The 110,038-nt window shown below is 71.3% G+C and carries 110 protein-coding genes, 1 pseudogene and 1 riboswitch (1 of these 112 only partly in view); of the genes and pseudogenes, 58 read left to right on the top strand and 53 right to left on the bottom strand.

The window, feature by feature from the left end:
* The 3 genes in view from ACNYS0_RS16730 to ACNYS0_RS16720 are tightly spaced (each overlapping or abutting the next) and all read right to left on the bottom strand, a layout consistent with a single transcriptional unit that may run on beyond the window.
* On the bottom strand, positions 1 to 451 hold the 5' portion of the coding sequence (locus ACNYS0_RS16730; protein ID WP_422474525.1) for an isocitrate lyase/PEP mutase family protein. It extends 293 nt beyond the left edge of the window; 451 of the gene's 744 nt are visible here — the first part of the coding sequence; it begins with the start codon at positions 449 to 451; its stop codon lies beyond the left edge, outside the window.
* Entirely contained in the window at positions 445 to 894 is a 450-nt protein-coding gene (locus ACNYS0_RS16725; protein WP_422474523.1) for a carboxymuconolactone decarboxylase family protein, read from the bottom strand. The genes ACNYS0_RS16730 and ACNYS0_RS16725 overlap by 7 nt, the downstream gene beginning before the upstream one ends.
* Positions 891 to 1,427 (bottom strand): carboxymuconolactone decarboxylase family protein, encoded by a 537-nt coding sequence (locus tag ACNYS0_RS16720; protein ID WP_422474521.1) that lies wholly within the window; start codon positions 1,425 to 1,427, stop codon positions 891 to 893. The genes ACNYS0_RS16725 and ACNYS0_RS16720 overlap by 4 nt, the downstream gene beginning before the upstream one ends.
* Positions 1,428 to 1,473: 46 nt before the next feature.
* Between ACNYS0_RS16720 and pdxR the strand changes: the two genes are divergently transcribed.
* From pdxR to ACNYS0_RS16705, 3 genes are read left to right on the top strand one after another with little or no spacing between them, the layout of a single operon-like run.
* Positions 1,474 to 2,886: a MocR-like pyridoxine biosynthesis transcription factor PdxR gene (pdxR, locus tag ACNYS0_RS16715; protein WP_422474519.1), complete on the top strand. Its 1,413-nt coding sequence runs from the start codon at positions 1,474 to 1,476 to the stop codon at positions 2,884 to 2,886.
* A gap of 45 nt (positions 2,887 to 2,931) precedes the next feature.
* Positions 2,932 to 3,276, top strand: coding sequence for a hypothetical protein (locus tag ACNYS0_RS16710; protein ID WP_422474517.1), 345 nt, complete (start codon positions 2,932 to 2,934; stop codon positions 3,274 to 3,276).
* A gap of 17 nt (positions 3,277 to 3,293) precedes the next feature.
* Entirely contained in the window at positions 3,294 to 4,490 is a 1,197-nt protein-coding gene (locus ACNYS0_RS16705) for a glutathionylspermidine synthase family protein (RefSeq protein ID WP_422474515.1), read from the top strand.
* A gap of 24 nt (positions 4,491 to 4,514) precedes the next feature.
* Here the strand turns inward: ACNYS0_RS16705 and rocD are convergent, their stop codons facing one another.
* Positions 4,515 to 5,741: an ornithine--oxo-acid transaminase gene (gene rocD, locus ACNYS0_RS16700; protein ID WP_422482677.1), complete on the bottom strand. Its 1,227-nt coding sequence runs from the start codon at positions 5,739 to 5,741 to the stop codon at positions 4,515 to 4,517.
* A gap of 140 nt (positions 5,742 to 5,881) precedes the next feature.
* Positions 5,882 to 5,968: riboswitch (ZMP/ZTP riboswitch) on the top strand.
* 28 nt (positions 5,969 to 5,996) lie between these two features.
* Here rocD and ACNYS0_RS16695 point away from each other — a divergent pair.
* On the top strand, positions 5,997 to 7,445 hold the full coding sequence (locus ACNYS0_RS16695; RefSeq protein ID WP_422474513.1) for a glycine hydroxymethyltransferase: 1,449 nt from the start codon (positions 5,997 to 5,999) through the stop codon (positions 7,443 to 7,445).
* Between the two features lie 91 nt (positions 7,446 to 7,536).
* Here the strand turns inward: ACNYS0_RS16695 and ACNYS0_RS16690 are convergent, their stop codons facing one another.
* Positions 7,537 to 8,211, bottom strand: coding sequence for a hypothetical protein (locus tag ACNYS0_RS16690; protein ID WP_422474511.1), 675 nt, complete (start codon positions 8,209 to 8,211; stop codon positions 7,537 to 7,539).
* A 147-nt stretch (positions 8,212 to 8,358) separates the two neighbouring features.
* On the opposite strand from ACNYS0_RS16690, the gene trpS reads away from it, so the two are divergent.
* Together trpS and ACNYS0_RS16680 are read left to right on the top strand one after the other, a co-directional pair.
* Positions 8,359 to 9,375 (top strand): tryptophan--tRNA ligase, encoded by a 1,017-nt coding sequence (trpS, locus tag ACNYS0_RS16685; protein ID WP_422474509.1) that lies wholly within the window; start codon positions 8,359 to 8,361, stop codon positions 9,373 to 9,375.
* Positions 9,376 to 9,453: 78 nt separating this feature from the next.
* Entirely contained in the window at positions 9,454 to 10,038 is a 585-nt protein-coding gene (locus ACNYS0_RS16680) for a 2'-5' RNA ligase family protein (protein WP_422474508.1), read from the top strand.
* Positions 10,039 to 10,105: 67 nt separating this feature from the next.
* On the opposite strand, the gene ACNYS0_RS16675 is transcribed toward ACNYS0_RS16680, so the two are convergent.
* Entirely contained in the window at positions 10,106 to 10,861 is a 756-nt protein-coding gene (locus ACNYS0_RS16675; protein ID WP_422409108.1) for a decaprenylphospho-beta-D-erythro-pentofuranosid-2-ulose 2-reductase, read from the bottom strand.
* Positions 10,862 to 10,898: 37 nt separating this feature from the next.
* Complete coding sequence (locus ACNYS0_RS16670; RefSeq protein WP_422474506.1) at positions 10,899 to 12,299, bottom strand: decaprenylphosphoryl-beta-D-ribose oxidase; 1,401 nt, start codon at positions 12,297 to 12,299, stop codon at positions 10,899 to 10,901.
* Positions 12,300 to 12,400: 101 nt separating this feature from the next.
* Here ACNYS0_RS16670 and ACNYS0_RS16665 point away from each other — a divergent pair, with 101 nt between their 5' ends.
* Entirely contained in the window at positions 12,401 to 13,408 is a 1,008-nt protein-coding gene (locus tag ACNYS0_RS16665) for a YihY/virulence factor BrkB family protein (RefSeq protein ID WP_422474504.1), read from the top strand.
* Here the strand turns inward: ACNYS0_RS16665 and ACNYS0_RS16660 are convergent.
* A complete protein-coding gene (locus ACNYS0_RS16660) occupies positions 13,395 to 14,624 on the bottom strand; it encodes a D-alanyl-D-alanine carboxypeptidase family protein (RefSeq protein ID WP_422474502.1) in 1,230 nt (409 codons plus the stop codon). The two genes, ACNYS0_RS16665 and ACNYS0_RS16660, sit on opposite strands and share 14 nt — an antisense overlap.
* Before the next feature lie 109 nt (positions 14,625 to 14,733).
* Here ACNYS0_RS16660 and ACNYS0_RS16655 point away from each other — a divergent pair, with 109 nt between their 5' ends.
* Positions 14,734 to 14,976 (top strand): SCO4848 family membrane protein, encoded by a 243-nt coding sequence (locus ACNYS0_RS16655; RefSeq protein ID WP_385764609.1) that lies wholly within the window; start codon positions 14,734 to 14,736, stop codon positions 14,974 to 14,976.
* A 12-nt stretch (positions 14,977 to 14,988) separates the two neighbouring features.
* Positions 14,989 to 16,239 (top strand): metallophosphoesterase, encoded by a 1,251-nt coding sequence (locus tag ACNYS0_RS16650; protein ID WP_422474500.1) that lies wholly within the window; start codon positions 14,989 to 14,991, stop codon positions 16,237 to 16,239.
* 56 nt (positions 16,240 to 16,295) lie between these two features.
* Here ACNYS0_RS16650 and ACNYS0_RS16645 read toward each other — a convergent pair whose 3' ends face one another.
* The 6 genes from ACNYS0_RS16645 to ACNYS0_RS16620 all read right to left on the bottom strand — a co-directional run bounded on the left by ACNYS0_RS16645 (position 16,296) and on the right by ACNYS0_RS16620 (position 20,675).
* On the bottom strand, positions 16,296 to 17,438 hold the full coding sequence (locus ACNYS0_RS16645) for a D-alanyl-D-alanine carboxypeptidase family protein (RefSeq protein WP_422474498.1): 1,143 nt from the start codon (positions 17,436 to 17,438) through the stop codon (positions 16,296 to 16,298).
* Between the two features lie 45 nt (positions 17,439 to 17,483).
* The gene (locus tag ACNYS0_RS16640) at positions 17,484 to 18,218 is read right to left on the bottom strand and encodes a TetR/AcrR family transcriptional regulator (protein ID WP_422474496.1); all 735 of its coding nucleotides are present in this window, start codon (positions 18,216 to 18,218) and stop codon (positions 17,484 to 17,486) included.
* 10 nt (positions 18,219 to 18,228) lie between these two features.
* Positions 18,229 to 18,768 carry a thiol-disulfide oxidoreductase DCC family protein gene (locus ACNYS0_RS16635; protein ID WP_422474495.1) on the bottom strand — a complete coding sequence of 180 codons (540 nt, stop codon included), beginning with the start codon at positions 18,766 to 18,768 and terminating at the stop codon, positions 18,229 to 18,231.
* Complete coding sequence (locus tag ACNYS0_RS16630) at positions 18,765 to 19,172, bottom strand: hypothetical protein (RefSeq protein WP_422409120.1); 408 nt, start codon at positions 19,170 to 19,172, stop codon at positions 18,765 to 18,767. The genes ACNYS0_RS16635 and ACNYS0_RS16630 overlap by 4 nt, the downstream gene beginning before the upstream one ends.
* 124 nt (positions 19,173 to 19,296) lie before the next feature.
* Positions 19,297 to 19,704, bottom strand: a complete 408-nt coding sequence (locus ACNYS0_RS16625) for a VOC family protein (RefSeq protein WP_422474493.1) — start codon at positions 19,702 to 19,704, stop codon at positions 19,297 to 19,299.
* A gap of 44 nt (positions 19,705 to 19,748) precedes the next feature.
* Positions 19,749 to 20,675, bottom strand: a complete 927-nt coding sequence (locus ACNYS0_RS16620; protein WP_422474491.1) for an SMP-30/gluconolactonase/LRE family protein — start codon at positions 20,673 to 20,675, stop codon at positions 19,749 to 19,751.
* A gap of 85 nt (positions 20,676 to 20,760) precedes the next feature.
* On the opposite strand from ACNYS0_RS16620, the gene ACNYS0_RS16615 reads away from it, so the two are divergent.
* Complete coding sequence (locus tag ACNYS0_RS16615) at positions 20,761 to 21,204, top strand: Lrp/AsnC family transcriptional regulator (RefSeq protein ID WP_422482675.1); 444 nt, start codon at positions 20,761 to 20,763, stop codon at positions 21,202 to 21,204.
* 83 nt (positions 21,205 to 21,287) lie between these two features.
* On the opposite strand, the gene ACNYS0_RS16610 is transcribed toward ACNYS0_RS16615, so the two are convergent.
* From ACNYS0_RS16610 to ACNYS0_RS16590, 5 genes are all read right to left on the bottom strand, one after another.
* Positions 21,288 to 22,064: a succinate dehydrogenase iron-sulfur subunit gene (locus tag ACNYS0_RS16610; protein WP_422409126.1), complete on the bottom strand. Its 777-nt coding sequence runs from the start codon at positions 22,062 to 22,064 to the stop codon at positions 21,288 to 21,290.
* Complete coding sequence (sdhA, locus tag ACNYS0_RS16605) at positions 22,064 to 23,818, bottom strand: succinate dehydrogenase flavoprotein subunit (RefSeq protein ID WP_422474489.1); 1,755 nt, start codon at positions 23,816 to 23,818, stop codon at positions 22,064 to 22,066. Before sdhA ends, ACNYS0_RS16610 begins: the two co-directional genes overlap by 1 nt.
* A 19-nt stretch (positions 23,819 to 23,837) precedes the next feature.
* Entirely contained in the window at positions 23,838 to 24,323 is a 486-nt protein-coding gene (locus ACNYS0_RS16600; protein ID WP_356374574.1) for a succinate dehydrogenase hydrophobic membrane anchor subunit, read from the bottom strand.
* 8 nt (positions 24,324 to 24,331) lie between these two features.
* Positions 24,332 to 24,712 carry a succinate dehydrogenase, cytochrome b556 subunit gene (gene sdhC, locus ACNYS0_RS16595; RefSeq protein ID WP_266713332.1) on the bottom strand — a complete coding sequence of 127 codons (381 nt, stop codon included), beginning with the start codon at positions 24,710 to 24,712 and terminating at the stop codon, positions 24,332 to 24,334.
* Between the two features lie 149 nt (positions 24,713 to 24,861).
* Positions 24,862 to 25,485 carry a 2-oxo-4-hydroxy-4-carboxy-5-ureidoimidazoline decarboxylase gene (locus ACNYS0_RS16590; protein WP_422474486.1) on the bottom strand — a complete coding sequence of 208 codons (624 nt, stop codon included), beginning with the start codon at positions 25,483 to 25,485 and terminating at the stop codon, positions 24,862 to 24,864.
* A gap of 230 nt (positions 25,486 to 25,715) precedes the next feature.
* Between ACNYS0_RS16590 and ACNYS0_RS16585 the strand changes: the two genes are divergently transcribed.
* From ACNYS0_RS16585 to ACNYS0_RS16570, 4 genes are all read left to right on the top strand, one after another.
* The gene (locus tag ACNYS0_RS16585) at positions 25,716 to 27,281 is read left to right on the top strand and encodes a beta-N-acetylhexosaminidase (RefSeq protein WP_422474484.1); all 1,566 of its coding nucleotides are present in this window, start codon (positions 25,716 to 25,718) and stop codon (positions 27,279 to 27,281) included.
* A gap of 102 nt (positions 27,282 to 27,383) precedes the next feature.
* Positions 27,384 to 27,893, top strand: coding sequence for a hypothetical protein (locus ACNYS0_RS16580; RefSeq protein ID WP_422474482.1), 510 nt, complete (start codon positions 27,384 to 27,386; stop codon positions 27,891 to 27,893).
* A gap of 82 nt (positions 27,894 to 27,975) precedes the next feature.
* Positions 27,976 to 28,542, top strand: coding sequence for a hypothetical protein (locus tag ACNYS0_RS16575; protein ID WP_422474480.1), 567 nt, complete (start codon positions 27,976 to 27,978; stop codon positions 28,540 to 28,542).
* A gap of 125 nt (positions 28,543 to 28,667) precedes the next feature.
* Positions 28,668 to 30,188, top strand: a complete 1,521-nt coding sequence (locus tag ACNYS0_RS16570) for an MFS transporter (protein ID WP_422474478.1) — start codon at positions 28,668 to 28,670, stop codon at positions 30,186 to 30,188.
* Positions 30,189 to 30,224: 36 nt separating this feature from the next.
* Here ACNYS0_RS16570 and ACNYS0_RS16565 read toward each other — a convergent pair whose 3' ends face one another.
* Entirely contained in the window at positions 30,225 to 32,702 is a 2,478-nt protein-coding gene (locus ACNYS0_RS16565) for an N-acetylmuramoyl-L-alanine amidase (RefSeq protein WP_422474476.1), read from the bottom strand.
* Between the two features lie 269 nt (positions 32,703 to 32,971).
* Between ACNYS0_RS16565 and ACNYS0_RS16560 the strand changes: the two are divergent.
* The 4 genes and pseudogenes from ACNYS0_RS16560 to ACNYS0_RS16545 all read left to right on the top strand — a co-directional run bounded on the left by ACNYS0_RS16560 (position 32,972) and on the right by ACNYS0_RS16545 (position 35,948).
* A pseudogene (locus ACNYS0_RS16560) lies at positions 32,972 to 33,606 on the top strand (RNA polymerase sigma factor).
* Positions 33,603 to 33,899, top strand: coding sequence for a hypothetical protein (locus tag ACNYS0_RS16555; protein WP_422474474.1), 297 nt, complete (start codon positions 33,603 to 33,605; stop codon positions 33,897 to 33,899). Before ACNYS0_RS16560 ends, ACNYS0_RS16555 begins: the two are co-directional and overlap by 4 nt.
* Before the next feature lie 271 nt (positions 33,900 to 34,170).
* Positions 34,171 to 34,848, top strand: a complete 678-nt coding sequence (locus ACNYS0_RS16550) for an RNA polymerase sigma factor (protein WP_422474472.1) — start codon at positions 34,171 to 34,173, stop codon at positions 34,846 to 34,848.
* Complete coding sequence (locus ACNYS0_RS16545; protein ID WP_422474470.1) at positions 34,848 to 35,948, top strand: hypothetical protein; 1,101 nt, start codon at positions 34,848 to 34,850, stop codon at positions 35,946 to 35,948. Before ACNYS0_RS16550 ends, ACNYS0_RS16545 begins: the two co-directional genes overlap by 1 nt.
* A gap of 205 nt (positions 35,949 to 36,153) precedes the next feature.
* Here ACNYS0_RS16545 and ACNYS0_RS16540 read toward each other — a convergent pair whose 3' ends face one another.
* A complete protein-coding gene (locus ACNYS0_RS16540) occupies positions 36,154 to 36,984 on the bottom strand; it encodes a L,D-transpeptidase family protein (protein WP_422474469.1) in 831 nt (276 codons plus the stop codon).
* Positions 36,985 to 37,235: 251 nt separating this feature from the next.
* Between ACNYS0_RS16540 and ACNYS0_RS16535 the strand changes: the two genes are divergently transcribed.
* Positions 37,236 to 38,816: an acyl-CoA mutase large subunit family protein gene (locus tag ACNYS0_RS16535; protein WP_422474467.1), complete on the top strand. Its 1,581-nt coding sequence runs from the start codon at positions 37,236 to 37,238 to the stop codon at positions 38,814 to 38,816.
* A 238-nt stretch (positions 38,817 to 39,054) separates the two neighbouring features.
* Positions 39,055 to 39,711, top strand: coding sequence for a leucine efflux protein LeuE (gene leuE, locus ACNYS0_RS16530; RefSeq protein WP_403852192.1), 657 nt, complete (start codon positions 39,055 to 39,057; stop codon positions 39,709 to 39,711).
* A gap of 20 nt (positions 39,712 to 39,731) precedes the next feature.
* Here the strand turns inward: leuE and ACNYS0_RS16525 are convergent, their stop codons facing one another.
* Genes ACNYS0_RS16525 through ACNYS0_RS16515 form a run of 3 tightly spaced genes read right to left on the bottom strand, consistent with a single transcriptional unit; the run spans position 39,732 to position 43,182 of the window.
* Positions 39,732 to 40,874 carry an acyltransferase family protein gene (locus tag ACNYS0_RS16525; protein ID WP_422474466.1) on the bottom strand — a complete coding sequence of 381 codons (1,143 nt, stop codon included), beginning with the start codon at positions 40,872 to 40,874 and terminating at the stop codon, positions 39,732 to 39,734.
* Positions 40,871 to 42,208: a polysialyltransferase family glycosyltransferase gene (locus ACNYS0_RS16520; RefSeq protein ID WP_422474464.1), complete on the bottom strand. Its 1,338-nt coding sequence runs from the start codon at positions 42,206 to 42,208 to the stop codon at positions 40,871 to 40,873. The genes ACNYS0_RS16525 and ACNYS0_RS16520 overlap by 4 nt, the downstream gene beginning before the upstream one ends.
* Positions 42,205 to 43,182 (bottom strand): glycosyltransferase family 2 protein, encoded by a 978-nt coding sequence (locus ACNYS0_RS16515; protein ID WP_422474462.1) that lies wholly within the window; start codon positions 43,180 to 43,182, stop codon positions 42,205 to 42,207. The genes ACNYS0_RS16520 and ACNYS0_RS16515 overlap by 4 nt, the downstream gene beginning before the upstream one ends.
* A gap of 198 nt (positions 43,183 to 43,380) precedes the next feature.
* Between ACNYS0_RS16515 and ACNYS0_RS16510 the strand changes: the two genes are divergently transcribed.
* From ACNYS0_RS16510 to ACNYS0_RS16445, 14 genes are all read left to right on the top strand, one after another.
* Complete coding sequence (locus tag ACNYS0_RS16510) at positions 43,381 to 44,682, top strand: DUF6716 putative glycosyltransferase (protein WP_422474460.1); 1,302 nt, start codon at positions 43,381 to 43,383, stop codon at positions 44,680 to 44,682.
* 44 nt (positions 44,683 to 44,726) lie between these two features.
* On the top strand, positions 44,727 to 46,046 hold the full coding sequence (locus ACNYS0_RS16505) for a cytidylyltransferase domain-containing protein (protein ID WP_422474459.1): 1,320 nt from the start codon (positions 44,727 to 44,729) through the stop codon (positions 46,044 to 46,046).
* Between the two features lie 12 nt (positions 46,047 to 46,058).
* On the top strand, positions 46,059 to 47,006 hold the full coding sequence (locus ACNYS0_RS16500; RefSeq protein ID WP_422474457.1) for an N-acetylneuraminate synthase family protein: 948 nt from the start codon (positions 46,059 to 46,061) through the stop codon (positions 47,004 to 47,006).
* A 71-nt stretch (positions 47,007 to 47,077) separates the two neighbouring features.
* A complete protein-coding gene (locus ACNYS0_RS16495; RefSeq protein WP_422474455.1) occupies positions 47,078 to 48,103 on the top strand; it encodes a hypothetical protein in 1,026 nt (341 codons plus the stop codon).
* 236 nt (positions 48,104 to 48,339) lie between these two features.
* Positions 48,340 to 49,533, top strand: a complete 1,194-nt coding sequence (locus ACNYS0_RS16490) for a Cmx/CmrA family chloramphenicol efflux MFS transporter (RefSeq protein ID WP_422474453.1) — start codon at positions 48,340 to 48,342, stop codon at positions 49,531 to 49,533.
* Positions 49,534 to 49,695: 162 nt separating this feature from the next.
* Positions 49,696 to 50,946: an amidohydrolase gene (locus ACNYS0_RS16485; RefSeq protein ID WP_422474451.1), complete on the top strand. Its 1,251-nt coding sequence runs from the start codon at positions 49,696 to 49,698 to the stop codon at positions 50,944 to 50,946.
* Between the two features lie 131 nt (positions 50,947 to 51,077).
* A complete protein-coding gene (locus tag ACNYS0_RS16480) occupies positions 51,078 to 52,139 on the top strand; it encodes a BMP family lipoprotein (RefSeq protein ID WP_422474449.1) in 1,062 nt (353 codons plus the stop codon).
* Positions 52,140 to 52,344: 205 nt separating this feature from the next.
* The gene (locus ACNYS0_RS16475) at positions 52,345 to 53,403 is read left to right on the top strand and encodes a BMP family lipoprotein (protein WP_422474447.1); all 1,059 of its coding nucleotides are present in this window, start codon (positions 52,345 to 52,347) and stop codon (positions 53,401 to 53,403) included.
* 156 nt (positions 53,404 to 53,559) lie between these two features.
* Positions 53,560 to 55,116, top strand: a complete 1,557-nt coding sequence (locus ACNYS0_RS16470) for an ABC transporter ATP-binding protein (RefSeq protein ID WP_422482673.1) — start codon at positions 53,560 to 53,562, stop codon at positions 55,114 to 55,116.
* Between the two features lie 2 nt (positions 55,117 to 55,118).
* Complete coding sequence (locus ACNYS0_RS16465) at positions 55,119 to 56,270, top strand: ABC transporter permease (protein ID WP_422474445.1); 1,152 nt, start codon at positions 55,119 to 55,121, stop codon at positions 56,268 to 56,270.
* The gene (locus ACNYS0_RS16460; protein ID WP_422474444.1) at positions 56,267 to 57,523 is read left to right on the top strand and encodes an ABC transporter permease; all 1,257 of its coding nucleotides are present in this window, start codon (positions 56,267 to 56,269) and stop codon (positions 57,521 to 57,523) included. Before ACNYS0_RS16465 ends, ACNYS0_RS16460 begins: the two co-directional genes overlap by 4 nt.
* Positions 57,520 to 57,906 (top strand): cytidine deaminase, encoded by a 387-nt coding sequence (locus tag ACNYS0_RS16455; RefSeq protein ID WP_422474442.1) that lies wholly within the window; start codon positions 57,520 to 57,522, stop codon positions 57,904 to 57,906. Before ACNYS0_RS16460 ends, ACNYS0_RS16455 begins: the two co-directional genes overlap by 4 nt.
* Positions 57,907 to 58,023: 117 nt before the next feature.
* The gene (locus tag ACNYS0_RS16450; protein WP_422474440.1) at positions 58,024 to 58,575 is read left to right on the top strand and encodes a carboxymuconolactone decarboxylase family protein; all 552 of its coding nucleotides are present in this window, start codon (positions 58,024 to 58,026) and stop codon (positions 58,573 to 58,575) included.
* Entirely contained in the window at positions 58,575 to 59,450 is an 876-nt protein-coding gene (locus ACNYS0_RS16445) for an RNA polymerase sigma-70 factor (RefSeq protein WP_422474438.1), read from the top strand. Before ACNYS0_RS16450 ends, ACNYS0_RS16445 begins: the two co-directional genes overlap by 1 nt.
* Positions 59,451 to 59,525: 75 nt before the next feature.
* Here the strand turns inward: ACNYS0_RS16445 and ACNYS0_RS16440 are convergent, their stop codons facing one another.
* Positions 59,526 to 60,215, bottom strand: coding sequence for a DNA alkylation repair protein (locus ACNYS0_RS16440; RefSeq protein WP_422482671.1), 690 nt, complete (start codon positions 60,213 to 60,215; stop codon positions 59,526 to 59,528).
* 159 nt (positions 60,216 to 60,374) lie between these two features.
* On the opposite strand from ACNYS0_RS16440, the gene ACNYS0_RS16435 reads away from it, so the two are divergent.
* A complete protein-coding gene (locus tag ACNYS0_RS16435; RefSeq protein WP_422474436.1) occupies positions 60,375 to 61,652 on the top strand; it encodes a thymidine phosphorylase in 1,278 nt (425 codons plus the stop codon).
* A gap of 39 nt (positions 61,653 to 61,691) precedes the next feature.
* Here ACNYS0_RS16435 and ACNYS0_RS16430 read toward each other — a convergent pair whose 3' ends face one another.
* On the bottom strand, positions 61,692 to 62,627 hold the full coding sequence (locus tag ACNYS0_RS16430; RefSeq protein WP_422474435.1) for an AEC family transporter: 936 nt from the start codon (positions 62,625 to 62,627) through the stop codon (positions 61,692 to 61,694).
* A 97-nt stretch (positions 62,628 to 62,724) separates the two neighbouring features.
* On the opposite strand from ACNYS0_RS16430, the gene ACNYS0_RS16425 reads away from it, so the two are divergent.
* Positions 62,725 to 63,156, top strand: a complete 432-nt coding sequence (locus ACNYS0_RS16425; RefSeq protein ID WP_422474433.1) for an STAS domain-containing protein — start codon at positions 62,725 to 62,727, stop codon at positions 63,154 to 63,156.
* On the opposite strand, the gene ACNYS0_RS16420 is transcribed toward ACNYS0_RS16425, so the two are convergent.
* Positions 63,067 to 64,044: a sigma-70 family RNA polymerase sigma factor gene (locus ACNYS0_RS16420; protein ID WP_422474431.1), complete on the bottom strand. Its 978-nt coding sequence runs from the start codon at positions 64,042 to 64,044 to the stop codon at positions 63,067 to 63,069. The two genes, ACNYS0_RS16425 and ACNYS0_RS16420, sit on opposite strands and share 90 nt — an antisense overlap.
* 127 nt (positions 64,045 to 64,171) lie before the next feature.
* Entirely contained in the window at positions 64,172 to 65,434 is a 1,263-nt protein-coding gene (locus ACNYS0_RS16415; protein ID WP_422474430.1) for an MFS transporter, read from the bottom strand.
* Between the two features lie 63 nt (positions 65,435 to 65,497).
* Here ACNYS0_RS16415 and ACNYS0_RS16410 point away from each other — a divergent pair, with 63 nt between their 5' ends.
* Entirely contained in the window at positions 65,498 to 66,478 is a 981-nt protein-coding gene (locus ACNYS0_RS16410; protein ID WP_422474428.1) for a LysR family transcriptional regulator, read from the top strand.
* Positions 66,479 to 66,580: 102 nt separating this feature from the next.
* Here ACNYS0_RS16410 and ACNYS0_RS16405 read toward each other — a convergent pair whose 3' ends face one another.
* A complete protein-coding gene (locus ACNYS0_RS16405) occupies positions 66,581 to 67,333 on the bottom strand; it encodes an alpha/beta hydrolase (protein WP_422474426.1) in 753 nt (250 codons plus the stop codon).
* Positions 67,334 to 67,484: 151 nt separating this feature from the next.
* Between ACNYS0_RS16405 and ACNYS0_RS16400 the strand changes: the two genes are divergently transcribed.
* Together ACNYS0_RS16400 and ACNYS0_RS16395 are read left to right on the top strand one after the other, a co-directional pair.
* Positions 67,485 to 68,651, top strand: coding sequence for an adenosine deaminase (locus ACNYS0_RS16400; RefSeq protein WP_422474424.1), 1,167 nt, complete (start codon positions 67,485 to 67,487; stop codon positions 68,649 to 68,651).
* Positions 68,652 to 68,798: 147 nt separating this feature from the next.
* Entirely contained in the window at positions 68,799 to 69,125 is a 327-nt protein-coding gene (locus ACNYS0_RS16395; RefSeq protein WP_422474422.1) for an ATP-binding protein, read from the top strand.
* A 78-nt stretch (positions 69,126 to 69,203) separates the two neighbouring features.
* On the opposite strand, the gene ACNYS0_RS16390 is transcribed toward ACNYS0_RS16395, so the two are convergent.
* The 5 genes from ACNYS0_RS16390 to afsQ1 all read right to left on the bottom strand — a co-directional run bounded on the left by ACNYS0_RS16390 (position 69,204) and on the right by afsQ1 (position 72,965).
* On the bottom strand, positions 69,204 to 69,404 hold the full coding sequence (locus ACNYS0_RS16390; protein WP_422474420.1) for a PspC domain-containing protein: 201 nt from the start codon (positions 69,402 to 69,404) through the stop codon (positions 69,204 to 69,206).
* Positions 69,405 to 69,491: 87 nt separating this feature from the next.
* Positions 69,492 to 70,034 carry a VanZ family protein gene (locus tag ACNYS0_RS16385; RefSeq protein WP_422474418.1) on the bottom strand — a complete coding sequence of 181 codons (543 nt, stop codon included), beginning with the start codon at positions 70,032 to 70,034 and terminating at the stop codon, positions 69,492 to 69,494.
* An 89-nt stretch (positions 70,035 to 70,123) separates the two neighbouring features.
* A complete protein-coding gene (locus ACNYS0_RS16380; RefSeq protein ID WP_422474416.1) occupies positions 70,124 to 70,726 on the bottom strand; it encodes a hypothetical protein in 603 nt (200 codons plus the stop codon).
* Positions 70,723 to 72,291, bottom strand: a complete 1,569-nt coding sequence (locus ACNYS0_RS16375; RefSeq protein ID WP_422474414.1) for an ATP-binding protein — start codon at positions 72,289 to 72,291, stop codon at positions 70,723 to 70,725. The genes ACNYS0_RS16380 and ACNYS0_RS16375 overlap by 4 nt, the downstream gene beginning before the upstream one ends.
* On the bottom strand, positions 72,288 to 72,965 hold the full coding sequence (afsQ1, locus tag ACNYS0_RS16370; protein WP_013001223.1) for a two-component system response regulator AfsQ1: 678 nt from the start codon (positions 72,963 to 72,965) through the stop codon (positions 72,288 to 72,290). The genes ACNYS0_RS16375 and afsQ1 overlap by 4 nt, the downstream gene beginning before the upstream one ends.
* 286 nt (positions 72,966 to 73,251) lie before the next feature.
* On the opposite strand from afsQ1, the gene ACNYS0_RS16365 reads away from it, so the two are divergent.
* Entirely contained in the window at positions 73,252 to 74,016 is a 765-nt protein-coding gene (locus ACNYS0_RS16365) for a SigE family RNA polymerase sigma factor (RefSeq protein WP_422474412.1), read from the top strand.
* Positions 74,017 to 74,192: 176 nt separating this feature from the next.
* On the opposite strand, the gene ACNYS0_RS16360 is transcribed toward ACNYS0_RS16365, so the two are convergent.
* Entirely contained in the window at positions 74,193 to 74,843 is a 651-nt protein-coding gene (locus ACNYS0_RS16360; RefSeq protein ID WP_422474410.1) for a uridine kinase family protein, read from the bottom strand.
* 125 nt (positions 74,844 to 74,968) lie between these two features.
* On the opposite strand from ACNYS0_RS16360, the gene ACNYS0_RS16355 reads away from it, so the two are divergent.
* Positions 74,969 to 75,382, top strand: coding sequence for a hypothetical protein (locus tag ACNYS0_RS16355; RefSeq protein WP_422474408.1), 414 nt, complete (start codon positions 74,969 to 74,971; stop codon positions 75,380 to 75,382).
* A gap of 73 nt (positions 75,383 to 75,455) precedes the next feature.
* Here ACNYS0_RS16355 and ACNYS0_RS16350 read toward each other — a convergent pair whose 3' ends face one another.
* Genes ACNYS0_RS16350 through deoC form a run of 3 tightly spaced genes read right to left on the bottom strand, consistent with a single transcriptional unit; the run spans position 75,456 to position 78,741 of the window.
* The gene (locus ACNYS0_RS16350; RefSeq protein WP_422474406.1) at positions 75,456 to 76,352 is read right to left on the bottom strand and encodes an aldehyde dehydrogenase family protein; all 897 of its coding nucleotides are present in this window, start codon (positions 76,350 to 76,352) and stop codon (positions 75,456 to 75,458) included.
* Positions 76,345 to 77,781, bottom strand: coding sequence for an aldehyde dehydrogenase family protein (locus ACNYS0_RS16345; RefSeq protein ID WP_422474404.1), 1,437 nt, complete (start codon positions 77,779 to 77,781; stop codon positions 76,345 to 76,347). Before ACNYS0_RS16345 ends, ACNYS0_RS16350 begins: the two co-directional genes overlap by 8 nt.
* A gap of 6 nt (positions 77,782 to 77,787) precedes the next feature.
* Positions 77,788 to 78,741 carry a deoxyribose-phosphate aldolase gene (gene deoC / locus ACNYS0_RS16340; protein ID WP_422474402.1) on the bottom strand — a complete coding sequence of 318 codons (954 nt, stop codon included), beginning with the start codon at positions 78,739 to 78,741 and terminating at the stop codon, positions 77,788 to 77,790.
* A 161-nt stretch (positions 78,742 to 78,902) separates the two neighbouring features.
* On the opposite strand from deoC, the gene ACNYS0_RS16335 reads away from it, so the two are divergent.
* Positions 78,903 to 79,526: a PH domain-containing protein gene (locus tag ACNYS0_RS16335; RefSeq protein ID WP_422474400.1), complete on the top strand. Its 624-nt coding sequence runs from the start codon at positions 78,903 to 78,905 to the stop codon at positions 79,524 to 79,526.
* 135 nt (positions 79,527 to 79,661) lie between these two features.
* Here ACNYS0_RS16335 and ACNYS0_RS16330 read toward each other — a convergent pair whose 3' ends face one another.
* The 3 genes from ACNYS0_RS16330 to ACNYS0_RS16320 form a co-directional block, all read right to left on the bottom strand.
* A complete protein-coding gene (locus ACNYS0_RS16330; protein WP_422474398.1) occupies positions 79,662 to 81,317 on the bottom strand; it encodes a phospho-sugar mutase in 1,656 nt (551 codons plus the stop codon).
* Positions 81,318 to 81,575: 258 nt separating this feature from the next.
* On the bottom strand, positions 81,576 to 82,400 hold the full coding sequence (locus tag ACNYS0_RS16325; RefSeq protein WP_385764486.1) for a purine-nucleoside phosphorylase: 825 nt from the start codon (positions 82,398 to 82,400) through the stop codon (positions 81,576 to 81,578).
* A 116-nt stretch (positions 82,401 to 82,516) separates the two neighbouring features.
* Positions 82,517 to 82,954, bottom strand: coding sequence for a gamma-glutamylcyclotransferase family protein (locus ACNYS0_RS16320; RefSeq protein ID WP_422409224.1), 438 nt, complete (start codon positions 82,952 to 82,954; stop codon positions 82,517 to 82,519).
* Between the two features lie 130 nt (positions 82,955 to 83,084).
* Between ACNYS0_RS16320 and ACNYS0_RS16315 the strand changes: the two genes are divergently transcribed.
* Positions 83,085 to 84,533 (top strand): NAD(P)H-quinone dehydrogenase, encoded by a 1,449-nt coding sequence (locus ACNYS0_RS16315; protein ID WP_422474396.1) that lies wholly within the window; start codon positions 83,085 to 83,087, stop codon positions 84,531 to 84,533.
* Positions 84,534 to 84,743: 210 nt separating this feature from the next.
* Complete coding sequence (locus ACNYS0_RS16310; RefSeq protein ID WP_422482669.1) at positions 84,744 to 85,670, top strand: DeoR/GlpR family DNA-binding transcription regulator; 927 nt, start codon at positions 84,744 to 84,746, stop codon at positions 85,668 to 85,670.
* A 99-nt stretch (positions 85,671 to 85,769) separates the two neighbouring features.
* Here ACNYS0_RS16310 and ACNYS0_RS16305 read toward each other — a convergent pair whose 3' ends face one another.
* Entirely contained in the window at positions 85,770 to 86,315 is a 546-nt protein-coding gene (locus tag ACNYS0_RS16305) for a TetR/AcrR family transcriptional regulator (RefSeq protein WP_422482667.1), read from the bottom strand.
* 160 nt (positions 86,316 to 86,475) lie between these two features.
* On the opposite strand from ACNYS0_RS16305, the gene ACNYS0_RS16300 reads away from it, so the two are divergent.
* Together ACNYS0_RS16300 and ACNYS0_RS16295 are read left to right on the top strand one after the other, a co-directional pair.
* Positions 86,476 to 87,030, top strand: a complete 555-nt coding sequence (locus ACNYS0_RS16300) for a helix-turn-helix transcriptional regulator (RefSeq protein ID WP_422474394.1) — start codon at positions 86,476 to 86,478, stop codon at positions 87,028 to 87,030.
* 91 nt (positions 87,031 to 87,121) lie between these two features.
* Positions 87,122 to 87,844 carry a hypothetical protein gene (locus ACNYS0_RS16295; protein WP_422474392.1) on the top strand — a complete coding sequence of 241 codons (723 nt, stop codon included), beginning with the start codon at positions 87,122 to 87,124 and terminating at the stop codon, positions 87,842 to 87,844.
* A 66-nt stretch (positions 87,845 to 87,910) separates the two neighbouring features.
* On the opposite strand, the gene ACNYS0_RS16290 is transcribed toward ACNYS0_RS16295, so the two are convergent.
* Positions 87,911 to 89,683: an acetyl/propionyl/methylcrotonyl-CoA carboxylase subunit alpha gene (locus ACNYS0_RS16290; RefSeq protein ID WP_422474390.1), complete on the bottom strand. Its 1,773-nt coding sequence runs from the start codon at positions 89,681 to 89,683 to the stop codon at positions 87,911 to 87,913.
* A 445-nt stretch (positions 89,684 to 90,128) separates the two neighbouring features.
* Between ACNYS0_RS16290 and ACNYS0_RS16285 the strand changes: the two genes are divergently transcribed.
* The gene (locus ACNYS0_RS16285) at positions 90,129 to 90,599 is read left to right on the top strand and encodes a hypothetical protein (RefSeq protein ID WP_422474388.1); all 471 of its coding nucleotides are present in this window, start codon (positions 90,129 to 90,131) and stop codon (positions 90,597 to 90,599) included.
* On the opposite strand, the gene ACNYS0_RS16280 is transcribed toward ACNYS0_RS16285, so the two are convergent.
* The 4 genes from ACNYS0_RS16280 to ACNYS0_RS16265 all read right to left on the bottom strand — a co-directional run bounded on the left by ACNYS0_RS16280 (position 90,571) and on the right by ACNYS0_RS16265 (position 93,275).
* On the bottom strand, positions 90,571 to 91,182 hold the full coding sequence (locus ACNYS0_RS16280) for a Maf family protein (protein ID WP_422474385.1): 612 nt from the start codon (positions 91,180 to 91,182) through the stop codon (positions 90,571 to 90,573). The genes ACNYS0_RS16285 and ACNYS0_RS16280 overlap by 29 nt on opposite strands.
* A 45-nt stretch (positions 91,183 to 91,227) precedes the next feature.
* Positions 91,228 to 91,356, bottom strand: coding sequence for a morphogenic membrane protein MmpB (gene mmpB, locus ACNYS0_RS16275; RefSeq protein WP_422409240.1), 129 nt, complete (start codon positions 91,354 to 91,356; stop codon positions 91,228 to 91,230).
* A gap of 96 nt (positions 91,357 to 91,452) precedes the next feature.
* On the bottom strand, positions 91,453 to 91,668 hold the full coding sequence (locus ACNYS0_RS16270; RefSeq protein WP_422474383.1) for an acyl-CoA carboxylase epsilon subunit: 216 nt from the start codon (positions 91,666 to 91,668) through the stop codon (positions 91,453 to 91,455).
* 11 nt (positions 91,669 to 91,679) lie between these two features.
* Positions 91,680 to 93,275 (bottom strand): acyl-CoA carboxylase subunit beta, encoded by a 1,596-nt coding sequence (locus ACNYS0_RS16265; protein ID WP_422474381.1) that lies wholly within the window; start codon positions 93,273 to 93,275, stop codon positions 91,680 to 91,682.
* 148 nt (positions 93,276 to 93,423) lie between these two features.
* On the opposite strand from ACNYS0_RS16265, the gene ACNYS0_RS16260 reads away from it, so the two are divergent.
* The 4 genes from ACNYS0_RS16260 (at position 93,424) to ACNYS0_RS16245 (ending at position 97,682) form a co-directional block, all read left to right on the top strand.
* Positions 93,424 to 94,296, top strand: a complete 873-nt coding sequence (locus ACNYS0_RS16260; RefSeq protein ID WP_422474379.1) for a biotin--[acetyl-CoA-carboxylase] ligase — start codon at positions 93,424 to 93,426, stop codon at positions 94,294 to 94,296.
* Between the two features lie 127 nt (positions 94,297 to 94,423).
* Entirely contained in the window at positions 94,424 to 95,554 is a 1,131-nt protein-coding gene (locus ACNYS0_RS16255; RefSeq protein WP_422409246.1) for an adenylate/guanylate cyclase domain-containing protein, read from the top strand.
* Positions 95,555 to 95,595: 41 nt separating this feature from the next.
* The gene (locus ACNYS0_RS16250; protein WP_422474377.1) at positions 95,596 to 96,399 is read left to right on the top strand and encodes an enoyl-CoA hydratase/isomerase family protein; all 804 of its coding nucleotides are present in this window, start codon (positions 95,596 to 95,598) and stop codon (positions 96,397 to 96,399) included.
* A gap of 119 nt (positions 96,400 to 96,518) precedes the next feature.
* Entirely contained in the window at positions 96,519 to 97,682 is a 1,164-nt protein-coding gene (locus tag ACNYS0_RS16245; protein WP_422474375.1) for a GGDEF domain-containing protein, read from the top strand.
* A gap of 27 nt (positions 97,683 to 97,709) precedes the next feature.
* Here ACNYS0_RS16245 and ACNYS0_RS16240 read toward each other — a convergent pair whose 3' ends face one another.
* A complete protein-coding gene (locus ACNYS0_RS16240; RefSeq protein WP_422409253.1) occupies positions 97,710 to 97,994 on the bottom strand; it encodes a hypothetical protein in 285 nt (94 codons plus the stop codon).
* 108 nt (positions 97,995 to 98,102) lie between these two features.
* Here ACNYS0_RS16240 and ACNYS0_RS16235 point away from each other — a divergent pair, with 108 nt between their 5' ends.
* From ACNYS0_RS16235 to ACNYS0_RS16215, 5 genes are all read left to right on the top strand, one after another.
* Positions 98,103 to 98,441, top strand: coding sequence for a hypothetical protein (locus ACNYS0_RS16235; RefSeq protein WP_422409255.1), 339 nt, complete (start codon positions 98,103 to 98,105; stop codon positions 98,439 to 98,441).
* A gap of 235 nt (positions 98,442 to 98,676) precedes the next feature.
* The gene (locus ACNYS0_RS16230; RefSeq protein ID WP_422474373.1) at positions 98,677 to 99,936 is read left to right on the top strand and encodes a L,D-transpeptidase; all 1,260 of its coding nucleotides are present in this window, start codon (positions 98,677 to 98,679) and stop codon (positions 99,934 to 99,936) included.
* A gap of 327 nt (positions 99,937 to 100,263) precedes the next feature.
* Positions 100,264 to 102,369: a bifunctional polysaccharide deacetylase/glycosyltransferase family 2 protein gene (locus ACNYS0_RS16225; protein ID WP_422474371.1), complete on the top strand. Its 2,106-nt coding sequence runs from the start codon at positions 100,264 to 100,266 to the stop codon at positions 102,367 to 102,369.
* A complete protein-coding gene (locus ACNYS0_RS16220; protein WP_422474369.1) occupies positions 102,366 to 103,580 on the top strand; it encodes an LCP family protein in 1,215 nt (404 codons plus the stop codon). The genes ACNYS0_RS16225 and ACNYS0_RS16220 overlap by 4 nt, the downstream gene beginning before the upstream one ends.
* A 92-nt stretch (positions 103,581 to 103,672) precedes the next feature.
* Positions 103,673 to 104,476 carry a group II truncated hemoglobin gene (locus tag ACNYS0_RS16215; protein ID WP_422474367.1) on the top strand — a complete coding sequence of 268 codons (804 nt, stop codon included), beginning with the start codon at positions 103,673 to 103,675 and terminating at the stop codon, positions 104,474 to 104,476.
* Here ACNYS0_RS16215 and ACNYS0_RS16210 read toward each other — a convergent pair.
* From ACNYS0_RS16210 to ACNYS0_RS16200, 3 genes are all read right to left on the bottom strand, one after another.
* The gene (locus tag ACNYS0_RS16210) at positions 104,460 to 104,834 is read right to left on the bottom strand and encodes a VOC family protein (RefSeq protein WP_422474365.1); all 375 of its coding nucleotides are present in this window, start codon (positions 104,832 to 104,834) and stop codon (positions 104,460 to 104,462) included. The two genes, ACNYS0_RS16215 and ACNYS0_RS16210, sit on opposite strands and share 17 nt — an antisense overlap.
* Positions 104,831 to 105,448 (bottom strand): TetR/AcrR family transcriptional regulator, encoded by a 618-nt coding sequence (locus ACNYS0_RS16205; protein WP_422474363.1) that lies wholly within the window; start codon positions 105,446 to 105,448, stop codon positions 104,831 to 104,833. The genes ACNYS0_RS16210 and ACNYS0_RS16205 overlap by 4 nt, the downstream gene beginning before the upstream one ends.
* Positions 105,449 to 105,542: 94 nt before the next feature.
* Entirely contained in the window at positions 105,543 to 106,454 is a 912-nt protein-coding gene (locus ACNYS0_RS16200) for an MmyB family transcriptional regulator (RefSeq protein WP_422474361.1), read from the bottom strand.
* Positions 106,455 to 106,582: 128 nt separating this feature from the next.
* On the opposite strand from ACNYS0_RS16200, the gene ACNYS0_RS16195 reads away from it, so the two are divergent.
* Positions 106,583 to 107,626: an NAD(P)-dependent alcohol dehydrogenase gene (locus tag ACNYS0_RS16195; RefSeq protein WP_422474359.1), complete on the top strand. Its 1,044-nt coding sequence runs from the start codon at positions 106,583 to 106,585 to the stop codon at positions 107,624 to 107,626.
* A gap of 133 nt (positions 107,627 to 107,759) precedes the next feature.
* Positions 107,760 to 108,104 (top strand): DUF1330 domain-containing protein, encoded by a 345-nt coding sequence (locus tag ACNYS0_RS16190; RefSeq protein ID WP_422474357.1) that lies wholly within the window; start codon positions 107,760 to 107,762, stop codon positions 108,102 to 108,104.
* On the opposite strand, the gene ACNYS0_RS16185 is transcribed toward ACNYS0_RS16190, so the two are convergent.
* Positions 108,105 to 108,938, bottom strand: coding sequence for a helix-turn-helix domain-containing protein (locus tag ACNYS0_RS16185; protein WP_422474355.1), 834 nt, complete (start codon positions 108,936 to 108,938; stop codon positions 108,105 to 108,107).
* A gap of 33 nt (positions 108,939 to 108,971) precedes the next feature.
* Positions 108,972 to 109,790, bottom strand: a complete 819-nt coding sequence (locus ACNYS0_RS16180) for an alpha/beta fold hydrolase (protein ID WP_422474354.1) — start codon at positions 109,788 to 109,790, stop codon at positions 108,972 to 108,974.
* Between the last annotated feature and the right edge of the window lie 248 nt (positions 109,791 to 110,038).

The following is a 110,038-nucleotide window of genomic DNA, read 5'->3' as shown; positions in this document are numbered from 1 at the left end:
ACGTGTCGATGCGGGCGTTCAGGACTATGGCGGTGCCGGACGCGGCGCGGACTTCCGACAGCCAAGATGCGTGCTGGTCCGGTGACTTGAGGGTGCCATCGGGTGCCGAGTCCTCCAGGTTGCAGCCCACCGCGCCCGTCTCCAGGAGGCGTTCCACCAGTTCCTTCGGCGGGAGGCCGTAGCCGCCCTCGATGTCCGCCGACACCGGCACCGACACCGCGCGCACGATCCGCCGGACCGCCGCGAACATCTCGTCCGCCGGGGTCCGCCCGTCCTCGTAGCCGAGTGAGGCCGCGACCCCGGCGGAGGGCGTCGCGAGGGCCGGGAAGCCGGTTTCCTCGAAGACGCGGGCGCTCGCCGCGTCCCACGGGCCGGGGAGGACCAGCGGGTCGCCGGGGGAGCGGCCGTGGTGCAGGGCGCGGAGCGTATCGGCTGCGCTCGGACTCACCATGCGGGGCCTCCCGGTTCGATGCGGCGGCTCACCATCAGCCGGTTCCAGGTGTTGATGACGGTGATCGTCGCGATGAGGTGGGCCAGTTCGGGGGCCGTGAAGTGCTTGGCCGCCGACTCGTACACCTCGTCCGGGACGCCGTCGTCCGACAGGAGCGTAATCGCCTCCGTCAGGGCGAGCGCAGACCTTTCCCGGTCGTTGAAGGCCGCCCCCGCCTCCCGCCACGCGCCCAGCATCGCGATGCGCTTCGGGCTCTCGCCGTACGTGTCGACCGCGATGTCCACGTGCATGTCCAGGCAGAACGCGCACTCGTTCAGCTGCGAGGCGCGGATCGACACCAGTTCCGCGAGCACCGGGTCGCCGAGGCCCTTCTTCGCCGCCGCGCTCAGCGACTGCACAGCCGTACGGACCCCGGCATCCAACTCCCGCGTACGAAACGTCACTTGAAGTCGCCCGGCGTGTAGTGGCCCGGCGACTGGCGGGTCGAGACGCCGAACCGGTTCCAGGCGTTGATGACCGTGATCGCGGCGATCAGCTGGGCCAGCTCCTTCTCGTCGAAGACCTTGGCCGCCTTCTCGTACACCTCGTCCGGCACGAAGCCGTCCGTGAGGACCGTGATCGCCTCGGTCAGTTCGAGGGCCGCGATCTCCTTCTCCGTGTAGAAGTGCTTCGACTCCTCCCACGCGCTGAGCTGGATGATCCGCTCGACGCTCTCGCCCGCCGCGAGGGCGTCCTTGGAGTGCATGTCGAGGCAGAGCGCGCAGCGGTTGAGCTGCGAGGCGCGGACCTTGATCAGCTCGGCGATCTTCGGGTCCACGCCCGCGCGGGCGGCCGCGTCCAGCTTGATCATCGCCTTGAAGACCTCGGGGGCCTGGCGGGACCAGTCGAGGCGGGGGGTGTGCTCGTGGGCGTATTCCGGGCTCGTGTTCGTGTTCGCGTGCGGGTCCGGGCTCGTGTTCGTGTTCGTGTTCGTCATGCTTCGAAGCTACGAGGGAAGCGGCCCAGGAGTATGGTCCATTTACGTGGAAGAATCTTGGGCCAATTCGGTCTCCGGGCGGGCGCTCGGCATCGATCTGCATCTCGACCCGGGCCCCTCCGGAGGGGTCCGTCGCGGGCTCACCGACGCGCTCCGCGAGGCCGTACGCGGCGGCCGGCTCGCCCCCGGCACCCGGCTGCCCGCCTCCCGCACCCTCGCCGTCGACCTCGGCCTCGCCCGCAACACGGTCGCCGACGCCTACGCCGACCTCGTCGCCGAGGGCTGGCTCACCGCCCGCCAGGGCTCCGGCACCCGGGTCGCCGAGCGGCCGGGACGGGCGCCGACCCCGGCCCGCCCCACGAACCGCGTGCCCTTCGCCGGGTACCGCCACGACCTCCAGCCCGGCCGCCCCGACCTCGCCTCGTTCCCGCGCGCCGAATGGCTCAAGGCCGCCCGCCGCGCCCTGACCGCCGCCCCGAACGACGCCCTCGGCTACGGAGACCCGCGCGGCCGCCCCGAACTGCGCGCCGCCCTCGCCGGCTACCTCGCCCGGGCCCGGGGCGTACAGGCCTCGCCGGAGCGGATCGTCGTCTGCGCCGGGTTCGTGCAGGGCATGATCCTGCTCGGCGAGGTGCTGCACCGGCGCGGCGTGCGCGACATCGCCGTCGAGTCGTACGGGCTCGATCTCCACTGGGAGTACCTGACCCGGCCGGGGCTGCGCACCCGGCCGCTCCCCTTCGATGAACAGGGCGCGGACGTAAGGGAGTTGAGCGACGAGGGGGCCTGCCTGCTGACCCCCGCCCATCAGTTCCCGCTCGGCGTCGCCCTGCACGCCCGCCGCCGCGCCGCCGCCGTCGACTGGGCGCGCCGCACCGGCGGGCTGATCCTGGAGGACGACTACGACGGCGAGTTCCGCTACGACCGCCAGCCCGTCGGTGCCCTCCAGGGCCTCGACCCGGACCGCGTCGTCCATCTCGGCACCACCAGCAAGTCCCTCGCCCCCGGACTGCGGCTCGGCTGGATGGTGCTGCCCGCGCCGCTCCTCGACGAGGTCGTCGCGGCCAAGGGATACACCGACTGGTCCTGCGGCGTCCTCGACCAGCTCACCCTCGCCGAGTTCCTGGAATCGGGCGCGTACGACCGGCATGTGCGCGCCGCGCGCCTGCGCTACCGGCGCCGCCGCGACCAGCTCGTCGCCGCCCTCGCCGAGCGCGCCCCGGACGTCCGCGTCAGCGGCATCGCCGCCGGACTGCACGCCGTACTGGAACTCCCGCCCGGCACCGAACGATCCGTGGTGCAGGCCGCCGCCTGGCAACGCCTCGGCGTCAACGGCCTGGCCGCCTTCCGCCACACGGACGCGACAGCGCAGGCGCCGGACGCCCTGGTCGTCGGCTACGGCACCCCGTCCGATCACGCGTGGCCGGGCGCGTTGGATACGCTGTGCCGCGTCCTGCCCTAGGGCGGGCCACGAACCACGTACACGCACGCACCGGGGGAGAACTTCATGACGGACAACACCACGCAACGACGGCTGCGCTCCGGCACCGTCGCGCTCGGCGGAGTCGGCCTGCTGGCCGCCGCGCTCACCGCCTGCTCGTCCGACGTCGACAAGCGCTGCATCGACCGCGGCAGCTACAACGCCTCCAAGGGCTACAAGGTCGTCTCCGACAAGTACTGCAAGTCCTCGTCCAGCACGACCGGCAAGTCCTCGGTCAACGGCAGCTGGTACTACGGCGGTTCGAAGAAGGGCAGCCGCGTCGGCGGCGGCTCCTTCACCAAGTCCTCGGGCGGCGGTGTCACCCGCGGCGGCTTCGGCAGCGGCGGCAAGGGTGGAAGCTCCGGCGGCTGAGCCGGCCGGAGACACCGATGAAGCGACACACCATCACCCCGCGCCCCGGCTGGCAGCAGACCGTCGAGGAACAGGGGCTCATCTACCCGCTCACCCGCTACCCCGACGACTCGCTGCGCCCCTACTGGGACGAGAGCGCCTACTACGAGTTCTCCCTCCCGGAGGTCGAGGCGCTCGAAGAGGTCGTCGAGGAACTGCACCGCATGTGCCTCGCCGCGGCCGAGCACATCGTCCGCCACGACCGCTTCGCCGACCTCGGCATCACCGACCCGCGCATCGCCGCCGCGGTCGCCGAGGCCTGGCAGCGACGGGCCGAACTCCCGTCCGTCTACGGCCGGTTCGACCTCCGCTACGACGGAACCGGTCCCGCGAAGCTGCTCGAATACAACGCCGACACGCCCACCTCCCTGGTGGAGGCCGCCAGTCCCCAGTGGTTCTGGATGGAGGAGCGGTTCCCCGGCGCCGACCAGTGGAACTCGCTCCACGAGCGGCTCGTCGACGCCTGGAAGAAGCAGGCCGCGCTGCTCCCGCCGGGCAGCCCGCTCTACTTCGCGCACTCCTCGGCCGACGAGCTCGGCGAGGACCTGATGACCGTCGGCTACCTCAAGGAGACCGCCGAACAGGCGGGCCTGGAAACCGACTGGATCTCCATGGAGGAGATCGGCTGGGACAGCATCTCCGAGCGGTTCGTCGACAACCAACTCCGGTACATCCGCAGCTGCTTCAAGCTGTATCCGTGGGAGTGGCTGACCACCGACGCGTTCGCCGAGCACGTCATCGGCGGCCTCGACAACGGCGGCGGCACGGGTACGACGATGTGGATCGAGCCCGCCTGGAAGATGCTGCTCAGCAACAAGGCGCTGCTCGCCGTGTTGTGGGAGCTGTACCCGGACCACCCGAACCTGCTGCCCGCCTACCTCGACGGGCCGCGCGAACTCGCCGCCGCCGACGGTCCCGGCTACGTGTCCAAGCCGCTGCTCGGCCGCGAGGGCGCGGGCGTCGTGATCCACGCGCCGGGGAGCACCCCGGGAACGGGAGCGCCCGAAGAGCCCTGCTGCTACCAGCAGTTGAGCGAACTGCCCGACTTCGACGGCAACCGCGTCGTCCTCGGCGCATGGGTCGTCGAGGACGAGGCGGCCGGCTTGGGCATCCGGGAGTCGGCGGGGCTCGTCACGGACGAGTACGCCCGCTTCCTGCCCCACGTCATCCTGTGAGCCGTTGAGTATGCGAAAAAGGGCTTACGCCCCGAGCACCGCCCGGAGCTGATCGAGGCCCCAGTCCAGATCGTCCTTGCTGATCACCAGCGGCGGGGCGATCCGGATGGTGGACCCGTGGGTGTCCTTCACCAGGACCCCGCGGTCCATCAGCTTCTCCGAGATCTCCCGGCCCGTCCCGAACGACGGGTCGATGTCGACGCCCGCCCACAGGCCGCGCCCGCGGACCTCGGTGACCTTCCCCGTCCCCGTGAGCAGGCCCAGCTCGGCGTGCAGATGTTCGCCCAGCTCCGCCGCCCGCTCCTGGAACTCCCCGGTGCGCAGCATCGCGATCACCTCAAGGGCGACCGCGCACGCGAGGGGGTTCCCGCCGAACGTCGACCCGTGCTCGCCCGGTCGGAACACCCCGAGCACGTCCTTGCCCGACACCACCGCCGACACCGGCACGACCCCGCCGCCGAGCGCCTTGCCCAGTACGTACATGTCCGGGACGACGCCCTCGTGCTCGCACGCGAAGGTGCGGCCCGTGCGGCCGAGGCCGGACTGGATCTCGTCGGCGATGAAGAGGACGTTCCTCTCGCGGGTCAACTCCCTTACGCCCGCCAGGTATCCGGGCGGCGGGACGAGCACGCCCGCCTCGCCCTGGATCGGCTCAAGGAGCACCGCCACCGTGTCGTCCGTGACCGCGGCCCGCAGCGCCGCCAGATCCCCGTACGGCACGATGTCGAAGCCCGGCGTGTACGGGCCGAAGTCGGCGCGCGCCTCCTCGTCGGTGGAGAAGCTGACGATGGTCGTCGTACGGCCGTGGAAGTTGTCGGAGGCCACCACGATGCGGGCCCGGCCGTCCGGCACACCCTTGACCCGGTAGCCCCACTTGCGGGCGGTCTTCACCGCCGTCTCGACGGCCTCCGCGCCGGTGTTCATCGGCAGCACCATCTCCATGCCGCACAGCTCGGCGAGCTGCGTGCAGAACGCGGCGAACCGGTCGTGGTGGAACGCCCGCGAGGTCAGCGTCACCCGCTCCAGCTGGGCCTTGGCGGCCTCGATCAGGCGGCGGTTGCCGTGCCCGAAGTTCAGCGCCGAGTAGCCGGCCAGCATGTCGAGATAGCGGCGCCCCTCGACGTCCGTCATCCACGCGCCCTCCGCGGTCGCGACGACGACGGGGAGCGGGTGGTAGTTGTGCGCGCCGTGCTCGTCGGAAGCGGTGATGAAGTCCTGTGTGGCGGGTCCTGCGGGGGTCGATGGAGTCACAGAAGTCACGGGATCTCCGTTCGTCGCGGCTCGTAGCAGTGCTCGTAGCGCTGTGGGTGAGGCGGGCTCGTGGCCCCTTCCTATCGTCGCTCGGGATGTGGACGCGGAAACCTCGCCGGACGACGCGCCCGGTACTGTGAGGGCAGGGCCGTGACTGGCGCGCTGGGATGGGATCGACCATCGGGGAGCGGCCCGTGCAGTGTGTGCCGTGCGCCTGGGCCGACCCGTGAACCGACCGTGTCCGGAGGCTGCCCCATGACCGAAACCCCGCTCACCCCCGAATCCACCGCGTATCGCGCCGCTCTCGACGTCGTGCGTGCCGTGGAGCCGCGCGTCGCCGACGCCATCGGGCAGGAGCTCACCGACCAGCGCGAGATGCTCAAGCTGATCGCCTCGGAGAACTACGCGTCCCCGGCGACGCTGCTGACCATGGGCAACTGGTTCAGCGACAAGTACGCCGAGGGCACCGTCGGCCGCCGCTTCTACGCCGGCTGCCGCAACGTCGACACCGTCGAGTCGCTCGCCGCCGAGCACGCCCGCGAGCTGTTCGGCGCGCGGCACGCGTACGTCCAGCCGCACTCCGGGATCGACGCGAATCTGGTCGCCTTCTGGGCCGTGCTCGCCGACCGCGTCGAGGCGCCGTTCCTCGCGAAGACCGGCGTCCGGCAGATCAACGACCTCACCGAGGCGGACTGGGCCGAGCTGCGGCGCGCCTTCGGCAACCAGCGGATGCTCGGGATGTCGCTGGACGCGGGCGGCCACCTCACGCACGGTTTCCGGCCCAACATCTCCGGAAAAATGTTCGACCAGCGCTCGTACGGGACCGACCCGGTGACGGGGCTCGTCGACTACGAGGCGCTGCGCGCGCAGGCCCGCGAGTTCAAGCCGATGATCATCGTCGCCGGATACTCCGCGTACCCGCGCCTGGTGAACTTCCGGATCATGCGGGAGATCGCCGACGAGGTGGGCGCCACGCTCATGGTCGACATGGCGCACTTCGCGGGCCTGGTGGCCGGAAAGGTGCTCACCGGCGACTTCGACCCGGTGCCGCACGCGCAGATCGTCACCACGACCACCCACAAGTCGCTGCGGGGCCCGCGCGGCGGCATGGTGCTGTGCGACGACTCGCTGAAGGACCAGGTCGACCGGGGCTGCCCCATGGTGCTCGGCGGCCCGCTGCCGCACGTCATGGCGGCGAAGGCGGTCGCCCTCGCGGAGGCGCGGCAGCCCGCGTTCCAGGACTACGCGCAGCGCATCGTCGACAACGCGCGGGCGCTGGCCGAGGGACTCATGCGGCGGGGCGCGACGCTGGTCACCGGCGGTACGGACAACCACCTCAACCTCATCGACGTGGCGTCCTCCTACGGCCTCACGGGGCGCCAGGCCGAGTCCGCGCTGCTCGACTCCGGCATCGTCACCAACCGCAACGCGATTCCGGCGGACCCGAACGGGGCCTGGTACACGTCCGGCATCCGGATCGGTACGCCGGCGCTGACCACGCGGGGGCTCGGTACCGGTGAGATGGACGAGATCGCGGGGCTCATGGACCGTGTGCTGACGGCCTCCGAGCCGGGGACCACGAAGTCCGGGGCGGTGTCGAAGGCGAGCCACGTGCTGGAGCCGAAGGTCGCGGACGAGGTGGCGGGGCGCGCAGCGGACCTTCTTTCCGGGTTCCCGTTGTACGGCCAGATCGACCTGGGCTGAGCCCCTCCGGGGCGTGGGGCAGGTGGTCGGCCTCACGCCACGGGGCTCCGCCCCGGACCCCGAGCCTCAATCGCCGGCGGGGCTTGATGGTCTACAGGTCGACCAGTTCGTGGCGTGGTTCCCGGGGGCCTCGGTCCCGCATGCGTATCCAACACGCCGCACCGGCCGCCGCGAGGCCCGTGGACAGGCCTGCCAGGCCCCACCACCACGGGTTCCGGGTGGGCCGCTCCTCGGGGGCCTCGGTGGTGGGGAACACGCCCGACCGGGTCAGCTGGTCGACCAGGGGGCGGGACGCCTGGTGCCAGCGGAGGTCGTCGTCGTTCACGTCGACCATCGGGTCCGTGCGGATCCACGGCGTGCCGTCCTCCGCGACGATCAGCTGGTCCTGGCGCTCGATGAGCGTGTCCGTACCGGGCGCCCGGTGGGTCTGGGGCCAGCCCGCCACGCCGGTCAGGCCCCACACGACCGTGGCCACCACGGGCGGGAAGCGCCCCTCCTGCCAGTCCTCCGGCACCCGCTCCGTCACCGTGTCGAACCCCGTCGTCAGGCGCTCAAGACGGGCGAAGTTCCGGTCCTCCTCGTCCAGGGAGACCGAGGGACCCGCCGCGGCCCCCGGCGCGATCACCACCGCCAGATCCGGCACGTCCATCCCGGAACGCGGATCGGTCGGCCGCGCCCACGCCCCCGGGGCCGCCGCGAGCAGCAGCGTCACCACCACGAGCAGCACCCGGACCCACCGGAGCCCACCCCCTCGTACGTACTGCATCGCCACCCCCGTCGACGCGCCCCCGCGTGACTCCCGCCACATCGTCAAGCTACCGGCGCCCACTGACAACGACCAGGCCGCGCGTCACCCGGCAGAGGACCTTTGGCCGCTGCGGAGCTGTGTGGCGCACCTGAGACAATGAGGCACATGGCCTCTGATGTTCGCCCTCGTGTGCTCTCCGGGATCCAGCCCACCGCCGGCTCGTTCCACCTCGGCAACTACCTCGGCGCGGTCCGCCAGTGGGTGGCGTTGCAGGAGTCCCACGACGCCTTCTACATGGTCGTGGACCTGCATGCGATCACCGTTCCGCAGGACCCGAAGGAGCTGCGGGCGAACACCCGGCTCGCCGCCGCGCAGCTGCTCGCCGCGGGGCTCGACCCGGAGCGCTGCACGCTGTTCGTGCAGAGCCACGTCCCGGAGCACGCCCAGCTGGCCTGGGTCATGAACTGCCTCACCGGTTTCGGCGAGGCGAGCCGCATGACGCAGTTCAAGGACAAGTCCGCGAAGCAGGGCGCCGACCGGGCGAGCGTGGGCCTGTTCACGTATCCCGTGCTCCAGGTCGCCGACATCCTGCTGTACCAGGCCGACCAGGTTCCGGTCGGTGAGGACCAGCGGCAGCACATCGAGCTGACCCGCGACCTCGCCACGCGCTTCAACGGCCGCTTCGGCGACACGTTCACGCTCCCGGCGCCGTACATCCTCAAGGAGACGGCGAAGATCTACGACCTCCAGGACCCGTCGATCAAGATGAGCAAGTCGGCGTCGACGCCGAAGGGCCTCATCAACCTGCTCGACGAGCCGAAGGCGACCGCCAAGAAGGTCAAGAGCGCCGTCACCGACACCGACACCGTGATCCGCTACGACGCGGAGAACAAGCCGGGCGTCAGCAACCTGCTCTCCATCTACTCCACCCTCACCGGTGCCGGTATCCCGGAACTGGAGGAGAAGTACGAGGGCAAGATGTACGGTGCGCTGAAGACGGACCTGGCCGAGGTCATGGTGGACTTCGTGACCCCGTTCCGGACCCGCACCCAGGAATATCTGGACGACCCGGAGACGCTTGACTCGATCCTGGCCAAGGGCGCGGAGAAGGCACGGTCCGTCGCCGCGGAGACCCTTGCCCAGGCCTACGACAAGGTCGGCTTCCTGCCCGCCAAGCACTGAGCCGAGCACGAAAGCGTTCCGTGGCGTTCCGTACGTACGCGACGCCGCCCGCCCGCCACACGACGACAGGAGTATGACGTGGGGACCGTAACGATCGGTGTCTCGATCGCGGTCCCGGAGCCTCACGGCAGCCTGCTCCAGGAGCGGCGCGCGGGCTTCGGCGACGCCGCGGCGCACGGCATTCCCACGCACATCACCCTGCTCCCGCCGACCGAGGTGGACGCCGGGGACCTCACGGCGATCGAGGCGCACCTGGAGGAGGTGGCCTCGGGCGGCCGTCCCTTCGCGATGCGGCTGTCGGGCACGGGCACGTTCCGCCCGCTGTCGCCCGTCGTGTTCGTGCAGGTCGTCGAGGGCGCCGAGGCCTGCACCTGGCTTCAGAAGCAGGTGCGGGACGCCTCGGGCCCGGTCTCCCGCGAGCTCCAGTTCCCGTACCACCCGCACGTGACGGTGGCGCACGGCATCGACGAGGACCTGATGGACCGCGCGTACGCGGAGCTCGCCGAGTACGAGGCGGCCTGGGCGTGCACCGGCTTCGCGCTCTACGAGCAGGGCGCCGACGGGGTGTGGCGCAGGCTGCGGGACTTCGCCTTCGGTACGTCGTCGCTGCCCGCGCAGACCTCGGGCCGCACGACGCGCGGCCCCCGGCTTCCCGCCCGGTAAGGACTGTCGGGTCGCGGTAAAGACTGTCGGGCCCCTGTAAGGACTGCCGGATCGCCTGTAGGGCCTGTCAGACCGGCAGTCGCCGGAACACCGGCCGTGGCACATGCCGCAGCGCCGACATCACCACGCGCAGCGTGCCCGGCACCCACACCGTCTCCGACCTGCGCCGCAGCCCCGTCTCGATGGCCACCGCCACCGCCTCCGGCGTCGTGGCCAGGGGCCCCTCCACCAGCCCGGCCGTCATCTTCGACCGTACGAAGCCGGGGCGGACGATCATGACGTGCACGCCCGTCCCGTGCAGCGCGTCCCCGAGCCCCTGCGTGAACGCGTCGAGGCCCGCCTTGCTCGAGCCGTAGATGAAGTCGGCGCGGCGGGCCCGCTCGCCCGCCGCCGACGACAGGACGACGAGCGAGCCGTGGCCCTGGGACTGAAGGGCCCGCGCGCAGACGAGGCTGGCGGAGACGGCGCCCGTGTAGTTCGTCTGGGCGACGCGGACCGCCGACATCGGGTCGTCCTCGTCGTGGGCCTGGTCGCCGAGGATGCCGAAGGCGAGCAGCACCATGTCGATGTCGCCCTCGGCGAACAGCTTGCCGAGCGTCTCCTCGTGCGCGGCGGGGTCCAGCGCGTCGAAGGGGACCGTACGGGTGTCCGCGCCCAGGTCGCGCAGCCCGGCGGCGGCCTCGTCGAGCGCGGCGGACGGGCGGCCCGCAAGCCACACGGTGCGGGTGCGCCGGGCGACGAGACGGCGGGCGGTGGCCAGCGCGATCTCGGAGGTGCCACCGAGGACGAGCAGGGACTGGGGTGTGCCGAAGGCGTCTTTCAACGGGGGCTCCAGGGAGGCGGGTCGGGCGGGCGTCGGGTCACAGGTCCAGGCGCCGTGACAGGTCCGAGCGGAACACCGCCCGCGGGTCCCAGCGCGCCCGCAGCGAGCGGAAGTCGTCGAGGCGCGGATACATGGCGGCGAGCAGCTCGGGGCGCAGCCTGGAGTCCTTGGCGAGGTGGACGCGCCCGCCCGCGGCGGCCACCTCCTCGTCCAACTCGTCGAGAAACGCGCCCAGTTCGGGCAGGTTCGCGGGGATGTCGAGGGCGAGTGTCCAGCCGGGCACCGGGAACGACAGCCAGCCCGGGTCCCCTTCGCCGAAGCGCTTGAGGGTGGCGAGGAGGGACGGGCAGCGGCGCTCGGACACGCGGCGCACGATGCGGCGCAGCGCCTCCTCCTGGCCGTGTCCGAGGGCGAACTGGTACTGCACGAAGCCGCCGCGCCCGTAGAGGCGGTTCCAGTGCGGGAGGCCGTCGAGCGGGTGGAAGAAGGCGGAGAGCTTGCGCAGTTCGCCGGTGCGGACGCGGGGCGCGCTGCGGTACCGGAGTTCGTTGAACAGGCCGACGCTGGTGCCGCCGAGCAGCCCGTCGGGGAGGAAGTCCGGGGCGGCGGGCAGGCGGGCGGGGCGGAACTCCAGCGGGGTCCTGCGGGCCCGGGCGGGCAGCGCGTCGAGCGGCGCGTGCGCCCCGCTCGTGAGTACGCCGCGGCCCGTCGCGGCGCCGCGCGCGAGCACGTCGACCCAGGCGGTGGAGTAGCGGTCGCGGTGCTCCGTGGCGGCGAGGCGGGCGAGCAAGTCGTCGAAGTCGGCGGCCCGTTCGGTGTCGACCGACATCAGTGACGTCTCCACGCGCCGCAGTTGGACGGTCGCCGTGAGGATGATCCCGGTCAGGCCCATGCCGCCGGCCGTCGCGTCGAACAGCTCGCTGCCGCGCTCCACGACGCGCACCCCGCTGTCGGCGGTGAGGAGTTCGAGCATGGGGACGTGGCGGGCGAAGGAGCCGTGGGCCTGGTGGTTGCTGCCGTGGATGTCGGCGCCGATGGCCCCGCCGACCGTGACGTAGCGGGTGGCGGGGGTGACCGGCACGAACCAGCCGAGGGGGAGGAGCACCTCCATGAGGCGGTGCAGCGACACGCCCGCGTCGCACAGCACGGTGCCGCCGGCGGCGTCGATGGCGTGGATCCGGTCGAGGCCCGTCATGTCGAGGACGGCCCCGCCCGCGTTCTGCGCCGCGTCCCCGTAGGCCCGGCCGAGTCCGCGCGCGATGCCTCCGCGGCGTCCCGCGGCGGCGCAGTCCCGGACCGCGAGGACCGCGTCCTCGTAGGAGCGGGGGCGGATCACGCGGGCCGAGGTGGGGGCGGTGCGGCCCCAGCCGCTGACCGGTACGGAGTGCGGGACGGCGGGGAGAGTGGATACGGGATCGGTAGCGGGGTCGGCAACCATGACCGTGACCGTATCGCCCGAAGGTGCGAAGTTTGTCGTAAACCTAGCGGCCCCTCACCGGAACGGGTGATCGAGACGGGAATGGAGGGCAGGCTGGGATCATGGATTGGCTGAAGAAACTCCCCGTCGTCGGGCCGCTGTTCGCCCGGCTGATGCGGACGCACGTCTGGCACGCCTACGAACGGCTCGACGCGGTCCGCTGGTCCCAGCTCGCCGCGGCGATGACGTTCATCAGCTTTCTCGCGCTGTTCCCGCTGCTCACCGTGGCCGCCGCGGTCGCCGCGGGCACCATGGGCCCCGACCAGCAGCGGAAGCTGGAGCAGACGCTCAGCGATCAAGTGCCGGGCATCTCCCAGCAGTTGGACATCGGGGCGCTGGTCGACAACGCGGGCACGATCGGCATCGTCGCCGGAGCGCTGCTGCTGTTCACGGGCGTGGGCTGGGTCGGCTCGATGCGGCAGTGCCTGCGGGACGTGTGGGAGCTGCCCGACCTCGACGAGAACCCCGTCATGCGCAAGCTCAGGGACGCCGGGGTCCTCGTCGGGCTCGGACTCGCGGGCATCGTGTCGATCGCGGCGTCCACGCTGGCGAACACGGCCGTCGACTGGACGGCCGACCAGATCGGCATCGACAAGGGGGGCTGGGGCGGGATACTGCTCCAGGCCGCCGCCTTCGGGATCGCGGTCCTCGCGGACTTCCTGATCCTGCTGTACGTCCTGGCGCTGCTGCCAGGAGTGCAGCCGGGCCGCCGCGACCTGGTCACCGCGGCGCTGATCGGCGCGGCCGGCTTCGAGCTGCTGAAGCTGGTGCTCAGCGGCTATATGAAGGACGTGGCGGCGAAGAGCATGTACGGGGCCTTCGGCACGCCGGTGGCCCTGCTCCTGTGGATCAACTTCACCGCGAAACTGCTGCTGTTCTGCGCCGCGTGGACGGCGACCGGCCGGGAGGGCCTGCGCAAGACGGAGCAAGCGGAGGCGGAAGCGGAGGCCAAGGCGGAGGAAGAGGCGGAGGAAGCAGAGGCCGAGGCGGAGGAAGAGGCCGAGGCCGAGGCCGAAGAAGCAGCCAGGGCCAAGGCCGAGGACGAAGCGAAGGGCATCAGCTCTTCGTGACCTTCAGCGGCCACTTCTTCCGCACCACGAACACCGCTCCCGCGAGCACCACGAGCAGCCCGCCCACGATCGCCAGCGCGACCCCGACCCCGCTGGAGCCGCCGGACGCGACGGATGCGTGCGCGGCCGACTTGGCGGGGCCCGCGTCACCGGCCCCCGGGGACGCGCCCGCGGGCGTCTCGCTCTTCGGCCCGACGAGATGGCCGACGGGGGAGACCTTGCCGTCGGCCTGGAAACCCCAGTCGAAGAGCCGCGCGGTCTCCTTGTAGACGGCCTGGCTCTCCTTGGCCTTGGGGTTCATCACGGTCACGAGCAGCACCCGGTTCCCGCGCTCGGCGACCCCGGTGAACGTGGCGCCCGCGTTCGTCGTGTTGCCGTTCTTCACGCCCGCGATGCCCTTGTACGCGGGCAGCCCCAGGGAGCCGGTGAGCAGGCGGTTGGTGTTCTGGATGCCGAAGCGCTTGGTGGTCTTCCCCTTCTTCTGCTTCATGGGGAACTCGGCGGTGGCCGTGGCGGCGTACTCCCGGAAGTCCTTCTTGTGCAGTCCGGACCGGGCGAAGAGCGTCAGGTCGTACGCGGAGGAGTGCTGCTCCGGCATGTCGTAGCCGTCGGGGCTGACGACGTGGGTGTCGTTCGCCTGCAACTCGTCGGCGTGCGCCTGCATGTCCTTGACGGTCTGCGCGACGCCCTGGTTCATGGCGGACAGCACGTGCACCGCGTCGTTGCCGGAGCGCAGGAAGACGCCCAGCCACAGGTCGTGCACCGAGTACGTGAAGCCCTCCTTGATGCCGACGAGGCTCGATCCCGCGCCCATCCCGGCCAGGTCGGAGGGCACCACCTTGTGCGTCGTCGTCTTGGGGAACTTCGGCAGCACGGTGTCCGCGAACAGCATCTTCAGCGTGGAGGCCGGCGGCAGCTCCCAGTGCGCGTTGTGCGAGGCGAGCACCTCGCCCGACTCGGCGTCCGCGACGAGCCAGGACTTCGCCGTCAGATCCTTCGGCAGGACGGGCGCGCCGCCCTTGAGGTTCACCTGTGTCCCCGGCTTCCCCAACTGGGCGCCGCCGACCCGGGACATCGACGCGGGCGGCTTGTCGTCCTTGTCCTTGTCCGCGGCGGCCGCCGGCAGCGCTCCGGCGAACGTCAGGGCGGAGGCGGCGAACAGCACCGCGGCCTTCTTGAAGTGCGACGTCGGTCGCGCAGCGTGGGAGTCGGGCACGCTGGTGAAGGTACCTGTACCTGCCCCGTAAGTCTCCACCGCTGCGTCCTGTGTTCGTCCCGACCCACCCCGGCGGCGGTGCGTGAGGCCGCGCGGCGATACTGAGGGCATGAAGCTCAGCCGCCCCGTGTCCTGGTTCCTGCTCGCCTTCGGGGTGTGGAGCTGGGTCATCTGGATCACTTTCGTCAAAAACCTCGTCAAGGACGGCAGCGGCCTCGCCTTCGACGACGCCGGGGATCCGACCGCGTACTTCTGGGTGCATCTGACGCTCGCCGTCGTCTCCTTCGTATTGGGGACGGTTGTCGGGGGCATCGGGTTGCGTTCCGTGCGCACACTGCGTCGGACCTCATAGGCGTACGGGCAGATGGTCGTCGTCTTCGTCCTCATCGCCGCCGCCGTCCTCGCGGCCTTCGCGGCCCTGCACTACTACGCGTGGCGCCGTCTCGTGCGCGGGACGACCGCCAAGGGCGGGTGGCCCAGAAGGTTCGGCACGCTGGTCTTCGTGGCCGGTCCTGTGCTGGTGTTCGCGGCGCTGGCGGCCGAGCGGGGCGGGGCGCCGTTCCTGTTGCAGCAGGTGCTGGCCTGGCCCGGGTTCCTGTGGCTGGCGTTCGCGCTGTACCTGCTGCTGGCGCTGCTCGTCGGGGAGGTCGTGCGGCCCCTGCTGCGGCGGTTCCTCGAACGTGGGGCGCCCGCTGCCGCCGTCGCCCCGGAGGGCGCCCCGGTGCGCGTTCCGGTGCCGGAGCTGCGGGAGCTGGAGCCGGTCCCCGGGCTCGCGCCCGCCGCGCCCGCGCCCACCCGCCGTCTCGTCCTCGCCAGGACCGTCGGCGCCGCCGCGACCCTGGCCGCGGCGGGCGTCGTGGCCGGTGGCGCGTACGGGGTGCTGCGCGGGCCGACGGTGAAGCGGGTCACCGTGCCGCTGGCCAAACTGCCGCGCGCGGCCCACGGGTTCAGGATCGCCGTGGTCAGCGACGTCCACCTCGGCCCTGTGCTCGGCCGGGGCTTCGCCGAGAAGGTCGTCGAGACGATCAACGCGACGCAGCCCGATCTGATCGCCGTCGTCGGTGACCTCGTCGACGGGACCGTCGAGGACCTCGCCCCGGCCGTCGCCCCGCTCGCCCGGCTCAGCGCCCGGCACGGCACGTACTTCGTCACCGGCAACCACGAGTACTTCTCGGGCGCCGACCCGTGGGTGGAGCACGTGCGCGAGCTCGGTCTGCGGCCGCTCGAGAACGCGCGCGCCGACATCGGGGCCTTCGACCTCGCGGGCGTCAACGACATCGCGGGCGAGAACTACGGCGAGGGCCCCGACTACGCGCGGGCGCTCGGCGACCGCGACACCTCGCGGGCCTCCGTGCTCATGGCCCACCAGCCCGTGATGATCCACGAGGCGGTGAAGCACGGCGTCGACCTCCAGCTGTCCGGGCACACCCACGGCGGCCAGCTGTGGCCGGGCAACTTCGTCGCGGGCGCGAGCAATCCGACCCTCGCGGGCCTCGACCGCTACGGCGACACCCAGCTGTACGTCAGCCGGGGCGCGGGCGCGTGGGGGCCGCCGGTGCGGGTCGGTGCGCCGTCCGACATCACCGTGGTGCAGCTGGCCTCGAAGCAGGCCTGAGCCGCGCCTTCCCGTTGGGGCCCGTCGTTTGGATCAGGCCCCAGGGCCCCAGGGCCCTACGCCTTCCTGCGGCGCCCCGTCGGCTTCGCGCGGCGGCGCAGGGCCAGCAGGCCGCCGCCCGCGAGGGCGGCGAGGGCCGCGGAGCCGCCGAGCGCCCAGTCGTCCCCGTGCGAGCCGCCGGACGGGCTCGACGCGGCGGGCCCCGCGCCCGCCACGCGCGGCTCGCGCGTCGGCTTGGGGCGCTCGCTCAGCGGCGTGGCCAACTCGCCGACCGGACGCACCTTGTCAGCGGCCGCGAAGCCCCAGTCGAGCAGCGCGGCCGTCTCCTCGTACACCGCCTCGTAGCCGGACTTCGGGTGCATCACGGTGACGAGGAGGGTGCGGCCGCCGCGGGTCGCGGCTCCGGTGAAGGTGTTGCCCGCGTGCGTCGTGAAGCCGTTCTTGACGCCGATGAGGCCCTCGTACGGGGCGACGCCCTGCCCGGTGAGCAGGCGGTCGGTGTTCTGGATCTGGAAGGTCTTGGAGCCGCCCGCGGGGAAGTCGGCGACCTTGGTGGCGCAGTAGCCGCGGAAGTCGTCGTTCTTCAGCCCGGCGCGCGCGAAGAGCGTCAGGTCGTACGCGGAGGAGACCTGCCCGGGGTGGTCGAAGCCGTCCGGGCTGACGACGTGCGTGTCGTTCGCCCGGAGGTCCTTCGCGCGGGCCTGCATCTGCGCGACGGTCTTCTCCACGCCACCGTTCATGTTCGCGAGCACATGCACCGCGTCGTTGCCGGAGCGAAGGAACACGCCCTGCCACAGCTGGTGCACGCTGTACGTCGTCCCGGCCTGGACGCCGACGAGGCTGGAGCCGAACGGTATGTCCGCGAGGTCCTCGGCCGTCACCCTGTGCTTCAGCGCGCTGTCGAACTTCGGCAGCACGGTGTCCGCGAACAGCATCTTCAGCGTGGAGGCCGGCGGCAGCCGCCGGTGCCCGTTGTACGAGGCGAGCACCTCGCCGCTGTCGTTGTCGGCGATCAGCCAGGCCTTCGCGGCGAGCTTCGGCAGCTTGGGCGCCCCGGCCCGGTACCGGACCTGGACGCTCGACGCCGCCGAGGCGGGCGGTGCGGGCAGGGCGAGGGCCGCGGCCGCGCCCGCCCCGATACCGAGGGCGCTGCGGCGAGTGACGTGTGCGGGCGAAGCGGAAGGGGTGGTGCCGGGCATTCCGTGAAGGTACAGGCCAAAGGGCGGGTAAAGAGCGGCGGGTCCTTATCGGCTCAGGGGCCGCGTTATCCCCGGCAGGAAGTCGATGAACAGCTCGTGCACCTCGAGGACGAGCGGCCGCAGCACCCGGAACCGGGCGAGTGCCACGCCCCGCGTCGTGAGGCGGGCGCCCCGGTCGGCGAGCCGCCGGCTGCGCTCGCGCCCCTCGGAGCTGTCGAACACCCAGTACAGGACGAGCCCCATCTGGGACAGCCACATCAACTCCGGGAGGATCTCCGCCAGTTCGGCGGGCACCTTGGCCTTCGACCCGGCCAGCACCTCCCGGTGCAGCTCGATCGCGGTCTCCCGGGCGTGCTGCGACTCGGCGGAGAACGGGCTGAGCGGGGAGTCCGGGTCGGCCGCGTTCTTGAAGAACTGGGCCGCGAACTCGTGATACGGCTCGGCGATCTCCAGCCAGGCCCGCAGGACGCCCGCGAGCCGCGCCTGGAGGTCGGTCTCCGTGTCGAGCACGGACCGGACCGCCGCCTGGTGCTCGGCGGTGATCCGGTCGTAGAACCCCTGGATCAGGTGTTCCTTGCCCCCGAAGTAGTAGTACGCGTTGCCGACCGAGACCCCGGCCTCCTGGGCGATGGCCCGCATCGTGGTCTTGTCGTAGCCCCGCTCGCGGAACAGCCGCATCGCGGTCTCCAGGATGAGCGCCCGCGTCTGCTCGCTCTTCGCGGGCTTCTCCGGGCCGGACGGCCTGCTCGCGCTCTTCTTCAGGGGTTCGTCTGCTGACACGGCCCCGAGCCTAATCGGCCGTGCGGCAGCCGCTGTCGCAGGCGGGCGGCTCGCTCCCGGAGCCGGGCGCCACGTAGTACCAGCCGCCGCTCGGGTCGTACGTCCAGCCGTCCCGCCGCCGGTACGCCCCGCCCCCGGCCTGCCGCGCCTGGTGCGTCTCCCGGTACTTGGCCGCGCCGAGCACCGCCTGCTTGGCGAACCGCATCCCCATGGGTGTCGCCATCCGGTGGGAGGTGGCCCGGTACTCGCGCAGCGCCCACATGCACACGACCCAGGCGGCGGAGTCCCGGTAGAGCTGGCCGCCGTCCCCGATCACGGTGATATCGGTGAGGGTCGCGGCGTGGTCGAGGTCCGGGTAGCGCCGCCGCGCCTCCGGCGAGCCCGCCGGTACGAACTCCAGGGGCACGAGCTTGCGCTGCTTGGCCAGCCAGTTGCGGGCGAAGGTGCACAGCGGGCACTCGGTGTCGTAGAGGACCGTGAGCCGGCGGACCGGGGCCACCCCCGTGGCACCCCGGGCCGCCGACCGCGGTGCCGCCGTCACCGCAGTCACGCTCCGGCCACCGGAGCGGCCCAGCCCTGCGGCGGGACCGGCGGCTGCTGCTCGTTCTCCATGATGCCGCGCCGCCGGATCTTGTTGAGGACGTAGACGTTGCCGAGGTGCATCACGCCGAGCACCAGCAGGACGACACCGAGCTTGGTGGACAGCGCCTCGAACACCTCGCGGGTGCTGGCGATCGTGTCGTCGCCGCTCAGGTACAGGGCGACGAAGCCGAGGTTGACCAGATAGAAGCCGACCACCAGCAGGTGGTTGACGGCCTCGGCGAGCTTCTCGTTCCCGTGCAGCACATCGGCCAGGAAGACCCGGCCGTTGCGGCTCAGGGTGCGGGCCACCCAGACGGTCAGACCGATGCTGACGACGAGGTAGACGACGTATGCGACGACTGTGAGGTCCATGCCCCACCCTCCTTGAACGCGTTCAAAAACGCTGACGGTCATGAATGTAGACCCGTTTTTGAACATGTTCAAGCGAGAGTTGTCGGTGTGACCGGGAACGTGACCAGGGCCTCAAACGGAGGCTTCAGTTCCGCGCCAGCTCCGGCCTCTTGAGGTAGTCCGTGAAGCCGACGACGTTGCCCCACGGGTCGGCGAACTCCACGACGTGACCGGTGGAGGTGGAGAAGGGTGCGTCGAGCAGCTCGATGCCCGCGGCGCGCAGCTTGTCGGCCACCGCGCGCGCGTCCCGCACCTCCAGCCACAGCCGCGCGGCGGGCCAGACGGGCGGCCGGTGGCCGAACTCCTCCTCGACCCGCAGCAGCAGCCCGGGCGTCTCCTTGCCGGCCGCGAGCAGCGCGATCCCGGCCTCGTCGATGCGGGCCTTCACGGGGAAGCCGACGCGTTCGTAGAAGGCGACGGCCTCGGCCAGGTCGCCGACGGGGAAGAGGGTGTTGTCGAAGCCCAGAATCTCCAGGCCTGCATCATGTGACATAACGTCAGATTAGCCACGAACGGGGCGGATCCCGGCTCAAGCGCTCACCGGGGGATCCGTGGCGCCCCGGTCACCGCGGTCATCAGGCAGTACAGCGAGGTCGACGCGGCGAGGAACATGATGTTGTTCTTGGCGCCGCCGAACGCGATGTTGGCGACGGGCTCGGGTGTGAGCAGGCGGCCGAGCAGGGTGCCGTCGGGGTCGTAGCAGTGCACGCCGCCGTCCATCGCGGCGGCCCACAGCCGCCCCTGGTCGTCGAACCGGATGTTGTCGAACCGGCCGAGGCCGTCCTTCATCTCGGCGAACACCCGGCCGCCGGAGAGCGTCCCGTCCTCCCGTACGTCGAAGACGCGGAGGACGCCGCCGCGGGTGTCGGAGACGTACAGCTCGCTCTCGTCGAGCGAGAGGACCAGTCCGTTCGGTGCCCCGAACCCGTCGGCGGCGAGCCGCACGTCACCGGTGACGGGATCGATCCGGTAGACGTTGTTCGCCCCGATCTCGGACTCGGCGCGGAATCCCTCGTAGTCGCTCGTGATCCCGAAGTCCGGGTCGGAGAACCACACCGAACCGTCCGAGCGCACGACGGCGTCGTTCGGGCTGTTGAACCGCTTGCCCTGCCAGCGGTCGGCGAGCACGGTGATCCGGCCGTCGTGCTCGGTCCTGGTCACGCGCCGGTTGCCCTGCTCGCAGTGGATCAGTCGGCCCTCGCGGTCGACGGTGTTGCAGTTGACGTGCCCGGCCGGCGACCGGAAGACGCTGACGGCGCCGTTCGTCTCGTCCCACCGCAGCAGCCGGTCGTTCGGGATGTCGCTCCAGATCACCTGCCGCCAGGCCGGCAGGTAGACGGGCCCCTCGACCCAGCGGCCGCCGGAGTGCAGGACCTGTAGGACGCTGTCGCCCGCCGTGCAGCGACCGGTGCGGAAGCGGTCGTCCAGGATTTCGTACGAGACGGGAACGGTATCTATGGACACGGTCATCCTCTACGGGTTCGATTCTGAAGCTCATCCTGTCGAGCACGACTATGGCAGAACGAGATATGGTTGCGCCATGGAGATCGTGGACGACATCGACCGGAAGCTGATCGCGGTGCTGCAACGGGACGCGACGACCGCGTACGCGGCGCTGGGCAAGGAGGTCGGCCTCTCGGCGGGCGCCGCCCACGAGCGCGTCCGCAAGCTGCGCGAGCGGGGCGTCGTCCGGCGCACGACGGTCGACGTCGACCCGGCCGCGCTCGGTCAGGGCGTCCTCGCGTACGTGATGGTCGAATCATCGGCCTGGATGGGCGACGCGGCGGACGCCTTCGCGGCGATCCCCGAGCTCGTGGAGGCCCATGTCATCGCGGGCAGCGCGTCGGTCCTGGTCAAGGTGCGGTCGGCGACGACGGAGCAACTACAGGACGTGCTGCGGCGGTTGTACGGGATCGAGGGCGTGAGCGGGACGCAGGCGACGGTGGTCCTGGAGACGTTCTTCGAGCGCCCGGTGGCGACGGACGCCGGCTGACCGGCGGCCGGACGCGCCGCTGAAAAGGCCGTGGGCCCCGCTCCAGAAGGAGCGGGGCCCACGGCCGGGCACGACCCGGAAGGTCAGAAGCGGCGCGTGATCAGCGCGCGCTTCACTTCCTGGATCGCCTTGGTGACCTCGATGCCACGCGGGCAGGCGTCCGTGCAGTTGAAGGTCGTGCGGCAGCGCCACACACCGTCACGGTCGTTGAGGATCTCCAGACGCTGCTCCCCGGCCTCGTCGCGCGAGTCGAAGATGAAGCGGTGGGCGTTCACGATGGCGGCGGGACCGAAGTACTGGCCGTCGTTCCAGAACACCGGGCAGGACGACGTGCACGCGGCGCACAGGATGCACTTGGTGGTGTCGTCGAAGCGGGCCCGGTCCTCGTCGGACTGGTGGCGCTCACGCGTCGGCTCGTTGCCCGTCGTGACGAGGAACGGCATGACGTCGCGGTACGCCTGGAAGAACGGGTCCATGTCGACCACGAGGTCCTTGAGGACCGTGAGGCCCTTGATGGCCTCGACCGTGATCGGCTTCTCCGGGTTGATGTCCTTCAGCAGCGTCTTGCAGGCAAGACGGTTCTTGCCGTTGATCCGCATCGCGTCGGACCCGCAGATGCCGTGCGCGCAGGAGCGACGGAACGTCAGCGTGCCGTCCTGCTCCCACTTGATCTTGTGCAGCGCGTCGAGGACACGCTCCTTGGGGTCCATCTCCAGCTGGAAGTCCTGCCAGTTGGCCTCGTCGGAGACCTCGGAGTTGAACCGCCGCACGCGCAGCGTGATCGTGATGTTCGGGGTGTCGGCGAAGCCGGGCTCGGGCGCGCCTGCCGCTTCCGCCTTGTCCATGGTCGGGGTAGCCATCAGTACTTACGCTCCATCGGCTGGTAGCGGGTCTGGACGACCGGCTTGTAGTCGAGACGGATGGACTCGCTGCCGTCGTCGCCGACCTCGCGGTACGCCATGGTGTGGCGCATGAAGTTGACGTCGTCGCGGGTGGGGAAGTCCTCGCGGTAGTGACCACCGCGGGATTCCTTGCGCGCCAGGGCGGAGGTCGCCATGACCTCGGCCAGGTCGAGCAGGTTGCCCAGCTCGATGGCCTCGAGGAGGTCCGTGTTGAACCGCTTGCCCTTGTCCTGGACCGAGATGTTCTTGTAGCGGGCGCGCAGCTCGGCGATCTTCTCGACGGCCGTCTTGATCGTCTGCTCGGTGCGGAACACCATCACGTTGGCGTCCATGCACTCCTGAAGCTCGTTGCGGATCACCGAGACGCGCTCGGTGCCCTCCGAGTCGCGCAGCTGCTCGATCAGGTCCTCGACCAGCTTCGCCGGGTTCTCCGGCAGGTCGACGAACTCGGTCTTGTGCGCGTACTCGGCGGCCGCGATGCCCGCACGACGCCCGAAGACGTTGATGTCGAGCAGCGAGTTGGTGCCGAGACGGTTGGCGCCGTGCACGGAGACACAGGCGACCTCACCGGCGGCGTACAGGCCCGGGACGACGGTGGTGTTGTCCGCGAGGACCTCGCCCTCGACGTTGGTCGGGATGCCGCCCATGGCGTAGTGCGCGGTCGGCTGGATCGGGATCGGGTCCGTGTAGGGCTCGATGCCGAGGTACGTGCGCGCGAACTCGGTGATGTCCGGGAGCTTCGCGTCGAGCTGCTCCGGCGGGAGGTGCGTGAGGTCGAGGTAGACGTGGTCGCCCTCGGGACCGCAGCCGCGGCCCTCACGGATCTCCGTGTAGATGGAGCGGGACACGACGTCACGGGACGCGAGGTCCTTCATGACCGGCGCGTACTTCTCCATGAAGCGCTCGCCGTCCTTGTTGCGGAGGATGCCGCCCTCACCGCGGGCGCCCTCCGTGAGAAGGATGCCCATGCGCCAGATGCCGGTCGGGTGGAACTGGAAGAACTCCATGTCCTCCAGCGGGATCCCGCGCCGGTAGCACGCCGCCTGGCCGTCGCCGGTCAGGGTGTGCGCGTTGGACGTCACCTTGAAGAACTTGCCGGTGCCGCCGGACGCGTAGATGACCGACTTCGCCTGGAAGACGTGGATCTCGCCGGTGGCCAGCTCGTAGGCGACCACACCGGCGGACTTCTTGACGCCGTCTTCCTCGACGATCAGCTGGTCCAGGACGTAGAACTCGTTGAAGAACTCCACGCCCTCCTTCACGCAGTTCTGGTACAGCGTCTGAAGGATCATGTGGCCCGTGCGGTCCGCGGCGTAGCAGGACCGGCGGACCGGGGCCTCGCCGTGGTTACGGGAGTGGCCGCCGAAGCGGCGCTGGTCGATGGTGCCGTTCGGGGTGCGGTTGAACGGCAGGCCCATCTTCTCCAGGTCGAGGACCGAGTCGATGGCCTCCTTCGCCAGGATCTCGGCGGCGTCCTGGTCGACCAGGTAGTCGCCGCCCTTGATCGTGTCGAAGGTGTGCCACTCCCAGTTGTCCTCCTCCACGTTGGCGAGCGCGGCGGCCATGCCGCCCTGCGCGGCGCCCGTGTGGGACCTGGTGGGGTAGAGCTTGGTCAGCACGGCGGTGCGGCTGCGCTTCGTCGACTCGATGGCCGCGCGCATGCCCGCGCCACCGGCGCCGACGATGACGGTGTCGTACTTGTGAATCTTCACGGTTTCGCTCGCCTCGGCTTTAACGGATGTTGGGGTCGAAGGTGAAGATCACCAGCGTGCCCAGCAGGACGGTGAAGACCGTCGCGGCGTACAGCAGGCCCTTCAGCCACATACGGGTGTTGGGGCGCTCGGCGTAGTCGTTGATCACGGTACGCAGGCCGTTGGCGCCGTGCAGCATCGCGAGCCACAGCATCAGCAGGTCCCAGCCCTGCCAGAACGGGGACGCCCAGCGGCCCGCGACGAACGCGAAGCCGATCTTGGAGACGCCGCCGTCGAGGACGAGCTGGATCAGCAGGTGGCCGAGGACCAGGACGACGAGGACGACACCCGACAGGCGCATGAACAGCCATGCGGCCATCTCGAAGTTGCCGCGCGTGGAGCGCGGGGTCTTCGAGGTGCGCTTGCGCGGGGGCTCGATGTACGGGGCCGGGTTGTCGACGTCGTAGAGCGAGACGCCCTCGACGGGACCGACGCCGGACTGTGCGGGGGTGGTGTCAGCGGACATGTCTGGCCTCAGCTCCCGAAGAGTGCGCGGACGGCGTGGCCGAGGACGGGGTATAGGGCCCCGACCATGAGGACGATCCAGATGCCCATGACGGTCCAGAGCATCTGCTTCTGGTAGCGCGGGCCCTTCGACCAGAAGTCGACGGCGATCACACGCAGACCGTTGAGCGCGTGGAACAGAATCGCGGCCACGAGGCCGTATTCCAGAAGCGCGACGATCGGCGTCTTATAGGTACCAACGACATCGTCGTACGCCTCGGGGGAGACGCGGACGAGAGCGGTGTCGAGGACGTGCACGAACAGGAAGAAGAAAATGAGGACACCGGTGACTCGATGAGCCACCCACGACCACATGCCTTCCCGGCCGCGGTACAGCGTTCCAGCCGGCACGGAAGAACCCTCCGGGAGCGGGGACTAGAGCCGCGCCGGCTTCAGTGTCGGGCGGGCCCGGCCGGGTACGGTCCACCGGCCGCTCGTCATCGTATCGACGAGTTGTCGGAACACTCGCACGGGGGCCTTATGTGTGATCAAACAGGCAATCAAACAGGCACGTACGGGCTATTGGTGCCGGTTTCCCGGGCCGTTTCCGTGCGCGCAAGGCGGGCGAGCCGACCCCGGGCGAGTCGCCGCAGCTCCTCGGCGGCCAGTTCCCGCTCGTGCACCGGGTCGTGGCCGAGCCGGGTGTGCAGGTCCGCGAGCAGGTGGTCGAGGGCCTCGCCGGGCGCGATGCCGTCCAGGCAGATCACGAAGGGGTGGCCGAAGCGGGTCTGGTACGCCCCGTGGGCCGCGACGAGCGCGGTGTTCGCGGCGGCGGAACGGCCCGCGGGGGCCGGTGGCAGCACGAGGTCCTCGCCGGTCAGCGCCTCGGTGACGTCGTCGGGGGCGAGGTCGTACGCCGCCTCGTCCGCCGCGGCGAGCAGCGCGTCGAGGTTCGGGTACGGGCGGTGTGCGGCGATCCGGCGTGCCCAGGCGCGGCTGCGGCAGCACGTCAGCAGGGTCCGCTCGGCGGCTTCCTGGGGCAGCACGTTCAGCTGCGCCAGGAAACCGGGGCCCCCGTGGGCCGTGGCCTGGGCCGGTATGGGCAGACGGCCGGGAGTCTGGAGGGGGCTCAGCGGGGGCCTCCGGCAGGGGCGGGTGGTGTGGGTGGGCTGGGTGTGGCGCAAACGTTAGCCAGAGCTTGTCGTGAGTGTCCGGTGGATGTGTGAAATTCACTCGGACGGGCCGGTTTGCGGGAGTGGGTGGACGGTACGCGCGAGCGGCGGCGTTTGTTCTGTTCGTACGGCGGGTCCCGACTCGTCGTGGTTGCGTTTGCGCAGTTCCCCGCGCCCCTTGAGGGACACCGTTACCGTCGGCAACGTACGTGTCCGGTCGACGTGGTTCAGCGAGGTACTTCGTGCAGAAGGAGCGGCAAGCTCTGAAGGTCGGCGCCGTCGGGGTCGCGCTGGTCGCGGTCGTGGGGTGCTCGAACGGTGGCGGGTCGGCTCCGTCCGACGGGAAGTCGGCGACGTCCGCGACGCCCTCGCCGACGCGTTCGTATCCGCTGTCCAAGCCCGCGCACACGATCCCCGAGGTGCGCGACTTCACGCCCGCGCACGGGCCCGGCTGGAAGCCGGACGGCGGCAAGGTCGTCGTGAAGGACGGCGAACTGGCCGAGGAGGGGCGGCTCCTCGCCGGCGAGCTGGACCTGGAGTACGCGGGGTCGGGCGACGCGGGGCCCGGCGACGTCGAGCTGGCGATCGGCGGGAAGCGCGGCGCGAACCCGGAGTCGTACCGGATGTCCGTGCGCGGCGGGACCGTGCGGATCACCGGGCCGAGCGACACCGGCGTGTACTACGGGACGCGCACCCTCAAGCAGGAGGTGCACGGCGGTGCGAAGGCGCCGGAGGGCGTCACCGCCGACGAGCCCGCCAAGCCGCAGCGCGGGTTCAACCTGGACATCGCGCGCAAGCACTTCACGGCCGACTGGATCAAGGACCGGATCCGGGACATCGGGGACCTCAAGTACAACCAGCTGGGTCTGCACTTCTCCGACGACCAGTCCTTCCGGATCGAGTCGGACTCGCACCCGGAGGTCGTCTCCAAGGAGCACCTGAGCAAGGCGCAGGTGAAGGACATCCTGAAGCTCGCCGCCGAACGGCACATCACGGTCGTGCCGGAGATCGACTCGCCGGGGCACCTGGGCGCCGTCATCGCCGCGCACCCCGACCTCCAGCTGCGCGACGCGAGCGGGGTGGCGGCGCGCGGCGCCGTCGACATCTCGAAGCCGGGCGCCGCGAGGATCGTCGACGATCTGCTGAAGGAGTACGCGAAGCTGTTCAAGGGTGCGTACTGGCACCTGGGCGCCGACGAGTACCGGGCGCTGATGAGCGAGAACCCGGAGGCCTCCTACCCGCAGCTCGCCGCCGCCGCGCGGAAGAAGTACGGGGCGAACGCCAAGGTCCAGGACCTCGCGCAGGGCTGGCTCAACGACCGGGCGAAGACCATGGCCCCCTACGACCGGAACCTGAAGGCCTGGAACGACGGGTTCTACAAGGGCGGGGTCGTCGACGCCGACAAGGGCATCGAGGTGGCGTACTGGACCGGCAAGGAGATCGGCGCCCGCGAGCCGCTGGAGTACCTCGACGAGGGCCGGAAGCTGACGAACTACAACGACGAGTACCTGTACTACGTCCTCGGGCAGCCCAACACCTTCGTCTATCCGACCGGTGAGCGGATCTACAAGAGCTGGACGCCGCGCGTGCTGCGCAAGACGAGCCCGGTGCCCGCGAAGTACGACGACCGGATCCTCGGCGGATCCTTCGCCGTGTGGTGCGACCTCTCCGGGGCGCAGACGCCGGCGCAGGTCGCCAAGGGCATCCGGATGCCGCTGCGGGCGACCGTGCAGAAGCTGTGGGACCCGAAGGAGCCGGAGCTGAGCTGGCCGAAGTTCGTCGACCTGGCCGACACGCTGGACGGCTGACAACCGCGATCCGCCGTTCTGGTGGCGAAGTCCCTTGTGGCTGTGGTCTATTCGGCCGCAGGTACGACGAATGGGGCGTACACCGGAACGGGGGGAACGGGCATGGGTTACTGGGGCTACTACGTGGTCGCCAGAAGCGATCGGCCGCTGGACAAGTGCGAGGCCCTGGGCGGCGTGCGCGAGGAGCTGACGCTCCTGGAGGAGCGGGCCGGCGGCTGGCAGGTGTGGGAGTGCCCCGGCGGCGGCGAGCAGGCGCGGGACGTGGGCAGCATGAACGCGCTGGCGGCGGAGACCGGGGCGCCCGCCCTGTTCGGCTACGTCATGAACTCCGCCTGCGCGGTCGTCGAGGCGGCGGGCCCCGAGAGCGGCGCCTGGACGGCGTGCCTGGGGCGTTCCGCGATGACCGGGTACATCGGCGGGGACGAGCGCGCCCTGGAGGACTACTTCCTGCCGCCGGGCGACGCCGCCGAGCGGGCCGTCGGCTGGGCCGCCGAGTGCGGCCGCGAGGTGCCGCTCGAACCGATCGACGAGGTGCTGCGCGCGGCCGCCGAACCCTCGGCCGAGGAGCTGTTCTTCCGCTTCCTCGACCGGCTCGGCGTGCGGGGGCAGTGACGTTCTGTGCTGCGCGGACGCAGTTGAGGGCGTAGGTGCCAAGGGGAATTGCTGGGTCCGCGTCCGGAGGAGCGTTACGCCGATGAGCCTGGTGGAACTGATCGCGCAGGCCGATGAACGGGGCCTCGCCACGAGCGGGCTCGGCTGCCTCGACCGGTGCGTGCCGCTGCTCGGCGTCGGCGGGCCGGGCGATCCCGAGGAGGACGTGCTGCGCCCGCTGTGGGCGAGCCTCGCGGAGGACGGCGCGGACTGGGGCGCGCGGCTCGTCGCGGCGCGCGACACGCTGAGCGGCGCCGCGGGCGAGGGCGAGGCGGCGGAGCTGGTGCGGCGGATGCTCGGGGCCGCGCCGGAGCAGGCGGTGGCCGATGCGTGGCGGGAGTGGGCGGACGCCTGCTCGGTGGCCGCGCTCCAGGTGCACCGGATGCTCGACGTGGCGGAGGACCGGGCGGCCAGCGTGAGCGCCCGCCGCGAGGGCCGCACCGAAGGAATGTCGCCGCTCGTCGCGGCCGAACTGCGCCGCCAGACCCAGATCCTGGAGCTGCTCGCGGACGGCGGCGCGGGCGGCCTTCGGCAGGCCCTGGTCGTCTCGACGGAGGGACGCAGGGTGCTGCGCGCGGCCGTCTCGCGGCGCGCGCGGGGACGCGGCTGACGCCGTCGTCCGCGCTCTCGGAGACATTGACGCACGCGCCGGTGCAAAACGGGCGTACGGGCGGAGGATGAGAGGCGATGCGCGCCATCGAGCCGCGCAGCCGCTGATGGAGGAGGCCGAGTCCCGTGGCCGACACCCGCCCCACCGCACAGAGCCAGGACCGGCCGCCGCCCGACCCGCGGCGCTGGTGGGCCCTCGTCGTCATCGCGGTCGCCCAGCTGATGGTCGTCCTCGACATGACGATCGTGAACATCGCGCTGCCCTCGGCCCAGACCGACCTGGGCATGACCGACGGCAACCGGCAGTGGGTCATCACCGCGTACACGCTCGCCTTCGGCGGACTGCTGCTGCTCGGCGGGCGGATCACGGACCTGATCGGCCGCAAACTCGCCTTCTGCGTCGGCCTGCTGGGGTTCGCCGCCGCGTCCGCGCTCGGCGGCGCCGCGGCCGGGCCCGGGATGCTGTTCGGGGCGCGGGCGCTCCAGGGCGTGTTCGCGGCGCTGCTCGCGCCCGCCGCGCTCTCGCTGCTCGCGACGACGTTCACCGAACCCCGGGAGCGCAGCCGGGCGTTCGGCGTGTTCGGGGCGATCGTCGGCGCGGGCGCCGCCATCGGGCTGCTCGCGGGCGGATTCCTGACCGAGTATCTCGACTGGCGCTGGTGCCTGTACGTCAACGTGCCCATCGCGCTCGGGGCGTTCGCCGCGGCCGTGGTGCTGCTGCGCGGCGGGCGGGTGATGGCCGATCCGCACCTCGACGTGCCGGGCGCGGTGCTCGGCTGCGCCGGGATGCTGGCACTCGTCTACGGCTTCTCGGAGGCCGAATCCCGTTCCTGGGGCGACCCGTTGGTGCTCACCCTGCTGTCCGGGGGAGTGGCCCTGCTGGTGCTCTTCGGGCTCTGGCAGCGCCGGGCGCGGGTGCCGCTCCTGCCGATCGCCGTGATCAGGGACCGGCAGCGGGTCGGGGCGTTCTGCACGATCCTGTTCGTGACCATCGGGATGTTCGGCGTCTTCCTCTTCCTGACGTACTACATGCAGCGCGTGCTCGGGTACTCGCCGGTGAAGACGGGAGTGGCCTATCTGCCCATCACGGCGGGGATGATCGTCGGCTCGACGCAGGTCGCCGCGCGGCTGCTGCACCGGGTGCCGCCGCGCGCCCTGATGGTCCCGGGGCTCCTCGTCGCGGCGGGCGGGCTCTCGATCATCGCGCAGGTGGGGACCGAGCCCGCGTACGCCTCGCATCTGCTGCCGGGCATGCTGATGCTCGGCCTCGGCATGGGCACGGCCATGATGACGTCGGTGTCGCTCGCGACCGGCAGCGTCGCCCCGCAGGACGCGGGCGCGGCCTCCGCGACCTTCAACACCGCGCAGCAGGTGGGCGGTTCGATCGGCACGGCGCTGCTCAACACGATCGCGGCGAGCGTCACCGCCCGCTACCTCACCGAGCACGCGAGGCCCGGCGTCGACCGCCGCGCCCTCGCCTCGCGCGCCGCCGTGCACGGATTCAACGTCGCGACCTGGTGGGCGGTGGCCTCGGTGCTGCTCGCGGCGGTGATCGCGGGAGTCGTGGTGAACGCGCCGCGGGCGCCGGGGGCGGCGGACGCGGCGCCGGTGTCCGACGGCGTGAAGGAGAAGGCCGTGGGGGACTGAACGGCCCCCACGGCCCTCACCGGCACAACGCGTGGACTACGGAGCCAGGTTGGTCCCGATGCGCGCGGTCGCCGAGGTGCCGAGCGTGGTCCTCGTGAAGGTCCTGGTCGAGGTCAGACCCAGACCGCTGGAGTTGCTCGGTACGTACGTCAGGTTGCCCTCGCCCGCGTTCTCGCCCGCCGTGCCGAGCACCAGGTCGGCCCGCCCGTACCCGGAGAGGTCGGTCAGGGCGACCGCCGAGCCCAGGTTGTCGTCCGTCTCGGTGGAGCCGGGGACGCCGGCCGTGTCCTGCGTGACGGAGAGCGCGCCGGTGCCGGTGATCCCGGTCGACGTGCCCTTCAGCAGGATCGAGTTGCCCGCGTTGGAGCGGTTCGAGGTGCGGGTGATGTCCTCGTTCGGGGCGCCCGCGAGCACGTCCGCGTAGCCGTCGAGGTTGTAGTCGCCGACCGCGACCGAGGCGCCCATCGCGTCGCCGGACTCGGCGGCGCCGGGGACGCCCGAGGTGTCCTGGTGGACGGTCTTGGCGCCCGTGGCGGTCAGGCCGCCCGCGGTCGTGGACGTGGGCAGCGAGCCCTTGACGAAGGTGACCTGGCCGCCCGCCGCCGCGCCGGACTCGGCGGTGTACGGCTGGCCGATGGCGATGTCGTCGATGCCGTCGCCGTTGATGTCGCCCGCGCCGATGGAGCGGCCGCCCTTGACGGACAGCGTCGCCGCCTTGCGCAGGCCGCCGGAGCCGCCCTTGTACCAGACGACCTTGCCGATGCCCGCGCCGTCGCGGTAGTTGAGCGCGACGTCCGCGTAGCCGTCCTGGTTGAAGTCGCCGGACGCGGCGTCGGCGTAGGACAGGTTGTCCTCGGTCGTGGTGATCGCGGAGTCGGTGTCCCAGCCGTCGCCGTAGCGGGCGCTCCAGGTGCCGCCGGTGCCGGTGGAGGCGGCGAACACGTCGGCCGTGCCGTCCGCGTTGAAGTCGCCGACGGCCACGGCCGAGCCGAACCTGGCGTTGGTCAGCTCGTAGCTGCCGTCCATGTTGACGCCGGTGCCGGTGGTGAAGTCCGGGCCGTTCAGGATCGTGTACGCGCCGCGGTTGGAGTGCCCGGCCGTGTCGTCCTCGCCGGGCTGGCCGACGACGATGTCGGTGTGGCCGTCGCCGTTGATGTCGCCGGTGGCGGTGGAGGCGCCGAACTCGTCACCGCTCTCGCCCGCGCCGGGCACGCCCGCGCTCGACTGCGAGATCAGCTTCTTGCCGGTGGCCGTGGGGCCGTCGACGGTGCCGGGCACGAGGGCGATCTGGCCGCCGCTGGACCCCTTCGGCAGGCCCGCGACGATGTCGTCGGTGGCGTCGCCGATCACGTTCTGGGACGCCAGGGCGTGCGAGACGCCGGGCGCGGCGGCCTGCGTCGCGACGCGGCTCAGCTTCGGGTAGAGATTCGCGCCGGGGCAGGCCGTGGTGTTGGTGTCCTTGTGGCCGAAGACGCGGGGGAGCGTGATGGTGGAGTCCTTGGGGACCTTGTTGCCGTCGGTGCCCAGGTCGCCGTTGGAGGTCAGCGTCACCTTGTCGGTCGCCGTGAGGCCGTACTGGCCGAACTTCCAGGCGACGACGCGGGAGATGGAGTCGAGCGCGGCCTTCGTGGGCTTCGCCGACTCGAAGTTGCCGATGTACGAGATGCCGACGGTGTCCGTGTTGAAGCCGTAGTCGTGGGCCCCGTGCACCGGCAGGTCCATGCCGCCGGTGCGGCCCTCGAATATCTGGCCGCAGCGGTCGACCACGAAGTTGTAGCCGATGTCGTAGTAGCCCTTGCCGACGTGGTCCTGCTGGATCTCGCGGAGCCGCTGGGCGCTCTGCGCGCAGGGCACCTGGTTGTCCGAGTCGACGCCCGTGTGGTGCACGACGGCGGCCTTGATCTCCGTGTCGTACGTGGGAGTTCCGTCGTGCGGGAGGCCGGGGCCCCACACCGACTGCGGGATGATCGTCGGCTTCACGACCGTCGAGGGGCGGGCCTCGGGCGGCGTCTCGTCGGAGGTGAACGCGGCGGGCTCGGTGCCGCCCTTGCGGGTGCCGGTGCCCGGGTCGATCAGCTTGACGTCCATGCCGGACGGCAGGTCGGCGGCCTTGCCGTCGGCGTCGACGACCCGCACCTCGACGCCGTTCGAGGCGCTCTCGGTCGACACGGACGCGGTGCCGCCACGGATGTCGGTGCCTTCGCGCTCGGCGCCGTCCGCGTCGTTCGTGTCCTTGGGCAGGGTGGTCCAGGGGCCCCACGTGCCGGACGCGGCGTCCCGCGCCCGGAACTGGGCGGTGCCGTCGATCCGGTCCTTCGGGCTCTTCCACGTCACCGACACGGCGTTGAACGGCTGCGTCGACTTCTGCGGAACGACCTTGCGGTCCGCCTTCGTCTCCAGGCTCAACGTGTGCACGGCCGCCGCCCGGTACGCGGCGGCCGGGGCCGCGTCGGTGCCGGGATCGGCCATCGCGTACGTCACGACTCCGGCGCCGCCGACCACGACCGCCCCCATCGTGATCCACGCTCTGCGCTTGAGACTCAGCGGCTTGTACGCGTGCGATCTGCGCGCGCCTTCCGCCTTTTCTCGCGAATGTCGCGGGCTCAATTGCCCCACCCCTTGATGAAGTTCACATGGACCCCGCGTGTCACGCGGGTAGATGCTCTATCCAGCGAACGACCGCCGGGAAGTGTCACGGGTTGCACGGGTGTGGCGTACGTCACCGTGGGGGCCCTGTGACGTTTTTGTGGAGGGCGGCGCTGATCCGGTCAGGGGGTGACCGGTTGGGCCAGGGAGGGGAACCCCGTCGTGCGAGGGCGCACGACGGGGAGCTGGGCGCGGCCGTCGCGCGGGCCCAGGGGGGCGACGAGGCCGCCTTCGCCGTCGCCTACCGGCTCGTACAGCCGGGGCTGCTCGGGTATCTGCGCGGGCTCGTGGGCGACGAGGCGGAGGACGTGGCCTCCGACGCGTGGCTGGAGATCGCGAGGGACCTCGGCAGGTTCCGGGGCGACGGGGCCGGGTTCCGCGGGTGGACCGCGACCATCGCCCGGCACCGCGCGCTGGATCTGCTGCGCCGGCGGAAGGTGCGGCCGAGGCAGTCCGCCCTGGAGCAGGACGTGTTTGAGCTGCCCGGCCGACAGGACACCGCGGAGCAGGCCCTGGAGGCACTGTCCACCGAGCGCGCGCTGGCGCTGCTCGACCTGCTGCCGCCCGACCAGCGCGAGGCCGTGCTGTTGCGGGTCGTCGTCGGCCTCGACGCGCCCGCCGCGGCCCGGGTCCTCGGCAAGCGGCCGGGAGCCGTGCGCACGGCGGCGTACCGGGGCCTGAAGCGGCTCGCCCAACGGCTCGGGGGCGGCGAAGCGGGCGGGCGTCCGGTGTGACGGATCGGCGGGCGCGCACGCTGGGGGAGGCGAGATGACTGCGAATTCCTCGCCGTCGGCCGAACCCGACGACGAAGCCGACGGAGCGGGCCGCGCCACCGGCCGGTCCTCGGCCGGCGCGCTCCTCGCCGACGCCGTGCGCGGTGGCGGGCAGCGCCCGGGGTCCGAGGACGAGCGGCGGGCGCTCGCCGCGTACCGCGAGGCCCGCGATGCGGGGGCGCTCGCCGCGACGCCCCGCCGCCGCGACGACTGGCGCCCGGGCAGGCGGTGGACGGGGTGGCCGGTGCGGGCCGCGGCCCGCACCGCGCGGGAGCGGGGCGGGCAGTCCTAGCGGACCGGTCCGGAAAAGCGGGACGGCCGAGGTCGCCACCCCCCACAGGAGAGACCCCGGCCGCCACGCGTCACGGGTCGCGAGCGGCCCGTATTTATCTCAGCGCCGCCGGTGCGTTTTCTGTCACACCTCCCTGGGACACCGGTGGTTGCTTGTTGTACGAACATGGACGCGAGGACGTTTCAGGCCGTAGCGTTCGGATTCGCGCCGAGCGCGCACCCGTATCGACGGCGCACACGGCTTCACGGCCAGAGCAGGGCAGGGGCAGGGAGTGCTGGGGGACGACGCGGAGCTGACCGCCGCGGTGCTCGCGGCGCGGGACGGGAGCGAGGCCGCTTTCCGGACCGTGTACCGCACCGTGCACCCGCGGCTGCTCGGATACGTGCGCACGCTGGTCGGCGACCCGGACGCGGAGGACGTCGCGTCGGAGGCCTGGCTCCAGATAGCCCGCGACCTCGACCGCTTCGAGGGCGATGCCGACCGGTTCCGCGGCTGGGCCGCCCGCATCGCCCGCAATCGCGCGCTCGACCACATACGCATGCGGGGACGCCGGCCCGCCGTCGGCGGTGACGAGACCGAGCTCACCGGCAGACCCGCCCCCTCCGACACCGCCGACGAGGCCATGGAGTCCCTGGCCACCGGCAGCGCCATGGCGCTCATCTCCCAGCTCCCGCAGGACCAGGCCGAGGCCGTCGTGCTGCGCGTCGTCGTCGGCCTGGACGCGAAGAGCGCCGCGCAGACCCTCGGCAAGAGGCCAGGCGCGGTCCGCACCGCCGCGCACCGCGGCCTGAAACGGCTGGCCGAACTGATCGGCGCGGCCGACTCCACGGCGGCCGAGAACTCCGCCGACTCCCTCGAAGCGGTACCGACTCCACGGCGTGACCGCACCCGTACGGCGACGTCCGCAGGTGTGACGCATTCGCGTTCGCGGACGCAGAAGGACATGTGATGGCCGACGAGCACGACAAGTGGCTTAACCGCGACGCGGCGGACCGCCTGCTGCGCGGAGAGGCCCCGGCCGTCTCCGGAGACGACGCCCTGCGGGCCGACCGGCTGACCGCCGCGCTGTACGCGCTGGCCGAGGTGCCGGCCGGGTCCGAAGGTGAACTGCCCGGCGAGGACGCCGCGTTGAAGGCGTTCCGCGAGACACGCGCCGTCACAGCTGTGAACGGCGCTGTGAACGAGGGCGCGAGCGGCCGCGTGCGCGCGGGCCGCGCCCGGCGTTCCGCCGGGGCCGCCCCCAAGGTGTCCGGGCGGCTTCCGAACTGGGGTCGCCCCGCGCGGCTCGGAGCGGTCGCCGCGTTCGCCGCCTGCATGGTCGGCGGGGTCGCGGTCGCCGCCGGGACCGGGGTGCTGCCCTCGCCGTTCCGCGGCTCGGACGACCCGGCGCCCGCCGCGTCCGTGTCCGCCGCCGCGAGCCCCGACCGGCCGCTCGCCTCGGCCTCCGCGGGAGTCACGGAGGACGGCCACGCGGTACCGAAGCCGACGGAGTCGTCCGGCGCGGCCGACAGCGGCTCCGCCTCGGGCTCCCCGTCCCGCGGCCGCGGCGCGGGCGACCCGCGCGACGGCCGCACCTCCCAGCACCCCCGGCCGGACGCGGGCGCCACCGAAGGGGCGAGGGCCCAGGCGCGCAAGCTCGTCGACACCTGCCGCAAGTACCGGGGCGGGGACTCCGGCGCCGCGGACGTGCAGCGCCTGGAGGCGTCCGCGAAGGCCCTCGGACAGGACACGCGGAGCCTCGGCCGCTTCTGCGACCGCGTCCTGGCCCGGTCCGGCGGCTCCGGCTCGTCGACCGACAAGACCGCCTCGCAGCACACCGACGACAAGAGGGCCTCGGACGACGGCACCGGTTCGGGCGGCAAGGGCGACGGCAAGGGCGGCGCCGAGAACGAGGACGAGGACGGCGACCCGGGCGGCACCGCGAGCCCCAGCCCCAGCCCCACCCTCAGCCCGAGCGCCGGTGTCGACTCGGCCGCCGCCGCCCCGAGCCCCGACGCGAGCGCGAGCCTGACCGGCAGCCCCAGCGCGAGCGCCAGCACGCTGCCGTGACCTGCGGAAACGTAACGGGTCAAAAAGGGTTGCGCGCCAGGTGTGACGTTTCTGGACACCGCGGCGCAGTAATGAGTGAGCCGACTGGTCATCGGCCGCGCACGAGCCCGGGTTCCCCCCGTACCTGGTGCTCAGTGCCACCGGCGCGGGTGGGACACGTTCCCCCGGTCCCACCCGCGCCCTTCAACGTTTCCGCCTCGCGCCCTCACCAGTAGACGACGACCTTGTCGCCGTTCTTCACCTGCGAGAACAGCCGCGCGATCGTCCGCTCGTCCTTGACGTTCACACAGCCGTGCGAGGCCCCCGCGTACCCGCGCGCCGCGAAGTCCGCCGAGTAGTGCACCGCCTGGCCGCCGCTGAAAAACATCGCGTACGGCATGGGCGAGTCGTAGAGCGTCGAGACGTGGTGCCGGGACTTGAAGTCGACGTGGAAGACGCCCTCGCGGGTCGGCGTGTACTGGGCCCCGAACCGCACCTCCGTCGTCAGGACGCGCCTGCCGTCCACCATCCACGCCAGCGTGCGGCTGGTCTTGCTGATGCAGATCACCCGCCCCGTCATGCAGCGCGGATCCGGTTTCGCCGGGGGCTGCCCGCCGAACTGGTACAGCTCCCACTTGCCCGGCTCGTGCGTCATGTTCAGCAGCCGCTGCCAGGTCACGGTGTCCGTCTCACCCGTGCGCGGCAGGCCGCGCTTGCCCTGGAACCCCTTGACCGCGTCGGCGGTCAGGTCGTCGTACGTGCCCGTGGGCCCGTTGTAGAGCCAGGCCACCTGGCGCAGCCGGGCCTGAAGCTCCCGTACGTCCTTGGAGCTGTCACCGGGGGAGAAGAGGACCTTGGGGGCGGCCGGTGCGGGCGTCGGGGACCCGGCGGGCTTGGCGTCGTCGGAGGGGTGCCCGGACGCGTCGGAGGCGGACGGTTCGGACGTCAGCGGCGGTGCGGCGCGCCCGCCGTCCCCCACCGCCTGGGCCTTGCACCCGGCCACCAGGGCCAGCACCCCGGTGACCGCGATCGATGAACGTAGGACAGCTGTCCGCATGACGTCCCCCCGCCTGCCGCGTCGCTCTCGTGTCACGACAGATGCTGCCCCGTCCGAACCGGCTCGAACTCCTCGTGGGCCCGATGTGATGACGAGGGGCAAACGCGGGAAAGTCTGTGAGCAAGGTCCCAGCGCGGGGCTCTCCACTGGCCGCACGCCCGCCGCTACAGTCCGTCGCGAGGGTCGTTCACTACTGGTAAGTAACAGCAATTCACGGCAAGCATCGGCAAGTCATCGCTGGAGGCACAACCATGGCGCGCGAATCCGAGTCCGGACTGCCCATCGAGCCGGTCTACGGCCCGTCGGCCCTGGAGGGCTGGGACCCGGACCGGAAGCTGGGCGAACCGGGCGCGTACCCCTTCACGCGCGGTGTCTACCCGACGATGTACACGGGCCGCCCGTGGACGATGCGGCAGTACGCCGGGTTCGGCACGGCCACCGAGTCCAACGCCCGCTACAAGCAGCTCATCGAGAACGGCACGATGGGCCTGTCCGTCGCCTTCGACCTGCCGACCCAGATGGGCCACGACTCCGACGCGCCGATCGCCTCCGGCGAGGTCGGCAAGGTCGGCGTCGCGATCGACTCCATCGACGACATGCGCGTCCTGTTCGACGGCATCCCGCTGGAGAAGGTCTCCACGTCGATGACGATCAACGCCCCGGCCGCGCTGCTGCTCCTGATGTACCAGCTCGTGGGCGAGGAGCAGGGGGTGCCGGCCGACAAGCTCACCGGCACCATCCAGAACGACGTGCTCAAGGAGTACATCGCCCGCGGCACCTACATCTTCCCGCCCAAGCCCTCGCTGCGGCTGATCGCGGACATCTTCAAGTACTGCAAGGCCGAGATCCCGAAGTGGAACACCATCTCGATCTCCGGCTACCACATGGCCGAGGCCGGTGCCTCGCCCGCGCAGGAGATCGCCTTCACGCTCGCCGACGGCATCGAGTACGTCCGCACGGCCGTCGCGGCGGGCATGGACGTCGACGACTTCGCGCCGCGCCTGTCGTTCTTCTTCGTCGCCCGGACGACGATCCTGGAGGAGGTCGCCAAGTTCCGTGCGGCGCGCAGGATCTGGGCGAAGGTGATGAAGGAGGAGTTCGGTGCCAAGAACCCCAAGTCGCTGATGCTCCGCTTCCACACGCAGACGGCCGGTGTGCAGCTCACCGCCCAGCAGCCCGAGGTGAACCTCGTGCGCGTCGCGGTCCAGGGCCTCGGCGCGGTCCTCGGCGGTACGCAGTCGCTGCACACGAACTCCTTCGACGAGGCGATCGCGCTCCCCACCGACAAGTCCGCGCGCCTGGCCCTGCGCACGCAGCAGGTCCTCGCGTACGAGACGGACGTGACGGCGACGGTCGACCCGTTCGCGGGTTCGTACGTCGTCGAGAGCATGACGGACGACGTGGAGGCCGCCGCCCTCGAACTCATGGACAAGGTCGAGGAGTTGGGCGGCGCGGTCAACGCGATCGAGCGCGGCTTCCAGAAGAGCGAGATCGAGCGCTCCGCCTACCGGATCGCGCAGGAGACCGACTCCGGTGAGCGCGTCGTGGTCGGCGTCAACCGCTACCAGCTCGACGGGGAGGAGCCCTACGAGCCGCACCGCGTCGACCCGGCCATCGAGGCCCAGCAGGCCGAGCGGCTCGCGAAGCTGCGGGCCGGGCGGGACCAGGGGGCGGTCGACGCGGCGCTCGCCGCGCTGAAGAAGGCGGCGGAGGGGGAGGACAACGTCCTCTACCCGATGAAGGACGCGTTGCGCGCGCGGGCGACGGTCGGCGAGGTGTGTGACGCGCTCCGCGGGGTGTGGGGGGCGTACGTGCCGTCGGAGACGTTCTGACGTTTCGCTGCGCCGGGGCTGGGCTCACGGGGCTCCGCCCCGGACCCCGCTGCTCAATCGCCGCAGGGGCTTGATTTGCCGGCACTCGCCGCCGATGAGGTGCACGCAATCAAGCCCCGCCGGCGATTGAGGCGCGGGGTCCGGGGCGGAGCCCCGTGGCGGGGGAGCGTCCGACGCCGAGTGTCCGGTATCCGGGCCCTGTGGGCGGCGGGCCGGACGGTCGTGCGACACTCCCGCCATGCTGGGTGTCATCGATCTTCCGACCTATCTCGCGGGCCTCGCCCTCATCATCCTTCTGCCGGGGCCGAACTCGCTGTACGTGCTCTCCGTCGGCGCCCGCCGCGGCATCCGCACCGGCTACAAGGCGGCCGCCGGTGTGTGGTGCGGGGACACCGTTCTGATGACCCTCTCGGCCGCCGGGGTCGCCTCCCTGCTCCAGGCCAACTCCGTGATCTTCGGCATCGTGAAGTACGCGGGCGCCGGCTATCTGACCTGGCTCGCCATCGGCATGATGCGCGCCGCGTGGAGCATGTGGCGCACCCGCAAGGAGCGGCTCGCGGCGGAGAGCGGCGCCGCGGAGGAGGAGCCCGCGCAGGAGCGGCCGTTCCGCCGCGCCTTCGTGATCAGCCTGCTCAACCCGAAGGCGATCCTGTTCTTCATCGCCTTCTTCGTGCAGTTCGTCGACCCGTCGTACGCGTACCCCGCCCTGTCCTTCGTGGTGCTCGGCGCCTTCGCGCAGGCGGCCAGCGTGCTCTACCTCTCCGCGCTGATCTTCAGCGGCATGAAGCTGTCCGCCGCCTTCCGCCGCCGCAGGCGCCTGTCGGCGGGCGCGACCTCGGCGGCCGGTGTGCTCTTCCTCGGCTTCGCGGTGAAGCTCTCGCTGGCGAGCGTCTAGGCGTCTAGACGCCTAGGCGTCTAGGCGGCGCTCGGGCGCCGGTTCAGCGACCTGCGCAGCAGCGGCGTCGCCCACTTCTCGACGTAACGGTTCAGCAGCCAGGCGAGCGTCAGCATCACGGCGACCGTCGACCCGAACGTGGCCCACGACGGCAGTCCCAGGCGCCGGTGCAGGGCCGCGACGGCGACCCAGCCCAGGTGCTCGTGGACCAGGTAGAACGGGTACGTGAGAGCGCCCGCGACCGTCAGCCAGCGCCACTTCGCCCAGCTCGTCCAGCCGAGCGCGATCGCCGCCACGGCCGCGAAGCCGAGCGTGATCACCACGACGATCCCGAACGACGAGCGGTACGAGAAGAAGTCCGGGTTCGGTGCGTGCCACGTCCGGTCCACCGCGAAGTGCTGCCCGATCAGCCAGCTCACCGCGACGATGCCCCACGCGGTGACGTCGTGGCGGTTGCGGTGGACCAGGTACAGGCCGATGCCGCCGATGAAGAACGGCGCGTACTCCGGCATCAGGACGAGCGTCGCGAGCGGCTCCCCGGAGCCCTCCGCGAGGACCGCCGCCAGCGTCCACACCGCGCAGAACAGCACCACCCGGTGCCGCGTCGCGCCCGGCAGGACGACGCAGAGCGCGAACAGGGCGTAGAAGCGCAGCTCCGCCCAGAGCGTCCAGCACACGCCGAGGACCCGGTCCACGCCCAGCGGCTGCTGGAGCATCGTCAGGTTGACCAGCGCGTCGCTCGGCGACACCGCCTCGTACGCCACCACCGGCAGCGCGAAGACGGCCGTCACCAGGACGATCGCCACCCAGTACGAGGGGAGGAGACGTGCGGCGCGCGAGGCGAAGAACGAGCGCAGGGGTCTGCCCCAGCCGCTCATGCAGATCACGAAGCCGCTGATCACGAAGAAGATCTGCACGCCGAGACAGCCGTACGCGAACCAGCCGTGCAGGGTGGGGAACTGCTCCTGCGGCGACGACCCCCAGGCCTGCGAGATCTCGCCGTCCCGGCCTCCGTAGTGGTAGGCCGCCACCATCAGCGCGGCGATCAGCCGCAGCCCGTCCAGGGCGTACAGGCGGGACGGGTGGCGCGTCGGCGCCGCCTTGGTCTGCTGTCCGGTCTGTGGCGCGGGGAGCGGGGGCAGCGTCGTGCCGGGAGCCGTCATCCGAGGGCCGCCCGCTTCAGGGAGCGGGCGCGCTTGGCGACCCTGCGCACCGTCGGGTTGCGCGGGATGAAGGCGAACTGCGCCGGGAGCGCGCCGGGCAGCCCGAGGGACGTCAGCCGGCGCCGCTTGAAGTAGCGCCAGGTGCGGTCGTCGAGGCGCGTCGCGAGATAGCGCTCGGCGGGGCGGCGCAGCTCCGGGTAGATCTTGGCCTGCATGGCGTAGCCGACCGCGCGCAGCAGCTCGTCCAACTCGCCGACGGGCAGCGGCTGTTCCTGCGCCTCGACCGCCGTGCGGTCGGCCAGGTCGGGCAGCAGCGCGTCGACGATGGTGACCGGCACGCGGTTGCTGTTCTGGTACGGAGTGAGGCGGTCCAGGAGCGTCGACGTGCCGATGCGGGCCACCGGGATGCCGTACAGGGCGCTCGCGGTGAGCAGCGCCGTGGAGAAGCAGCCGACGACGAGGACCGGCCGCATCCGCTGGTAGAGGACCTCGGCGAGGACGGGCGTCTCCAGGACGGTCAGCTCGACGCCGAGGCGCTCCGCCTCCTTCTCCAGGACGCGCGACCAGCGGGCCGGTGCGGTGGGGTGCGGCTTGAACACCACGTGCTTGTGGCCGAGTTGGGCGGCGCCCCGCATCATGCGCACGTGCAGGTCCTCCTCCTCCTCGGCGCTGAGGATGCCGAGGGCGGAGAGGTACTGGCCGAGCAGGAGCGCCGGTTCGCCGGGGAGGCGGGGCAGTTCGCCCGCCGCGTCGCACAGCTCGGCGAGCACCTTGAGGAAGACCTCGGTGGGGACGACCTCGGGCTCGACGCCGAACTCCGTGAGCAGCAGCGGCTTCAGGCCGGGCACCAGGTCGAGGTGGAGCAGTCGGCGCACCCGCGTGCCGATCAGCGGGTCGATCTTGTTGCGGGTCGGGCCGTAGCTCATCAGGCCGTCCGCGTACACGTCGACCGGGGCGCCCGTGAAGATCTGCGCGACGGCCATCGCCGGGTTGACCTGGATGGACTCGACGGCCAGCTCGACGTCGTCGTCGCCGAGGCCCCAGGTGAGCCGCAAGTAGCGTTCCCACAGCGGGATGTCGTCGGCGCGCGGCGACCAGCTGCCGGGGTGGAAGGGGGCGATCGCCTCGTTCCACGACAGGATGCCGTCGAAGCGGCCGCGCAGCTGCTCGAAGCCGGGCATCTCGTCGACGGCGGGGGTGGTCTCGGGCGTTGCCGCGTTGTTGGCGATCAGCAGCAGCGTGCGGTCCGCCGGGGCGAACCGGTCCGCGTCGAGGGCCGCCGCGAGGGTGGCGGCGCCGTACAGGGTCGAGGCCAGCAGAATGCGGGTCGTCATGCCGTGACCTCCGCGCTGACCGGGCGGCGGCGCAGGCGGCGAAGCCGCGTGGCCCGCTGGGTGTCCATCGAGTCGAGCGCGTCGTCGAGCACGCCCTGCGGCATGCGCTTGAGCGCGGCCGCGCTGAGCGACTTCAATGTGCGGGCCACGGGTGGTTCGAACCTTTCGATGGATCCCAAGTGGTGGGAAATGATGGCGCAGTACGTGCGCACGGCCTTCGGGAGAAGCAGCTCCGCATCCCGGTCCTGGGCTGTTTCCCGGACGACCTGGTCGAATGCCCGGATGAAATCGAGCTGCCGTACGTCGCCGATCTGAGTGAGCGAGGACGAGACGCCGCGGCGATAGAAAACGCCCAGCGTGCTGACCGCCGCAAAGGATTTCGCCTCGCGGTGCAGCCGCCAGATCCACGGCCGGTCCTCCGCCGTGCGAAGGCCGTCGGTGAAGTGCAGCAGGCCTTCGTCGGCGAGCCGCCGGTGGTACATGCCGGCCCACGCGTAGGCGTAGTCGACGGCGGTCGAGCGGTCGGCGGGCAGGATCGCCGCGCGCGGGTCCATGACGACATCGCGCAGACCGTGCGGAAAGCGGTGCACCGAGCGGGCCCGCGCGGTGCACTGGACGTGGTCCGTGCGCACGAAGTCGCACCCCAGGCCCTCCATGGCGGCCAGGAGGCGGGCGTAGTAGCCGGGCGCGAGCCAGTCGTCGCCGTCCAGGAAGGCGAGGTATTCGCCGCGGGCCCGGTCGAGTCCTGTGTTGCGGGCGGTCGCGAGTCCTCCGTTCCGTTCGTGTCGCACGACGACCGCGCCGGGCAGCTCGCGCTCGGCGCGCGCGAGAATGTCCGGTGTCTCGTCCTTGGAGCAGTCGTCGACGAGAATGAATTCGAAGTCCTCGCGTGCGTTCGCTCGCAGACTTCTGAGGGTGTCGGGCGCGTATTGCTGCACGTTGTAGAACGGCACGATGACGGAGAGCTTGACCACGACGGTGACGTTAGGGCGCGGCCCGGCATTCGTCTTGACCGGTGGCTTGATGTCAGGTGAACGAAGCGTGGCGGGACCGTGAACCGGCCCTGGCGCAGGCCATTTCCCGGGCCGATTCGCCATTCGTCGGTGTGCTGTTAACCGTTTGTTGCATTCTGGTTGGGCCGCGGCTCGGAATTGCTTCCTAAGTTTTCCAGCGTGCCAGTAAGGAACGAAAAGCAGCTCAGGGTCGCCGTGCTCGCGGACTCCGACACCCGGTGGAAATGGGGGTCGCTCACCGCCTCCCGCATCGCCCCCGAAGGCGTCGCCCTCGACGGCTATCTGCTGCGCGGCCGAGCCACCCCGACCCCGCGCCAGCTCCGCGAGATCGGCGTCCGCGCCGACAGCCTGCGCGAGGTCACGGCCGTCGAATTCCTCCGCGAGATGAAGTCCGCAGCCTACGACGTGGTGCTGCTCGCCCTCGTCGGCGGGGGCGTCCAGGCCGTCCTGCACGGCCTCGCCCACGCCTGGCGGGAAGCGGAGCGGCGCCCCGTCGTCGTCACCGGCTACGTCGGCGTCGTCTACGAGAAGCTCGCCGACGGACTGCTCCTACGGCACGGCGCCGACGTGGTGCTCGCCAACTCGCGCTACGACGCGGAGCGGTTCCGCGCCGTGTACGAGGGGGTGGGCGCGGACGCCTCCGCGGTCACCGAGTGCGCGCTGCCGTTCCTCGGCGGCGAGCCCTACGCCGGTGAACGCGAGCCGTACACGGTCACCTTCGCGGCACAGCCCTCCGTGCCGGACACGGCGGCCGACCGCGGCTACCTGCTCGACCGCCTCGTCCAGCACGCCGAGGCGCACCCCGACCGCGAGGTGCTGCTCAAACTGCGCAGCAAGCCCGGCGAACACACCACGCACATCGAGGAGATCCCCTACCAGAAGCTCGCGCAGCGCCGCGAACTGCCGGCCAACTTCCGGCTCGTGTACGGGAACATGGGCGAGGTCCTCGACCGCACCGACCTGCTCGTCACGGTCAGCTCCACCGCCGCCCTCGAATCCCTGCACCGGCGCATCCCGACCGCGCTGCTCACCGATCTCGGCGTGCGCGAGGCGCTCGGCAACCACCACTTCACCGGCTCCGGCTGCCTCGCCTCCTGGGACCAGCTGGACGCGGGGCTGCGGCCCGAACCGGAACCCGGCTGGCTGGCCCGCCAGGGCGTCGCGGCCGACGGGGCGTACGAGAGCGCCTTCGACGGCGCGCGCTCCAGGGTCGCCGAACTGCTCGCCAAGGACCGGGCCCCACTGGCGCCCTACTACAGCCGCACCACCGCCCCCGGCTATCTGCCGCGCATCCTCGCCCGCCACCACCTCGCGCCCGACGGCAGCCCGCTGCCCGGCGCGCCCGCCTCCGACCGGGAGCCGGGCCCGGTGCGGCAGGTCGTGCGCCGGGCCGCCCGCGGCGCCTACCGGCACGGGGTGCAGCGCGTCGCCCCCGTGATCCGGCGGATGGGGGAGCTGTGACCCCGCCTCTGAGGAATGACCGACTCCCTGAAGGAGAAGCGCACATGACCGACCTCGAGACGGTCCAGGCCGCCCCGGACGCGGGCCTCGCCGCCCCCGTCCGGCGCGTACTCGCCGTGATCCCCGCCCGCGGCGGCTCCAAGGGCGTCCCGGCGAAGAACCTGGCCCCGGTCGGCGGCGTCCCTCTGGTGGCCCGCGCCGTGCGCGAGTGCCTCGCCACCCGGCAGGTCACCGACGTCGTGGTCTCCACCGACGACGCCGCCATCGCCGCCGCCGCACGGGACGCGGGCGCCGAGGTCGTGACCCGGCCCGTCGCCATCGCGGGCGACAAGTCCAGCTCCGAGGCCGCCGTGCTGCACGCCATGGACGCGCACGAGGCGCTGCACGGCGCGGCCGTCGACGTGGTGCTGCTCGTCCAGTGCACCAGCCCCTTCCTCGTACGGGAGGACATCGACGCGGTGGTCGGCGCGATCCTCGACAAGGGCGCCGACAGCGCGCTGACGGTCGCCCCCTTCCACGGGTTCGTGTGGCGCCATGAGGACGACGAGCCGCGCCCGGCCACCGTGCACAGCACGGCAGCGGAGGCGGGCGGCGTCGCCGTCCTCGCCGACCGGCAGACCGCGACCGGCGGCGGCTACGGCGTCAACCACGACAAGTCGCAGCGCCAGATGCGCCAGGACCGGCCCCAGGACCTCCTGGAGACCGGCGCCGTCTACGGCATGGAGACCAGCGGGTTCCGCCGCCACGAGCACCGCTTCTTCGGCCGCACGGAACTCGTCCGCACCGACCCCGCGCGGGTCCTGGAGATCGACGACCCGCACGACCTGGCCCGCGCCCGCGCGCTGGCCCCCCTCTTCGACCAGCAGTCCGTCCTCCCTTCCAAGGAAGACGTCGACGCGGTCGTCCTCGACTTCGACGGCACCCAGACCGACGACAAGGTGCTGATCGACTCCGAAGGACGGGAGTTCGTCACCGTGCACCGCGGTGACGGCCTCGGCATCGCGGCCCTCCGCAGGAGCGGCCTCGAACTGCTGATCCTGTCCACGGAGGTGAACCCGGTCGTCGCCGCCCGGGCCCGGAAGCTCAAGATCCCGGTCCTGCACGGCATCGACCGCAAGGACCTCGCGCTCAAGCAGTGGTGCGAGGAACAGGGCATCGCGCCCGAGCGCGTGCTCTACGTCGGCAACGACGTCAACGACCTCCCGTGCTTCGCCCTCGCGGGCTGGCCCGTGGCGGTCGCCAGCGCCCATGACGTCGTGCGCGGCGCCGCACGCGCCGTCACCACCGTCCCCGGAGGCGAAGGCGCGATCCGAGAGATCGCCAGCTGGATCCTCGGCCCTTCTCTCGACTCCCTCGAAAAGTAAGGAACGCAAGCCATGACTGCTCAGACCCCCAACTCCCGCATCCGCAAGTTCGGTTCGCGCGAGGCAGGACCCGGCCGCCCCGTCTACGTCACCGGCGAGATCGGCATCAACCACAACGGTGACCTGGAGAACGCGTTCCGCCTGATCGACGCGGCCGCCGACGCCGGCTGCGACGCCGTCAAGTTCCAGAAGCGCACCCCGGAGATCTGCACCCCGCGCGACCAGTGGGACATCGAGCGGGACACCCCCTGGGGCCGGATGACGTACATCGACTACCGGCACCGCGTCGAGTTCGGCGAGGACGAGTACCGCGCCATCGACGAGTACTGCAAGAAGCGCGGCATCGACTGGTTCGCCTCCCCGTGGGACACCGAGGCCGTCGCCTTCCTGGAGAAGTTCAACGTCCCCGCCCACAAGGTGGCCTCCGCCTCCCTCACCGACGACGAACTGCTCCGCGCCCTGCGTGCCACCGGCAAGACGGTCATCCTCTCCACCGGCATGTCGACGCCGAAGCAGATCCGCCACGCGGTCGAGGTCCTCGGCTCCGACAACATCCTGATGTGCCACGCCACGTCGACGTACCCGGCCAAGGCCGAGGAGCTCAACCTGCGCGTCATCAACACGCTCCAGGACGAGTACCCGAACGTCCCGATCGGCTACTCCGGCCACGAGCCCGGCCTTCAGACGACGCTCGCCGCCGTCGCCCTCGGCGCCACCTTCGTCGAGCGCCACATCACCCTCGACCGCACCATGTGGGGCTCCGACCAGGCCGCCTCCGTGGAGCCGCAGGGCCTGGAGCGCCTGGTGCGCGACATCCGCGTCATCGAGACCGCCCTCGGTGACGGCGTCAAGAAGGTCTACGAGTCCGAGCTCGGCCCGATGAAGAAGCTGCGCCGCGTGCCGGGCGTCGTCGCCGAGTCGGAGATCGCCGTCGCCGCCGGTGAGCCGGTGGGTGTGTGACCTCAACCCCTGAGCGGCCCGGCGCGGTTGACCGCGCGCCGGGCCGCTCTCGGCGCCCTCGGGAGGGCAGCATGTCCGGCAGTACGTTGTGCTTCGTCGAGAGCCCGGTGCAGCTCCTCAACGTCCTGGAGTGGGCACACCACCAGGAGGTCGTCGCGACCGTCGTGGTGCTCTCGCCCACCGACCCGATGACCCGCGGCCAGCTGCGCCGCATGGCCGAACTCGCCCGCACCGAAGGCCACACGGTGCGCTGGGAGGAGGCCCGCGGCGGCGCCGGCGCGCCCTTCCACACCATCGGCGGGCTCGCCCCCTCGCTGCGCAGGGCCCACCGGATCGTCCTCGGCGACCCGTTCTCCCGCTACGTACAGCTGCTGCTCACGATCACCCGGGCCCGCGAGCTCGTCGTCGTCGACGACGGCACCGCCACCATGGAGTTCGTCGCCCAACTGGTGCGCGGCGAACGGCTCGTGCGCTGGCACCGGCGCGGCGGCAGGACGGGCCCGCGCGACCTCGTCTTCGGCCCCGTCGCGGCCGCCGCACGGCGCAGGCTCACCGCGCACGCCCGCCGCGACTCCGTGTCGGTGTTCACGTCGATGCCGGTCGACGAGGCCCCCGAAGGCGTCACGGTCAGCTCCAACGACTACGCCTGGACCCGCGCCCGGTTCGGCCCGCCGCGCATCACGCGCGGCGCCGACATGGTCGGAACCTCCCTGGTGGAGACGGGAGTCGTCGACCTGGAGCAGTACCTCGTCGCGGTCCGCGAACTGGCCCGCGCGCACGGCGCCACCCGCTACTTCGCGCACCGCCGGGAGAGCGCCGACAAGCTGCACCGACTCGCCACCGAGACCGGCCTGGAGATCGTCCGCCCCGACCTCCCCCTCGAACTGATCGCCCGGCGCGGCCCCATAGGCCGGACCATCCTCAGCTTCCCCTCGACCGTCGTGCACACCCTGCCCATCGCCCTCGCCGGTACGAGCGTGAAGGTCGCGGTGTGCGAGATCGACCCGGCGTGGCTGCGGCACGGCGTCTCCGACCACGCGCAGGGCTTCCTCGCGGGGATCTCGGGCTCGGCGCGGGGCGCGGTCCGGGCGGTGTAGACCCGGGCCGCGTGAAACCCGCTGGCCGCCGTACGGAGGCAGGCCGTACGCTCGCTCCCGTGACCAGCCCCGAGTCCGACAGACTCCGGCCACCGGCAGCCGTCCGGTGGCCTTCCTCCGCGCATCGTTGAGGCCCGTCCCCAGCGGACCCGGCCTCCGCCGCCGCACGCCACGGCCACCGCACGCGCCGCCGGAACCGCGACCACATCCTCTTCTCCACGGTCCCGGAGTCCGTCGTGCCCTTCGCTCTCCACCTGCTCGCCCTCGCCGTCTTCGCGCAGGGAACATCCGAGTTCATGCTCTCGGGGCTCGGCCCCGACATCGCCCATGACCTGGGCGTCTCCATCCCCGCCGCCGGTGCGCTCACCTCCGCCTTCGCGCTCGGCATGATCGTCGGTGCGCCGCTGACGGCCGTCCTCGCCGTGCGGTGGCCGCGCCGCCCGGCCCTCTTCGGCTTCCTCCTCGCCTTCGCCCTCGCGCACGTCGTCGGCGCGCTGACGACGAGCTTCCCCGTGCTGCTCGGCACGCGCGTCGTCGCGGCGCTCGCCAACGCCGGGTTCCTCGCGGTCGCCCTCGCCACGGCGGTCGGCATGGTCGCCCCCGACGCCAAGGGCCGCGCCACGTCGGTCCTGCTCGGCGGCACCACCCTGGCCTGCGTCGCGGGCGTGCCCGGCGGGGCGCTGCTCGGCGGGCTCCTCGGCTGGCGGTCCGCGTTCTGGGCCGTCGCGCTGATCTGCGTACCCGCGCTGATCGCCGTGCTGCGGTCGGTGCCGACGGAGCCCGGTCCCGGGGCGCGCGGCGACCTGCGCACGGAACTGCGGGCCCTGCGCGGCCCGCGCCTGCGTACGGTGCTGCTGCTCGGCGCGCTGGTCAACGCCGCCACGTTCTGCACGTTCACGTACCTGGCGCCGGTCGCCACGGAGGTCACCGGGATCGGCGGATCGTCGAGCCTGGAGCTCCCGGCGGTGCTGGCGCTCTTCGGCCTCGGCTCGTACGCCGGGGTCAGCACGGCGGGCCGCCTCTCGGACACGTACCCGACGCGGGTCGTCGGCATCGGCGGGGCGGCACTCCTGCTCGGCTGGGCCCTGTTCGCCCTCCTCGCGGGAAACACCGCGGCGATGCTCGTCCTCGCCTTCGTCCAGGGCGGCCTGTCCTTCGCGGTCGGCTCGACCCTGATCGCACGCGCCCTCTACGCGGCGTCGGGCGCCCCCACCCTCGCGGGCGGCCTGGCGACGGCCGCGCTCAATACGGGCGCCGCGCTCGGCCCCTGGGCCGGCGGCCTCGCGATCGGGGGCGGACTCGGGTACCGGGGCGTGCCGATGGCGAGCGCGTTGCTCGTGGCGCTCGCGTTCGTTGTGACCTGTGTCGCACGAGTGAAGCACGGAAGGTCCGGTGGCGAGCCCACCGACGAGGCCGCCCTCGCGGACTGAGACGCAGGTCGTGGCGCACGTCGAGGCGTTGGTTGAAAAGAGAGTTCATACCCCTCCTGCGCGATCGACATGCGCATCGCGGCCATGTTTCTTACCCCAATCCGGCTGAACTTTTGTTGATCGCCGGTTCGTTGCCCCCTGCGTCGCCCTACCCTTCAGAGGGTGAACCAGTTGAAGTCCCGTGAGTCAGAGGCCGACAAGCCCGGGGAATCCGTGCCGGGCACCGCACTTCCGGGTGCGCTGCCCGAGGCGCTCCGCGCCGAACTCGTCGCGTTCCGGCGCGATCTGCACATGCACCCCGAGCTGGGCAATCAGGAGTTCCGCACCACCGCGGCGCTCAAGACCCGCCTCGAGAAGGCGGGGCTCGCGCCGCGCCTGCTCGGCATGGGGACCGGCCTCATCTGTGACATCGGCACCGAGGACGGCGAGTGGCGCGGCGGGCGCGGCATGCTCGCGCTGCGCGCGGACATCGACGCGCTGCCGATCCCGGACACCAAGACGGACTGCGCGTACCGGTCGACGGTGCCGGACCGGGCGCACGCGTGCGGGCACGACGTGCACACCACGGTCGTGCTCGGCGCGGGCCTCGTCCTGGCCGACCTGCACAGCAAGGGCCTGCTGCCGCACCCCGTACGGCTGCTGTTCCAGCCGGCGGAGGAGGTGCTGCCCGGCGGCGCGCCCGACGCGATCGAGTGCGGGGTCCTGGACGGCGTGCGCGGCATCATCGGCGTGCACTGCGACCCGAAGGTCGACGCGGGCCGCATCGGGATCCGCCCCGGCCCCATCACCTCGGCCTGCGACCGCCTGGAGGTCACCCTCGACGGCCCCGGCGGGCACACGGCGCGCCCGCACCTGACCACGGACCTGGTCACGGCCGCGGCCAAGGTCGCCACGGAGGTCCCGGCGCTCGTCGCCCGCCGTGTCGACGCGCGCTCGGGGCTCGCCGTGACGTGGGGCCGCCTGGAGACGGGCCACGCGTGCAACGTGATCCCGCAGCACGCCGAGCTGTCCGGCACGGTGCGCTGCCTCGACCTGGACGCGTGGCGGCAGGCGCCCGACCTCGTGCACGGCGCCATCCAGGAGATCGCCGACCTGTACCGCGCGAAGCCGGTGGTCAACTACATCCGCGGGGTTCCCCCGGTGGTCAACGACCCGGTGGTCACGGACCTGTTGCGCGACGCGATGGCGGCCCGCCGCGGTCCCGACTCGGTCGAGGACACCCAGCAGAGCCTCGGCGGCGAGGACTTCTCCTGGTACCTGGAGCACGTCCCGGGCGCGATGGCCCGCCTCGGCGTGAAGCCGCCGGGCGACCGGGGGTCCCGCGACCTCCACCAGGGCGACTTCGACGTCGACGAGTCCGCGATCACGGTCGGCGTGGAACTCTTCACGGCCGCGGCGCTGCTGGACGGTTAACCGCGACGTAACGGGGGTCCGGCACGAATCGGTAACGGCCCCCGCAAGCCCATTCCTCCAGATTTCTACGCGCGTTATGGTGCGCCGAACTGGGCGCCATACAAGGCGTGTTGGACGAATGGGGAGTTCTGATGCGTCGAATACCGCGGCTCACGAAGATGGCCGTAGGCATCACCGGCCTGGCGCTCGCCGCCACCGCCTGTGGCGGCACCAGCAGCGAGAAGGGCGGTGGCGGCGACAAGAGCGGCGAGAAGCTCGGCCTCGCCATCGCGTACGACGTCGGCGGCAAGGGCGACCAGTCGTTCAACGACTCCGCCTACGAGGGCATGCTCAAGGCGAAGAAGGAGTTCGGCTACAAGACCGCCGACCAGGAGCCGAAGGACGGCGAGTCCGACGACGACAAGGCGCAGCGGCTCGCGAATCTCGCGAAGGCCGGCTACAACCCGGTCGTCGGCATCGGCTACGCCTACGGCCCCGCGATGAAGGAAGCCGCGAAGAAGTACCCGAAGACGACCTTCGGCATCGTCGACTCGGTCGTCGAGGGCAAGAACGTGGCCTCCCTGGTCTTCGCCGAGAACGAGTCCTCCTACCTGGCCGGTGTCGCCGCGGCCAAGGCCACCAAGTCCGACCACGTGGGCTTCGTCGGCGGCGTCGACAACGAACTGATCAACAAGTTCGAGGCCGGCTTCGAGCAGGGCGTCGAGGACACCAAGAAGGGCGTCAAGGTCGAGGTGCAGTACCTCGACGAGGACCCCGCCAAGGGCTTCGCCTCGCCGGACCTCGGCAAGGCCGCCGCCGAGAAGCAGCTGGAGGACGGCGCCGACGTGATCTACCACGCGGCCGGCCTGTCCGGGCAGGGCGTCATCAAGGCGGCCGCCGAGCAGAAGAAGTGGGTCATCGGCGTCGACTCCGACCAGTACAAGCAGAAGACCCTCGCCAAGTACAAGGACTACATCCTCACCTCGGCACTCAAGGAGGTCGGCGAGTCCGTGTACTCGCTGGCCAAGTCCGTCGAGGACGGAAAGCCGCTGACCGGGGTGCAGACCTTCGACCTCAAGGTCGACGGCGTGGGGGCCTCGGAGTCCAACCCGAAGTTCAAGGAGATCGCCGGTCTCTCGGACGCGGTCGCCAAGGCCAAGGAGGGCATCGTCGGCGGTTCGATCAAGGTGCGGACGAAGCCGGCGAAGCAGTGACCCGGACGGGCTGAGCCCGATCCGCACGGTGCCGTCGGCCGGACCCGGCCGGCGGCACCGCAAACCCGGCCGTATACGGCCTCGTACCCCCGTCGATAACAGTCTGGACAACCAGGGTTCTCTGTCAGGTCTACGCGCGTTACTCTGCGGCGAACTCAGCGTCGGCCCCCTGCTGTTCCGGCGCTTGTACGAAGGAGCACTTCTCATGCGCCGGGTTTCCCGTATAGCGGTCGCAGGCACCGCGACCGCCTCGCTCGCCCTCGCCCTCTCCGCCTGCGGCGGCACCTCGTCGGACGCCCAGTCGTCCTCCGACGGTGGCAAGGAAAAGGGCCTCGCCATCGCCTACGACGTCGGCGGCAAGGGCGACCAGTCGTTCAACGACGCCGCCTACGACGGCCTCCGCCAGGCCAAGAAGGAGTTCGGCTACCAGGTCGCCGACCAGGAGCCGAAGGACGGCGAGTCCGACGACGACAAGACCCAGCGCCTCGTGCAGCTGGCGAAGATGGGCTACAACCCGGTCGTCGGCATCGGCTACGCGTACGCCCCCGCCGTCAAGGAGGCCGCGGCGAAGTACCCGAAGACCACCTTCGGCATCGTCGACGACGCGACCGCCAAGGGCGACAACATCGCCGACCTGGTCTTCCAGGAGAACGAGGTCTCCTACCTCGCCGGTGTCACCGCCGCCCTGAAGACCAGGTCCGACACGGTCGGCTTCGTCGGCGGCGTCGACAACGCGCTGATCAACAAGTTCCAGGCGGGCTTCGAGCAGGGCGTGAAGGACACCAAGAAGGGCGTCAAGGTCGAGGTGCAGTACCTCGACGAGGACCCCGCCAAGGGCTTCGCCTCGCCGGACCTCGGCAAGGCCGCCGCCGAGAAGCAGCTGGAGGACGGCGCCGACGTCGTCTACCACGCGGCCGGCCTGTCGGGTCAGGGCGTCATCGAGGCGGCCGCCGCAGAGAAGGCGTACGCGATCGGCGTGGACTCCGACCAGTACGCGCAGGCCCCGCTGAAGAAGTACAAGAAGTACATCATCACCTCCGCCACCAAGGACGTCGCCAAGGCGATCCTCAACCTGGCGAAGTCCGTCGAGGACGGCAAGCCGGAGACCGGTGTCGTCACCGGCGACCTGAAGTCCGGCGAGGTCTCGCTCGCCGACTCCAACCCGGAGTTCAAGAGCGACTCCAAGCTCCAGGCGGCCCTGAAGAAGGCCGAGCAGGGCATCGTCGACGGCTCCGTCAAGGTGCCGGAGAAGCCCCAGAAGTAACACGAGGGAAAAGCAGGGCGCGGGGTGAGCGGTTCTCCTTGGGAGGAGCCTTCTTCCCCGCGCCCTTCATCTGCGATCCTGCTCGAACTCACTTCTCGCACACCGCTGTTGGGGCGCTACGCGTGTAGGCGACCCCCTTCCCCAGGAGAGTGCGCCATCGCCACGTCAAGCTCCCCTCCCACCACCGTCGCCGTGGAACTCAAGGGCATCACCAAGCGGTTCCCCGGTGTGGTCGCCAACCACGACATCCGCCTCACCGTCCACAAGGGCACCGTGCACGCCCTGGTGGGGGAGAACGGGGCGGGCAAGTCCACCCTGATGAAGATCCTCTACGGCATGCAGAAGCCGGACGAGGGCACCATCACCATCGCCGGGGAGCAGGTCTCCTACTCCTCGCCCGCCGACGCCATCGCCCGCGGCATCGGCATGGTCCACCAGCACTTCATGCTCGCGGACAACCTCACCGTCCTGGAGAACGTCGTCCTCGGCAGCGAGAAGCTGTACGGGATCGGCGGCAAGGCCCGCCGCAAGATCCTGGAGATATCCGAGCGTTACGGCCTCGGGGTGCGCCCCGACGTCCTCGTCGAGGACCTCGGTGTCGCCGACCGGCAGCGCGTGGAGATCCTCAAGGTCCTCTACCGCGGCGCCACCACCCTGATCCTCGACGAGCCGACGGCCGTGCTCGTCCCGCAGGAGGTCGACGCGCTCTTCGACAACCTGCGCGGGCTCAAGGCCGAGGGCCTGTCCGTCATCTTCATCTCGCACAAGCTCGGCGAAGTCCTCTCCGTGGCCGACGAGATCACCGTCATCCGGCGCGGCACGACGGTCGGCACGGCGGTTCCCGCCGAGACCACGTCGAAGCAGCTCGCCGAGCTGATGGTCGGCAGCGAACTGCCCACCCCGGAGACGGCGGAGTCCACCGTCACCGACCGCCCGGTCGTCGAGGTCGACGAGCTGCGTCTCGCGGCGCCGCACGGCGGCAAGCCGCTCCTCGACGGCATCACCTTCACCATCCACGCCGGTGAAGTGCTCGGCCTCGCGGGCGTCGAGGGCAACGGGCAGACCGAGCTGATCGAGGCCCTGATCGGCCTGGAGCACGCGGACAGCGGCACCATCAAGCTGCTCGGCGAGGAGATCACCTCCTGGGCCACCCGCAGGCGCCGCGAGTCCGGCATCGGCTACATCCCCGAGGACCGGCACCGCCACGGCCTCGTCCTGAGCGCCCCGCTCTGGGAGAACCGGATGCTCGGCCATGTCACCGAGCGGCCCAACAGCAAGGGCTTCTGGCTCGACCCGAAGGCCGCGCAGGCCGACACCGAGCGGATCGTCAAGGAGTACGACGTCCGCACCCCCGGCATCGACGTCACCGCGGACTCGCTGTCCGGCGGCAACCAGCAGAAGCTGATCGTCGGCCGGGAGATGAGCCACGACCCGAAGTTCCTGATCGCCGCCCACCCCACCCGCGGTGTGGACGTCGGCGCGCAGGCGCAGATCTGGGACCAGATCCGGGCGGCCCGCCACGAGGGGCTCGCGGTGCTGCTCATCTCGGCCGACCTCGACGAGCTGATCGGCCTCTCCGACACTCTCCGGGTCATCTACGACGGCCGCCTCGTCGCCGACGCCGACCCGGCCGCCATCACCCCGGAGGAGCTGGGATCCGCCATGACCGGTGCGGCCTCGGGCCACCTGGAGCACACGGAAGACGGTGCCTGATCATGAACACCAGTAAGCGCTGGGCCGCCATCGACACGGAGCGGATCCTGCTCGCGGTGGCCGGACCGGTCATCGCCCTGGTCGTGGCGTTCGCCCTGACCGCGGTCGTGCTCGCGGCCTCCGGCGAGAACCCGGTCGAGCCGTTCTCGATCATGTTCGAGCAGGCGACGTTCTCCGACGTCCAGGTGCTCATCATCAATGACGCCGCGGGCCTCTACGTCGGCGCGCTCGCCGTGGCCATCGGCTTTCGGATGAACCTCTTCAACATCGGCGTCGAGGGCCAGTACCGCCTCTCCGCCTGTGTCGCCGCCATCGTCGGCGCGCACATCGCGTTCCCCGCCTTCCTCCAGATCCCGCTGCTGATCCTGTCGGCGGCCCTGACCGGCGCGATCTGGTCCGGCATCGCGGGCATCCTCAAGGTGACCCGCGGCGTCAGCGAGGTCGTCTCCACGATCATGCTGAACTCGATCGCGGCCTCGGTCATCGCCTACCTCACCCTGGAGGACGCCTTCGGCGTCGCCGTCGGCAACAACCGCACCACCGGCGAGATGGACAAGGCCGGCTGGTTCCCCGGCATCAACCTGGGCGACGCGGTCGGCACCATCTACGGCTTCGTCTTCGTCGCGGTCGCCCTGGGCGTCGTCTACTGGGTGATGCTGAACCGCACCCGCTTCGGCTTCGACCTGCGGGCCTCCGGCGCCTCCGACACCGCGGCCGCCGCCTCCGGCGTATCGGCGAAGAAGATGGTCCTCACGGCCATGCTCCTCTCGGGTGCCGTCGCCGGTCTCGCCGGGCTGCCGACGCTGCTCGGCTCGACGCACACCTTCTCCGACTCGTTCCCGGCCGCGCTGGGCTTCAACGCGATCACGGTGGCGCTGCTCGGCCGCAACAGCCCGGTCGGCATGGCGCTGGCCTCGCTGCTCCTGTCCTGGCTGTTCAACGCGGCCGACCCGCTGGACCTCCAGGGCTACAGCTCGGAGATCGCCACGATCATGCAGGGCCTCATCGTGATCGCCGTCGTCGTCTCCTACGAGGCCGTCCGCGTCTGGGGCACCCGCCGCCAGCAGCAGCGCGTCGGCGCCGAACTCGCCGCGGGCCATGTGCTCACCGCCTCCGACAACAACGACAAGAAGCCGGAGGTGGCCGCCCGATGAGTACGGCTCCCGTCCTCGACAAGCCCGCCGCGCCCACGGCGCGGCGCAAGCTCAGCCTTCCTGTCCTGCTCCTGGTCATCGCGGGCCTGCTCTGCCTGGTCTCCGCGGTCCGCCTGATCACCGACGCCAACGGCCTCACCTCCGTCAGCCAGATGTCGACCGCGCTCCAACTCGCCGTACCCATCGGCATGGCGGGCCTCGGCGGCCTGTGGGCGGAGCGCGCGGGCGTCGTCAACATCGGCCTCGAAGGCATGCTGATCCTCGGCACCTGGTTCGGCGCCTGGGCCGGCTACCAGTGGGGCCCCTGGGTCGGAGTGATCGCCGCCCTGATCGGCGGCGCGCTCGGCGGCCTGGTGCACGCCCTCGCCACCGTCACCTTCAACGTCAACCACATCGTCTCCGGTGTGGCCATCAACATCCTCGCCCTCGGCGCCACCCGCTATCTGTCCGTCCTGATGTACGACGGCATGGAGGGCGCCACCTCCCGCCAGTCGCCCGCCGTGCCCTCGCTGGGGGAGTTCACCGTCCCCGGCCTCGCGGACGCCCTCGCCGACCTCAACAAGCAGGGCTGGTTCCTGATCTCGGACATCGCGGGCCTGCTCGGCGGCGTCATGACGGGCGTGTCCTGGCTGACCCTGATCGCGGTGCTCCTCGTCCCCGCGTCGTGGTGGATCCTGTGGCGCACCTCGTTCGGCCTGCGGCTGCGGTCCTGCGGCGAGAACCCGGTCGCGGCCGAGTCCCTCGGCGTCAACGTCATCAAGTACAAGTACGTGGCCGTGATCGTCTCCGGCGCCCTCGCGGGCCTCGGCGGCGCGTTCCTGTCGATGGTCTCCTCCAACTACTACCTGGAGGGCCAGACCGGCGGCCGCGGCTACATCGGCCTCGCCGCGATGATCTTCGGCAACTGGATGCCGGGCGGACTCGCCCTGGGCGCGGGCCTGTTCGGCTACAGCGACACCCTCAAGGTGCGCGGCGGCACGGAGAACACACACGCCCTGCTCCTGCTGATCGCGATCTTGGCGCTCCTCGCGGTGGCCTGGCTGATCTGGAAGAAGAAGTACGTGGGCGCGGTCGTCACCCTGGCTGTCTCGGTCCTCCTCTTCTTCTGGTACTCCTCCACCGATTCGGTACCGAGCCAGGTCGCCACGGCCATGCCGTACGTCCTGACCATGCTCGTCCTGGCACTCTCGGCACAGCGCCTGCGCATGCCGAAGGCGAACGGCAAGCCGTACCGGAAGGGACAGGGCACATGACGGTCGACTGGGACCACCTGAGAGCGGCGGCTCGCGAGGCGATGTCCCGCGCGTACGCCCCGTACTCGGGATTCCCGGTCGGCGCCGCGGCTTTGGTGGACGACGGCCGCACGGTCTCCGGCTGCAACGTCGAGAACGCCTCGTACGGCCTCGGCCTGTGCGCGGAGTGCGGCCTCGTCTCGCAGCTGGTCGCCTCGGGCGGCGGCCGCCTCACCCACTTCACGTGCGTGGACGGCAAGGGCGAGCTGCTGATGCCGTGCGGCCGCTGCCGGCAGCTGCTGTACGAGTTCGGGGGCGCGGGGCTCCTGATGGAGACGGTGGCGGGGGTGCGGACGCTGGGGGAGATGCTGCCGGAGGCGTTCGGCCCGGAGAACCTCGGCTGAGTGCCTGTGCGAGGGGCCCGCGCGGATGTGGATGTCACACGCGCGGGCCCTTCGGTGTCTTCATGTCGAACGGCCGGGAGCAGCCCGGCCGACGAACGGCCCAGGAGGTCGGACACGATGGCGCTGCGCATCGCGAAGGCGGAACTCCCCGAGGAACTGAAGCAGGGCATGGTCGACCAGCTCGGCGCGGTCATGGAGCCCGCCGAAGTGCTCTGGCACAACCCGAAGGTCGCCCAGGACGGCCTCGGTCTCGGCCGCCAGGTCGCCCAGTGGGACGCGGCCGACGAGACCCTCAAGTCGTTCGCGCACATGGCGGTCTCGGCCCAGGTCGGTTGCAGCTGGTGCCTCGACGTCGGCTACTTCCAGGCCCGGAACGAGAACCTGGACCTGAAGAAGGCCAGCCAGGTCCCGCGCTGGCGCACCTCCGACGTCTTCACGCCGCTGGAGCGGGACGTCATGGAGTACGCCGAGGCCATGACCAACACCCCGCCCACGGTCACGGACGAGCTGTACGCGGGCCTGCTGGACCGGCTCGGCCCGGCGGCGATGGTCGAACTCACCACGTACATCGCCTTCGTCAACTTCTCGACGCGCGGCAACACGGCCCACGGCATCAGCTCGCAGGGCTTCTCGGAGGCGTGCGAGATCCCACTGGAGAAGCGTTCTTGATGGAGAACCCGACGGACGACCCCTTCGTCACCCACCGCAGCCTGCTCTTCACGGTCGCCTACGAGATGCTCGGCTCGGCGGCCGACGCGGAGGACGTGTTGCAGGAGTCCTGGCTGCGGTGGGCCGACGCGGACCGGACCGAGGTGCGCGACCCGCGCGCGTACCTCGTCCGGATCGTCACCCGCCAGTCCCTCAACCGCCTGCGCACGCTCTCCCGCCGACGCGAGGACTACGTCGGCCAATGGCTCCCGGAACCGCTCCTGACCAGCCCCGACGTGGCGGAGGACGCCGAACTCGCGGAGAGCGTGTCGATCGCCCTCCTCACGGTCCTGGAAACCCTCGGCCCCACCGAACGCGCGGTCTTCGTCCTGCGCGAGGCCTTCGACGTCCCGTACGGGGAGATCGCCGAGGCCGTCGGCAAGTCGGCGGCCACCGTGCGGCAGATCGCGCGGCGGGCCCGCGACCACGTGGCGGCGCGGCAGCCGCGCGTGAAGGTGGCGCGCGCCGAGCAACAGGCGGTGCTGGAACGCTTCCTGGCGGCCCTGCGCACGGGCAACCTCCACGGCCTGATGGAGGTCATGGCCCCCGACGTCGTCATGATCGCCGACGGTGGCGGCCGCGTGGCGGCGGCGAAGGTCCCGCTGCACGGCGTCGACGTGGTGGCGAAACTGCTGGCGACGGCGCAGGCCAAGGTGTCGACCCTGGCGGCGGCCCCCGCCTGGTTCAACGCCGCCCCCGCGGCCCGCATCGAATTCGACGGCGAACCGTCGGCGATGAGCGTCGTGGTGGACAACGACCGCATCACCCACATCTACGTGATCCGCAACCCGACCAAACTGACGCGCATCAACGAGGAGGCGAACCTGTCCCGGTAGGCCAATCAAGCCCCGACGGCGATTGAGGCGCGGGGTCCGGGGCAGAGCCCCGAGACGTAGGACCGGCGCGGCGCATCAGGACTCCCGCTCACCCCTCCGCACCATCTCCGCGATCCACGTCGGCGCATACGGAGACGTACACCCCGCCGCCACCGGATAATCCGCCAGCACACCGAGCCTCTCGCCGATCGCAACCGCCCGCCCCCGGTGCTCCGCATGCGCGATGCCGAGCTGCGCGAGGCAGGTGTTCATCGCCCACTGCAACCGGTCCGGCGCATCCTTCATCTCCGCCTCGACGACATCGAGCAGCCCCGACAGATCGAGCCCCTCCGGCTTCTTCACCACCCGGTCCGCCGTGAGCGCCCACCCGGCGGCCGCGACCACCGGGTCCTCGTCGCCGAGCCAGGCGAGCCGCAGCGCCTCCGCGTGCGGGCTCTTCTTCACCACGTAATTGATCAGCCAGTCCTGCACCTTCGGAGCCCGGGCCGCCCGCAGCATCGCATCGAGCTCGCCCGCCTCGAACGCCTTCGGCCGGCAGACGAGGAGGGCGAGCAGCCGGGCCGCGGTGTCGCCGGTGTCCCACAGCTCGACCGCGAGGTCCTGCCGCGTCCTGAGGCGCTTGGCGATCGCCCGCAGCTTGCTCAGGTTCACGCCGTGGTCGTCGCCGTGCCGCTCGTTGACGGCGCGGGCCCTCGGGTCCTCGAGCCCGGCCAGCTCGTCGAGCAGCTCGCGCACCGTCGTGGCGGGCGCCTCGGTCTCGGGCACGGCGATCTCCTGTCGGTCACGGGCCTGCACGGCCTCCACGGTACGGCCCGGAGAGGTCCGCGGGACACTTCACGCGGAGCGTCTATGCGCGTAGAGTCGCCGTGCCGTGGGAGCGTGGCGGGGTGCGCCGCGCTGTGCCGAACCGTTGGAGGATTTGCCATGGACGTCATCTCCGTCATCCGTACGAAGCGGGATCGCGGACGCCTCACGGACGCGCAGATCGACTGGGTCGTCGACGCGTATACGCGCGGCGAGGTCGCGGACGAGCAGATGTCGGCCCTGGCCATGGCGATCTTCCTGAACGGGATGGACCGCGCGGAGATCGCCCGGTGGACCGCCGCGATGATCAACTCCGGGGAGCGGATGGACTTCTCGGTGCTGCCGCGGCCCGCCGCCGACAAGCACTCCACCGGCGGCGTCGGCGACAAGATCACTCTGCCGCTCGCGCCCCTCGTCGCTGCCTGCGGCGCGGCCGTGCCGCAGCTGTCGGGGCGCGGCCTCGGCCACACCGGCGGCACGCTCGACAAGCTGGAGGCGATCCCCGGCTGGCGCGCGGACATCACCAACGACGAGATGATGCGCACCCTGAAGGACGTCGGCGCGGTCATCTGCGCGCCGGGCAGCGGCCTGGCCCCCGCCGACAAGAAGCTCTACGCGCTGCGCGACGTCACGGCCACCGTGGAGTGCATCCCGCTGATCGCCTCCTCGATCATGTCGAAGAAGATCGCGGAGGGCACGGGCTCACTGGTCCTGGACGTGAAGGTCGGCTCCGGCGCCTTCATGAAGGAGATCGGCCCCGCCCGCGAACTCGCGCGCACGATGGTCGGGTTGGGCGCCGACCACGGGCTGCCGACCGTCGCCCTCGTCACCGACATGAACACCCCGCTCGGCCTGACCGCGGGCAACGCGCTCGAAGTCCGGGAATCCGTCGAGGTGTTGGCGGGCGGCGGCCCCGCCGACGTCGTCGAGCTGACCCTCGCCCTCGCCCGCGAGATGCTCGACGCGGCGGGCCTGAAGGACGTCGACCCGGCGAAGGCGCTCGCCGACGGCCGCGCGATGGACGCCTGGCGGCGGATGATCGCGGCGCAGGGCGGCGACCCGGACGCGGCGCTGCCGACGGCCCGCGAGACGCACACGGTCACCGCGGCGGAGTCCGGCGTCCTCACCCGCCTCGACGCGATGGGCGTGGGCCTCGCCGCCTGGCGCCTCGGCGCGGGCCGCTCCCGCAAGGAGGACCCGGTGCAGGCGGCGGCGGGCGTGGAACTGCACGCCAAGCCGGGCGACTCCGTCTTCGCGGGGCAGGTGCTCATGACGCTGCACACGGACACGCCGGAGCGGATCCCCTACGCCGTGGAGGCGTTGGACGGCGCGTACGACATCGCACCCGCGGGGACCGGTTTCTCCGCACGCCCCATCGTGCTGGAGCGCATCGCCTGACGGGCAGGCCCCGGGTGGCCGGTCCCGGCGCCGGGCCGGTCACCCCAGCAGCGCCGCCACCACGACCAGCGCGGGCACCGACGCCATCGTCGACAGCAGGATGGACTCCCGCGCCAGGCGCTCGCCCACCCGGTAGTGGCTCGCGTACGTGAAGATGTTCTGGGCCGCCGGAAGCGCCGACGTCACCACGACGTCGAGCAGCCGCGCCCCGTGCAGCCCGAATACGAGGGACGCAAGGGCCCACGCCACCACCGGCTGGCCCACCGCCTTCAGCACCGTCGACAGCAGCACCGGCACCCGGTCCGCGCCCCGGCCGCCCGGCCAGGAACTCCCGCACAGCGAGATCCCGAACGCGATGAGGATCGCCGGGACCGACATGTTCGCGATCAGTTCCAGCGGATCGAAGATCGGGGACGGCACCGTCCAGCCGGTCGCCGACACCAGCACCCCGCACAGCGAGCCGATCGCGATCGGATTCCGGAACGGGGTCAGCAGCCGCTGCCCCCACGAGAGCCGCTCCGTGGCGGTCGCCGACGCCCCCGTCAGGTCGAGCACCGTCAGCGCCACCGGCGTCACCACGAGCTGCTGGAAGAGCAGCACCGGGGCGACGAGCGAGGCGTCCCCGAGGACGTACACCGCGATCGGGATGCCCAGATTCCCCGAGTTCACATAGCTGGAGCAGAGCGCGCCGATCGTGGTCCGGCCCGCGCCCCAGCCGCGTACGACACCCACCGCGATGAACAGGCCGGCCATCGCCGCCGTGGAGAGCGCGGTGACGAGCAGGCTCGGCGACAGGATCACCGCCAAGTCCGCCTTGGCCAGCATCGTGAACAGCAGCGCGGGTGTCGCCACATGGAACGTCAGCTTGGTGAGGACCTCGCGGCCCTCGGCGCCCAAGTGGCCGCGCCGCCCGATGACGTAGCCGACCGCGATGACGATCACGATGACCGCGAAACCGTTGAGTACCCCCTGCACACGTCAAGACTCCGCCGCGGACGGACCGCCGGTCAACGTTGATCCACTATCCGAATCAACGTGATCCGGCCCACGCACCCGCATCCGGACGGGACCGATGAATTCCGCACCGCCGCACGGTCATTCGTACGTGGCCGATTCCTCGCTCCCTCCCGAGTCCTCGCCCGTCGTGGTGCTCGCCGGGCCCGTCCGCTCGGGCGACGCGCCCCGACTGTGCGAACGCCTGCGCGCCGCCCTGCCCGGCGCACCGGCCGTGACCTGCGACGTCTCCGGTGTGACCACCGCCGATCTCCCGACCCTCGACGCGCTCGCCCGGATGCAGCTCACCGCCCGCCGCGCCGGGTCACGGATGGTGCTCCGCGACCCGCCCGCGGGACTCGCCGTACTCCTCGAACTCGCGGGAATGGCCGAAGTCCTGGGGCCGCCCGCCGCCGGGGAGTCAGGCGTCGAGATGGTCCGGGACGCCGAACAGCGGGAACCAGCGCTGCGTGTCGAGGAAGCAGTGATACCCCGCGATCCGCCCCGCTGAGAACTCGATGACCTGGATCGCCCAGGGCGTGAAGCCTCCCTTGTCCGGATCCGGCTTGTAGTGGGCGAACGCCGGCGTCCCGTTCGACACCACCGGCAGCAGGCGCGAACCCGCGCAGGACGCGCCGATCGTGGTCATGAAGCCCGTGATGTCCTCGGGGCCGCGCAGCCACAGGTCGAACGGCGGCATCGTCATGATGGCGTCCTCGGCGAGCAGCTCGGTGAGCGCCTTCATGTCGTAGCCCTCGAACGCCGCGATGTAGCGCTCCAGGAGCTTCTGCTGCTCCTCGTCGAGCGGATTCGCCGTCGCGGAGTCCGCGGGCGGGGCCTCCGCCAGCGTCGCCCGCGCCCGCTGGAGCGCGCTGTTCACCGAGGCCACCGATGTGTCCAGCAGGTCGGCGACCTCCTGGGCCTTCCACGCCAGGACCTCGCGCAGGATCAGCACCGCCCGCTGCTTCGGCGGGAGTTGCTGGAGCGCGGCGACGAACGCGAGCCGCACCGACTCCCGGGCCACGGCCGCCTCCGCCGGGTCGTGCGGCGTCGGCAGCACGCGGGCGTCCGGAATCGGTTCGAGCCACACATTGTCGGGGCGGGGGTTGAGCGCGGCCTGGGCGAGCGGGGCCGCCGCCGTCAGATCCATCGGGCGGGCCCGCTTGTTCCCCGCGTTCAGCGAGTCGAGGCACACGTTCGTCGCGATGCGGTACAGCCACGAGCGCAGCGACGAGCGGCCCTCGAACTTGTCGAAGCTGCGCCAGGCCCGGACCATCGTGTCCTGCACGGCGTCCTCGGCCTCGAACGCCGAGCCCAGCATCCGGTAGCAGTACCCGGTCAGCTCGACCCGGTGCTTCTCCAGGTCGTCGAGACCTGCCTTTGTCGCGGTGTCACTCATTTCAACGCCCCCATCGCCGCTGTGAGTTCCAGCACGACGAAAGCTACCGCAGCCCACTGACAACGGCCCCCCGACCTGGAAAAAGCCCAGGTCAAGAGGGGGCCGCCGGAACGCCAGAGGAAGTTGTTCAGATCGCCGGGCGCATCCGGGCCGCGTACGTGCCCCACAGCGTGATCGCCACGACGCCGAGCACCGCGAGGAAGCCGAGGCCCACCGTCCCCGCCCAGCCCCCGGCGTGGAAGGCGACCGCGCCGACGGCCGAGCCGACGCTGGACCCGACGTAGTACATGCTCTGGTAGAGCGCGGAGGCCTGCGCCCGCCCGTGCGTGGCGGTGTGGCTCACGGAGGACGAGGCCGTCGCGTGGCCCGCGAAGAAGCCCGCCGTGATCAGCACGAGGCCGAGCAGCACGAGAACGATGTTCGGGACGAGGGCGAGCAGCAGCCCCGCCATCGTGGTGCCCGCCGCCAGGTACAGCGTGCCGCGCCGACCGAGCCGCGTGACCAGCCGGCCCGCGGCGGCCGAGGAGACGGTGCCCACCAGATAGACGATGAAGATCGAGCCGACGACGCCCTGCGGGAGCGAGAAGGGCGCGGCGGACAGCCGGTAGCCGATCACCGTGTAGACCCCGCCGAACACCATCATGAACAGCGCGCCGATCAGGTACAGGCGGCGCAGCAGCGGGTTCGCGAGGTGGCTGCCGACCGTGGCGGCAAGGGCGCGCGGGCGCAGCGACCCCGGCGTGAAGTGGCGCGGCGTCGGCAGCAGCATCCGGAACGCGACGGCGCACGCCACCGCGATCACCCCGATCACGCCGACGGCCACCCGCCAGCCCCAGGCCTGCGCGAGCCAGCCGCCGATGATCCGGCCGCTCATGCCGCCGATGGAGTTGCCGGCGACGAACAGTCCGATGGCCGCGACCAGCGCCTTCGGCCGCACCTCCTCCGCGAGGTACGCCATCGCGGACGCGGGCAGGCCCGCGAGGGCGGCGCCCTGGAGCGCGCGCAGCGTGATCAGCGCGCCGAGCGAGGGCGCGAAGGGGACCAGGAGCCCCACCGCGACCGCCACCGTCAGCGAGGCGGTCATCACCGTGCGCCGCCCGAACCGCTCGGACAGCGCGCTCAGCGGCAGCACGCACACCGCGAGCGCGAAGGTCGAGGCGGAGACCGTCCAGGCCGCCGCGCTCGCGCTCGCGCCGTAGTCGTCGGAGATGAGGGGGAGCAGGGCCTGCGTCGAGTAGAGGAGCGCGAAGGTGGCGACTCCGGCGAGGAACAGGGCGAAGCTCATGCGGCGGTAGCCGGGGCCGCCGGGCGTCAGCCGGGTGTCGGCGGTGGGCTGGGAGCAGGCGGCCGCGTCGGTGGAGGCGACCGCCTGGCTACTGGCAGGTGACATGCCCCGAACGTAGGCTCACCTGCATTCATGCGTCCAATGCATGAAGACGCCATAATCGTTCCCATGGAGCATGAGCAGAGGTCGGCGCGGCGCTTGTCACCCATTGGCGACACGGAAGACATCGTCACGCTCCTCGCCCCGCGCCTCGCCCACTTCGCCGGGGCCGCCCGCACCGAGCACGTCACGCGCGCGGCGCAGGAGATGAACGTGCCGCAGTCCACCCTCTCCCGCGCCCTCGTACGCCTCGAACGCGACCTCGGCGTCGACCTGTTCGCCCGGCACGGCCGCACGGTGTCGCTGACCCCCGCGGGCCGTACGTTCCTCGGCTCGGTGGAGCGCGCGCTCGGCGAGATCGAGAAGGCGGTCGAGTCGGTGCGCGCCGACGCCGACCCCGAGTCCGGCAAGGTCGCCTTCGGCTTCCTGCACACCATGGGTACGGAGACGGTGCCCGGCCTGATCCGTGCCTTCCGCGCCGAGCACCCCCGCATCCGCTTCAGCCTCGTGCAGAACTACGGGGAGGCGATGCTGGAGCGGCTGCGCGCGGGCGAGCTCGACCTGTGCCTCACCTCGCCCGTCCCTGACGCGCCCGGCCTGGTCGCGCGCCGCCTCGACGAGCAGCGCCTGCGCCTCGTCGTCCCCGACCACCACCGCCTCGCCGCCCGCAAGCGCATCCGCCTGTCGGAGGCGGCCGAGGAAACCTTCGTCACCCTCGAACCGGGCTACGGTCTGCGCCGCATCTGCGACGACCTGTGCGCCGAGGCCGGGTTCACGCCGCGGATCGCCTTCGAGGGCGAGGAGGCGGAGACGCTGCGCGGCTTCGTCGCGGCCGGGCTCGGGGTCGCGCTCCTGCCGCCGCCGACGGTGCCGCGCCCGGGCGTCGTGGAACTCGCGGTGACGGGCCAGCGGGCGGTGCGCGAGATCGGCGTCGCATGGCTCGACGGCCACCCGGACACCCCACCCGTAGCGGCCTTCAAGAAATTCCTGCTGTCTCGGAGGGGGAAGCTCCTCCCGGAGCACAACACCTCAAGCGCCGACGGCGATTGAGGTGCGCAATTCAAGCCCCGCCGGCGATTGAGGCGCGGGGCCCGGGGCAGAGCCCCGCGACCGCAACCCCGCCCCGCCGCCACACTCACATCCGGCGCCACACTAGAGCGTCCGCCCGAAGCCGGAGGCCAACGGCATCCGCAACCCCAACGGCGGCGGCGCCGCAAACGCATCCCGAAGCGGCCGCGAGAACGGCCGCCCGAACAACGCACCCATCACGAAGTCCACGGCCAGCGAGGCGACTTCGAAACGATGCTGCGCCAGCCCGTGCCCGTCCGAGTGCACCTCGAAGCGGCACACGTCGCGGTTCGTCTTCTTCGCGCGGCCCGCGAGCCGGAAGGACAACTCCGGGTCGGTGCGCCGGTCGTCGGTGCCGTGCACGATGAGGACCCGGCGGCCCGCGAGCTGCCTGACCGGCTCCAGGGGCGCGGCCACATCGTCCTCCGGCAGCCAAGGGGCAAGCGCCAGAACGGAGTTGACGGCCTCGTGGTCGGCCGCGTACAGGGCCGCCCGGCCGCCCATGTCGAGGCCGGCGAGGCAGACCGGTACATCACCGTAGCGGCGCACGACCTCGTCGGCGGCCCACCGGGCGTCGCGCGCGAGTTCGGCCTGCGTCTCGTTCCAGCCGCGGCACCGGTACTGCACGACATGCGCGACCAGGCCCGCGTCGCGCCCCGCGCGCGTGAGGCGGCGCGCGAGCGGGCGAAGGGCCGCCCGGTCCATGGGCGAGGGTCTGCGGGAAGAGGTCTCCTCGCCCGCGGGGAGCAGCAGCACCACGCCGCCCACCGCCCCCGGCACCGGCCCGGCCGCCCTGGCAAGCCGCGCCTCGCGGCCCTGCGTCGCTCGCTGCTGCATGACAGCACAGTGTCAGAAGCCCGGTGCGCGACGCCGGTGGACGGGTCACTGTTGGGTATCGACGGATCATGCCCGTCCACGGGGCTCACCGCATGCAACGAACCGACAACGAACCGCAGCGATCTACGCGCGTAGGAGTTAGAGTGCGGAAATGACGAGCCCGATCACCGCGAACCCCAACAGCCCCCGGGTGCCGACCGCCGAGCAGATCCGCCGTGCGCCCAAGGTGCTCCTGCACGACCACCTCGACGGCGGCCTGAGGCCCGGCACGATCGTCGACCTGGCGCGCGAGCAGGGGTACGAGAACCTGCCGGAGACCGACCCCGACAAGCTCGGCGTCTGGTTCCGCGAAGCGGCCGACTCCGGTTCGCTCGAGCGGTACTTGGAGACGTTCAGCCACACCTGCGCGGTCATGCAGACGCGCGAGGCGCTGTTCCGGGTCGCCGCCGAGTGCGCCGAGGACCTCGCCGAGGACGGCGTCGTCTACGCCGAGATCCGCTACGCCCCCGAGCAGCACCTGGAACAGGGGCTCACCCTCGAAGAGGTCGTCGAGGCGGTCAACGAGGGCTTCAGGGAGGGCGAGCGGCGCGCGAAGGAGAACGGCCACCGCATCCGCGTGGGCGCCCTGCTCACCGCGATGCGGCACGCGGCCCGCGCCCTGGAGATCGCCGAACTGGCCAACTCCTACCGGGACCTGGGTGTCGTCGGCTTCGACATCGCGGGCGCCGAGGCCGGCTTCCCGCCCACCCGCCACCTCGATGCCTTCGAGTACCTCAAGCGGGAGAACAACCACTTCACGATCCACGCGGGCGAGGCCTTCGGGCTGCCGTCCATCTGGCAGGCCCTCCAGTGGTGCGGCGCGGACCGGCTCGGGCACGGTGTGCGCATCATCGACGACATCAAGGTGGAGGCGGACGGCGGCGTACAGCTCGGCCGCCTCGCCTCGTACGTGCGCGACAAGCGGATCCCGCTGGAGCTGTGCCCCTCGTCGAACCTTCAGACCGGTGCCGCGAGTTCCTACGGGGAGCACCCCATCGGTCTGCTGCGAAAGCTGCACTTCAGGGCCACGGTCAACACGGACAACCGGCTCATGTCCGGTACGTCGATGAGCCGCGAGTTCGAGCACCTGGTCGATGCATTCGGTTACACGCTCGATGACATGCAGTGGTTTTCTGTCAATGCGATGAAGTCAGCATTCATTCCTTTCGATGAACGACTGGCGATGATCAATGACGTCGTGAAGCCCGGATACGCCGAGCTGAAATCCGAATGGCTGTTCCGGCAGACCGCTTCCACCAGCGGTTCTGTCGTCGAATAGGGCGTTCCAGGGGGGCGTTGAAACGGTCGGGAACGTTTGTTCCCGGCCGTTTTTCCCGGCGGTTCGCTGTTTGCGGGCGCAGCGAAGGAATGTTTACGGTCGTGGACCGCTCATCCCCCCGTCATCGTCAAGAGGACGCATTTCACAATGAAGCAGTCTGCTGCAAAGACCCTCGGTGTCGCCGCTCTCGGAGCCGCTTTCGCCGCCGCCGGTGCCGGTGCCGCGAACGCTGCCCCGGCCGCCCCCGACGCCACCGACACCGTCGGATCCGTGACCTCCGCCCTCCCGCTCCAGGACGTGGCCTCGACGCTGCCCGCCGCCGAGTCCCTGGGCGGCGCCCAGACCGCGGTCGACAACGGCCTGCACACCGCCGGCCCGGTCGTCGACCAGGCCGCCAAGACGGCTCTGCCCACCGACGGCGGCAACCCCGTCTCCGGGCTGCTCGGCGGCCTGCCGGTCGGCGGCCTCAGCTGACCCGACCCACCGCACACGCCGAAGGGGCGCACCCGCGATCACGCGGGCGCGCCCCTTCGGCGTGGGTGCCGGGGCACGTCACCAGGCCTGGCGGACCTTGTTCTCACTCGGGAACAGGATCCACAGCGCGATGTAGAGCAGGAACTGCGGGCCCGGCAGCAGACAAGAGACCACGAAGATCACGCGCATCGTGCTCGCGGAGGTGCCGAAGCGCCGTGCCAGCGCTGCGCACACTCCGCCGATCATCCGTCCGTTGGTGGGGCGGGCAGGGGCGGTCATGGTGGGCTCCTTCGCGAACCGTGGGTCTTCGGTGTGTGGTGCTTACGTCTTCGAAGGTACCGGCGACAGCCCGGGCAAAACGTCAGCTCACGGGGCGATGCCGACCCTGGGAATCGTCGGGGTCGGACCCTGAGCGGGCTCCTGCGGGGGGAGGGGCCCGACGTCGGCCCTGCGGCGGAGCCGGGAGCGCAGGACGGGCACCACGAGGAGATGGGCGAGCGCGACGCCCACCGTGTTCAGGAGCAGCGAGTCGATGTCCACGACCTGCCCCGGCACCCCGGTCTGGAGCAGTTCGATGCCGAGTGAGATCAGTGCGGCCACGGCGACCGTGCGCACAAGCGAACCCCACGACGACACGTGCAGGCGGCCGCCCGCGACGGGCAGCAGCACGCCGAGCGGGGCCAGCAGCGCAAGCCCCTCGCCGATCCGCAGCGCCGCCTCGCGCCAGCCGAGCGCGAGGTCGGAGCGGATGCCCGCCAGGGGATGCAGGTTCGCCGCGCTGACCCAGGGAACGTCCAGGGGGCGCAGCGTGAACCAGGCAACGAAGAGGAGATGCGCGGCGAGCAGGACGACCCCTGCCGCACGGAAACGGACGGCGGCCCTGTGGCCGCCCGAGCGATGGCGCTGCACGCACCCCTAGACGCCGGGCGCGGGAGGATCGGTTCCGCCGGGGTTGCGCCGAGGTTTCGCCCGTGCTGTGCCGGGCCCGCCCGCGTCCGTCAGTTCAGGGTCTTCGTCGGGGCCGGGATCAGGCCGGGGCGGGCCTTCAGGGCCTGTGAGCAGGTGTACTCGCGGGGTGCGGAGTCGTCGGGACCGCCGAGGATCACGTGCTCGTCGTCCTCCGCCGTGACCTCGCTGGTCGCGAACGTGCAGATGACCTGGGCCAGGGCGTAGGGGGACAGGTCGTCCGGCGGGGCGTTCAGGCGCAGCGCGTCCGGGGGGTCGTCCGCGCGGGGGCCCGAGACCTTGAGGCCGGAGCGGACGTCCGTCGTGTAGCCCGCCGACTTCTCCGCGGCGGACGGGGCCGACGCCAGCTGCGCCAGGAGTTCACGGGCCACCACGACCCGGTCGGAGGACTGGCCGCGCTCCAGAGTGATCGTCCGGTCGACCGTGACCAGCTGCGACGTGCAGACCAGATAGACCTGCACGGGGAACTCGCCGCCCGCCTGGGCCTCCACCTTGTCCGAGCCCGACAGGGAGCAGCCCACACGCGTGGGAGCGGCGCCGAAGTCGGTCGGCACCTCCGTGGGTCGGATCCCGCAGCCCGCGAGCAGCAGCGAGGCGAGGCCGATGAGGGCCAAGGGGCGTACCCGGCGTGTCACTTCGAGGCACCGCCTTGCCGCGCGTCCTTGGCGTCCTCCTCCGTGGCGGAGGCGAGCGGCCCCGCGTCCCGCGGCAGGTGCAGCGTGAACACGGCTCCGCCTTCCGGGGAGTTGGCGGCGCCGATCCGGCCGCCGTGGATCCGGGCGTTCTCCATGGCGATGGAGAGACCGAGGCCGCTGCCCTCCGAGCGGGGCCGCGAGGCGCTCGCCTTGTAGAAGCGGTCGAAGACGTGCGGCAGGACGTCCTCGGGGATGCCCGGTCCGTGGTCGCGCACGGAGATGACGACGTCGTCGCCCTCCACCCGCACCGAGACGCGCACGGGGGACCCGCCGTGCTTGAGCGCGTTGCCGATCAGGTTCGCGAGGATCACGTCGAGGCGGCGCGGGTCGAGGCGGGCGTGGATGCCGCGCTCGGCGTCGAGCTCGACGGCGTCCAGCCAGGCGCGGGCGTCGATGCAGGCGGTGATCTGGTCGGCGAGGTCGACGTCGTCGAGGACGAGCCGGGCGCTGCCCGCGTCGAAGCGGGTGACCTCCATGAGGTTCTCGACGAGGTCGTTCAGGCGCCGGGTCTCGCTGACCACGAGCCGCACGGCCGGTTCGATCATCGGGTCGACGGAGCCGGTCTCGGCGTCGAGCTCCTCCTCAAGGACCTCCGTCACCGCGGTGATCGCGGTCAGCGGCGTGCGCAGCTCGTGCGACATGTCGGCGACGAAGCGGCGCGAGGACTCGTCGCGGGCACTCATGTCCGCGACCTTCTTCTCCAGGTTCTCCGCCGTCTTGTTGAACGTACGGGAGAGCTCCGCCAGTTCGTCCGTGCCGGAGACGCGCAGCCGGGTGTCGAGCTTGCCCTCGCCGAGGCGGCGGGCGGCGACGCCGAGCCGGTGCACGGGCTTGAGCACCGTCGTCGCGGCGGCCTGCGCGAGCAGCGCGGAACCGATGAGGGCGAGCGCGGTGGCGATGCCGAGCGACCAGGCGAGCGAGCCGAGGTCCTTGGCCTCCGGCTCCAGGGACTTGAGCATGTAACCGGTCGGCCCGTCGTCCACGGTGGCGCCGCCGACCAGGTACGGGGTGTCGTCCTGCGTGATCCGCTGCCAGTACAGGTGGTACGCGTGCTTGTTGCCGCCGTTGATCGGCTGCTTCTCGGTGACCGCGTCCTGAAGCGACTTCGGCACGTCGGCGACGGTGAACGCGTCCAGGTCCGAATTGCCCACGACCCGGCGGCCGTTCTCGTCCTTGGCCATGAGCAGCACGCTGAAGTGCTGGCTGCTGCTCGCCATCAGGTTCGCCGCGTGCTGCAACTCGCCCTGCGTGGGCTGTTCGGGAAGGGCCGCAGCCCGGTTCTGCATCTCCTGCTTGAAGTCGCTGAGCGCCGAGTCCTGCGTGCGCGTGAGCACGGCCTCGCGATTGAGCCAGTACGCGATCCCCGACGCGGACACCGCGGCCGTCAGGGCCACGAGCGCGAACACGACGACCAGGCGCAGCCGCAGGCTGGTGAAGCGCAGGCCGGCGAGGAGGGTCTTCTTGGCCGCGGCGGCGCCCCGGAGCTTGTCGTGCGGCTTGGTCACTGAGGCGTGTCCAGCCGGTAGCCCACCCCGCGCACCGTACGGATCAGGGTCGGCGACGACGGCACGTCCTCGACCTTCGCGCGCAGCCGCTGCACACACGCGTCGACCAGCCGCGAGTCACCGAGGTAGTCGTGCTCCCACACCAGGCGCAGCAACTGCTGCCGGGACAGCGCCTGTCCGGGCCGCCGGCTCAGTTCGAGCAGCAGGCGCAGCTCGGTCGGCGTCAGCTGGAGGTCCTCGCCGTTCTTCGTCACCGTCATCGCGGCACGGTCGATCACCAACGAGCCGAACGTCGCTGCGTCGTTGGCCTCCCGCTCGCCGCGCCGCAGCACGGCCCGGATCCGTGCGTCGAGCACGCGCCCCTGCACCGGCTTCACGACATAGTCGTCGGCACCGGATTCGAGGCCCACCACGACGTCGATGTCGTCGCTGCGCGCGGTCAGCAGGATGATCGGCAGTTGGTCGGTGCGCCGGATACGGCGGCACACCTCGAAACCGTCGATGCCGGGCAGCATCACGTCCAGCACGATCAGATCGGGCCGCTGCTCGCGCAGCAGCTTCAGACCGTCCTCTCCGGTGGCAGCGGTGGCAACCCGATGGCCCTGGCGCGTAAGAGACAGCTCCAGGGCCGTACGGATGGCGTCGTCGTCCTCGATCAGCAACAGGGAAGGCACAAGCGCCATTCTGGCCCATCAGAGGCCTTCAGTTCGACCGAGTGTGCGCGTCAGGTGCGGGGAAGCGGCGCGGAGAAGGCCCGCAGGACACCGGCCGGACGCCCGTCGGAGGCCCCGCGGGGGCGCTTCCTCCACGTCCGCTCCCTATGACGGGAGCCGCTGTGACAGGCCTGTGACAGTCGACGGACACCGTCATGAACTCGGCCCGGCAAGCTTTTGGTCATCGCGAAGAAGCACCGCGACGACGACGCAGAAGTATTCGGTACTCCACGACGGGGGGCGCGAGATGAACACGCTGCACAGCACCAACTCAAGCGCGGTTGTCACGCGTCTGCACGACATGGGCCGAGTGGTTTCCGAGCGTCACGAGAAGTCCGGCGCTGTGAGCGGGCGGGGGTGCGTTCGCGGCGCCGGGCGGCAGCACACCGGGATCATGACGGTGGTCGACCAGCGGGGAACGGTGACCGAGGGGGGTCACGGGGGAGCCGCGTACAGGGGGGACTCGGGGGAGCAGCGCCGGACGTCCTTGTCGGAGGCCGAGTTCACGGCTTACGTCCAGGAGCGCCGCGCCTCCCTGTACGCCACCGCCTACCACCTGACCGGTGACCGGTTCGAGGCCGAGGACCTGTTGCAGAGCGCGCTGTTCTCGACGTACCGGGCCTGGGACAGGATCAGCGACAAGGCGGCCGTGGGCGGCTACCTGCGTCGCACCATGACGAACCTGCACATCAGCGCGTGGCGCCGCCGCAAGCTGAACGAGTACCCGACCGAGGAGCTGCCGGAGACGGCCGGCGACACGGACGCGATGCGCGGCACCGAGCTGCGCGCGGTCCTGTGGCAGGCGCTGGCCCGGCTGCCCGAACTCCAGCGCACCATGCTGGTCCTTCGTTACTACGAGGGCCGCACGGACCCGGAGATCGCGGAGATCCTCGACATCAGCGTGGGCACGGTGAAGTCCAGCATCTGGCGCTCGCTGCGGCGACTGCGCGAGGACGAGGTGCTGAGCTTCGGGCGTGACCAGGAGGAGTCCTTCGGCGAGCTCGTCGCCTGAAGGCCGGGGGGAACGGGGCCCTGTTCGGGGGAGCGGGGTTCAGCACGGGGGAAGTACGGGGGAGCAGTAGGGGGGAGTGGGCGGGACTGGAAGGCCGGGGGGTCTTTCCGGTCCCGTTCCGCATCTCCGGGCTCCCCGTGGTCGGCGTCTCGGGGCTCTGCCCCGGACCCCGCGCCTCAATCGCCGGCGGGGCTTGATCCAGCCCGCGCCTTCACGCAACGCCCCGCCGCGGCCGCCGCCACCCGGCCGAGCGCCTCCTCCTTGCCGCACGCGTGCGCGCCGAGCGCGACCTGGCGGGCCACGATGGACCGCTCCGTGCGCATCAGGCGCCAGCCGCGCCGCAGCAGGAACGGCACCGACTTGCGGCCCTCCTTGAGGTCGCGCAGCAGCCGGCGGCGGAACGTCGTCGACGGACGGCCGCGCAGGCACAGCGCGTCGGCGAGCACGCCCAACTCCCGGCAGCGCTCCACGATGTCCGCCGCGAAGATGCCCTCCGCGATGAACAGCGGCGTGCGCTCGATGTCCAGCGTCTCCTCGCCCACCCGCGCGCTGACGGAGATGTCGTAGACGGGAACGCTCGTCCGGCCCTTCGCGCACAGCGCCACGATCGCGGCGACGGCGACCTCGGAATCCCAGGACAGCGGCGAGTCCCAGTCGATGTCCGAAGTGCCCTCCACCAGCGGCAGCGTGGGGTCCCCCGCCTCCTTGTAGAAGTCGTCGAGGCACAGGACGGGCAGCCCGGAGCGGGCCGCGAACGACGACTTGCCGGAGCCCGAGGGGCCACAGAGCAGGACGACCCGCGTCGGTATCGGAGGATGCGAACTCACGAGACACCAGTGTGAGGCATGACGACCCTGTCGCCGCCCCGCGTGGTGCCGTTGTGGCACGCACCACGCCAACTACCCTGTGTACGCACATGATTACACAGGCGAAAGGTTTCGGGCGGAACACCATGGCACGACACGCAGACCAGCAACCCATTTCCTCCGTGCGGCGCACCCTGATGCGCGTCGGACTCACCGTGACCGCGGCGGGCGCGGTCGTCGCCGCCGGAGGCGCCTCCGCGAGCGCGGCGCCGATCCCGCTGCCGCAGACGCAGACCGGTGACGAGAACCTCGACGGGGCGGCCGCGGGCGTCTCGACGGCGCTCAACTCGGCGACGTCGAACGGTCTCGGCACGCTGAAGAAGCTGCCCATCGACCCCCTGGCCAATACGGGCGTCGACCCGCTGGACAACGCGATCGGCACCCAGGTCGCGGACTTCGTACCGGTCAGCACGGCCGCGGTCACCGGTCCTGTGGCCTCGGGGGCCTCGCTGGAGGAGCTGCCCGTGGTGGGCCCCGCGACGAGCGTGCTGCCGGGCTGACCGGCATGACAGCGGCCCCGGCTCCTCCTGGACGGCGGAGGAGCCGGGGCCGCTGTCGGCCCTCGTACGGGCCCTAGTACGCGGAGCCGGACGCGCCCAGCGAACCCGTCGGGTGCCAGACCGTCTTGGTCTCCAGGAAATACGTCAGGCGGTCCGTGCCCGGGTCCGCCGCGAAGTCCTCCACAGGCTGTGGACGGCGCACGCGCTTCAGGTTGTCGGCGGCCGCGATCTCCAGCTGCTTCGCGAGATCGGTGTCGGCGCCGGTCAGGTCGATGCCGTTCACGTCCTGGTGCGCGGCGAGCGACGGCGCGATCTCGGCCGCCTTGCCGGACAGGATGTTCACGACGCCGCCGGGCACGTCCGAGGTCGCGAGCACCTCGCCGAGGGAGAGCGCGGGGAGCGGGGACCTCTCGCTGGTGATCACGACGGCCGTGTTGCCGGACGCGACGACCGGGGCGATCACCGAGACGAGACCGAGGAGCGAGGAGTCCTGGGGCGCCAGGACGGCCACGACGCCCGTCGGCTCGGGCGTGGACAGGTTGAGATACGGGCCCGCCACCGGGTTCGCCCCGCCGACGACCTGGCCGATCTTGTCGGTCCAGCCCGCGTACCAGACCCAGCGGTCGATCGCGGCGTCCACGACGGCCGCGGCCTTCGACCTGCTCAGGCCCTCCGCCTCGGCAACCTCGCGCGCGAACTGCTCGCGGCGGCCCTCCAGCATCTCGGCGACGCGGTAGAGCACCTGCCCGCGGTTGTACGCCGTCGCGCCCTGCCAGCCGCCGAAGGCCTTGCGGGCGGCGACCACGGCGTCACGGGCGTCCTTGCGGGAGGACAGCGGGGCGTTGGCCAGCCACTCGCCGCTCTTGCGATCCGTCACTTCGTACACCCGGCCGCTCTCGGAACGCGGGAACTTCCCGCCGACGTACAGCTTGTAGGTCTTGAAGACGCTCAGGCGGTTGGGCTCAGACATCGAGGTAGGCCTCCAGACCGTGGCGGCCGCCCTCGCGGCCGAAGCCCGACTCCTTGTACCCGCCGAACGGCGAGGTCGGGTCGAACTTGTTGAACGTGTTGGCCCAGACGACCCCGGCGCGGAGCTTGTTCGCGACCGCGAGGATGCGCGAGCCCTTCTCCGTCCAGATGCCGGCCGAGAGGCCGTACTGCGAGTTGTTGGCCTTGGCGACGGCCTCGTCCGGCGTGCGGAAGGTGAGCACGGACAGGACCGGGCCGAAGATCTCGTCGCGGGCGACGGTGTGCGCCTGCGTGACGTTCGTGAAGAGCGTCGGCGCGAACCAGTAGCCGGAGGAGGGGAGTTCGCACGGTGCGGACCAGCGCTCGGCGCCCTCGGCCTCGCCCTGCTCGGTGAGTGCGGTGATGCGCGCGAGCTGCTCGGCGGAGTTGATGGCGCCGATGTCGGTGTTCTTGTCGAGCGGGTCGCCGAGGCGGAGGGTCGCCAGGCGGCGCTTGAGGGAGTCGAGCAGCTCGTCCTGGATCGACTCCTGGACCAGGAGGCGGGAGCCCGCGCAGCAGACCTGGCCCTGGTTGAAGAAGATGCCGGTGACGATGCCCTCGACGGCCTGGTCGATGGGGGCGTCGTCGAAGACGATGTTCGCGCCCTTGCCGCCGAGTTCGAGCGTCAGCTTCTTGTCCGTACCGGCGACGGTGCGGGCGATCTCCTTGCCGACGGCCGTGGAGCCGGTGAAGGCGACCTTGTTCACGTCGGGGTGGGCGGTGAGCGCCGCACCCGCGTCGCCGTAGCCGGGAAGGATGTTGACGACGCCCTTCGGCAGGCCCGCCTGGCGGCAGATGTCCGCGAAGAAGAGGGCGGACAGCGGGGTCGTCTCGGCGGGCTTCAGCACGACCGTGTTGCCGGTCGCGAGCGCCGGGGCGATCTTCCACGCCAGCATGAGCAGCGGGAAGTTCCACGGGATGACCTGGCCCGCGACGCCGAGCGGAGCCGGGTTCGGGCCGAAGCCCGCGTGGTCGAGCTTGTCGGCCCAGCCCGCGTAGTAGAAGAAGTGCGCGGCGACGAGCGGGAGGTCCGCGTCCCGCGTCTCCTTGATCGGCTTGCCGTTGTCCAGGGTTTCGAGGACCGCGAGTTCGCGGCTGCGCTCCTGGATGATGCGGGCGATGCGGAAGAGGTACTTGCCGCGCTCGGCGCCCGGCAGCGCGGACCACTTCCCGAAGGCCTTGCGGGCGGCCTTCACCGCGCGGTCCACGTCCGCCTCGCCGGCCTGCGCGACCTCGGAGAGGACCTCCTCGGTCGACGGCGAGACGGTCTTGAAGACCTTGCCGTCGGCGGCGTCGGTGAACTCGCCGTCGATGAAAAGGCCGTAGGAGGGCGCGATGTCGACGACGGAGCGCGACTCGGGCGCCGGAGCGTACTCAAATACAGATGCCATGGGTGATCAGTCCACCGTCACGTAGTCGGGACCGGAGTAGCGGCCTGTCGCCAGCTTCTGACGCTGCATCAGCAGGTCGTTCAGGAGGCTGGAGGCGCCGAAGCGGAACCAGTGGTTGTCGAGCCAGTCCTCGCCCGCGGTCTCGTTCACGATGACCAGGAACTTGACGGCGTCCTTGGAGGTGCGGATGCCGCCCGCGGGCTTCACGCCGACCTGTACCCCGGTCGCGGCGCGGAAGTCGCGGACGGCTTCGAGCATGAGGAGGGTGTTCGCGGGGGTGGCGTTGACGCCGACCTTGCCCGTCGACGTCTTGATGAAGTCGGCGCCCGCCAGCATGCCGATCCAGCTCGCGCGCCGGATGTTGTCGTACGTCGAGAGCTCGCCGGTCTCGAAGATGACCTTGAGCCGGGCGGCGCCGGAGGCCTCCTTCACCGCGCGGATCTCGTCGTGGACCTTCATGTAGTCGCCCGCGAGGAAGGCGCCGCGATCGATGACCATGTCGATCTCGTCCGCCCCCGCGGCCACGGCCTCCCGTACGTCCCCGAGCTTGACCTCGAGGGCGGCGCGGCCGGCCGGGAAGGCGGTCGCGACGGAGGCGACCTTCACGTCCGTGCCGGCGACGGCGGCCTTCGCGGTGGCCACCATGTCGGGATAGACGCAGACCGCGGCCGTGCGCGGCGCGCCGCGGTCGGTGGGGTCCGGGTTGACCGCCTTCGCGCCGAGGGCCCGGACCTTGCCCGGGGTGTCGGCGCCTTCCAGGGTCGTCAGGTCGATCATCGAGATGGCCAGGTCGATGGCGTACGCCTTCGCCGTGGTCTTGATGGAACGGGTCCCGAGCGAAGCGGCTCGCGCCTCCAGGCCGACCGCGTCGACGCCGGGCAACCCGTGCAGGAAGCGGCGCAGCGTGCTGTCGGACGCGGTGACGTCGCTGAGAGCGGGTGCGGGTGCAGAACTGGGCATGGTCACGAGGGGAGCATATCTACGCGCGTAGCGGCTTGTACAGGTCGGGGTTTACGGTTCGCGGCACCGTGGTTGCGGTCTCGGGGCTCTGCCCCGGACCCCGCGGGCTCTCGTTCGAAGGGCGGGCTTGATCTGCTTGACGGGTCGGGCACAATCGAGCCATGACGAGCAGCCAGACCACGCCCCCGCAGGCACGTGACCGGACCTATCGGTCTCCCGCCGGTATCGCGGGCGGCGTCGCGCTGATCCTGATGGGCGCCTGGCTGGGCGGCGATGTGTTGGTCGGCGGGGACGGGCAGGCGTCGTGGACGGTGCTCGCCGCGCTGCTGTGCGTCGTGCCGCTCGTCGTCGCGTTCACGATCCGGCCGGCCGTCTTCGGGAACGAGGACCGCCTGCGGGTGCGCAACCCGTTCCGTGACATCACGCTGCCGTGGGCCGCGGTCTCCGGCTTCAAGTCCGGGTACTCGAACGAGGTGATCGACCAGGCGGGCACCAAGTACCAGCTCTGGTCCATCCCGGTGTCGCTGCGCGGCCGGCGCAAGGCGCAGCGCCAGCAGCTGCGCGCGGCCAAGGGCGGCCGTACGCCCACGGGGGCCAGCGGCCTCCCGGTGACCGAACAGCGCTCGCCCGGCGACCAGGCCATGGACGAACTCCGCGAACTCCACGAGACCCGCGCCGCGGCCGAGACGTCCCAGGGCACCCCGAAGATCCGCTGGGCGTACGAGATCATCGCCCCGGCGTTCGTGGGTGCCGTACTCCTCGTGGTTCTGATCGCGCTGGGCTAGCCACATATTGAGCCCTCGTGGCGCATCGAACGGCCGGGCGAAAATTCAGCGGCTGGGCAAACTCAAGCCCCTGCGGCGATTGAGCAGCGGGGTCCGGGGCAGAGCCCCGGGACCGCAACCACGGACTGCGCCGAACTAGATCCCGGCCGCAACGGAGAGATCCCGCTTGATGGCCGCCAGCCGCTCCACGGCAGTGGCCCGCGCCGCCGACAACGCCCCCCGGTCGGCGACCGGCACCACGACCTCCAGGTAGCACTTCAGCTTCGGCTCCGTCCCCGACGGCCGCACGACGACCCGCGCCCCGTCCAGCGTGTAGCGAAGCCCGTCCGTGGGCGGCAACCCGCCCTCCCCCTCGGAGAGGTCGTCCGCCCGGGTCACCGCGAGCCCCGCCAGCTCCACCGGCGGAGCCTCCCGCAGGCGACTCATCGCGTCCGCGATCACCGACAGGTCCTCGACCCGCACACTCAACTGGTCCGTGGCGTGCAGCCCGTGCGCGAGCGCCAGGTCGTCGAGCGCGTCGAGCAACGTACGGCCCTGGGCCTTCAGCTCGCTCGCCAGCTCGGTCACGAGCAGCGCGGCCGTGATGCCGTCCTTGTCGCGCACTCCCTCGGGGTCGACGCAGTAGCCGAGCGCCTCCTCGTAGCCGTAGCGCAGGCCCTCGACGCGGGCGATCCACTTGAAGCCGGTCAGGGTCTCCTCGTACGGGAGGCCCGCCGCCTCGGCGATCCGGCCGAGCAGGGAGGACGACACGATCGACTCGGCGAGTACGCCGCTCACGCCCCGCTTCACCAGGTGCGCCGCGAGGAGCGCGCCCACCTCGTCGCCGCGCAGCATCCGCCAGTCGCCGCCGTCGGGAACGGCGACGGCGCAGCGGTCCGCGTCCGGGTCGTTGGCGATGATCAGGTCCGGGGCCCCGTCCTGCGCGCGGGCCGTCGCGAAGGACAGGTCCATCGCGCCCGGCTCCTCCGGGTTCGGGAACGCGACCGTGGGGAAGTCCGGGTCGGGCTCGGCCTGCTCCGGCACGAGCACCGGCGCGGGGAAGCCCGCGCGGGCGAACGCGGCGAGGAGGGTGTCCTTGCCGACGCCGTGCATCGCCGTGTAGACGGTGCGGGCGCCGCGGGCCGAGCCCGGCGCGAGGACCGCGTCCGTACGCGCGAGATACGCCTCGAGGACGTCCTCGCCCAGCGTCTCCCAGCCGGACTCCGCGCGCGGCACGTCGTGCAGCGAGGCCACCGCGTCGATCTCGGCGGCGATCTCCGCGTCGGCCGGCGGCACGATCTGCGAGCCGTCGCCGAGGTACACCTTGTAGCCGTTGTCGCGCGGCGGGTTGTGCGAGGCCGTGACCTCGACGCCCGCGACCGCGCCCAGGTGCCGTATGGCGAAGGCGAGCACGGGGGTGGGCAGCGGGCGGGGGAGGACCGCGGCGCGCAGTCCGGCCCCCACCATCACCGCCGCCGTGTCGCGCGCGAAGTCCGCCGACTTGTGCCGTGCGTCGTAGCCGATGACGACCGGCCCGTCCGTCTGCCCCTTGGCCTTCAGGTACGCCGCGAGGCCCGCGGCCGCGCGGATGACCACCGCGCGGTTCATCCGCATCGGGCCCGCGCCCAGCTCACCGCGGAGACCTGCGGTGCCGAACTGGAGCGTGCCCGCGAAGCGCTCCGCGATCGATTCCAGGTCGCCGGTCTCGATGAGCTTGGCGAGCTCCTCGCGGGTCTCCGGGTCCGGGTCCTCGGCCAGCCAGGTCCTTGCCCGGTCGAGCAGTTCGCTGCCAGATACGGTCACGGTTCGCATTCCTTCGGGGAGTTCTCGGGCCGCAACGGGGTTGACGTCTCGGGGCTCTGCCCCGGACCCCGCTGCTCAATCGCCGCAGGGGCTTGAAATCCGGACCCGTGCCTGGAGGGCGGGGCCCGGGGGCTTGAAATCCGGACCCGTGCCTGGAGGGCGGGGCCCGGGGGCTTGAAATCCGGACCCGTGCCTGGAGGGCGGGGCCCGGGGGCTTGAAAAGTCGGACCTGCGCCCTGGAAGGCCGTGCCCAGGGGCTTGAATGGATCAGATCTTCGCGAGGACCTTGGTCAGCAGGTCGCCCATGGCGGTGGCCGAGTCGCGGCCCGCCTGGAGGACCTCTTCGTGGTTGAGCGGCTCGCCGGACAGGCCCGCCGCCAGGTTCGTCACGAGGGAGATGCCCAGCACCTCGGCGCCCGCCTCACGGGCCGCGATGGCCTCCAGGGTGGTGGACATGCCGACCAGGTCGGCGCCGAGGATGCCGGCCATCCGGACCTCGGCGGGGGTCTCGTAGTGCGGGCCGGGGAACTGGGCGTAGACGCCCTCTTCCAGGCTCGGGTCGATCTCCTGGCACAGCGCGCGCAGCCGCGGCGAGTACAGGTCGGTGAGGTCGACGAAGTTGGCGCCGACGATCGGCGAGGCCGCCGTCAGATTGATGTGGTCGGAGATGAGCACCGGCTGGCCGGGGCGCATGCCCTGGCGCAGACCGCCGCAGCCGTTGGTGAGCACGATGGTCTTGCAGCCCGCGGCGGCGGCCGTGCGCACGCCGTGCGCGACCGCGGCGACGCCACGGCCCTCGTAGTAGTGCGTACGGCCCAGGTAGACCAGGGCGCGCTTCTCGCCGACCTGGTACGAGCGGACCGTGCCGCCGTGGCCCGCCACCGCGGCACCGGTGAAACCGGGCAGCTCGGTGAAGGGGAACTCGGCGGCGGGCTCGCCCAGGGCCTCGGCGGCGGGTGCCCAGCCCGAGCCCATCACGAGGGCGACGTCGTGGGTCTCGGCGCCCGTCAGCTCGCGCAGCCGCGCGGCGGCGGCGTCGGCGGCGGCGTACGGGTCGGCCAGGACGTTGTCCGGAGTAAGAGAAGCGTTCACGCCGACGAGGGTAGCCTGTCGTTGCCTACGCGCGTAGATGTCGGAGGTCACGTCCTTGTGATCGTTGCTTTGTCGTTTCCGACGAACGAGGGCGCGGCCGGCGATTCCGCGGGCCCTCAGCAGGGGCGCTTGCGCAGCTCCATCGCGTAGTCGTGCGGCGCGCCCGCGGACTCGGCCGCGTCGGCGATCTCGCCCAGGTACCGCGCCGAGGGGAGGCCGCCCTCGTACCCGTTCAGTACGTAGAGCCACGCGGGCTCCTCGCACTCCAGGGTGTCCACGCGGACCCGCATCCGCCGGTAGATGTCGAGGCCGACACCCTCCCAGCGGTCCATCGACTCCTCGTCCATCGGAGCGATGTCGTACAGCGCGACGAAGACCTGTGAACGCGGCGCCTCGACGATCGTGGCGAGTGCGCCCTCCCAGCCCATGTGCTCGCCCCCGAACGTGAGCCGCCAGCCGTTCAGCCAGCCGGTCGCGCGCAGCGGCGAGTGCGGGGCGCGGCGCGTCATGAGCCGCGCGTCGAGATTGCCGGCGTACGCGGCGTAGAGCGACATGGGACCGAGCGTACGTCAGACGGACCACGTGTCCCGCGAGTAACCGCAGCACCCCTCTTAAGAGGGGATACGCGTTCCGCAGGGCCGGACGGGGGCCCCGGCTCGGTGCGGGCTTGAAGCGTGCGGGACAATGGGGCATGTGACTCGGATCGTGATCATCGGTGGCGGACCTGGCGGATACGAGGCGGCGTTGGTGGCCGCGTCCCTCGGCGCGGAGGTGACCGTCGTCGACTGCGACGGCCTCGGCGGGGCGTCGGTGCTGACCGACTGCGTACCGTCGAAGACTCTGATCGCCACGGCCGAGGTGATGACCACCTTCGACTCCTCCTATGAAGAGCTCGGCATCATCGTCGAGGACGACACCCCCGACCCGGACAGTCCGGCCCGCGTCGTCGGCGTGGACCTCGGCAAGGTCAACCGCCGTGTGAAGCGCCTCGCGCTCGCCCAGTCCCACGACATCACCGCCTCCGTCACCCGCGCGGGTGCGCGGGTGCTGCGCGGCAAGGGCCGCCTCGACGGCCAGCAGGCGCTCGACGGCTCCCGCAAGGTGATCGTCACCGCGGCCGACGGCAGCGAGGAGACCCTCGTCGCCGACGCCGTGCTGCTGTGCACCGGCGGCCACCCGCGCGAGCTGGCCGACGCGCAGCCCGACGGCGAGCGGATCCTCAACTGGACGCAGGTGTACGACCTGGACGAGCTCCCCGAGGAGCTCATCGTGGTCGGTTCCGGTGTCACCGGCGCCGAGTTCGCCGGCGCCTACAAGGCGCTCGGCTCCAAGGTCACCCTCGTCTCCTCCCGCGACCGCGTGCTGCCCGGCGAGGACCCGGACGCCGCGGCCGTCCTGGAGGACGTGTTCCGGCGCCGCGGCATGAACGTCATGGCCCGCTCCCGCGCCGCCTCCGCCAAGCGCGTCGGCGACCGCGTCGAGGTCACGCTCTCCGACGGCCGGGTCATCTCCGGTACGCACTGCCTGATGGCGGTCGGCGCCGTCCCCAACAGTGAGGGGCTCGGCCTGGAGGAGGCGGGCGTCAAGGTCAAGGAGTCGGGCCACATCTGGACCGACAAGGTCAGCCGCACCACCGCCCCCGGCGTGTACGCGGCCGGCGACGTGACCGGCGTCTTCGCCCTCGCGTCCGTCGCCGCGATGCAGGGCCGCATCGCGATGTACCACTTCCTGGGCGACGCGGTCACGCCGCTGAACCTCAAGACGGTCTCCTCCAACGTCTTCACCGACCCGGAGATCGCGACCGTCGGCTACACGCAGGCCGACGTCGACTCGGGCAAGATCGACGCCCGCGCCGTCAAGCTGCCGCTGCTGCGCAACCCCCGCGCGAAGATGCAGGGCATCAGGGACGGCTTCGTCAAGATCTTCTGTCGTCCGGGCACGGGCATCGTGGTCGGCGGAGTGGTCGTCGCGCCGCGCGCTTCGGAACTGATCCACCCCATCTCGATCGCGGTCGACAACAATCTGACGGTCGAGCAGATCGCGAACACGTTCACCGTGTACCCCTCGCTGTCGGGCTCGATCGCCGAAGTGGCCCGCCAGCTGCACACGCGGAAGGTCGCGGAAGAGAGCTGATTCCCGGCAACGGGCCGCAGGTCACGGTGAGTTGCGGCCCATGCGGGGGGCATAGGCGCCATGTATAGGCACCCCGCCGCGCCTATACCACTTCCACGGTTCCCGTGCGAACAGAATCTGTAATTCGGCGCAAACTGCTGAAAGCAGACGGTCGTTGGGGTTACTGTCAGTTTCGTGTTCGCTGCAGAACGTCGTCAATTGATCCTCGAAATGGTGCGAGCCAACGGAGCGGTTTCGCTCCGTGAGCTCGCCCGCGTCGTCCAGACCTCTGAAGTGACCGTACGGCGGGACGTGCGCGCACTGGAGGCAGAAGGACTCCTCGACCGCCGGCACGGCGGTGCGGTATTGCCGGGCGGATTCACGCGGGAGTCCGGCTTTCCGCAGAAGTCACATCTCGCGACCGCAGAGAAGACGGCCATCGCCGATCTCGCCGCGGGTCTCGTCGAAGAGGGCGAGGCCATCGTGGTGGGCGCGGGGACGACCACGCAGGAGCTGGCCCGCCGGCTCGCGCGTGTGCCGGGCCTGACCGTCGTCACCAACTCACTCCTCGTCGCCCAGGCGTTGGCGCATGCCAACCGGGTCGAGGTCGTCATGACCGGTGGCACGCTGCGGGGTTCCAACTACGCGCTGGTGGGCAGCGGGGCGGAGCAGTCCCTTCAGGGCCTGAGAGTCTCGCGCGCCTTCCTGTCCGGCAGTGGTCTGACCGCCGAGCGTGGGCTCTCCACGTCCAACATGCTGTCGGCGTCCGTGGACCGGGCGCTCGTGCAGGCCGCGTCCGAGGTCGTGGTGCTCGCGGATCACTCCAAGCTCGGTACGGACACCATGTTCCAGACCGTGCCGACCGATGTGATCACGCGGCTCGTGACGGACGAGCCTCCGGCGCACGACGACCGGGCGGCGACGGAGCTCCAGGCGCTGGCCGATCAGGGCGTGCAGGTCGCTGTCGCGGGGGCCGGGGCGGAGGACCCTACCGGGGGCGGTGAGTCCGTCCCGGCGCGGACGGCGCGCCGAGATGTGCCATTGCCGGGGCAGCGGCGCGGACAGCTTCCGTCCGGTGGTCACTCTTTGCGCAGTGCCGCCGCGCTGGACACCGGGCCCGAGCGCTCGGCGCGAGTGGCCGATTTGCGGCGCCGCTGATCGTTGCTCAAGCCCGGGCGGGGCTTAACGATCAAGCCCCTGCGGCGATTGAGCAGCGGGGTCCGGGGCGGAGCCCCGAGTCCGCAACGACGGTGCCCGTCAATCGGTGATGCCGCGCAGCGTGAGGCGCAGCAGGCGATCCGCCAACCCCGGGTCCGACGGAGTCTCCTCCGCCGCGAGGGCGATCGCGTTCGTGAGCTGAAGGAGGTCCGTCATGGAGACGTCCTCCCGCACCGCCCCCGCCCGCTGCGCCCGCGAGAGCAACGCCTGCCCGGCCTCCCGCATCGGATCGCTGCACCGGGCCAGCGCCGAACTCGCGTCCTGCGAGGCCGACATGAGGGCCCGGGAGAGCCCCCGGTACTCGCTCGCGTGCGTGATGATCTCGCGCAGCCAGGTCACGAGCGCCGTACAGGGCTGCGGAGCGTCGAGCAGCGCCCGGGAGCGGTCGAGCAGATCGTTCACCGCCTCCTCGAAGACGGCGCTCATCAGCGCGTGCCGATTGGGGAAGTGCCGGTACAGCGTGCCGATGCCGACCCCGGCCCCGCGGGCCACCTCTTCCAGGGAGGCGCCCGTGCCGTGCTCGGCGAAGGCGATCCGGGCCTGCGCGAGCAGCCGCTCGTAATTGCGGCGCGCGTCGGCGCGCATGCGGCGCGAGCGGTCGTGCTCGGCTGTCGTCATCGGGCCTCCCTGGGCGTGCGCAGGACTTCAAGGATGCCCGATCGCGGGTCCGGGGCGGTGCGGAGGGATCCCTACCGCAGTAGCGTCGACGCGGAGGGTGCATACGCGAGGCGCCCTGGAGCACGGCATGGACATCATCGATGAGCAGCGGGACCTGCTCGGCCACGCGCAGCCCCGCCTCGCGGCCGCCGAACGTCTGCTGGCCGAGCGGCAGCGGATGTACGCGCTCCTCGCCGCCGCGCTCGCGTCCGCCGGGCGGCGCGGGCAGGGGGTCGCAGTGGTGGCCGGGGACGGGACGGTGCGGGCGCTCGACGCCGTCGCGGCGGAGCTGCTGCCGCGCCTGGACGGCGTTCCGTGGATCGGCACCCGCGGCGGCTTCCGGGCGCACGGCATCGACGTACGAGCGGTGGCGTGCGCCCTGCCCGACGTGGAGCGGCTCCTGCTGCTGCGCGACCTCGCTCCGGGCCGCGCCGCCGCCCGTGCGCTCGGCCTCACCGAGCGCGAGCACCGCACCCTGGAGCACATCGACGCCGGCCGCACCCCCGCCGAGGCGGCGCGTGCGATGGGGATCTCGCTGACGACCGTACGAGGGTATGTGGCGTCCCTGCACCGCAAGTTGAACGCAGGGCACACGGCGGCGCTGCTGCGCAGGGGGCGGGAGGCGGGGCTCCTGGGGGAGTGAACGCCCCTCAGAATTGACGGATGGCCCGGCCGGAACGCGACCGCTTCACTGGTGGAATCCGGTGGCATCCACGGGCAACAGGGGGAACGCCATGACCGCCACACCGTCGTCCGCGCACATACCCGCGGCCTCCAAGGGGGCCGCCGTCGAACGGATCAGGCCGCTGCGGGCCGTCATGGCCGCGGTGCTCGTCCTCGGGCCGCTCCTGTTCATCGTCGCCTCGGCCGTCTCCCCGTACGACATGACCGAGGACAAGGTGGCGAAGATCGTCTCCGACATCGCGGCGAACGAGGGCCAGGAGAAGGCCGCCGCCTGGGTGTGGCTCGCGCTGGGGATCGCGATGACCGCCGCGGCCCTGCTGGTCTCCGTGTACGTCATGGCGCGCTCGCCGAAACTGGGGCTCGCCGGGCTGCTGCTGTTCGGGGGCGGCGCCGTGGCCGTGAACCTGGCGCCGTCGTACGACTTCGTGGCGCTGGCGGGCCTGGACAAGGGGGTCGCTCAGACGGAGATCGTGAAGGTCATCAAGGGCGGGGACAGCCTGGCGATGCCGACGGTCGCCGGTATCTGGTTCATCGTGGGCATCGTGCTCGGCGCCATCGTCCTCGGCATCGGCCTGCTGCGCAGCCACGCGGTGCCGGCCTGGGCGGCCTGGGTGTTGATGGTCTCGATGCCGCTGAACGTCCTGGGCTGGTTCACCGGTGTCGCGGCCCTCGCGTATGCGGGGTTCGCGCTGCTGACCGTCGCCTTCGCCGTGCTGGCGCTGGACATCGCGCACCACGGCCTCGGCTGGGTGCGCGCCGCCGGGCAGGGGTGAACGGCCGAGGGCCCGTTGACCGGTGTGTCGGTCAACGGGCCCTCGGCGTACGCCTGTCGAAGGGCGTCAGTCCTTGATCTCGCAGATGGCGGCGCCCGAGGTGAGGGACGCGCCGATCTCGGCGGAGAGGCCCTTGACGGTGCCCGACTTGTGGGCGTTCAGGGGCTGTTCCATCTTCATGGCCTCCAGGACGACGATGAGGTCGCCCTCCTTGACCTCCTGGCCCTCCTCGACCGCGACCTTGACGATCGTGCCCTGCATCGGGGAGGCGAGGGTGTCGCCGGAGGCGGCGGAGCCGGACTTCTTGGCGGCGCGCCGCTTCGGCTTGGCTCCGGCGTTCAGGCCGGTGCGGGCCAGGGACATGCCCATGCCCGCCGGGAGGGAGACCTCCAGGCGCTTGCCGCCGACCTCGACCACGATGTTCTCGCGGCCCGCCTCGTCCTCGTCCTCACCGGGCGCCGGGGCGGCGAACGGCTCGATGTCGTTGACGAACTCGGTCTCGATCCAGCGGGTGAAGACCGTGAACGGGTCCTCGCTGCCGGTCAGTTCGGGGGCGAACGCCGGGTCGGTGACCACCTTGCGGTGGAAGGGGATGGCGGTGGCCATGCCCTCGACCTCGAACTCGGCGAGCGCGCGCGAGGCCCGCTGGAGGGCCTCCTTGCGGGTGCGACCCGTGACGATCAGCTTGGCGAGCAGGGAGTCCCAGGCCGGGCCGATGACCGAGCCGGACTCGACGCCCGCGTCCAGGCGGACGCCCGGGCCCGAGGGGCCCTCGAACTTGGTGACGGTGCCCGGGGCGGGCAGGAAGCCGCGGCCCGGGTCCTCGCCGTTGATGCGGAACTCGAAGGAGTGGCCGCGCAGTTCGGGGTCGCCGTAGCCGAGCTCCTCGCCGTCGGCGATGCGGAACATCTCGCGCACCAGGTCGATGCCGGCGACCTCCTCGGTCACCGGGTGCTCGACCTGGAGACGGGTGTTGACCTCCAGGAAGGAGATCGTGCCGTCCGCGCCGACGAGGAACTCGACGGTGCCCGCGCCGACGTAGCCGGCCTCCTTGAGGATCGCCTTCGAGGACGAGTACAGCTGCTCCAGCTGAGCGTCGCTGAGGAACGGCGCCGGGGCCTCCTCGACGAGCTTCTGGTGGCGGCGCTGGAGCGAGCAGTCGCGGGTGGAGACGACCACGACGTTGCCGTGCTGGTCGGCCAGGCACTGCGTCTCGACGTGGCGCGGCTTGTCCAGGTAGCGCTCCACGAAGCATTCGCCGCGACCGAAGGCGGCGACCGCCTCGCGCACCGCGGACTCGTACAGCTCGGGCACCTCGTCGAGGGTGCGGGCGACCTTCAGGCCGCGGCCGCCGCCGCCGAAGGCGGCCTTGATCGCGATCGGCAGCCCGTGCTCCTCGGCGAACGCCACGACCTCGTCGGAGCCCGAGACCGGGTCCGGGGTGCCGGCGACGAGCGGGGCGCCCGCGCGCTGCGCGATGTGCCGCGCCGCGACCTTGTCGCCGAGGTCGCGGATGGCGTGCGGGGGCGGGCCGATCCAGATCAGCCCGGCGTCGAGGACGGCCTGGGCGAACTCGGCGTTCTCCGACAGGAATCCGTAGCCGGGGTGGATGGCGTCCGCGCCGGAGTCCTTCGCCGCCTGGAGCACCTTGGCGATGTCCAGGTAGCTGGTGGCCGGGGTGTCCCCGCCAAGGGCGAACGCCTCGTCGGCCGCACGGACGTGCAGAGCGTCCCGGTCCGGCTCGGCGTAGACGGCAACGCTCGCGATCCCCGTGTCCCGGCACGCCCGGGCCACGCGGACAGCGATTTCGCCACGGTTGGCGATGAGCACCTTGCGCACGATGGCTCCCTCCTTGCTGTGTCTTCCCGGGGGCATCCCCCGGACCCCCGGCCGTGGTCGCCCGAGCCGGGGCGGTCGGCGGGTCACCGTGAAGCTTGACTCACTGAAACAAGCTGAGTTTAGGGACTGCCGACACGGACCCACGAGGCATCCCCGGGCGTGAGCTTGCCCACACGCAGTGTCACCCGGGGTCCACCTGGTACATGAAATCCCTTGTCGCGCCTGGATACGCGCGATCCCTCACCGCAACCCTAGCCCGCATCTGTGGCCAAGGTCTCTGTGAGACCGCGCTGCGGCCCGTCGGCATTCTTTGTGGAGTCCCTACGAATGGCCCAACGATTCTTTGCCTGCTGCAGAACCCTTGTACGGAGGTTTACCCGTTAGTAGCGTTCGGGATGTCTTGGCCGTACTAGCGGTAACAGTCAGTGGAAGTGGGTGGGGGCCGGTGGCTCGCAGACCGGTGGCGTGGGTCGCCGCGATCGTGTTGTTCGCGGAGGCGTTCGGGATCGTGCTCCTGAACTGGTTCCTCGGGCTCGTGGTCGACAACCAGGACATGTCCCTCGCCGGTCTCGACCCGCGGGCGATGTCGGTGGGCGCGTGGATCGCGGGCGGCCTGTTCGGGCTCTATCTGGTGCTGTGCGGGATCGTGCTCGCGCGCACCGCGGTCGTCGACCGGGCACCGGCCGGGATCGCGCGGATCCTGCTGATCAGCGCGGCCGTCGTGCACGGGCTGCTCGGCGCGTTCTCGATCAGCCTGGTGGGCTGGTTCAGCTTCGTGTTCATGATGGTCGTGCTCGCCCTGCTCGTGCTCACGCTGGTGGCGTACGACCGGCACGAGCAGGGGGAGCGGGAGCCGCAGCAGGACGGCCCCGCGCAGAACGGTCCCGCTACTCCGCCGGCGCCCACAACTCCGTGATGCCGATGCCCAGTTCGGCGAGGAGGCGGCGGACCAGCGGCAGCGAGAGGCCGATCACGTTGCCGTGGTCGCCTTCGATGCCGTCGATGAACGGGGCGGAGCGGCCGTCCAGGGTGAACGCGCCCGCCACGTAGAGGGGTTCGCCCGTCGCCACGTACGCGGCGATCTCCGCGTCGCTCGGCTCGCCGAAGCGGACGACGGTGGAGGCGGTGCCCGAGGCGTACCGGCCGCTCGCCGTGTCGTACACGCAGTGGCCGGTCTGCAACGTGCCCGCGCGGCCGCGCATCGACTTCCAGCGGGCCGTGGCCTCCTCGGCGTCGGCCGGCTTGCCGAGCGCCTCGCCGTCGAGGTCGAGCACGGAGTCGCAGCCGATGACGACGGCGCCGCCCGCCTCGGGGCGCGCCGCGACCACGGACGCCTTGGCCTCGGCGAGCGCGAGGGCGAGTTCGGCGGGCGTCGGGGCCGTCACGGCGTCCTCGTCGACCCCGCTGACGATCACCTCGGGGGCGAACCCGGCCTGCCGCAGCAGGCCGAGGCGGGCGGGGGACTGGGAGGCCAGGATCAGGCGGCGTGGAGCAGTCATGCGGCTCAGGTTATCCAGCGTGGCGCCGGGCATTCCCCGCCCGCCTCACGCGGTCCCCAGCATCAGGAACATGACGACCATGGCGAGAGCCAGCAGAAAGCCCGCGCGCCGCAGCATCGCCTGCGTTTCGCGGAGCTCCTCTGGGGGCTCGTCATCGGGGTCTGACCACAGCACATACAGCATGGTGCTGCGCGCGCGGGCGGGGCGCCTGAGTACGCGTACTCAGGCGCCCCGTCACGAAAGGACTAATTCACGCGGGCCCGTGGGTGATCACGCGGGCCAGTACGTCCGGGACCAGCTCGACGCCCCCGGAGCGGGCATCCGGTGCCGGGCGATGCGGGAGGGATCCGACCACGCGCCCGCCGCGTCCCGGTCCGCCGCCGCGGCCGGGGCGTCCGGGACCGCCGCGGCGCGCGCCTGGACCACCGCCAGTGCGGCGGCCAGCTCCTCGGGGGTCGGATTGCCCCGTACGACCTTGATCATCACAGCGGCGCTCCTTACAGCGGGATGTTGCCGTGCTTCTTCGGGGGCAGTGATTCCCGCTTCGTACGCAGCTGACGCAGGCCGCGCACCACGTGGGAGCGGGTGTCCGAGGGCATGATCACGGCGTCGATGTAGCCGCGCTCGGCCGCCGTGTACGGGTTGAGGAGGGTGTCCTCGTACTGCTGGATGAGCTCCGCGCGGGTGGCCTCGACGTCGTCGGCCGCCGCGATGGTCTTGCGGTGCAGGATGTTGACCGCGCCCTGCGCGCCCATGACCGCGATCTGCGAGGTCGGCCAGGCCAGGTTGAGGTCGGCGCCCAGGTGCTTGGAGCCCATGACGTCGTACGCGCCGCCGAAGGCCTTGCGCGTGATGATCGTGATGAGCGGCACCGTGGCCTCGGCGTACGCGTAGATCAGCTTGGCGCCGCGCCGGATGATGCCCTCGTGCTCCTGCTCGACGCCCGGCAGGAAGCCCGGCACGTCGACGAACGTCAGCACCGGCACGTTGAAGGCGTCACACGTGCGGACGAACCGCGCGGCCTTCTCCGATGCGTGGATGTCGAGGCAGCCGGCGAACTGCATCGGCTGGTTGGCGACGATGCCGACCGGGCTGCCCTCGACGCGGCCGAAGCCCGTGATGATGTTCGGCGCGAACAGCGCCTGCGTCTCGAAGAAGTCGGCGTCGTCCACGACGTGCTCGATCACCGTGCGCATGTCGTACGGCTGGTTCGCGCTGTCCGGGATGAGGGTGTCGAGCTCGCGGTCCTCGTCGGTGAGCGCGAGGTCGGCCTCCTCCGGGAAGGAGGGCGGCTCGCTCAGGTTGTTCGACGGCAGGTAGGAAAGCAGCGACTTGACGTACTCGATCGCGTCCTTCTCGTCGCCCGCCATGTGATGCGCGACACCCGAACGCGAGTTGTGGGCGCGGGCGCCGCCCAGCTCCTCGAAGCCGACGTCCTCACCGGTGACCGTCTTGATGACGTCCGGTCCCGTGATGAACATGTGCGAGGTCTGGTCGACCATGACCGTGAAGTCGGTGATGGCGGGGGAGTACACGGCACCGCCCGCGCACGGCCCGACCACGAGCGAGATCTGCGGGATGACACCCGAGGCGTGCGTATTGCGGCGGAAGATCTCGCCGTACATGCCGAGGGCCATGACGCCCTCCTGGATGCGGGCGCCGCCGGAGTCGTTGATGCCGATGACCGGGCAGCCGGTCTTCAGCGCGAAGTCCATCACCTTCATGATCTTCTGCCCGAAGACCTCGCCGAGCGCCCCGCCGAAGACCGTGAAGTCCTGCGAGAACACCGCGACCGGGCGGCCGTCCACGGTGCCGTAACCGGTCACGACGCCGTCGCCGTACGGCTTGTTGGCGTCGAGGCCGAAGTCCGTCGAGCGGTGCCGGGCGAACTCGTCCAGCTCCACGAAGGAGTCCTCGTCGAGCAGCAGCTCGATCCGCTCACGTGCGGTCAACTTGCCCTTGGCGTGCTGCTTTTCGACCGCGCGTGCGGACCCGGCGTGGGTCGCCTCGTCGATCCGGCGCCGCAGATCGTCGATCTTGCCTGCGGTCGTGTGGATGTCGATCTTCGCTGTCGGCTGTTCCAACTCGGACATCGGGATGCGGCTCCCTGCCTGCTTCGTCGCTGCTCACGGGGACGGTCGGGGGACGGTTCGAGAAAGGGGAGTGGGGCTACTGATTCGTAGCGTAGTGGCCTGAATACCGTTCAGCAGTGCGGTCTTTGCCACACCTAGGCTGGGTTGCATGACGCCGCGAGATGGTTCAGACGTACCCGCAAGCCCCTGGTCCGACCTGGACCGGCCGCCCCTGGCCGAGGCCGGGCTCCGCCGGTCCCTGCTGAAGGAAGGGGGCCTCTGGTCGTCCGTGGAAGTGGTGCCCCGCACGGGGTCCACCAACACGGATCTGGTGCGGCGGGCCTCGGAGGGGCCCGTGGCCGAGGGCACCGTGCTCGTCGCCGAGGAGCAGAGCGCGGCGCGCGGGCGGCTCGACCGGAGCTGGTCGGCGCCGCCGCGCTCGGGCCTGTTCTTCTCGGTGCTGCTCAAGCCGGGGGAGCACGAGGTGCCGGTGGCGCGCTGGGGGTGGCTGCCGCTGCTCACCGGGGTCGCGGTCGCCACGGCACTGTCCTCGGCCGCGGGTGTCGACACGGCCCTGAAGTGGCCGAACGACGTGCTGCTCACGGTCGACGGCGAGGAGCGCAAGGCCGGCGGCATCCTCCTGGAGCGGGCCGGTCCGGACGCCGTCGTGCTCGGCGTCGGCCTGAACGTGTCGCTGCGCGCCGACGAACTGCCCGTCCCGACGGCGGGTTCGCTCACCCTCGCCGGGGCGAAGGTCTCCGACCGGGAGCCGGTGCTGCGGGCCGTGCTGCGGTCCCTGGAGAAGTGGTACGTCGAGTGGTGCGCGGCCGAGGGCGACCCCGCTCTGTCCCGGTTGCAGGAGGCGTACGCCGCGGGCTGCGGCACGCTCGGGCGTCAGGTCCGGGCCGTCCTGCCGGGCGACCGGGAGCTGACCGGCGAGGCGGTGGCCGTGGACGGCGACGGCCGTCTGGTGATCGCCACGGGGGCCGGGGGCCGGGAGGCGGTCGGTGCGGGCGACATCGTGCACCTGCGACCTGCGTAGGTACGCACCACCGAAGCCTCCAGGTCGACGCCACCCGGAAGCGGACGGAGTGACGTGGGGCACAGGTGCTGCCGTAGAGTTGAGCCCGGTCGATACCTGACCGCGGCAGATCGGAAGGGCAGCAGGCGTGACCGTCGACGACTCGGGCTCCGGCACGGGCTCTCCCACCGACCCCGAGAAGCCGGAAGGAGCGGAACCGGAAGAGGCAGAGGCCGAGGATCCGCTCGCCCTGCGGCTCGAAGGGCTCATCCTCGGGGCCGAGCGCAGATACACCCCGTTCCAGGCGGCCCGCAGCGCGGGCGTCTCCATGGAACTGGCCTCCCGGTTCTGGCGGGCCATGGGCTTCGCCGACATCGGCCAGGCCAAGGCCCTGACCGAGGCGGACGTCCTTGCGCTGCGGCGCCTCGCCGGTCTCGTGGAGGCGGGGCTGCTCAGCGAGGCCATGGCCGTACAGGTGGCCCGCTCCACCGGACAGACCACCGCGCGTCTCGCCGAATGGCAGATCGACTCGTTCCTGGAGGGGCTCACCGAGCCCCCGGAACCCGGCATGACCCGCACCGAGGTCACGTACCCGCTGATGGAGCTGCTCCTGCCGGAGCTGGAGGAGTTCCTCGTCTACGTGTGGCGGCGGCAGCTCGCCGCGGCGACCGGCCGTGTCGTGCAGGCCGGGGACGACGAGGAGATGGTGGACCGGCGGCTCGCCGTCGGCTTCGCCGACCTGGTCGGCTTCACGCGGCTCACCCGCCGTATGGAGGAGGAGGAGCTCGGCGAACTCGTCGAGGCCTTCGAGACCACCGCCGCGGACCTCGTCGCGGCGCACGGCGGCCGGCTCGTCAAGACCCTCGGCGACGAGGTCCTGTACGCGGCCGACGACGCGGGCATCGCGAGCGAGATCGCGCTGCGCCTGATCGAGACGATGAGCAACGACGAGACGATGCCGGAGCTGCGCGTCGGCATCGCGTTCGGCACGGTCACCACGCGGATGGGCGATGTCTTCGGCTCCACCGTGAACCTCGCGAGCCGCCTCACGTCGATAGCTCCCCGGGACAACGTGCTGGTGGACGGCGCCTTCGCCCAGGAACTGATCAGGATCGGGGAGACGCCCGCCTCCGAGGCGGAGGCCGCCGCCGAGGCGCAGAAGGCGAAGGAGGACGGCGAGGAGCCGCCCACCTACCGGTTCGCGTTGCAGCCCATGTGGCAGCGGCCCGTGCGCGGCCTCGGCGTCGTGGAGCCCTGGACGCTGACCAGGCGCACCTGACAACCTTGGCGGTTAACTGGCGTTAACCGGAAGGGTGTGTCATGAGTGACGAGCGGCGGTTCGGGGAGTTCGTGGCGGTGCGCCGGCACGAGAGCGGGACGGTCGCCGAGCTGGTGCTCGACCGGCCCAAGGCGATGAACGCGGTGTCGAGCGACATGGCCCGCTCGATCACCGCCGCGTGCGACGCGCTGACGGCCGACCGGGACGTCCGCGTCGCCGTCCTCACCTCCAGCGCCGAGCGCGCCTTCTGCGTCGGCGCCGACCTCAAGGAGCGGAACTCCTTCTCCGACGCGGATCTGCTGCGCCAGCGGCCCGTGACCCGTGCCGCGTACACCGGCGTTCTGGAGCTGCCGATGCCGACGATCGCGGCCGTGCACGGCTTCGCGCTCGGCGGCGGCTTCGAGCTGGCGCTCGCCTGCGATCTGATCGTGGCCGACGGGACGGCCGTCGTGGGCCTTCCCGAGGTGTCCGTCGGCGTGATCCCCGGCGGCGGCGGTACGCAGCTGCTTCCGCGCCGCGTCGGGGCCGCGCGGGCCGCCGAGCTGATCTTCACGGCGCGCCGGGTGCGGGCCGCGGAGGCCGGGGAGCTCGGGCTCGTGGACCAGGTCGTGGAGGCGGGCGCGGACCGCGAGGAGGCGCTCGCGCTCGGCGCGCGGATCGCCGTCAACTCACCGGTCGGCCTGCGCGCGTCGAAGAAGGCGCTGCGCCTCGGGCACGGCCTCGACATGCGGGCGGGCCTGGAGGTCGAGGACGCGGCCTGGAGGTCCGTGGCGTTCTCCGGGGACCGGGCCGAGGGCGTGGCGGCGTTCAACGAGAAGCGCAGCCCGCAGTGGCCGGGGGAGTGACGAGAAGCGGTCGCACTGCCGACCCGCTTCGTCACGTTGCGTGACGCGCGACCGGTCGCGAGTCCCGGGTCGGCGCACCGAATTCACCGAAATGTCGGAAAACTCCTTACTCTGGAGTGATGGGTGAGGACGTTCGGCTACGCGCAGTGGTGGAGCTCGCGCAGGGCATGGCCGCCGCGCGCAGCCCGCGCGACTCCTGGCGCGCGGCCGCGCTCGGCGCCTGCCGCGCGCTGTCCGGGAGCTTCGCCGCGCTCTCCGTCTGGGAGCGCGAGCGCGGCCGGCTGCGGGTGCTCGTCAACGTCGGGGAGCTGGCCGAGGGCGAGGAGGAGTTCCCCGAGGGCGAGGGCTACCCGGTGCACCAGTTCCCCGAGATCACCGAGTTCCTGCACGAGCGGTGGGCCAAGGGCGGCGAGCCGGACGCCTGGGTCGAGACGGCCGAGGGTCCGGTGGACCGGGCCGGCTACTGCCACCAGCGGGTCGCCGCGCTGCGCCGCAGGGGCCGCGGCTGCTGCGTCGTCGCGCCGATCGTGCTGCACGGGCGGGCCTGGGGCGAGCTGTACGTGGCGCGGCCGACCGGGTCCGAGGTGTTCGGCCGCTCCGACGCCGACTTCGCCACGGTCCTCGCGGCGGTCGTCGCGGCCGGCATCGCGCAGACCGAACGACTGGAGGAGGCCCGCCGGCTCGCCTTCACCGACGCCCTCACCGGCCTCGCCAACCGGCGCGCGGTCGACATACGCCTCGACGAGGCCGTGGAGCGGCACCGCGCGGACGGCTCCGTGGTCAGCCTCGTCGTCTGTGATCTCAACGGCCTGAAGCGGGTCAACGACACCTATGGGCACGCGGCGGGCGACCGGCTCCTCGAACGGTTCGGCTCGGTGCTCTCGCTGTGCGGGGCGATGCTGCCGGGAGCGCTCGCGGCCCGGCTCGGCGGCGACGAGTTCTCGCTCGTGGCCGTGGGGCCCTCGGCCGACGAGGTGGTCCGGGTGGGCGACGAGATCTGCTCCCGGGCCGCCGAGTTGGACCACGGCGACGGCGTCGCGTGCGGGATCGCGTCGACCGGGGACCCGATCGGCGAGGTGAGCAGCGCACGCCGTCTCTTCCGCCTCGCGGACGCCGCGCAGTACAAGGCGAAGGCGCTGCACGCGGCGAAGCCCGTGGTGGCGGGGCGCGACGGCGGCCTCGCCGACCCGGTGGTCCGGCTCGCGGACTCCCCGCCGGCCGCGGGCGAGGGCGAACGGCGGCGCATCAGGGGCCTGGAGCCCGACAAGCGCACCGGAGGATAAGTACCGCCCGGGCCGCGGCGGTTGCGGCTACACCTCGTACGCGCGGCCCCGGCGCACCGAGTACGTCACGAAGCCGACGCCCAGGCCGAGGAAGGCCGAGCCGCCGATGACGTACGGCGTCGTGTCCACCTGTCCCGTGTCGGCCAGGCGGAGTTGGCGGTCCGACTGCTCGGTGACCGCCGTGACCGTACGCTGCTGGTCCGCATGGGTGACATGCTCCGGGGTCGCCGTCGCTGTGGGAACGAACCACAGCGCGCCGAGGAGCGCTGCGGCGGCAGTGGCGGTGAACAGTGATCGACGTGCGGCAGGCACGGAAGCGATCCCCCTTGTGGCGCTGGCGAATTGGCCGTGTGTGCTGATGTTAGTTAAAGACGCGGGTCACAGGAAAGTCACGGGGCGGATGGGTCGTACGCTCCGCCCATGAGCACTGATGACACGTCACGTTTTGTTCGCCTCAAGGTGGAATTGGTCCTGGAGGTCGCCGACGCGGAGGCACTGACCGGGGCCGCGTTGCAGCGCGTCGCGGAGGACGAGGAGACCGGGCCCGAGGAGCGGGCGCAGGCCGTGAGCGCCGTGGAGGAGGACGAGGCGGAGGCGGTCGCGTATCTGGTGGACCCGTTCGATCTGGTCGCCGACGTGCCCGGGGCGGAGCTCGTGCAGGCGTCCTGGTCCAGTGAACAGGTCGATTACGACCCCGACTCGCCGGATTGGGACCTCGGCGAGGATGATGAGGAGGGGGAAGCGGAAGACGGCGTGTAGCGGTCCTCGAAACGGGAACCCTGGGCGGCAACCGCTGCCCGGGGTTTTGTCGTCCCCGGTGAGGGAGTCCCGACGTGGTCTTGCCCACACCGGCGGTTCTTCGGGAACGGGACGAACCGGTCACGACGTTGAGTGGGATACGAGGGGACTGCTGTGTCCTCTTGGGCCTGCTGTCGACCGGGCTCGGGGCGGCCGACGGCAGGTGAATTCGGCGAAGTCGGGAAATTCGGCGACTATGGAGAAGCGTGTGATAACGGACGGTAAGCGGCGCAAGGGTCTGATGGCCGCGTCCGCTCTGCTCGGCGGTGTGCTCGTGCTGACTGCCTGTGGCGGCGGCGACGAGGGCGGCGGCTCGGGCAAGAAGGAGTCGCAGGCGCAGGCCGACGAGGCCGCGGCCAAGAAGACCTCCGAGGCCGACATCAAGATCGCGCCGAAGGACGGCTCCGACAACGCGAGCATCAACAGCGCCGCGAAGGTCACCGTGAGCAAGGGCACGCTCACCGATGTCGCCATGACCACGGCCGACGGCACGAAGGTCGACGGACAGATCTCCGCCGACAAGAAGAGCTGGAAGCCCACGAACCAGCTGGAGCGGGCCACGACGTACAAGATCGCCGCCGAGGCGAAGGACTCCGACGGCCGCGCGGCCCACGAGAACTCGCAGTTCACGACGGTGTCCCCGGCCAACAGCTTCATCGGCAACTTCACGCCGGAGGACGGCTCGACGGTCGGCGTCGGCATGCCCGTGTCGATCAACTTCGACAAGGCGATCAGCAACAAGGCCGATGTCCAGAAGCACATCACCGTGACCTCAAGCAGCGGGCAGGAGGTCGTCGGGCACTGGTTCAACGACACCCGGCTCGACTTCCGCCCCGAGGACTACTGGAAGGGCGGCTCCACGGTCACGATGAAGCTCGACCTGGACGGGGTCGAGGGCGCGAGCGGCGTGACCGGCGTGCAGCAGAAGACGGTCTCGTTCAAGATCGGTCGCGACCAGGTCTCCACGGTCGACGCGAAGACCAAGATGATGACGGTCACGCGGGACGGGAAGACCGTCAAGACCATCCCGATCTCCGCGGGCTCCCCCGACAACAAGACGTACGAGGGTCAGATGGTGATCTCCGAGAAGTTCAAGGAGACCCGGATGAACGGTGCGACGGTCGGCTTCACGGACGACGACGGCAAGGGCGAGTACGACATCAAGGACGTGCCGCACGCGATGCGCCTGTCGAACTCCGGCACGTTCATCCACGGCAACTACTGGGGCGCCAAGTCGATCTTCGGCGGCGCGAACACCAGCCACGGCTGCGTCGGCCTCCAGGACGCCAAGGGCGCCAATGACCCCAGCACCCCGGGCGCCTGGTTCTACAACAACTCGATGGTCGGCGACGTCGTCATCGTGAAGAACACCGGCGACAAGACGGTCCAGCCGGACAACGGCCTCAATGGCTGGAACCTGAGCTGGTCGCAGTGGAAGGCCGGGTCCGCCGCGTAGCGCCGAGCCGCACCGAACCACACCGAATCGCCGCAGCGGGAGCCGGAGCGTCACCTGACGCTCCGGCTCCCGCCGTGTGCGCAGGTGTCGTCGAAGTGAACACGTATCGAGCAAAGGGTTGTGCTCGAATCGGAAGGTGTGCCGTTTGTCACGTGGCACTCCGGTCCCAGATGTTTGTCAATGCCCCAATTCTCATACGGTCACATCAATACACTCGCCTCCCATGTGTGAGTGGAACGTGGAGAACGGGCACCGAATGTGGTCGCTTCGTCGGGGCCGGGACCGGGACCGGGGCCGGCCGGGCGGCGACGCCGGCGCCGACGCCTGATGGGGGCACGGCACAAACAAGCAAGGGACCCGCGGGCGCACTGGCTGCTGCTCGCCCTCACCCTGCCGGTGCTGCTCGGCGCGCTCCTCTTCCAGGGCTGGACCCAGAACGAGGTGGACGGCGCCAAGACGAAGCCTGCCTGCACGCAGCCCGTGCCCGCGTCGGCCTCCGGCGCGGGACCGGTGCTGTCCATCGACGGCGGCCGGGTGCACAGCGCCTCGATGTCGCCCGGCACCGTCGCGCTCACCTATGACGGCGGCCCCTACCCGAAGGCGACGCCGAAGCTGCTCGCGCTGCTCAAGAAGCACCACGCGCACGCCACGTTCTTCCTCAACGGCGCCAAGGCCGCGCAGTACCCGAAGCTGGTCGAGCGGATCAGGGCCGAGGGCCACGACATCGGCTCCAACACCTACACGGGCGCCGACCTGGGCAGCTCGTCCAAGGTGCGCAGCAAACTCGAACTGGAGCTGACCCAGAGCGCGTTCGCGGGCAGCGGCGGCTTCCACACCACGCTCCTGCGGATGCCGATGACCACCACCGTCGCCACGATGTGCGGCGGCGAGTGGCCCGCCGCGCAGGCCGCGTCCGCCGCCGGCTACACCCTGGTCGCGGCCGACCACTCCGGGCAGCGGGTGCGGGACGGCCTGGTGCGCCAGCTCAGCCAGACCTCGCTCGGCTACCGCGAGACGCAGAAGCTCCTTGCGAACCCGCAGGCCAAGACCTTCGCCACCATCACGGAAGGCGCCCGGGCCAACCGGCAGGCGACGTCCGAGGTGGCCGCGCCCGTGCGCTGGCTCGGGCAGGGCCTGATCTGGTTCCAGACCCTCGGCCGCAGCTTCGTCTCGGCCATCTCCTGGGTGCTCCTCGCGGCCGCGGGGCTCGGGGTGCTGCGCCTGCTCGTGCTCGTGCTGTTCGCCCGCGCCCACGTCCGACGCCTTGAGCGGTTCCGCCCCGGATCGCCCTGGCTGCGCGAGATCCGCGATCCGGTGACCGTGCTCGTACCCGCGTACAACGAGGAGGCGGGTATCGGCGCGACGCTGCGCTCGCTGCTCGCCTCCACCCACCAGCCGATGCAGATCATCGTCATCGACGACGGGTCGAGCGACCGCACGGTCGAGATCGCGAGTGAGTACGCGGCCCGGGACGCGCGCGTACAGGTGCTGTGCCAGCCGAACTCGGGCAAGGCCGCGGCCCTCAACCACGGCCTGAAGTACACCCGTTGCCCCTACGTAGTGATGATCGACTCGGACACCGTCTTCGAGGCGGACGCGATCCAGCGCCTGGTCCAGCCGCTGGCCCACCCGGCCGTGGGTGCGGTCAGCGGCAACACCAAGGTCGGCAACCGCAAGCGACTCCTCGGCCGCTGGCAGCACCTTGAGTACGTCTTCGGGTTCAACCTGGACCGCCGGATGTTCGAGGTCCTGGAGTGCATGACGACCGTGCCCGGCGCGATCGGTGCCTTCCGGCTCGACGCGCTGATGGGCGTCGGCGGTCTGAGCGAGGACACCCTCGCCGAGGACACCGACCTCACCATGGCGCTGTGGCGGGCCGGATGGCGGGTCGTGTACGAGGAGACCGCGATCGCGTGGACCGAGGTCCCCACGTCCCTGCGGCAGTTGTGGCGCCAGCGCTACCGCTGGTGCTACGGCACCCTCCAGGCGATGTGGAAGCACCGGGGCGCGGTCCTGGAGGTCGGGCCCGCGGGCCGCTTCGGGCGGCGCGGCCTGTCCTACCTGTTCCTCTTCCAGGTCGTGCTGCCGCTGCTCGCCCCGATGATCGACGTCTTCATGTTCTACAGCGCCGTGTTCGCCGGCGACACGACCACGTCCGTGGTGGCCTGGGTGGGCTTTCTCGCCCTCCAGATGGTCGTCGCGGCGTACGCTCTGAAGCTCGACGGAGAGCGCAGGCGCACGCTCTGGTCACTGCCCTTCCAGCTGTTCGTGTACCGGCAGTTGATGTACCTCGTGGTCATCCAGTCCGTGGTGGCCTTCGTGGGCGGCAGCCGGTTGAAGTGGCAGCGCATGCACCGTTCCGGAACGGCCGCCGCGGCGGCCCAGCACATCGTCAGGCCGGCCGAAGAGCCGGACCTGCCGGTCGCGAGGTGACGACCCTGAACCCCAGCACTTACACCCCGACGCCCTATCCGTACGGCGAGTACGAGGGGGAGCAGTACGGGTACGAGCCCGAGCCCCGCTCGTACGAGGTCGGGCACCAGCCGTACGAGGTCGAGCACCACCCGTTCGACCCGGTGCCGGCCAACCGGCCCGGCGGGCGGGCCGACGGCAGTTACAAGCGCAGCGAGCGCGAGCCCAAGCGCAAGCGGCGGCGCACCAAGTTCGGGCTCGTGGTGCGCGGTCTCTGCCTGCTGGTGCTGCTCGCGGTGCTCGCGGGCGCGGGGACGTACGTGTGGGCGGGCACCCGGCTCGACGGGGAGGTCGACCTGGCGTCGATCCCCACCCGGGCCGCGCCCGGCAAGGGCACCAACTACCTGATCGTGGGCTCCGACAGCCGCGAGGGCCTCAGCGAGAAGCAGACCAAGAACCTGCACACCGGCTCCGAACTGGGCTCCGAGGGCCGCCGCACCGACTCGATGATGGTGCTGCACACCGGCGCCCACGGCACCACCCTCACCAGCCTGCCGCGCGACTCCTGGGTCACCATCCCGCCGTACGTGGACCCGAAGACCGGCGTCCACCACAAGCCGGCGAAGAACAAGCTCAACGCGGCGTTCTCGCTCGGAGGGCCCGAACTCCTGGTCCGCGCGATCGAGTCGAACACCGGGCTGCGGATCAACCACTACACGGAGATCGGCTTCGCCGGGTTCGTCGGCATCGTCGACGCGGTCGGCGGCGTGCCGATGTGCGTCGACCGGCACATCGTCGACGACAAGTCGGGGCTCGACCTGGCCAAGGGCTGCCACACCCTGACCGGACGCGAGGCGCTCGGCTTCGTGCGCCAGCGCCACCAGGAGAAGGAGGGCGACCTCGGGCGCTCCCGCAACCAGCAGAAGTTCCTCTCCGCGCTCGCCAAGAAGGCCTCGTCGCCCGGGGTACTGATGAACCCCTCCACCATGTACGGCACGGCGGGCGCCGGTCTGGACACGCTCATCGTCGACAAGTCGACCGGGGTGCCGCAGCTGACCCGGCTGTTCAAGGCGATGCAGGGCGTGTCCTCGGGCCAGGGCAGGCAACTGGGCGTCCCCGTCGGCACCTTGGGCCTCGCCACCTCCAAGGGCAGCGCGGTCCTCTGGGACAAGAAGAAGGCGAACCTCCTGTTCACCGAACTGAGGGAGGACCGCCCGGTGACGGTGAGGTGATCAAGCCCGCTCTTCGGACGAGAGGCCGCGGAGCCCCGTGACCGCAACACCGGCGCTGGCCACAGCGGAGCGCCGGTGCTTCGCTGGAGCGCATGACGACTCGATCCCGGCGCACCATCGAGTACATCCGCTACCGCATCCCCGAGGACCGCTCGGCCGAGTTCCTCGCGGCGTACACCCGCGCGGCACGTCAGCTGGCGGCCTCGGAGCACTGCGTCTCGTACGAACTCACCCGCTGCGAAGAGGACTTCGAGCACTACATCCTGCGCATCGTGTGGACGTCGACCGAGGACCACCTGAAGGGCTTCCGCGCCTCCGGCCTCTTCCCGGTGTTCCTCACCGAGATCCGCCCGTACGTCGGGTACATCGACGAGATGCGCCACTACGCGCCGACCGCGGTGCGCGGCACGGGCTCCGCGGAACCCACGCTCTACCAATGGGCGGGCGGCGCCGAGGCGTTCGACCGCCTCACCTCGGTCTTCTACGAGAAGGTGGTGAAGGACGAGCTCCTCGGCCCGCTCTTCGCCGACCTCCCGGCGGAGCACGCGCGCCACGTCGCCCTCTGGCTCGGCGAGGTCTTCGGCGGCCCGCGGGCCTACTCCGAGCAGTACGGCGGCCACAGTCACATGGTCGCGATGCACATCGGCAAAGCCGTCACCGAACCGCAGCGCCGCCGCTGGGTCAACCTCATCCAGGACGCGGCCGACGAGGCGGCCCTGCCGACGGACGCGGAATTCCGCTCGGCGTTCCTGGCGTACATCGAGTGGGGGACGCGGCTTGCGGTCCACTTCTCGTCCCCGGGCGCGGAACGCCCGGCGGAACAACCGGTACCGCACTGGACCTGGGGAGCGGCACCGCCGTACCAGCCGGAGAGGTCGGCTACTCCGGGGACATGACCTCGTACAGATTCCGCGCCTCGTCGACGAAGAACAGCCCGCGCGGGCACAGCGGGTGGTCGATGCGCCCATTGGCGGGATCGCGCGGCGAGTTGCCGTACGGAACGCCCAATTCCCGTACGCGACCGAGGATGTGGTCGAACGTCTCCGGGTCGACGTCGAAGGCGAGGTGATGCCCCTCCGGCCGCTCGACGGTCATGAAGTCGAGGGTCAGCGACTCATTGACGCGCACCGGCGCGAAGTGCCCGCCGAGACCGGCGGGCGGCAGCGTCTCCAGGCCCATCACCTCGGCGAAGAAGCGGGCTGCCGCGGTGTTGTCGACGGCCGGGACGATGGTGTGGTTGAGGCTGACGGTCATGCGGGGCTCCCGGGGTCGGTCAGCGAGCCGTGCAGGAGTACGTCGACCAGCTCGGTCGGCGTCGGGTTCAAGTCGGCTTCGGGGGCGCGCAGTTGGCTGAAGAGCATGCCCAGGAAGAGTGTGGCCAGCTTGTCCGGCGGCAGGCGCAGGGTGTCCCGGTCGGGATCGATCAGCTCGCTCAGCGCCTCGCGCATGGCCTGCGCGGAGGCCTGCCGACTGTCCTGGTTGGGCCGCTCGCCCTCGGGCCGGCCGCGCCGCCGCCCCGACGCGTGGAGCCCGCCGACGACGGCGCCCATCCGGTCCAGGTGGGCCCGCATCGCCTCTGCGGCCTCGACGAGCCGGGCGGCGAGAGGCTGCTCCAGGTCGATCGAGGCGAGTTCGCGCTGCACGTGCTCCGGGCTCACCGCCTCGGCGACGCACGCGTCGAGCACCTCGTCCTTGTCCTTGAACACCCGGAAGATCGTGGCCTCGCCGATTCCGGCCGCCCGGGCGATCTGCCCCGTGGTGACGGCTCCGCCGTACTCGGAGACGAGTGGCAGGGCGGCCGCGACGATCATGCTGCGCCGTTGCTCCGGACTCATGCCGGGCGCGCGCTTCTTGGTGGTCGATGGCATGCCTCAAAGCTACGGAGTGAGCGCTCACTCCGTCAAGCAATCGAAGCCCCGCCGGCGTTTGAGGCGCGGGGTCCGGGGCGGCGCCCCGCGACGTCTACAACTCGGCCCGCAACGCGTCCGCGCCCCAACTCGCCAGCAGCCGTAGCGCCTCCGCCGACGCCGACCCCGCCTCCGCGTGATAGACGGACAAGAACTGCCCGTCGTCGTCCGGCAAGTGCAACGTCTCGTACGCGAGCGTCAGTTCGCCCACCAGGGGGTGCCGCATGCGCTTCACGCCGTGGCCCTTCTCCTTCACGTCGTGCGTGGCCCACAGGCGACGGAACTTCTCGCTCTTGACGGAGAGTTCGCCGACCAGGGCCGACAGCTCCGGGTCCTCGGGGTTCCGGCCCGCGTACAGCCGCAGGTAGCTGACCATGTCGGTCGCCTTGGAGTCCCAGTCGATGAACAGCTCCCGGTAGTCCGGGTTGAGGAAGGTCAGCCGCGCCCAGTTCCGCTCGACGCGCGGCAGCTGCCCCCAGTCGCCGAACAGGGCCGCCGCCATCCGGTTCCAGGCGAGGATGTCCGAGCGCGGTCCGCCGATGTACGCGGGCACGCCCTCCATCGCGTCGAGCAGATGGCGCAGCGAGGGCCGCACGTGCTGCTGCCGCTTCGGCGCCGGGGCCCTGCGGCGCTGCCGCGTCGGGCTCGCCAGGTGCACGAGGTGCGCGTGCTCGGTGTCGCTGAGCCGCAGGGCGCGCGCGATGGCGTCGAGCACCTCCGCCGACACATTGCGCCCGTTGCCCTGCTCCAGGCGGGTGTAGTACGCCACCGAGACCCCGGCGAGCTGCGCCAGCTCCTCGCGCCGCAGCCCCGGGACCCGCCGGTGCCGCCCCGCCGAGGCGAGGCCCACGTCCTCCGGCTTGAGCCGGGCCCGCCGGGTGCGCAGGAACTCGCTCAGCTCGGCGCGCCGGTCCAGCTGGTCCGGGCGGTCCGCCGCGGCTTCCCCTGCCGCATCGTTCTCGTCCATGCTGTCCAGTATTCCCGGTCCTACGACCGTGAGCCTGACCCCGCCAGTAGTAGGACCACTGAACGTACGCAAAGCGGTGACCTGCGTATTCCTTGGAGATCCGGGCGGCCCGGTAGCAGGCTTGAGGCATGACCACGACTGTTGCCGCATACGCCGCTCCCAGCGCCAAGGCCCCGCTGGAGCGCACCACCATCGAACGCCGCACCGTCGGCGAGCACGACGTGCTGATCGACATCAAGTTCGCCGGAATCTGTCACTCCGACATCCACCAGGCCCGCGAGGGCTGGGGCGAGGCCATCTTCCCGATGGTTCCGGGCCACGAGATCGCCGGTGTCGTGGAGGCCGTCGGCTCTGGCGTCACCAAGTTCAAGGTCGGCGACCGCGTCGGCGTCGGCTGCATGGTCGACTCCTGTGGCGCGTGCGAGCCCTGCAAGTCCGGGTTCGAGCAGCACTGCGTCCAGGGCAACGTCCAGACGTACAACGGCATCGGCAAGGACGGCGAGCCCACCTACGGCGGCTACTCGCAGAAGGTCGTCGTCACCGAGGGCTTCGTCCTGGGTATCCCCGAGGGCCTCTCCCTCGACGTGGCCGCGCCGCTGCTCTGCGCCGGCATCACCACGTACTCCCCGCTGAAGCACTGGGGCGCGGGCCCCGGCAAGAAGGTCGCGGTCGTCGGTCTCGGCGGCCTCGGCCACATGGGCGTCAAGATCGCGCACGCGCTCGGCGCGGAGGTCACCGTCCTGTCGCAGTCGCTGCGCAAGAAGGACGACGGCCTGAAGCTGGGCGCCGACCACTACTACGCGACGAGCGACCCGAAGACCTTCGAGGAGCTCGCGGGCACCTTCGACGTCATCCTCTCCACGGTCTCCGCGCAGGTGGACTTCGGCGCCTACCTGGGCCTGCTCAAGACGGGCGGCGCGCTGGTGAACGTCGGCGCCCCCGAGGAGCCGATCTCCCTCAACCTGTTCTCCCTCATCGGGGGCAACAAGGTGCTCGCCGGCTCCATGATCGGCGGCATCGCCGAGACCCAGGAGATGCTCGACTTCTGCGCGGAGCACGGCCTCGGCGCCGAGATCGAGCTGATCGAGGCGAGCCAGGTCAACGAGGCGTACGAGCGGGTCCTCGGCTCGGACGTGCGCTACCGCTTCGTGATCGACGCGGCGACGATCTGAGCGTCTCCCGCACCTCTGGCGTCATGACTGCATGACGTTCATGACCTGAGAGGTCATGGCCGCCCTCCCCGGGCCCCGGCAGGATCGAACCCGTACCCACCAGATCCCGCCGGACCCGAGGGAGGGCCTTTTCATGACCGCCTACGCGATCGCCGTACTCGGTACCACGCCCGGTGCGCCGCACCCCGACGTGCTCACGTACATCGAGCGCGTCCAGTCCACCTTCGCCCCGTACGGCGGCCGCTTCCTGTCGCACGGCAAGAAGGGGGAGTGGATGGAGGGCGAGCCGCTCGGCGACATCGTGATGGTCGGGTTCCCCGACCTGGAGGCGGCCCACGCCTGGTACGCGTCGCCCGCCTACCAGGAGATCCTGCCGCTGCGCACCGAGCATCTGCCCGGCAGCCTGGTGATCCTGGAGGGCGTCCCGGAGACGTACGACGCGGGGCGCACGGCCGCGGCCATGCGCGACGCGAGCTGATCAGTGCCCGCCCTCGGCCGCCCACGCCACGTCGTCCACCGCCAGGAACGGTGTTCCGGCGACCGCCGAGGGCGTCGCCCCGGTGAACGCGCGGACGTCGCGGTGCAGATGGGACTGGTCGGCGTAGCCGCTCTCCGCGGCGACGCGGGACGGCGGTGCGCCCGCGGCGAGGCGGTGGGCGGCACGGTCGAAGCGGACGAGGCGGGCGGCGTGCTGCGGCGTGAGCCCGACCTGGGTGCGGAACCGGGACCACAGGCGCTTGCGGCTCCAGCCGGTCTCGTGGGCGAGCCGCTCGACCCGGACGCGGCCGTGGCACGCCGCCAACCGCCGCCAGGCGTAGGAGACTTCCGGGGAGAGGGCGCGCCCCTCCTCGGCCCTCAGGGCCAGCGCACGCTCGGCGACCGCGAACCGCTCGGGCCAGGACGCCGCCGCGCGCAGCCGGTCCTGCAACCGCTCGGCGGCGGCCCGCCCCCACAGTGCGTCCAGGTCCACGGTCTCCCCGTACGGGCCGCAGGGCGCGCCGAGCACGGCGTGCGCGAGCAGCGGCGAAAGGCGCAGTTGCAGGCAGGCGAAGCCCCGCTCGCCCGCGGCCCGTACGGTGCCGGGCGCGAGGCCCACGACCAGTCGCTCGCAGGACCGCTGCCCGGTGCCGTCGTGGACGGAGAGGGGAGCGTCGCCGAGGTTGAAGGCGAGGGTGACCGACGGGTGCGGGATCAGCTGCAGGTTCCGCAGGCCGGCGGCCCGGTCGCTGAACCCGGCCATCATCAGCCCGGGAAGCGCCCCGGGACGGTCCGGCACGGCGATGTCCCATGAGGGCCGGGTCGTCCGGGCCATCCGGGTCACCTCCCAAGTCGGCCTCGCGCGGCGTCAATTGGCGTCCGCCGCCGGAGCCGCGATGAACGCGCGCAGCAGCGCGACCGTCCGCTCCGTCGCTTCCAGCATGGGCGTGTGGCCCACCCCCGGCAACAGTTCGATCCGGGCCCCGGGAACCGCCCGGTACAGCTGCGCCGACGAGGACCGCCAGCGCCGGTCCTCGGCCCCGAAGAGCACGAACAGCGGCAGCCCCAGCGGGGCGAGGCGCTCCGGGAGGGCGCGCTGCCCGAGGTACTTCTCGGAGGCGCGCAGCGTTCCCACGAAGGCGCGGTGCGTCATCGCCATGGCGCCCTCGACGTAGCTGTCGGGGATCGGGACGGGCCGGGTGACCGCCGTGCTCGCGGCCTTGCGCAGCGCGTCCGGCATCCGCAGCCGCCACAGCAGCGGGCCGACGACCGGCAGCAACAGCAGCCGCACCAGCGGGCTTTCGCCGGTCTCCGCGTTCAGGTCGGGGCCCATGCCGATGAGCACGACGGCCGCCACCGCTCCGGTCCGCGCCTCGGCCAGCGCCGTCGCGACCATGCACCCCGACGAGTGCCCGACGACGGTCACCCGCTCCGCCCCGAGCCGGTCGAGCACGGCCCCGATCCGCCGCGCCTGCTCCGGCACCCCGAACCCGCCCGTCGCCGGGGCGGGGGACCGCCCGCACCCCGGCAGGTCCACCCGGATCACCCGGAACGCCTCCGCGAGCGCCGGAACCACCGGGTCCCAGTGCTCCAGGGACCCCGCGCTGCCGTGGATCAGCAGCACGGCGGGCGCATCGGGCGCCCCGGCCACCTCCACGCGCACGTCGTCCACGTAGAACTCCGCCATGCCGCTCCCCGCCTCCCGTTGCCGTACCGGCTGTGGATCGAGCATCGCGCCGGAAGGCTCCGGCGGTATTGGACGGATGTTCCCGTGCCGCCACCGGTTGCGGGGCCACATCAAGCCCGTCGACGATGGGTGAGCACAATCAAGCCTCGCCGGCGTTTGAGGCGCGGGGTCCGGGGCGGAGCCCCGATCTTTCAAGCCTCGCCGGCGATTGAGGCGCGGGGCCCGGGGCAGAGCCCCGAGACGTAGGC

The organism is Streptomyces anthophorae (assembly GCF_049310305.1).
Lineage (GTDB): Bacteria > Actinomycetota > Actinomycetes > Streptomycetales > Streptomycetaceae > Streptomyces.
The sequence above is the reverse complement of the archived record's forward strand: the minus strand, read 5'-3'. Positions and strand labels throughout refer to the sequence as shown.

What these genes read in the sequence shown, in the direction of transcription:
- ACNYS0_RS16320 (WP_422409224.1), bottom strand. Translation starts at nt 82,954, where the DNA reads ATGTCGCTCTACGCCGCGTACGCCGGCAATCTCGACGCGCGGCTCATG.
- ACNYS0_RS16355 (WP_422474408.1), top strand. Translation starts at nt 74,969, where the DNA reads ATGGCACGACACGCAGACCAGCAACCCATTTCCTCCGTGCGGCGCACC.
- ACNYS0_RS16280 (WP_422474385.1), bottom strand. Translation starts at nt 91,182, where the DNA reads ATGACTGCTCCACGCCGCCTGATCCTGGCCTCCCAGTCCCCCGCCCGC.
- ACNYS0_RS16250 (WP_422474377.1), top strand. Translation starts at nt 95,596, where the DNA reads ATGAGTGACGAGCGGCGGTTCGGGGAGTTCGTGGCGGTGCGCCGGCAC.
- ACNYS0_RS16420 (WP_422474431.1), bottom strand. Translation starts at nt 64,044, where the DNA reads ATGAGTGACACCGCGACAAAGGCAGGTCTCGACGACCTGGAGAAGCAC.
- ACNYS0_RS16365 (WP_422474412.1), top strand. Translation starts at nt 73,252, where the DNA reads ATGAACACGCTGCACAGCACCAACTCAAGCGCGGTTGTCACGCGTCTG.
- ACNYS0_RS16225 (WP_422474371.1), top strand. Translation starts at nt 100,264, where the DNA reads ATGGGGGCACGGCACAAACAAGCAAGGGACCCGCGGGCGCACTGGCTG.
- ACNYS0_RS16300 (WP_422474394.1), top strand. Translation starts at nt 86,476, where the DNA reads ATGGACATCATCGATGAGCAGCGGGACCTGCTCGGCCACGCGCAGCCC.
- ACNYS0_RS16610 (WP_422409126.1), bottom strand. Translation starts at nt 22,064, where the DNA reads ATGGCTACCCCGACCATGGACAAGGCGGAAGCGGCAGGCGCGCCCGAG.
- ACNYS0_RS16415 (WP_422474430.1), bottom strand. Translation starts at nt 65,434, where the DNA reads ATGTCACCTGCCAGTAGCCAGGCGGTCGCCTCCACCGACGCGGCCGCC.
- ACNYS0_RS16705 (WP_422474515.1), top strand. Translation starts at nt 3,294, where the DNA reads ATGAAGCGACACACCATCACCCCGCGCCCCGGCTGGCAGCAGACCGTC.
- ACNYS0_RS16200 (WP_422474361.1), bottom strand. Translation starts at nt 106,454, where the DNA reads ATGGACGAGAACGATGCGGCAGGGGAAGCCGCGGCGGACCGCCCGGAC.
- ACNYS0_RS16450 (WP_422474440.1), top strand. Translation starts at nt 58,024, where the DNA reads ATGGCGCTGCGCATCGCGAAGGCGGAACTCCCCGAGGAACTGAAGCAG.
- ACNYS0_RS16695 (WP_422474513.1), top strand. Translation starts at nt 5,997, where the DNA reads ATGACCGAAACCCCGCTCACCCCCGAATCCACCGCGTATCGCGCCGCT.
- ACNYS0_RS16545 (WP_422474470.1), top strand. Translation starts at nt 34,848, where the DNA reads ATGGCCGACGAGCACGACAAGTGGCTTAACCGCGACGCGGCGGACCGC.
- ACNYS0_RS16330 (WP_422474398.1), bottom strand. Translation starts at nt 81,317, where the DNA reads ATGCGAACCGTGACCGTATCTGGCAGCGAACTGCTCGACCGGGCAAGG.
- ACNYS0_RS16460 (WP_422474444.1), top strand. Translation starts at nt 56,267, where the DNA reads ATGAGTACGGCTCCCGTCCTCGACAAGCCCGCCGCGCCCACGGCGCGG.
- ACNYS0_RS16710 (WP_422474517.1), top strand. Translation starts at nt 2,932, where the DNA reads ATGACGGACAACACCACGCAACGACGGCTGCGCTCCGGCACCGTCGCG.
- ACNYS0_RS16265 (WP_422474381.1), bottom strand. Translation starts at nt 93,275, where the DNA reads ATGTCCGAGTTGGAACAGCCGACAGCGAAGATCGACATCCACACGACC.
- ACNYS0_RS16350 (WP_422474406.1), bottom strand. Translation starts at nt 76,352, where the DNA reads ATGTCTGAGCCCAACCGCCTGAGCGTCTTCAAGACCTACAAGCTGTAC.
- ACNYS0_RS16600 (WP_356374574.1), bottom strand. Translation starts at nt 24,323, where the DNA reads ATGTCCGCTGACACCACCCCCGCACAGTCCGGCGTCGGTCCCGTCGAG.
- ACNYS0_RS16505 (WP_422474459.1), top strand. Translation starts at nt 44,727, where the DNA reads ATGACCGACCTCGAGACGGTCCAGGCCGCCCCGGACGCGGGCCTCGCC.
- ACNYS0_RS16410 (WP_422474428.1), top strand. Translation starts at nt 65,498, where the DNA reads ATGGAGCATGAGCAGAGGTCGGCGCGGCGCTTGTCACCCATTGGCGAC.
- ACNYS0_RS16315 (WP_422474396.1), top strand. Translation starts at nt 83,085, where the DNA reads ATGGGGCATGTGACTCGGATCGTGATCATCGGTGGCGGACCTGGCGGA.
- ACNYS0_RS16650 (WP_422474500.1), top strand. Translation starts at nt 14,989, where the DNA reads ATGGTCGTCGTCTTCGTCCTCATCGCCGCCGCCGTCCTCGCGGCCTTC.
- ACNYS0_RS16235 (WP_422409255.1), top strand. Translation starts at nt 98,103, where the DNA reads ATGAGCACTGATGACACGTCACGTTTTGTTCGCCTCAAGGTGGAATTG.
- ACNYS0_RS16435 (WP_422474436.1), top strand. Translation starts at nt 60,375, where the DNA reads ATGGACGTCATCTCCGTCATCCGTACGAAGCGGGATCGCGGACGCCTC.
- trpS (WP_422474509.1), top strand. Translation starts at nt 8,359, where the DNA reads ATGGCCTCTGATGTTCGCCCTCGTGTGCTCTCCGGGATCCAGCCCACC.
- ACNYS0_RS16625 (WP_422474493.1), bottom strand. Translation starts at nt 19,704, where the DNA reads ATGTCACATGATGCAGGCCTGGAGATTCTGGGCTTCGACAACACCCTC.
- ACNYS0_RS16535 (WP_422474467.1), top strand. Translation starts at nt 37,236, where the DNA reads ATGGCGCGCGAATCCGAGTCCGGACTGCCCATCGAGCCGGTCTACGGC.
- ACNYS0_RS16345 (WP_422474404.1), bottom strand. Translation starts at nt 77,781, where the DNA reads ATGGCATCTGTATTTGAGTACGCTCCGGCGCCCGAGTCGCGCTCCGTC.
- ACNYS0_RS16195 (WP_422474359.1), top strand. Translation starts at nt 106,583, where the DNA reads ATGACCACGACTGTTGCCGCATACGCCGCTCCCAGCGCCAAGGCCCCG.
- ACNYS0_RS16395 (WP_422474422.1), top strand. Translation starts at nt 68,799, where the DNA reads ATGAAGCAGTCTGCTGCAAAGACCCTCGGTGTCGCCGCTCTCGGAGCC.
- ACNYS0_RS16425 (WP_422474433.1), top strand. Translation starts at nt 62,725, where the DNA reads ATGAATTCCGCACCGCCGCACGGTCATTCGTACGTGGCCGATTCCTCG.
- ACNYS0_RS16575 (WP_422474480.1), top strand. Translation starts at nt 27,976, where the DNA reads ATGAGCCTGGTGGAACTGATCGCGCAGGCCGATGAACGGGGCCTCGCC.
- ACNYS0_RS16720 (WP_422474521.1), bottom strand. Translation starts at nt 1,427, where the DNA reads ATGACGAACACGAACACGAACACGAGCCCGGACCCGCACGCGAACACG.
- ACNYS0_RS16495 (WP_422474455.1), top strand. Translation starts at nt 47,078, where the DNA reads ATGTCCGGCAGTACGTTGTGCTTCGTCGAGAGCCCGGTGCAGCTCCTC.
- ACNYS0_RS16180 (WP_422474354.1), bottom strand. Translation starts at nt 109,790, where the DNA reads ATGGCGGAGTTCTACGTGGACGACGTGCGCGTGGAGGTGGCCGGGGCG.
- ACNYS0_RS16645 (WP_422474498.1), bottom strand. Translation starts at nt 17,438, where the DNA reads ATGCCCGGCACCACCCCTTCCGCTTCGCCCGCACACGTCACTCGCCGC.
- ACNYS0_RS16405 (WP_422474426.1), bottom strand. Translation starts at nt 67,333, where the DNA reads ATGCAGCAGCGAGCGACGCAGGGCCGCGAGGCGCGGCTTGCCAGGGCG.
- ACNYS0_RS16455 (WP_422474442.1), top strand. Translation starts at nt 57,520, where the DNA reads ATGACGGTCGACTGGGACCACCTGAGAGCGGCGGCTCGCGAGGCGATG.
- ACNYS0_RS16555 (WP_422474474.1), top strand. Translation starts at nt 33,603, where the DNA reads ATGACTGCGAATTCCTCGCCGTCGGCCGAACCCGACGACGAAGCCGAC.
- ACNYS0_RS16400 (WP_422474424.1), top strand. Translation starts at nt 67,485, where the DNA reads ATGACGAGCCCGATCACCGCGAACCCCAACAGCCCCCGGGTGCCGACC.
- ACNYS0_RS16305 (WP_422482667.1), bottom strand. Translation starts at nt 86,315, where the DNA reads ATGCGCGCCGACGCGCGCCGCAATTACGAGCGGCTGCTCGCGCAGGCC.
- ACNYS0_RS16205 (WP_422474363.1), bottom strand. Translation starts at nt 105,448, where the DNA reads ATGCCATCGACCACCAAGAAGCGCGCGCCCGGCATGAGTCCGGAGCAA.
- ACNYS0_RS16390 (WP_422474420.1), bottom strand. Translation starts at nt 69,404, where the DNA reads ATGACCGCCCCTGCCCGCCCCACCAACGGACGGATGATCGGCGGAGTG.
- ACNYS0_RS16480 (WP_422474449.1), top strand. Translation starts at nt 51,078, where the DNA reads ATGCGTCGAATACCGCGGCTCACGAAGATGGCCGTAGGCATCACCGGC.
- ACNYS0_RS16295 (WP_422474392.1), top strand. Translation starts at nt 87,122, where the DNA reads ATGACCGCCACACCGTCGTCCGCGCACATACCCGCGGCCTCCAAGGGG.
- ACNYS0_RS16670 (WP_422474506.1), bottom strand. Translation starts at nt 12,299, where the DNA reads ATGGTTGCCGACCCCGCTACCGATCCCGTATCCACTCTCCCCGCCGTC.
- ACNYS0_RS16465 (WP_422474445.1), top strand. Translation starts at nt 55,119, where the DNA reads ATGAACACCAGTAAGCGCTGGGCCGCCATCGACACGGAGCGGATCCTG.
- ACNYS0_RS16540 (WP_422474469.1), bottom strand. Translation starts at nt 36,984, where the DNA reads ATGCGGACAGCTGTCCTACGTTCATCGATCGCGGTCACCGGGGTGCTG.
- ACNYS0_RS16210 (WP_422474365.1), bottom strand. Translation starts at nt 104,834, where the DNA reads ATGACCGTCAGCCTCAACCACACCATCGTCCCGGCCGTCGACAACACC.
- leuE (WP_403852192.1), top strand. Translation starts at nt 39,055, where the DNA reads ATGCTGGGTGTCATCGATCTTCCGACCTATCTCGCGGGCCTCGCCCTC.
- ACNYS0_RS16445 (WP_422474438.1), top strand. Translation starts at nt 58,575, where the DNA reads ATGGAGAACCCGACGGACGACCCCTTCGTCACCCACCGCAGCCTGCTC.
- ACNYS0_RS16260 (WP_422474379.1), top strand. Translation starts at nt 93,424, where the DNA reads ATGACGCCGCGAGATGGTTCAGACGTACCCGCAAGCCCCTGGTCCGAC.
- ACNYS0_RS16690 (WP_422474511.1), bottom strand. Translation starts at nt 8,211, where the DNA reads ATGCAGTACGTACGAGGGGGTGGGCTCCGGTGGGTCCGGGTGCTGCTC.
- ACNYS0_RS16520 (WP_422474464.1), bottom strand. Translation starts at nt 42,208, where the DNA reads ATGACGACCCGCATTCTGCTGGCCTCGACCCTGTACGGCGCCGCCACC.
- ACNYS0_RS16565 (WP_422474476.1), bottom strand. Translation starts at nt 32,702, where the DNA reads ATGGGGGCGGTCGTGGTCGGCGGCGCCGGAGTCGTGACGTACGCGATG.
- ACNYS0_RS16580 (WP_422474482.1), top strand. Translation starts at nt 27,384, where the DNA reads ATGGGTTACTGGGGCTACTACGTGGTCGCCAGAAGCGATCGGCCGCTG.
- ACNYS0_RS16475 (WP_422474447.1), top strand. Translation starts at nt 52,345, where the DNA reads ATGCGCCGGGTTTCCCGTATAGCGGTCGCAGGCACCGCGACCGCCTCG.
- ACNYS0_RS16215 (WP_422474367.1), top strand. Translation starts at nt 103,673, where the DNA reads ATGACGACTCGATCCCGGCGCACCATCGAGTACATCCGCTACCGCATC.
- ACNYS0_RS16185 (WP_422474355.1), bottom strand. Translation starts at nt 108,938, where the DNA reads ATGGCCCGGACGACCCGGCCCTCATGGGACATCGCCGTGCCGGACCGT.
- ACNYS0_RS16230 (WP_422474373.1), top strand. Translation starts at nt 98,677, where the DNA reads ATGGAGAAGCGTGTGATAACGGACGGTAAGCGGCGCAAGGGTCTGATG.
- ACNYS0_RS16630 (WP_422409120.1), bottom strand. Translation starts at nt 19,172, where the DNA reads ATGGACCTCACAGTCGTCGCATACGTCGTCTACCTCGTCGTCAGCATC.
- deoC (WP_422474402.1), bottom strand. Translation starts at nt 78,741, where the DNA reads ATGCCCAGTTCTGCACCCGCACCCGCTCTCAGCGACGTCACCGCGTCC.
- ACNYS0_RS16245 (WP_422474375.1), top strand. Translation starts at nt 96,519, where the DNA reads ATGGGTGAGGACGTTCGGCTACGCGCAGTGGTGGAGCTCGCGCAGGGC.
- ACNYS0_RS16310 (WP_422482669.1), top strand. Translation starts at nt 84,744, where the DNA reads ATGGTGCGAGCCAACGGAGCGGTTTCGCTCCGTGAGCTCGCCCGCGTC.
- ACNYS0_RS16190 (WP_422474357.1), top strand. Translation starts at nt 107,760, where the DNA reads ATGACCGCCTACGCGATCGCCGTACTCGGTACCACGCCCGGTGCGCCG.
- ACNYS0_RS16665 (WP_422474504.1), top strand. Translation starts at nt 12,401, where the DNA reads ATGGATTGGCTGAAGAAACTCCCCGTCGTCGGGCCGCTGTTCGCCCGG.
- ACNYS0_RS16655 (WP_385764609.1), top strand. Translation starts at nt 14,734, where the DNA reads ATGAAGCTCAGCCGCCCCGTGTCCTGGTTCCTGCTCGCCTTCGGGGTG.
- ACNYS0_RS16500 (WP_422474457.1), top strand. Translation starts at nt 46,059, where the DNA reads ATGACTGCTCAGACCCCCAACTCCCGCATCCGCAAGTTCGGTTCGCGC.
- ACNYS0_RS16525 (WP_422474466.1), bottom strand. Translation starts at nt 40,874, where the DNA reads ATGACGGCTCCCGGCACGACGCTGCCCCCGCTCCCCGCGCCACAGACC.
- ACNYS0_RS16335 (WP_422474400.1), top strand. Translation starts at nt 78,903, where the DNA reads ATGACGAGCAGCCAGACCACGCCCCCGCAGGCACGTGACCGGACCTAT.